Annotated in this window: 114 protein-coding genes, 2 tRNA genes and 1 riboswitch (2 of these 117 running past the window's edge); of the genes, 62 read left to right on the top strand and 54 right to left on the bottom strand. The window is 69.8% G+C overall.

Features of this window, described 5'->3' with window-relative positions:
* From ACIBEJ_RS40050 to trxA, 7 genes are all read left to right on the top strand, one after another.
* Positions 1-29, top strand: partial view of a DUF6049 family protein gene (locus ACIBEJ_RS40050; RefSeq protein WP_397188173.1) — the 3' end only. 2,065 nt of this gene lie to the left of the window's left edge; 29 of the gene's 2,094 nt are visible here — the last part of the coding sequence; the start codon falls outside the window, past its left edge; it ends in the stop codon at positions 27-29.
* The gene (gene murJ, locus ACIBEJ_RS40045) at positions 26-1,621 is read left to right on the top strand and encodes a murein biosynthesis integral membrane protein MurJ (protein ID WP_397188172.1); all 1,596 of its coding nucleotides are present in this window, start codon (positions 26-28) and stop codon (positions 1,619-1,621) included. Before ACIBEJ_RS40050 ends, murJ begins: the two co-directional genes overlap by 4 nt.
* Before the next feature lie 166 nt (positions 1,622-1,787).
* Positions 1,788-3,299, top strand: a complete 1,512-nt coding sequence (locus tag ACIBEJ_RS40040; RefSeq protein WP_397188171.1) for a serine/threonine protein kinase — start codon at positions 1,788-1,790, stop codon at positions 3,297-3,299.
* Positions 3,300-3,313: 14 nt separating this feature from the next.
* On the top strand, positions 3,314-3,940 hold the full coding sequence (gene sigM, locus ACIBEJ_RS40035; protein ID WP_397188170.1) for an RNA polymerase sigma factor SigM: 627 nt from the start codon (positions 3,314-3,316) through the stop codon (positions 3,938-3,940).
* Positions 3,930-4,796, top strand: a complete 867-nt coding sequence (locus ACIBEJ_RS40030; protein WP_397188169.1) for an anti-sigma factor family protein — start codon at positions 3,930-3,932, stop codon at positions 4,794-4,796. Before sigM ends, ACIBEJ_RS40030 begins: the two co-directional genes overlap by 11 nt.
* Before the next feature lie 124 nt (positions 4,797-4,920).
* The gene (gene trxB / locus ACIBEJ_RS40025; protein ID WP_397188168.1) at positions 4,921-5,853 is read left to right on the top strand and encodes a thioredoxin-disulfide reductase; all 933 of its coding nucleotides are present in this window, start codon (positions 4,921-4,923) and stop codon (positions 5,851-5,853) included.
* A gap of 11 nt (positions 5,854-5,864) precedes the next feature.
* Positions 5,865-6,179 carry a thioredoxin gene (gene trxA / locus ACIBEJ_RS40020; RefSeq protein ID WP_397188167.1) on the top strand — a complete coding sequence of 105 codons (315 nt, stop codon included), beginning with the start codon at positions 5,865-5,867 and terminating at the stop codon, positions 6,177-6,179.
* A 492-nt stretch (positions 6,180-6,671) separates the two neighbouring features.
* On the opposite strand, the gene ACIBEJ_RS40015 is transcribed toward trxA, so the two are convergent.
* A complete protein-coding gene (locus tag ACIBEJ_RS40015) occupies positions 6,672-7,289 on the bottom strand; it encodes a GNAT family N-acetyltransferase (protein ID WP_397188166.1) in 618 nt (205 codons plus the stop codon).
* Between the two features lie 248 nt (positions 7,290-7,537).
* On the opposite strand from ACIBEJ_RS40015, the gene ACIBEJ_RS40010 reads away from it, so the two are divergent.
* From ACIBEJ_RS40010 to ACIBEJ_RS40000, 3 genes are all read left to right on the top strand, one after another.
* The gene (locus ACIBEJ_RS40010) at positions 7,538-8,770 is read left to right on the top strand and encodes a PLP-dependent aminotransferase family protein (protein ID WP_397188310.1); all 1,233 of its coding nucleotides are present in this window, start codon (positions 7,538-7,540) and stop codon (positions 8,768-8,770) included.
* A gap of 473 nt (positions 8,771-9,243) precedes the next feature.
* Entirely contained in the window at positions 9,244-10,200 is a 957-nt protein-coding gene (locus tag ACIBEJ_RS40005) for a D-alanine--D-alanine ligase (protein WP_397188165.1), read from the top strand.
* A 345-nt stretch (positions 10,201-10,545) separates the two neighbouring features.
* Positions 10,546-11,592, top strand: a complete 1,047-nt coding sequence (locus tag ACIBEJ_RS40000; RefSeq protein WP_397188164.1) for a threonine aldolase family protein — start codon at positions 10,546-10,548, stop codon at positions 11,590-11,592.
* 281 nt (positions 11,593-11,873) lie between these two features.
* On the opposite strand, the gene ACIBEJ_RS39995 is transcribed toward ACIBEJ_RS40000, so the two are convergent.
* From ACIBEJ_RS39995 to rpmH, 8 genes are all read right to left on the bottom strand, one after another.
* On the bottom strand, positions 11,874-12,833 hold the full coding sequence (locus ACIBEJ_RS39995; RefSeq protein WP_397188163.1) for a ParB/RepB/Spo0J family partition protein: 960 nt from the start codon (positions 12,831-12,833) through the stop codon (positions 11,874-11,876).
* Between the two features lie 427 nt (positions 12,834-13,260).
* The gene (locus tag ACIBEJ_RS39990; protein WP_397188309.1) at positions 13,261-14,196 is read right to left on the bottom strand and encodes a ParA family protein; all 936 of its coding nucleotides are present in this window, start codon (positions 14,194-14,196) and stop codon (positions 13,261-13,263) included.
* 137 nt (positions 14,197-14,333) lie between these two features.
* Entirely contained in the window at positions 14,334-15,005 is a 672-nt protein-coding gene (rsmG, locus tag ACIBEJ_RS39985; protein WP_397188162.1) for a 16S rRNA (guanine(527)-N(7))-methyltransferase RsmG, read from the bottom strand.
* A 647-nt stretch (positions 15,006-15,652) separates the two neighbouring features.
* On the bottom strand, positions 15,653-16,144 hold the full coding sequence (locus tag ACIBEJ_RS39980; protein WP_397188161.1) for a protein jag: 492 nt from the start codon (positions 16,142-16,144) through the stop codon (positions 15,653-15,655).
* A gap of 20 nt (positions 16,145-16,164) precedes the next feature.
* On the bottom strand, positions 16,165-17,094 hold the full coding sequence (gene yidC / locus ACIBEJ_RS39975) for a membrane protein insertase YidC (RefSeq protein ID WP_397188160.1): 930 nt from the start codon (positions 17,092-17,094) through the stop codon (positions 16,165-16,167).
* 4 nt (positions 17,095-17,098) lie between these two features.
* Complete coding sequence (gene yidD, locus ACIBEJ_RS39970) at positions 17,099-17,377, bottom strand: membrane protein insertion efficiency factor YidD (RefSeq protein ID WP_397106271.1); 279 nt, start codon at positions 17,375-17,377, stop codon at positions 17,099-17,101.
* The gene (gene rnpA, locus ACIBEJ_RS39965) at positions 17,374-17,736 is read right to left on the bottom strand and encodes a ribonuclease P protein component (protein WP_397188159.1); all 363 of its coding nucleotides are present in this window, start codon (positions 17,734-17,736) and stop codon (positions 17,374-17,376) included. The genes yidD and rnpA overlap by 4 nt, the downstream gene beginning before the upstream one ends.
* Before the next feature lie 65 nt (positions 17,737-17,801).
* Positions 17,802-17,939, bottom strand: coding sequence for a 50S ribosomal protein L34 (rpmH, locus tag ACIBEJ_RS39960; RefSeq protein WP_043614899.1), 138 nt, complete (start codon positions 17,937-17,939; stop codon positions 17,802-17,804).
* Positions 17,940-18,390: 451 nt separating this feature from the next.
* Here rpmH and dnaA point away from each other — a divergent pair, with 451 nt between their 5' ends.
* From dnaA to ACIBEJ_RS39915, 9 genes are all read left to right on the top strand, one after another.
* Complete coding sequence (gene dnaA, locus ACIBEJ_RS39955; protein WP_397188158.1) at positions 18,391-19,929, top strand: chromosomal replication initiator protein DnaA; 1,539 nt, start codon at positions 18,391-18,393, stop codon at positions 19,927-19,929.
* Between the two features lie 523 nt (positions 19,930-20,452).
* On the top strand, positions 20,453-21,592 hold the full coding sequence (gene dnaN / locus ACIBEJ_RS39950) for a DNA polymerase III subunit beta (RefSeq protein WP_397188157.1): 1,140 nt from the start codon (positions 20,453-20,455) through the stop codon (positions 21,590-21,592).
* Positions 21,593-21,625: 33 nt separating this feature from the next.
* Positions 21,626-22,567, top strand: a complete 942-nt coding sequence (gene gnd / locus ACIBEJ_RS39945) for a phosphogluconate dehydrogenase (NAD(+)-dependent, decarboxylating) (protein ID WP_397188156.1) — start codon at positions 21,626-21,628, stop codon at positions 22,565-22,567.
* 62 nt (positions 22,568-22,629) lie between these two features.
* Positions 22,630-23,862 (top strand): DNA replication/repair protein RecF, encoded by a 1,233-nt coding sequence (recF, locus tag ACIBEJ_RS39940; protein WP_397188155.1) that lies wholly within the window; start codon positions 22,630-22,632, stop codon positions 23,860-23,862.
* Positions 23,852-24,352 (top strand): DUF721 domain-containing protein, encoded by a 501-nt coding sequence (locus tag ACIBEJ_RS39935; protein WP_397188154.1) that lies wholly within the window; start codon positions 23,852-23,854, stop codon positions 24,350-24,352. Before recF ends, ACIBEJ_RS39935 begins: the two co-directional genes overlap by 11 nt.
* Before the next feature lie 303 nt (positions 24,353-24,655).
* The gene (gene gyrB, locus ACIBEJ_RS39930) at positions 24,656-26,599 is read left to right on the top strand and encodes a DNA topoisomerase (ATP-hydrolyzing) subunit B (protein ID WP_397188153.1); all 1,944 of its coding nucleotides are present in this window, start codon (positions 24,656-24,658) and stop codon (positions 26,597-26,599) included.
* Positions 26,600-26,620: 21 nt separating this feature from the next.
* The gene (gene gyrA, locus ACIBEJ_RS39925; protein WP_397188152.1) at positions 26,621-29,122 is read left to right on the top strand and encodes a DNA gyrase subunit A; all 2,502 of its coding nucleotides are present in this window, start codon (positions 26,621-26,623) and stop codon (positions 29,120-29,122) included.
* Positions 29,123-29,125: 3 nt separating this feature from the next.
* Entirely contained in the window at positions 29,126-29,779 is a 654-nt protein-coding gene (locus ACIBEJ_RS39920; protein ID WP_397188151.1) for a DUF3566 domain-containing protein, read from the top strand.
* 136 nt (positions 29,780-29,915) lie between these two features.
* Positions 29,916-29,989, top strand: a tRNA-Ile gene (locus ACIBEJ_RS39915).
* A 1,492-nt stretch (positions 29,990-31,481) separates the two neighbouring features.
* Here ACIBEJ_RS39915 and ACIBEJ_RS39910 read toward each other — a convergent pair.
* The gene (locus ACIBEJ_RS39910) at positions 31,482-31,901 is read right to left on the bottom strand and encodes a hypothetical protein (RefSeq protein ID WP_397188150.1); all 420 of its coding nucleotides are present in this window, start codon (positions 31,899-31,901) and stop codon (positions 31,482-31,484) included.
* Between the two features lie 387 nt (positions 31,902-32,288).
* Here ACIBEJ_RS39910 and ACIBEJ_RS39905 point away from each other — a divergent pair, with 387 nt between their 5' ends.
* Positions 32,289-32,840 carry a hypothetical protein gene (locus tag ACIBEJ_RS39905; protein ID WP_397188149.1) on the top strand — a complete coding sequence of 184 codons (552 nt, stop codon included), beginning with the start codon at positions 32,289-32,291 and terminating at the stop codon, positions 32,838-32,840.
* Between the two features lie 6 nt (positions 32,841-32,846).
* On the opposite strand, the gene ACIBEJ_RS39900 is transcribed toward ACIBEJ_RS39905, so the two are convergent.
* The 7 genes from ACIBEJ_RS39900 to ACIBEJ_RS39870 all read right to left on the bottom strand — a co-directional run bounded on the left by ACIBEJ_RS39900 (position 32,847) and on the right by ACIBEJ_RS39870 (position 36,524).
* Positions 32,847-33,320, bottom strand: a complete 474-nt coding sequence (locus tag ACIBEJ_RS39900; protein ID WP_397188148.1) for a hypothetical protein — start codon at positions 33,318-33,320, stop codon at positions 32,847-32,849.
* Between the two features lie 117 nt (positions 33,321-33,437).
* Positions 33,438-33,722, bottom strand: coding sequence for a hypothetical protein (locus ACIBEJ_RS39895; protein ID WP_397188147.1), 285 nt, complete (start codon positions 33,720-33,722; stop codon positions 33,438-33,440).
* A gap of 71 nt (positions 33,723-33,793) precedes the next feature.
* On the bottom strand, positions 33,794-35,065 hold the full coding sequence (locus ACIBEJ_RS39890) for a cytochrome P450 (RefSeq protein WP_397188146.1): 1,272 nt from the start codon (positions 35,063-35,065) through the stop codon (positions 33,794-33,796).
* Between the two features lies 1 nt (position 35,066).
* Positions 35,067-35,264, bottom strand: coding sequence for a ferredoxin (locus ACIBEJ_RS39885; protein WP_397188145.1), 198 nt, complete (start codon positions 35,262-35,264; stop codon positions 35,067-35,069).
* A complete protein-coding gene (locus ACIBEJ_RS39880) occupies positions 35,261-35,851 on the bottom strand; it encodes a TetR family transcriptional regulator (protein ID WP_397188144.1) in 591 nt (196 codons plus the stop codon). The genes ACIBEJ_RS39885 and ACIBEJ_RS39880 overlap by 4 nt, the downstream gene beginning before the upstream one ends.
* Before the next feature lie 83 nt (positions 35,852-35,934).
* The gene (locus tag ACIBEJ_RS39875; protein WP_397188143.1) at positions 35,935-36,243 is read right to left on the bottom strand and encodes a hypothetical protein; all 309 of its coding nucleotides are present in this window, start codon (positions 36,241-36,243) and stop codon (positions 35,935-35,937) included.
* Complete coding sequence (locus ACIBEJ_RS39870; protein WP_397188142.1) at positions 36,240-36,524, bottom strand: hypothetical protein; 285 nt, start codon at positions 36,522-36,524, stop codon at positions 36,240-36,242. The genes ACIBEJ_RS39875 and ACIBEJ_RS39870 overlap by 4 nt, the downstream gene beginning before the upstream one ends.
* Positions 36,525-36,657: 133 nt before the next feature.
* Here ACIBEJ_RS39870 and ACIBEJ_RS39865 point away from each other — a divergent pair, with 133 nt between their 5' ends.
* The 3 genes from ACIBEJ_RS39865 to ACIBEJ_RS39855 are packed head-to-tail and all read left to right on the top strand — an operon-like array spanning position 36,658 to position 39,574.
* Complete coding sequence (locus ACIBEJ_RS39865) at positions 36,658-37,668, top strand: hypothetical protein (RefSeq protein WP_397188141.1); 1,011 nt, start codon at positions 36,658-36,660, stop codon at positions 37,666-37,668.
* A gap of 26 nt (positions 37,669-37,694) precedes the next feature.
* A complete protein-coding gene (locus ACIBEJ_RS39860; RefSeq protein ID WP_397188140.1) occupies positions 37,695-39,155 on the top strand; it encodes an MFS transporter in 1,461 nt (486 codons plus the stop codon).
* Entirely contained in the window at positions 39,152-39,574 is a 423-nt protein-coding gene (locus ACIBEJ_RS39855; RefSeq protein WP_397188139.1) for a MarR family winged helix-turn-helix transcriptional regulator, read from the top strand. The genes ACIBEJ_RS39860 and ACIBEJ_RS39855 overlap by 4 nt, the downstream gene beginning before the upstream one ends.
* Before the next feature lie 5 nt (positions 39,575-39,579).
* Here ACIBEJ_RS39855 and ACIBEJ_RS39850 read toward each other — a convergent pair whose 3' ends face one another.
* The 3 genes from ACIBEJ_RS39850 to ACIBEJ_RS39840 form a co-directional block, all read right to left on the bottom strand.
* Entirely contained in the window at positions 39,580-41,217 is a 1,638-nt protein-coding gene (locus tag ACIBEJ_RS39850; RefSeq protein ID WP_397188138.1) for a hypothetical protein, read from the bottom strand.
* A 133-nt stretch (positions 41,218-41,350) separates the two neighbouring features.
* Positions 41,351-42,133, bottom strand: a complete 783-nt coding sequence (locus ACIBEJ_RS39845; RefSeq protein ID WP_397188137.1) for a class II aldolase/adducin family protein — start codon at positions 42,131-42,133, stop codon at positions 41,351-41,353.
* Positions 42,130-43,281 (bottom strand): alpha-hydroxy-acid oxidizing protein, encoded by a 1,152-nt coding sequence (locus ACIBEJ_RS39840; protein WP_397188136.1) that lies wholly within the window; start codon positions 43,279-43,281, stop codon positions 42,130-42,132. The genes ACIBEJ_RS39845 and ACIBEJ_RS39840 overlap by 4 nt, the downstream gene beginning before the upstream one ends.
* A 90-nt stretch (positions 43,282-43,371) precedes the next feature.
* Here ACIBEJ_RS39840 and ACIBEJ_RS39835 point away from each other — a divergent pair, with 90 nt between their 5' ends.
* Positions 43,372-44,451: a PucR family transcriptional regulator gene (locus ACIBEJ_RS39835; protein ID WP_397188135.1), complete on the top strand. Its 1,080-nt coding sequence runs from the start codon at positions 43,372-43,374 to the stop codon at positions 44,449-44,451.
* 6 nt (positions 44,452-44,457) lie between these two features.
* Here ACIBEJ_RS39835 and ACIBEJ_RS39830 read toward each other — a convergent pair whose 3' ends face one another.
* Positions 44,458-45,201 carry a peptidylprolyl isomerase gene (locus ACIBEJ_RS39830; protein WP_397188134.1) on the bottom strand — a complete coding sequence of 248 codons (744 nt, stop codon included), beginning with the start codon at positions 45,199-45,201 and terminating at the stop codon, positions 44,458-44,460.
* Positions 45,202-45,340: 139 nt separating this feature from the next.
* On the opposite strand from ACIBEJ_RS39830, the gene ACIBEJ_RS39825 reads away from it, so the two are divergent.
* Positions 45,341-46,801: an MFS transporter gene (locus ACIBEJ_RS39825; protein ID WP_397188133.1), complete on the top strand. Its 1,461-nt coding sequence runs from the start codon at positions 45,341-45,343 to the stop codon at positions 46,799-46,801.
* Positions 46,802-46,860: 59 nt separating this feature from the next.
* On the top strand, positions 46,861-47,499 hold the full coding sequence (locus ACIBEJ_RS39820; protein ID WP_397188132.1) for a YoaK family protein: 639 nt from the start codon (positions 46,861-46,863) through the stop codon (positions 47,497-47,499).
* On the opposite strand, the gene ACIBEJ_RS39815 is transcribed toward ACIBEJ_RS39820, so the two are convergent.
* A complete protein-coding gene (locus ACIBEJ_RS39815) occupies positions 47,488-48,306 on the bottom strand; it encodes an SAM-dependent methyltransferase (RefSeq protein ID WP_397188131.1) in 819 nt (272 codons plus the stop codon). The two genes, ACIBEJ_RS39820 and ACIBEJ_RS39815, sit on opposite strands and share 12 nt — an antisense overlap.
* 57 nt (positions 48,307-48,363) lie before the next feature.
* Here ACIBEJ_RS39815 and ACIBEJ_RS39810 point away from each other — a divergent pair, with 57 nt between their 5' ends.
* A complete protein-coding gene (locus tag ACIBEJ_RS39810) occupies positions 48,364-49,668 on the top strand; it encodes an FAD-binding oxidoreductase (protein ID WP_397188130.1) in 1,305 nt (434 codons plus the stop codon).
* Here ACIBEJ_RS39810 and ACIBEJ_RS39805 read toward each other — a convergent pair.
* Positions 49,665-50,822, bottom strand: a complete 1,158-nt coding sequence (locus tag ACIBEJ_RS39805) for an MFS transporter (RefSeq protein WP_397188129.1) — start codon at positions 50,820-50,822, stop codon at positions 49,665-49,667. The genes ACIBEJ_RS39810 and ACIBEJ_RS39805 overlap by 4 nt on opposite strands.
* 60 nt (positions 50,823-50,882) lie before the next feature.
* Here ACIBEJ_RS39805 and ACIBEJ_RS39800 point away from each other — a divergent pair, with 60 nt between their 5' ends.
* A complete protein-coding gene (locus ACIBEJ_RS39800) occupies positions 50,883-51,902 on the top strand; it encodes an ROK family transcriptional regulator (RefSeq protein WP_397188128.1) in 1,020 nt (339 codons plus the stop codon).
* On the opposite strand, the gene ACIBEJ_RS39795 is transcribed toward ACIBEJ_RS39800, so the two are convergent.
* The gene (locus ACIBEJ_RS39795; RefSeq protein WP_397188127.1) at positions 51,899-52,594 is read right to left on the bottom strand and encodes a TetR/AcrR family transcriptional regulator; all 696 of its coding nucleotides are present in this window, start codon (positions 52,592-52,594) and stop codon (positions 51,899-51,901) included. The two genes, ACIBEJ_RS39800 and ACIBEJ_RS39795, sit on opposite strands and share 4 nt — an antisense overlap.
* 69 nt (positions 52,595-52,663) lie before the next feature.
* Between ACIBEJ_RS39795 and ACIBEJ_RS39790 the strand changes: the two genes are divergently transcribed.
* Positions 52,664-53,386 carry a siderophore-interacting protein gene (locus tag ACIBEJ_RS39790; protein WP_397188126.1) on the top strand — a complete coding sequence of 241 codons (723 nt, stop codon included), beginning with the start codon at positions 52,664-52,666 and terminating at the stop codon, positions 53,384-53,386.
* Between the two features lies 1 nt (position 53,387).
* On the opposite strand, the gene ACIBEJ_RS39785 is transcribed toward ACIBEJ_RS39790, so the two are convergent.
* Positions 53,388-54,053: a hypothetical protein gene (locus tag ACIBEJ_RS39785; RefSeq protein ID WP_397188125.1), complete on the bottom strand. Its 666-nt coding sequence runs from the start codon at positions 54,051-54,053 to the stop codon at positions 53,388-53,390.
* 128 nt (positions 54,054-54,181) lie between these two features.
* Between ACIBEJ_RS39785 and ACIBEJ_RS39780 the strand changes: the two genes are divergently transcribed.
* A complete protein-coding gene (locus tag ACIBEJ_RS39780; protein ID WP_397188124.1) occupies positions 54,182-55,549 on the top strand; it encodes an MFS transporter in 1,368 nt (455 codons plus the stop codon).
* Here ACIBEJ_RS39780 and ACIBEJ_RS39775 read toward each other — a convergent pair.
* Positions 55,531-56,238 carry a hypothetical protein gene (locus ACIBEJ_RS39775; RefSeq protein WP_397188123.1) on the bottom strand — a complete coding sequence of 236 codons (708 nt, stop codon included), beginning with the start codon at positions 56,236-56,238 and terminating at the stop codon, positions 55,531-55,533. The genes ACIBEJ_RS39780 and ACIBEJ_RS39775 overlap by 19 nt on opposite strands.
* Positions 56,239-56,369: 131 nt before the next feature.
* Between ACIBEJ_RS39775 and ACIBEJ_RS39770 the strand changes: the two genes are divergently transcribed.
* On the top strand, positions 56,370-57,269 hold the full coding sequence (locus ACIBEJ_RS39770) for a carbohydrate kinase (RefSeq protein WP_397188122.1): 900 nt from the start codon (positions 56,370-56,372) through the stop codon (positions 57,267-57,269).
* A 37-nt stretch (positions 57,270-57,306) separates the two neighbouring features.
* Here ACIBEJ_RS39770 and ACIBEJ_RS39765 read toward each other — a convergent pair whose 3' ends face one another.
* The 7 genes from ACIBEJ_RS39765 to ACIBEJ_RS39735 all read right to left on the bottom strand — a co-directional run bounded on the left by ACIBEJ_RS39765 (position 57,307) and on the right by ACIBEJ_RS39735 (position 66,623).
* A complete protein-coding gene (locus ACIBEJ_RS39765; RefSeq protein ID WP_397188121.1) occupies positions 57,307-59,910 on the bottom strand; it encodes a DUF5682 family protein in 2,604 nt (867 codons plus the stop codon).
* On the bottom strand, positions 59,907-61,013 hold the full coding sequence (locus ACIBEJ_RS39760; RefSeq protein WP_397188120.1) for an AAA family ATPase: 1,107 nt from the start codon (positions 61,011-61,013) through the stop codon (positions 59,907-59,909). The genes ACIBEJ_RS39765 and ACIBEJ_RS39760 overlap by 4 nt, the downstream gene beginning before the upstream one ends.
* 9 nt (positions 61,014-61,022) lie before the next feature.
* The gene (locus ACIBEJ_RS39755; protein ID WP_397188119.1) at positions 61,023-62,249 is read right to left on the bottom strand and encodes a VWA domain-containing protein; all 1,227 of its coding nucleotides are present in this window, start codon (positions 62,247-62,249) and stop codon (positions 61,023-61,025) included.
* Positions 62,246-63,610, bottom strand: a complete 1,365-nt coding sequence (locus ACIBEJ_RS39750) for a hypothetical protein (RefSeq protein WP_397188118.1) — start codon at positions 63,608-63,610, stop codon at positions 62,246-62,248. Before ACIBEJ_RS39750 ends, ACIBEJ_RS39755 begins: the two co-directional genes overlap by 4 nt.
* Positions 63,610-64,101 carry a hypothetical protein gene (locus tag ACIBEJ_RS39745; RefSeq protein ID WP_397188117.1) on the bottom strand — a complete coding sequence of 164 codons (492 nt, stop codon included), beginning with the start codon at positions 64,099-64,101 and terminating at the stop codon, positions 63,610-63,612. Before ACIBEJ_RS39745 ends, ACIBEJ_RS39750 begins: the two co-directional genes overlap by 1 nt.
* A 72-nt stretch (positions 64,102-64,173) precedes the next feature.
* Positions 64,174-66,069 carry a prolyl oligopeptidase family serine peptidase gene (locus ACIBEJ_RS39740; RefSeq protein WP_397188116.1) on the bottom strand — a complete coding sequence of 632 codons (1,896 nt, stop codon included), beginning with the start codon at positions 66,067-66,069 and terminating at the stop codon, positions 64,174-64,176.
* 50 nt (positions 66,070-66,119) lie between these two features.
* Positions 66,120-66,623: a MarR family winged helix-turn-helix transcriptional regulator gene (locus tag ACIBEJ_RS39735; protein ID WP_397188115.1), complete on the bottom strand. Its 504-nt coding sequence runs from the start codon at positions 66,621-66,623 to the stop codon at positions 66,120-66,122.
* 115 nt (positions 66,624-66,738) lie between these two features.
* Between ACIBEJ_RS39735 and ACIBEJ_RS39730 the strand changes: the two genes are divergently transcribed.
* Together ACIBEJ_RS39730 and ACIBEJ_RS39725 are read left to right on the top strand one after the other, a co-directional pair.
* Positions 66,739-67,893 (top strand): MFS transporter, encoded by a 1,155-nt coding sequence (locus tag ACIBEJ_RS39730; protein ID WP_397188114.1) that lies wholly within the window; start codon positions 66,739-66,741, stop codon positions 67,891-67,893.
* Positions 67,862-67,956: riboswitch (TPP riboswitch) on the top strand. Its footprint overlaps the gene before it by 32 nt.
* Positions 67,944-68,615 carry a TenA family protein gene (locus ACIBEJ_RS39725; RefSeq protein ID WP_397188113.1) on the top strand — a complete coding sequence of 224 codons (672 nt, stop codon included), beginning with the start codon at positions 67,944-67,946 and terminating at the stop codon, positions 68,613-68,615. (Overlaps the previous riboswitch by 13 nt.)
* Here ACIBEJ_RS39725 and ACIBEJ_RS39720 read toward each other — a convergent pair.
* Positions 68,596-69,102 carry a hypothetical protein gene (locus tag ACIBEJ_RS39720; RefSeq protein ID WP_397188112.1) on the bottom strand — a complete coding sequence of 169 codons (507 nt, stop codon included), beginning with the start codon at positions 69,100-69,102 and terminating at the stop codon, positions 68,596-68,598. The genes ACIBEJ_RS39725 and ACIBEJ_RS39720 overlap by 20 nt on opposite strands.
* 65 nt (positions 69,103-69,167) lie before the next feature.
* Between ACIBEJ_RS39720 and ACIBEJ_RS39715 the strand changes: the two genes are divergently transcribed.
* The 4 genes from ACIBEJ_RS39715 (at position 69,168) to ACIBEJ_RS39700 (ending at position 72,813) form a co-directional block, all read left to right on the top strand.
* Entirely contained in the window at positions 69,168-69,815 is a 648-nt protein-coding gene (locus ACIBEJ_RS39715) for a TetR/AcrR family transcriptional regulator C-terminal domain-containing protein (RefSeq protein WP_397188111.1), read from the top strand.
* An 18-nt stretch (positions 69,816-69,833) separates the two neighbouring features.
* Complete coding sequence (locus ACIBEJ_RS39710) at positions 69,834-70,799, top strand: zinc-binding dehydrogenase (RefSeq protein ID WP_397188110.1); 966 nt, start codon at positions 69,834-69,836, stop codon at positions 70,797-70,799.
* Positions 70,800-70,876: 77 nt separating this feature from the next.
* A complete protein-coding gene (locus tag ACIBEJ_RS39705; protein ID WP_397188109.1) occupies positions 70,877-71,602 on the top strand; it encodes a hypothetical protein in 726 nt (241 codons plus the stop codon).
* The gene (locus ACIBEJ_RS39700) at positions 71,599-72,813 is read left to right on the top strand and encodes a cytochrome P450 (protein ID WP_397188108.1); all 1,215 of its coding nucleotides are present in this window, start codon (positions 71,599-71,601) and stop codon (positions 72,811-72,813) included. Before ACIBEJ_RS39705 ends, ACIBEJ_RS39700 begins: the two co-directional genes overlap by 4 nt.
* Here ACIBEJ_RS39700 and ACIBEJ_RS39695 read toward each other — a convergent pair.
* On the bottom strand, positions 72,777-73,988 hold the full coding sequence (locus ACIBEJ_RS39695) for a cytochrome P450 (protein ID WP_397188107.1): 1,212 nt from the start codon (positions 73,986-73,988) through the stop codon (positions 72,777-72,779). The two genes, ACIBEJ_RS39700 and ACIBEJ_RS39695, sit on opposite strands and share 37 nt — an antisense overlap.
* Before the next feature lie 200 nt (positions 73,989-74,188).
* On the opposite strand from ACIBEJ_RS39695, the gene ACIBEJ_RS39690 reads away from it, so the two are divergent.
* From ACIBEJ_RS39690 to ACIBEJ_RS39680, 3 genes are read left to right on the top strand one after another with little or no spacing between them, the layout of a single operon-like run.
* Positions 74,189-75,088: a M23 family metallopeptidase gene (locus ACIBEJ_RS39690; RefSeq protein ID WP_397188106.1), complete on the top strand. Its 900-nt coding sequence runs from the start codon at positions 74,189-74,191 to the stop codon at positions 75,086-75,088.
* Positions 75,089-75,119: 31 nt separating this feature from the next.
* Positions 75,120-75,527: a hypothetical protein gene (locus ACIBEJ_RS39685; protein ID WP_397188105.1), complete on the top strand. Its 408-nt coding sequence runs from the start codon at positions 75,120-75,122 to the stop codon at positions 75,525-75,527.
* A 30-nt stretch (positions 75,528-75,557) separates the two neighbouring features.
* Entirely contained in the window at positions 75,558-76,073 is a 516-nt protein-coding gene (locus ACIBEJ_RS39680; protein WP_397188308.1) for a DUF6000 family protein, read from the top strand.
* On the opposite strand, the gene ACIBEJ_RS39675 is transcribed toward ACIBEJ_RS39680, so the two are convergent.
* Positions 76,002-76,406 (bottom strand): hypothetical protein, encoded by a 405-nt coding sequence (locus ACIBEJ_RS39675; protein WP_397188104.1) that lies wholly within the window; start codon positions 76,404-76,406, stop codon positions 76,002-76,004. The genes ACIBEJ_RS39680 and ACIBEJ_RS39675 overlap by 72 nt on opposite strands.
* Positions 76,407-76,472: 66 nt before the next feature.
* On the opposite strand from ACIBEJ_RS39675, the gene ACIBEJ_RS39670 reads away from it, so the two are divergent.
* From ACIBEJ_RS39670 to ACIBEJ_RS39645, 6 genes are all read left to right on the top strand, one after another.
* Positions 76,473-76,742: a hypothetical protein gene (locus ACIBEJ_RS39670; protein ID WP_397188103.1), complete on the top strand. Its 270-nt coding sequence runs from the start codon at positions 76,473-76,475 to the stop codon at positions 76,740-76,742.
* 147 nt (positions 76,743-76,889) lie between these two features.
* Positions 76,890-77,288: a YbaB/EbfC family nucleoid-associated protein gene (locus tag ACIBEJ_RS39665; protein ID WP_397188102.1), complete on the top strand. Its 399-nt coding sequence runs from the start codon at positions 76,890-76,892 to the stop codon at positions 77,286-77,288.
* Positions 77,288-77,674 (top strand): YbaB/EbfC family nucleoid-associated protein, encoded by a 387-nt coding sequence (locus ACIBEJ_RS39660; protein ID WP_397188307.1) that lies wholly within the window; start codon positions 77,288-77,290, stop codon positions 77,672-77,674. The genes ACIBEJ_RS39665 and ACIBEJ_RS39660 overlap by 1 nt, the downstream gene beginning before the upstream one ends.
* A 70-nt stretch (positions 77,675-77,744) precedes the next feature.
* On the top strand, positions 77,745-78,044 hold the full coding sequence (locus ACIBEJ_RS39655; protein WP_397188101.1) for a hypothetical protein: 300 nt from the start codon (positions 77,745-77,747) through the stop codon (positions 78,042-78,044).
* Positions 78,044-79,054: a hypothetical protein gene (locus tag ACIBEJ_RS39650; protein ID WP_397188100.1), complete on the top strand. Its 1,011-nt coding sequence runs from the start codon at positions 78,044-78,046 to the stop codon at positions 79,052-79,054. The genes ACIBEJ_RS39655 and ACIBEJ_RS39650 overlap by 1 nt, the downstream gene beginning before the upstream one ends.
* Before the next feature lie 137 nt (positions 79,055-79,191).
* Positions 79,192-79,443, top strand: a complete 252-nt coding sequence (locus ACIBEJ_RS39645) for a hypothetical protein (protein ID WP_397188099.1) — start codon at positions 79,192-79,194, stop codon at positions 79,441-79,443.
* Positions 79,444-79,556: 113 nt separating this feature from the next.
* On the opposite strand, the gene ACIBEJ_RS39640 is transcribed toward ACIBEJ_RS39645, so the two are convergent.
* From ACIBEJ_RS39640 to ACIBEJ_RS39600, 9 genes are all read right to left on the bottom strand, one after another.
* A complete protein-coding gene (locus tag ACIBEJ_RS39640; protein WP_397188098.1) occupies positions 79,557-79,847 on the bottom strand; it encodes a hypothetical protein in 291 nt (96 codons plus the stop codon).
* 78 nt (positions 79,848-79,925) lie between these two features.
* A complete protein-coding gene (locus tag ACIBEJ_RS39635; protein WP_397188306.1) occupies positions 79,926-80,240 on the bottom strand; it encodes a helix-turn-helix domain-containing protein in 315 nt (104 codons plus the stop codon).
* A complete protein-coding gene (locus ACIBEJ_RS39630; RefSeq protein ID WP_397188097.1) occupies positions 80,240-80,563 on the bottom strand; it encodes a type II toxin-antitoxin system RelE/ParE family toxin in 324 nt (107 codons plus the stop codon). The genes ACIBEJ_RS39635 and ACIBEJ_RS39630 overlap by 1 nt, the downstream gene beginning before the upstream one ends.
* 625 nt (positions 80,564-81,188) lie before the next feature.
* A complete protein-coding gene (locus tag ACIBEJ_RS39625; protein ID WP_397188096.1) occupies positions 81,189-81,992 on the bottom strand; it encodes a DUF4231 domain-containing protein in 804 nt (267 codons plus the stop codon).
* A 217-nt stretch (positions 81,993-82,209) separates the two neighbouring features.
* Complete coding sequence (locus tag ACIBEJ_RS39620) at positions 82,210-83,016, bottom strand: inositol monophosphatase family protein (protein ID WP_397188095.1); 807 nt, start codon at positions 83,014-83,016, stop codon at positions 82,210-82,212.
* Positions 83,013-83,867 (bottom strand): DUF5919 domain-containing protein, encoded by an 855-nt coding sequence (locus ACIBEJ_RS39615; RefSeq protein WP_397188094.1) that lies wholly within the window; start codon positions 83,865-83,867, stop codon positions 83,013-83,015. Before ACIBEJ_RS39615 ends, ACIBEJ_RS39620 begins: the two co-directional genes overlap by 4 nt.
* Before the next feature lie 1,136 nt (positions 83,868-85,003).
* A tRNA-Ala gene (locus tag ACIBEJ_RS39610) sits at positions 85,004-85,076 on the bottom strand.
* 14 nt (positions 85,077-85,090) lie between these two features.
* Positions 85,091-85,822 carry an HAD family hydrolase gene (locus tag ACIBEJ_RS39605; RefSeq protein ID WP_397188093.1) on the bottom strand — a complete coding sequence of 244 codons (732 nt, stop codon included), beginning with the start codon at positions 85,820-85,822 and terminating at the stop codon, positions 85,091-85,093.
* 16 nt (positions 85,823-85,838) lie between these two features.
* A complete protein-coding gene (locus ACIBEJ_RS39600) occupies positions 85,839-85,958 on the bottom strand; it encodes a DLW-39 family protein (RefSeq protein WP_214319204.1) in 120 nt (39 codons plus the stop codon).
* A 205-nt stretch (positions 85,959-86,163) separates the two neighbouring features.
* Here ACIBEJ_RS39600 and ACIBEJ_RS39595 point away from each other — a divergent pair, with 205 nt between their 5' ends.
* The 4 genes from ACIBEJ_RS39595 (at position 86,164) to ACIBEJ_RS39580 (ending at position 90,995) form a co-directional block, all read left to right on the top strand.
* The gene (locus ACIBEJ_RS39595) at positions 86,164-87,519 is read left to right on the top strand and encodes an MFS transporter (protein WP_397188092.1); all 1,356 of its coding nucleotides are present in this window, start codon (positions 86,164-86,166) and stop codon (positions 87,517-87,519) included.
* Between the two features lie 70 nt (positions 87,520-87,589).
* The gene (locus ACIBEJ_RS39590) at positions 87,590-87,799 is read left to right on the top strand and encodes a heavy-metal-associated domain-containing protein (protein WP_397188091.1); all 210 of its coding nucleotides are present in this window, start codon (positions 87,590-87,592) and stop codon (positions 87,797-87,799) included.
* A 194-nt stretch (positions 87,800-87,993) separates the two neighbouring features.
* The gene (locus ACIBEJ_RS39585) at positions 87,994-88,749 is read left to right on the top strand and encodes a hypothetical protein (RefSeq protein WP_397188090.1); all 756 of its coding nucleotides are present in this window, start codon (positions 87,994-87,996) and stop codon (positions 88,747-88,749) included.
* A gap of 29 nt (positions 88,750-88,778) precedes the next feature.
* Positions 88,779-90,995: a heavy metal translocating P-type ATPase gene (locus tag ACIBEJ_RS39580; RefSeq protein ID WP_397188089.1), complete on the top strand. Its 2,217-nt coding sequence runs from the start codon at positions 88,779-88,781 to the stop codon at positions 90,993-90,995.
* Between the two features lie 28 nt (positions 90,996-91,023).
* Here ACIBEJ_RS39580 and ACIBEJ_RS39575 read toward each other — a convergent pair whose 3' ends face one another.
* Together ACIBEJ_RS39575 and ACIBEJ_RS39570 are read right to left on the bottom strand one after the other, a co-directional pair.
* Positions 91,024-91,851 (bottom strand): alpha/beta fold hydrolase, encoded by an 828-nt coding sequence (locus ACIBEJ_RS39575; RefSeq protein ID WP_397188088.1) that lies wholly within the window; start codon positions 91,849-91,851, stop codon positions 91,024-91,026.
* Between the two features lie 409 nt (positions 91,852-92,260).
* The gene (locus ACIBEJ_RS39570) at positions 92,261-93,829 is read right to left on the bottom strand and encodes an FAD-binding oxidoreductase (protein ID WP_397188087.1); all 1,569 of its coding nucleotides are present in this window, start codon (positions 93,827-93,829) and stop codon (positions 92,261-92,263) included.
* Between the two features lie 97 nt (positions 93,830-93,926).
* On the opposite strand from ACIBEJ_RS39570, the gene ACIBEJ_RS39565 reads away from it, so the two are divergent.
* Both ACIBEJ_RS39565 and ACIBEJ_RS39560 read left to right on the top strand, forming a co-directional pair.
* Entirely contained in the window at positions 93,927-95,318 is a 1,392-nt protein-coding gene (locus tag ACIBEJ_RS39565) for a PLP-dependent aminotransferase family protein (protein WP_397188086.1), read from the top strand.
* 47 nt (positions 95,319-95,365) lie between these two features.
* Positions 95,366-95,746: a hypothetical protein gene (locus ACIBEJ_RS39560; RefSeq protein ID WP_397188085.1), complete on the top strand. Its 381-nt coding sequence runs from the start codon at positions 95,366-95,368 to the stop codon at positions 95,744-95,746.
* Here ACIBEJ_RS39560 and ACIBEJ_RS39555 read toward each other — a convergent pair.
* Positions 95,743-96,255, bottom strand: coding sequence for a universal stress protein (locus ACIBEJ_RS39555; RefSeq protein WP_397188084.1), 513 nt, complete (start codon positions 96,253-96,255; stop codon positions 95,743-95,745). The two genes, ACIBEJ_RS39560 and ACIBEJ_RS39555, sit on opposite strands and share 4 nt — an antisense overlap.
* A gap of 114 nt (positions 96,256-96,369) precedes the next feature.
* On the opposite strand from ACIBEJ_RS39555, the gene ACIBEJ_RS39550 reads away from it, so the two are divergent.
* From ACIBEJ_RS39550 to ACIBEJ_RS39540, 3 genes are read left to right on the top strand one after another with little or no spacing between them, the layout of a single operon-like run.
* Entirely contained in the window at positions 96,370-99,558 is a 3,189-nt protein-coding gene (locus ACIBEJ_RS39550) for a BTAD domain-containing putative transcriptional regulator (RefSeq protein ID WP_397188083.1), read from the top strand.
* Positions 99,559-99,593: 35 nt separating this feature from the next.
* Positions 99,594-99,746 carry a hypothetical protein gene (locus ACIBEJ_RS39545; protein ID WP_397188082.1) on the top strand — a complete coding sequence of 51 codons (153 nt, stop codon included), beginning with the start codon at positions 99,594-99,596 and terminating at the stop codon, positions 99,744-99,746.
* A 51-nt stretch (positions 99,747-99,797) separates the two neighbouring features.
* Positions 99,798-102,353 (top strand): LuxR C-terminal-related transcriptional regulator, encoded by a 2,556-nt coding sequence (locus ACIBEJ_RS39540; protein ID WP_397188081.1) that lies wholly within the window; start codon positions 99,798-99,800, stop codon positions 102,351-102,353.
* On the opposite strand, the gene ACIBEJ_RS39535 is transcribed toward ACIBEJ_RS39540, so the two are convergent.
* Both ACIBEJ_RS39535 and ACIBEJ_RS39530 read right to left on the bottom strand, forming a co-directional pair.
* Entirely contained in the window at positions 102,279-102,620 is a 342-nt protein-coding gene (locus ACIBEJ_RS39535) for a hypothetical protein (RefSeq protein ID WP_397188080.1), read from the bottom strand. The genes ACIBEJ_RS39540 and ACIBEJ_RS39535 overlap by 75 nt on opposite strands.
* A 54-nt stretch (positions 102,621-102,674) precedes the next feature.
* Entirely contained in the window at positions 102,675-103,298 is a 624-nt protein-coding gene (locus tag ACIBEJ_RS39530) for a TetR/AcrR family transcriptional regulator (protein WP_397188079.1), read from the bottom strand.
* Positions 103,299-103,376: 78 nt separating this feature from the next.
* Between ACIBEJ_RS39530 and ACIBEJ_RS39525 the strand changes: the two genes are divergently transcribed.
* Positions 103,377-104,528, top strand: coding sequence for a sensor histidine kinase (locus ACIBEJ_RS39525; protein ID WP_397188078.1), 1,152 nt, complete (start codon positions 103,377-103,379; stop codon positions 104,526-104,528).
* A complete protein-coding gene (locus ACIBEJ_RS39520) occupies positions 104,519-105,148 on the top strand; it encodes a response regulator (RefSeq protein WP_397188077.1) in 630 nt (209 codons plus the stop codon). Before ACIBEJ_RS39525 ends, ACIBEJ_RS39520 begins: the two co-directional genes overlap by 10 nt.
* Positions 105,149-105,469: 321 nt before the next feature.
* Here the strand turns inward: ACIBEJ_RS39520 and ACIBEJ_RS39515 are convergent, their stop codons facing one another.
* Together ACIBEJ_RS39515 and ACIBEJ_RS39510 are read right to left on the bottom strand one after the other, a co-directional pair.
* The gene (locus ACIBEJ_RS39515; RefSeq protein ID WP_397188076.1) at positions 105,470-106,081 is read right to left on the bottom strand and encodes a VOC family protein; all 612 of its coding nucleotides are present in this window, start codon (positions 106,079-106,081) and stop codon (positions 105,470-105,472) included.
* 27 nt (positions 106,082-106,108) lie between these two features.
* Positions 106,109-106,291, bottom strand: coding sequence for a hypothetical protein (locus ACIBEJ_RS39510; RefSeq protein WP_397188075.1), 183 nt, complete (start codon positions 106,289-106,291; stop codon positions 106,109-106,111).
* Positions 106,292-106,354: 63 nt separating this feature from the next.
* Between ACIBEJ_RS39510 and ACIBEJ_RS39505 the strand changes: the two genes are divergently transcribed.
* The 4 genes from ACIBEJ_RS39505 to ACIBEJ_RS39490 are packed head-to-tail and all read left to right on the top strand — an operon-like array spanning position 106,355 to position 109,169.
* Positions 106,355-107,164 (top strand): MBL fold metallo-hydrolase, encoded by an 810-nt coding sequence (locus ACIBEJ_RS39505; RefSeq protein WP_397188074.1) that lies wholly within the window; start codon positions 106,355-106,357, stop codon positions 107,162-107,164.
* 28 nt (positions 107,165-107,192) lie between these two features.
* Positions 107,193-107,789 carry a PadR family transcriptional regulator gene (locus ACIBEJ_RS39500; protein ID WP_397188073.1) on the top strand — a complete coding sequence of 199 codons (597 nt, stop codon included), beginning with the start codon at positions 107,193-107,195 and terminating at the stop codon, positions 107,787-107,789.
* A 10-nt stretch (positions 107,790-107,799) separates the two neighbouring features.
* Positions 107,800-108,192, top strand: a complete 393-nt coding sequence (locus tag ACIBEJ_RS39495) for a hypothetical protein (RefSeq protein ID WP_397188072.1) — start codon at positions 107,800-107,802, stop codon at positions 108,190-108,192.
* 11 nt (positions 108,193-108,203) lie between these two features.
* The gene (locus ACIBEJ_RS39490; RefSeq protein WP_397188071.1) at positions 108,204-109,169 is read left to right on the top strand and encodes a GNAT family N-acetyltransferase; all 966 of its coding nucleotides are present in this window, start codon (positions 108,204-108,206) and stop codon (positions 109,167-109,169) included.
* On the opposite strand, the gene ACIBEJ_RS39485 is transcribed toward ACIBEJ_RS39490, so the two are convergent.
* Together ACIBEJ_RS39485 and ACIBEJ_RS39480 are read right to left on the bottom strand one after the other, a co-directional pair.
* Entirely contained in the window at positions 109,142-110,485 is a 1,344-nt protein-coding gene (locus tag ACIBEJ_RS39485) for a sensor histidine kinase (protein WP_397188070.1), read from the bottom strand. The two genes, ACIBEJ_RS39490 and ACIBEJ_RS39485, sit on opposite strands and share 28 nt — an antisense overlap.
* Positions 110,482-111,153 (bottom strand): response regulator transcription factor, encoded by a 672-nt coding sequence (locus ACIBEJ_RS39480; protein ID WP_184959038.1) that lies wholly within the window; start codon positions 111,151-111,153, stop codon positions 110,482-110,484. The genes ACIBEJ_RS39485 and ACIBEJ_RS39480 overlap by 4 nt, the downstream gene beginning before the upstream one ends.
* Before the next feature lie 122 nt (positions 111,154-111,275).
* On the opposite strand from ACIBEJ_RS39480, the gene ACIBEJ_RS39475 reads away from it, so the two are divergent.
* Positions 111,276-111,639: the 5' portion of a hypothetical protein gene (locus tag ACIBEJ_RS39475; RefSeq protein WP_397188069.1), read on the top strand. 77 nt of this gene lie beyond the right edge of the window; only the first 364 of its 441 coding nucleotides appear in the window; the start codon lies at positions 111,276-111,278; its stop codon lies off the right edge, out of view.

Below are 111,639 nucleotides of genomic sequence, written 5' to 3'. Positions count from 1 at the left end.
CGCAGGCCCGGGAGAGTGAGAAGGTATGAGCCGCCTGATGAGGGCGAGCGCGATCATGGCCGCCGGCACGATGGTCTCGCGCATCACCGGCTTCGTACGCACGATGGTGCTGGCCTCCGCGGTCGGCACCGCGCTGCTCGGCGACGCCTACAACGTCGCCTACGCCATCCCCTACTCCATCCTCGACCTGCTCCTGCTCGGCGTGCTGAGCAGCGTCATCGTGCCGATGATCGTGCAGGCGCAGCAGCGCGACCCCGACGGCGGCCGGGCCTTCGAGCAGCGGCTGCTGACGCTGGCCACGCTCGCGCTCATCGTCGTGGCCGCGCTCGCGGTGTGGGCCGCCCCCCTGCTCATCGACCTCTACACCAACTGGCGGCCCGGCTCCCGGCAGTACGAGGTCGCCGTCCTGCTGGCCCGGCTGATCCTGCCCCAGCTCGCCTTCTTCGGCCTGGGCGCGGTGGCCGGCGCCATCCTCAACACCCGCGACCGCTTCGCCGCCCCGATGTGGGCGCCGGTGCTCAACAACGTCGTGGTCATCGGCGTGTTCCTCGCCTACTCCGGCGGCAAGGACCTCGCGTCGGTCACCGACGGCCAGCTCGCGCTGCTCGGCCTCGGCACCACCGCCGGCATCGTCGCGCAGGCCGCCGTGCTGGTGATCGCGCTCAAGCGGGCGCGCTTCCAGTTCCGGCCCCGCCTCGACGTGCGCAACGCGCGGCTCGGCGAGATGGCCAAGGCCGGCGGCTGGACGATCGGCTACGTCGTCATCACCCAGCTCGGCTTCATGCTGATCACCAACCTGGCCAGCGCCGCCGGCGACGCGGTGCCCAACCACGGCGTCAGCCCGTACACCTTCGCCTTCCAGCTCTTCCAACTTCCCTACGGCATCATCGGCGTCTCGGTGATCACCGCCATGCTGCCCAAGATGAGCCGCGCGGTCGCCGACGGGCGCATGGACGACCTGCGCTCGGAGTTCGGGTCCGGGGTGCGGCTGATCGCGTGCGTGATGGTTCCGGCCTCGTTGCTGCTCATGGTGCTCGGCCCCGCGATCACCGTGCCGATCTACGCGCACGGGGAGACCTCGGTCGCCGACGCCGTCTACATCGGCAACGTCCTCCAGGTGTACGGCCTGGCCCTCATGCCCTTCGCCGTCTTCCAGCTCCTGCTCCGGGTTTTCTACAGCTTCGGCGACACCCGCACTCCCGTCTTCGTCGGAGCCGGGACCACCGCGGCCAGCGCGGTGCTGATGCTGGTGGCCAACGCGCTGCTGCCGCCTGCCTACCTCGTGATGGGGCTGGCGTTCGCCTACGCGTGCGCGTACGCGCTGGGCGCGGTCGTCGCCTGGACGATGGCCTCGCGGCGCGCGGCCGGGCTGGGCGGCTGGACCATCGGCACCGCGCTGACCCGCATGTACCTCGCCGCGATGCCCACCGCGGTGCTCGCGCTCGCCTCGGTCTGGGCCAGCCAGCAGTTCTTCGGCGAGCTCGCCTTCCTCAATTCTTTGATCATCCTGGCGGTCGGAGGTGGCCTGGGAGGGCTGCTCTATTTGGCCGTAGCCCATAAGATGCGCATCCCCGAGGTCAACTCAATCGTTGGAATGGTCGCGGGACGGGTAGGCCGGTAAAGGAACGCGGGCGTACACGGCACGGCACTACGATGGTGCGGACACCCGCGAATGGAAGCAGGAGGGGCGTGGGCGGATCCACCCGACATAACGCGCCTACGTGGGATTCCTCCACGCAGGTGGGTCGAGGCACGGAATCGCCCGGTCGGCTGAGCGGAGAAGGTCAGTGAGCACGTCGGCGGTCGAACCGGGCAAGCGCCTCGCTGAGCGCTTCCGGCTGGAGGACCGCGTGAGCGAGTCCGACGGCGCCACGCTGTGGAAGGCCATCGACGAGATCCTGGCCCGGCCCGTCGCCGTCCTCACCTTCGCCCCCGACTTCCCGCGGGTTCACGAGGTCGTCACCGCCGCCCGTGCCGCCAGCCGGCTCACCGATCCCCGGCTGACCCAGGTCTTCGACGCCGCCCAGGACGACGACCACGCGTACGTGGTGAGCGAGTGGGTGACCGGCGAGTCGCTGTCGGACCTGCTGGCCGCCGGGCCGCTCGACCCCGAGCGCGCCGCCGGCCTGGTCGCCGAGGCGGCCGAGGCCCTGGCCCACGCGCACGAGGCCGACCTCTACCACCTCTGCCTGCGCCCCGCCCACCTGGTGTGGACCACCGGCAACACGGTCAAGGTGCTGGGCGTCGCGGTCGACGCCGCGCTGGCCGGGCTCACCGCCGACCACCCCGCCCACGAGGACGCCGAGGGCCTGGGCCGGCTGCTGTACGCCGGGCTGACCGGGCACTGGCCGGGCGACGAGGACGAGGGCGGCCTGCCCGCCGCGCCGATGATCGACGGCCACTTCGCCACGCCCCGGCAGGTGACCGCCGGCCTGCCCGGCTACCTCGACACGATCACCGTGCGCGCGGCGCTGCCCGAGTCGCGCAAGGGCCACCAGGCGCTGACCACCCCGGCCGAGGTCGCCGAGGAGCTGTCCGGCGTGCCTCGGCCCATGCCCATCTCCATCTCCTACTCCTCGCCCGCGCCGTCGGTCACCACCGGCTCCCGCTCCGAGGGCCTGGACACCCGGCACGACAACGCCCCGCCGCCGTCCCACACGGTGATCGCCAACCGCCCGCAGAACGGCGGCGGCAGCCTGCTCAACCGGCTGCTGATGACCGTGGTCGTGCTCCTGGTCATCGCCGCGGTCGGCGTGGGCGCGTGGACGATCGGCCGCAGCCTGGGCAGCCCGTCGGAGCCCGAGGCGAGCGGCGGCCAGCCGAGCACGTCGAAGCCGGCCGAGGCCGAGATCCAGGTGGTCAAGCCGGCCAAGGCCGACGGCTTCGACCCGCTCGGCGACGGCGCGGAGAAGCCGGACCGGGCCGCCGCGGCGATCGACGGCAAGCCCAGCACGTTCTGGAAGACCGAGAACTACAACGACGCCGACCTCGGCGGGCTCAAGGACGGCGTCGGCCTGCTGCTCGACATGGGCAAGCCGGTCCAGGTGAGCGACGTGGTCGCCACGCTGTCGAACGCGTCGGGCGCCGACGTCGAGTTGAAGGTGGGCGACTCACGCGAGCTGGGTTCGCTGAAGACGGTGGCACGTCACAAGGACGGGTCCGGGAAGGTCACGCTGACGCCTGAGCAGCCCGCAAGCGGCCAGTACGTTTTGATCTGGTTTACGCGTCTTCCTGCGGACGATGGCGGGTTTCATGGCACCATCTATGACGTAGTAGTGCATTCTCCCGGATCAGCATAATCAGGAACCCCCTTGTGAACTCCCCACCCGAGACACCCTCAGGCGCTGAGCACTCCGATGCGGAGCTGCTCGCCGCGCACATCGACGGGGATCCACATGCGTTCAGCGAGATAGTCAAGAGGCACCGGGACCGCATGTGGGCGGTCGCCCTCCGCACCCTGGGCGACCCGGACGAAGCGGCCGACGCGGTCCAGGACGCGTTCGTCTCCGCCTACCGCAAGGCCGCCACCTTCCGCGGCGAGGCCGCGGTCACCACCTGGCTCCATCGCATCGTGGTCAACGCGTGCCTCGACCGGATGCGCCGCAAATCGGTCCGGCCGGTCGCCGACGACGAGCTCATCGAAGCCGCGGAACGCGACACACCGATGCCCGACCAGACCCTCGAACGTGAAGTCTCCATGGAGGTTTCGGCTGCTCTCAAACTCCTGCCCGCCGACCAGCGAGCCGCTCTCGTGCTGGTCGACATGATGGGCTATTCGGTCGAAGACGCAGCTCAGGTGCTCGAAGTGCCCAGCGGGACGGTGAAAAGCCGCTGTGCGCGGGGACGCGCGAAACTTGCCCCAATTCTTTCGCATCTGCGGAACCGTTCGGACCTCAGTCGCGTCTCATCCGCGAAGGGAGCAGAACTTCGTGACGGGTGATACGCACTACGACCTCGAGATCCTGGCCGAGCTGGCCGAGGGTCTTCTAGACGTCGGCACGGCGCGCCAAGTACGCGAACACCTCGCGGTGTGCACCCCCTGCGGGGCGCTACTCGCGGACTTGGCGGCGGTTCGCGAGGTGCTCGCGGCGACACCGACACCGGCCATGCCGATGGGAGTCGCGCTACGCATCGACAAGGCGCTGGCGGCCGAGGCCACCAGAGGCGGAGTCGGCCTGGCGGAAGCGCCCGACTGGGACGAGCTCATGCGGGACGCGCCATGGGAAACCGTGGCCGAGGCGCCGGAAGAGCCGGTGCGCCTCGGAGTGGTCTCCGATGACGGCACGATCGTCCCGGCTCGGCGAAGAGCCTCCTCCCGGCGGCGCCGGTGGGCGATGCCCGCGGTCGCCTCGGCTGCCGCGGCCGTGGTGGTCGGCACCGCCGTAATGGCGAGTGGGGTGCTCACGGCCTCGGGCGGGAACGGCGGAGGCGGCGGCATGCAGGTCGCACAGCCCCCCACGCCGACGCGCGAGGAGACCAAAAGCCGCGGCTACGCGCTGACCGACAGCAACCACAACTACAGCGACCAGAACCTGCGCCAGCCGATGGTGGGCTTCATGGGCAACGCCGAGGCGCTGGGCGGCGGTGAGACGCCGACCGGTGTCTCCAAGTGCGTGCCGCAGGTGTCCTCGCGCAGCAAGCTCAAGGTGTTCGCGGTCGACCAGGGCCAGTACAACGGTCAGGAGGCGCTCATCGTCGCGTCCTGGCGGAACCAGGCCAAGAACAAGCTCAGGCTCGACGTCGTGGACCCGTTCAACTGCAAGAACCTTCGCAAGCCACTCGTCGGCCGCTGGTAAGCGGAACCCCACGTCAGAGCCCACTTCGGTGGGCTCTTTCGTTTTGTGGGCAGGGAAGGGAATCACGGCGGCCTAGGATCTGTTGACGCCACAGGCAACAGCAGAAGAGGAAGGCGTGGGAGCGTTGAGCGACGTTCGTAACGTGATCATCATCGGGTCCGGCCCCGCTGGCTACACCGCGGCCGTCTACTCCGCACGCGCCGAACTCAAGCCGCTGGTCTTCGAGGGCTCCGTCACCGCGGGCGGCGCGCTGATGAACACCACCGACGTGGAGAACTTCCCGGGTTTCCCCGACGGCATCATGGGTCCCGACCTCATGGACAACCTGCGCAAGCAGGCCGAGCGCTTCGGCGCCGAACTGGTCGCCGACGACGTGATCGAGGTCGACCTGGAGGCCAACCCCAAGGTCATCAAGACCTACACCGACACCTACTACGCCAAGTCGGTCATCCTGGCGATGGGCTCCGGCTACCGCGAGCTCGGCCTGGAGAACGAGAAGCGGCTGTCCGGACGCGGCGTGTCGTGGTGCGCCACCTGTGACGGGTTCTTCTTCCGGCAGAAGGACATCGTGGTCGTCGGTGGCGGTGACACCGCCATGGAGGAGGCCACGTTCCTGACCCGGTTCGGGCGGATGGTCACGGTCGTCCACCGCCGCGACGAGCTGCGCGCCAGCAAGATCATGCAGGAGCGCGCGTTCGCCAACGACAAGATCCGGTTCGTCTGGGACACCGAAGTCGTGGACGTGCTCGGCGACGACAAGGTCGAGGCCGTCAAGCTGCGCAACGTCAAGACCGGCGAGGAGAGCGAGCTGGCGACCGACGCGCTGTTCCTGGCGATCGGGCACGACCCGCGTACCGACCTGGTCAAGGGGCAGATCGACCTCGACGAGGACGGGTACGTACAGGTCGCCGCGCCCACCACCGCGACCAACATCGAAGGCGTCTTCGCCGCGGGCGACGTCGTCGACCACATCTACCGCCAGGCCATCACCGCGGCCGGCACCGGCTGCTCGGCGTCCCTGGACTCCGAGCGGTGGCTGGCCACCCACGAGAACTAAGGAGCGCAATCGTGAAGGCTGTAACCGACGCCACCTTCGAGGCCGAGGTCCTCAAGAGCGACAAGCCGGTGCTGGTCGACTTCTGGGCCGAGTGGTGCGGGCCCTGCCGTCAGGTCGCGCCCATCCTCGAGGAGATCGCCAAGGACTACGGGGACAAGCTGGAGATCGTCAAGCTGAACATCGACGAGAACCCTCAGGTGCCGCGGGACTACGGGGTGCTGCAGATCCCCACCCTGAACGTCTACAAGGGTGGTGAGGTGGTCAAGCAGATCATCGGCGCCAAGCCCAAGGCTATGTTGATGAGGGAGCTTGAGGGCATCATCTAACCCCTCCTCCTGTACGGCCGCAGCCCGGAAGACCCACGGTCTCCCGGGCTTCGTCGTTGTCCGGAGCCGTCGTTGTCCGGAGCCGTCGTTGTCCGGAGCGGTCGTTGTCCGGAGCTTCGGGGCTTTGTCGCGACCCCGCGACCCCGCGACCCCGCGACCCCGCGACCCCGCGACCCCGCGACCCCGCGACCCCGCGACCCCGCGACGGGGAGTGTGCTGGAGTTGGGGGCGAGAAGTTCGGTCTTGTGACGGTCTGGGAACGGCTTTGGCTGTCCAGGGGCGACCTGCCTCCGAGGGCGACCGGACCAAGGGTGTGCGTGGACGCCGGCGGGCTGGGCATGGAGAACGGCGCCGGGCACGCGAAGCGCAGCGCGCCGGGGCCCGGCGGCGGGGCCGTATCGGAGGTCGGGGCTGCGGAAGGCGGCATCGGACGGGGACGTGGATGCCGGGTGGGCGGGGCCGTACAGGAGGGTGGAAGGCCGTAGAACGCTCTCAGACGGGACGGAGGGCCCTTTCCGGGCTCATTGACCCGAGCAGGCGCTCCAGCGCCACCTCGACGTCCTCACGCCACGAGACGGCCGTCTTGAGCTCCAGCCGCAACCGCGGAAATCGGAGATGCGGCCGAACCGTTTTGAAGCCGACCGAAAGCAGGTAGTCGGCGGGCACCACGCAGCTCGGGTTCTCCCACTTCAGGTCCCCGAACGCCTCGATGGCCTTGACCCCGCGGCGGGTGAGGTCCTTGGCGACGCCCTGGATCAGCATGCGTCCCAGCCCGCCCCCCGAGAACTCCGGGATGATGTGGGCTGTCATGAGCAGCACCGCGTCCGCGCTGACCGGCGAGGTGGGGAAGGCCACCGAGCGCGGGGTGTAGAGCGGCGGGCTGTAGAGCACGAACCCCGCCGGAACCCCGTCAACGTAAACAATCTTCCCGCAGCTTCCCCATTCCAGGAGAGTTCCGGAAATCCACGCCTCTTTTTCCAAGGCAGGGTCCCCGGCCTCGGCCGCGCGCTCGCCGCTGAGCGGGTCAAGCTCCCAGAAAACACACCGCCGGCAACGGCGCGGCAGATCATCGAGATTGTCCAGGGTGATGTTGACCAGCCGACGCGACAACTACGGCCCCAATCGTTGACCCGGAAAAGCGCGCGAAATCCGCGTCCCCAGCTGGCATCGTAGCCCAGTGACGAAGCTGGGAGCGGGTGCACGGCGATCGTGGCCAGTCACGTACTCTGGTCTCTCGGCTCCATATGACACCTAGGAGGTGGACCGTGACAGAAGAGACGGATCACGGTCAGACGCCCGCGACCCAAGGGTCGCGCATCGACGCCTACGTCGATCGGTACGCCGCGCGAGCTACCGGGATGGTCGCCTCCGAGATCCGAGCTCTTTTCGCCGTCGCGTCGAGGCCCGAGGTGGTCTCGCTGGCCGGCGGCATGCCGTACGTCACGGCCCTTCCCCTCGACATGGTCGGCGAGCTGGTCTCCGACCTGGTCACCAGGCGTGGCCCGGTCGCGCTCCAGTACGGCTCCGGCCAGGGCGACCCCCATCTGCGCGAGCAGATCTGCGAGGTCATGCGCCTGGAGGGGATCGAGGCGGGGGCGGACGACGTGGTCGTCACGGTCGGTTCGCAGCAGGCCCTGGACCTGATCACCCGCATCTTCATCGACCCGGGCGACGTGGTCCTGGCCGAGGGCCCCTCATATGTGGGCGCTTTGGGCACATTCAGCGCATACCAGGCCAAAGTCGTCCATATCACCATGGACGATCAGGGTCTCGTGCCGGAATCCCTGGCCCAGACCATCTACGCGCTCCAGGCCGCCGGCAACACGATCAAGTTCCTCTACACGATCCCGACCTTCCACAACCCCGGCGGCGTCACCCTGAACGCCGCCCGCCGCCAGCAGGTTCTCGACATCTGCCAGCGCGCCGGGGTCCTGATCGTCGAGGACAATCCGTACGGACTACTCGGTTTCGACGGCGAGCCCATGCGCGCCCTCCGCGCCGACAACCCCGACGGGGTCGTGTACCTGGGTTCGTTCTCCAAGACGCTGGCCCCGGGCTTCCGCGTGGGCTGGGCCCTGGCCCCCCACGCCATCCGCGACAAGCTGGTCCTCGCCATGGAATCAGCCGTTCTATCCCATTCATCCTTCACCCAGTTGGCTGTCGGCCAGTACCTGACCACCCAGCCGTGGCGCGAGCAGATCAAGACATTCAGGGAGCTGTACCGCGAACGCCGCGACGCCCTCCTGAACGCCCTGACCGACCTCATGCCCGCCGGCGTCACGTGGACCCGGCCCGCCGGCGGCTTCTTCGTCTGGGCCAGCCTCCCCGAGGGGCTCGACTCTAAGGCGATCCTGCCGAGGGCGGTGGCTGAGCGGGTGGCGTTCGTGCCCGGGACCGGCTTCTTCTCCGACGGCAGCGGCAGCCGTCAGATGCGCCTGTCGTACTGCTACCCGGAGCCGGACCGGATTCGGGAGGGCGTGCGAAGGTTGGCCAGGGTCATCGAGGGCGAACTCCAGCTCCGCGACACCTTCGGCACCACCCCACCCCCAGGCCACCCCGGCGTCGACACCCCGGGCCCCGACCTCGCCTAACCCACCGGGGCCGACCCCGGCCCCGGCCCAATCCTCCTTTCTCTTTTCCTCGCTGCGCTCTCCTTTCGGTGTGCGTGCTGTTCGTAGCTCTGTTGCAGGCTCTCCACAACCCGCCCTCCCCTGTACGGCAAGCCACCCCCACCACCGCCCACCGATGTGAGCGGGCGCCTGTCGTTCCCACGCCCGTCGGGCGCGTCCCACCCCGCCGTGACGTCGTATCGCCGGCCAGCGGGTCGGCACCACTCCACAAGAGACGCACAAGAGAACCCACCCACTTAGGAACGCGCACGAGAACCCGCGCATAGGGGAACGCGCACGAGAACCCACGCGCAGGAGAACCCGCAAGGGACGCGCACGAGAACGCGCAAGGGACGCGCGGGAGAAGGTGGAGAGGCCGGAGCGGACGGGCGCGGGGGAAACGGGCGCCTGAGCCGGTACGGTTGGACGGCGTGCTTTCGGAAGAGGGGAAAGTGATGGGCGATTTGGGTCACGTGCTCGTGCTGGCCGGCGGGCTCTCCTATGAGCGGGAGGTGTCCCTGCGCTCCGGACGCCGGGTGAGCGAGGTGCTGCGGGCGGCCGGTGTCGACGTCGAGACGCGTGACACCGACGCCTCGCTGGTGCCGTCGGTGCTGGCGGACCGGCCGGATGCCGTTTTCGTGACGCTTCATGGCGGCGCCGGTGAGGACGGCGCGATCCGTTCTGTCCTGGAACTGCTGAACGTCCCCTACGTCGGCGCCGATCCTGACGCGTGCCGGGTCGCGTTCGACAAGCCGACAGCCAAAGCCGTCGTACGCTCCGTCGGCCTCCGCACCCCCGACTCCATCACGCTGCCCAAGGAGACGTTCCACGACCTCGGCGCCTCCGTCGTCCTGGGACGCATCGTGGATCGCCTCGGTCTGCCCCTGTTCGTGAAGCCCGCGAGGGGTGGTTCCGCGCTGGGCGCCTCGATCGTGCGTACCGCCGAGGAGTTGCCCGCGGCGATGGTCGGCTGCTTCGCGTACGGTGACACCGCGCTGATCGAGCGATGCATCGAAGGCGTAGAGGTAGCGGTCTCCGTGGTCGACCTGGGCGACGGCCCGGTAGCTCTCCCCGCGGTGGAAATCGTCCCGGACGAAGGCGTCTACGACTACGCCGCGCGCTACACCGCCGGCCACACCGAGTTCTTCGCCCCGGCCCGCCTCTCGGACTCGGCCGCGGCCGCCTGCGCCGAAACCGCCGTAACCGCCCACACCGCCCTGGGCCTGCGCGACATCTCCCGCACCGACCTGATCGTCGACGCCACCGGCACCCCCCACTTCCTCGAAGTGAACGTCGCCCCCGGCATGACCGAGACGTCCCTCCTCCCAATGGCCGTGGAATCCGCCGGCCGCGACCTCGGCACCCTCTGCCGCGGCCTCCTGGAAATAGCCGCCACCCGCCACACCACCTAGCCCCGGCGCCACTCCCCCTAACCCCCAGTGCCACGCCGCCCGACCCCCCGCCCTCGCGCCACACCCCAACCCCCGGGCGCCCCGCCCCCTGACCCCGCCCCCGGCGCGGCGCCACTGCCCTCGGCGCCATGCCCACTACACCCTCCACGTCGCAGGGCGCCTGCCGCTCCCGATCCCTGCCGAGCACCGCGCTCACCTCGGCGACGGTGCGGTGGGGCTCGCCCTGCGGTCGCGCCGCCGCCTCCTCGGTCAGCGGACCCAAGCCCCCCACGCACCTCCCAAGCGGAACCCCCACGCCCAGGTACGCACCAAGCCGCCCCGGAGCCGTCTGAGTAGCCTTGCCATGTGCTGATAGACACGACTTACCCCAAGAGTTTCGCCAGCGACAATCACGCGGGCGTCCACCCGGCCGTCCTGGAGGCGATGGCATCCGCGAACTCCGGCGACGCTCCCGCCTACGGCGACGACGACTGGACCGCCGCCTTCGAGCGCCAGATCAAAACCATCTTCGGCGAGCAGGCGAACGGCTTCGCCGTCCTCAACGGAGCGGGCGCCAACCTGATCGGCCTGGCGCTGTCCCTGGGCCGGTATGACAGCATCATCTGTCCGGAGAGCGCCCACATCGCCAACCACGAGACCGGTGCCGCCGAACGACTTCTCGGCGTCAAGCTGACCCCCGTGCCCACGCCCGACGGCAAGCTCTGCCCGAACGACATCACCGACCGCCTCCACGTACTCGGCGCCCACCACGAGGTTCAGCCGACAGTCGTCTCCATCTCCCAGGTGACCGAACTGGGCACGTGCTACACCCCCGACGAGATCGCCGCCCTCGCCGAAACCGCGCACCAGGCGAACCTTCGCCTCCACGTGGACGGCGCCCGCCTGTCAAACGCCGCCGCCCATCTAGGTTGCGACCTCCGCACGATCACCACGGACGCCGGTGTGGACATCTTCAGCTTCGGCGGCACCAAGAACGGCGCGATGGCCGCCGAGGCAGTCATCCTCCTGGACCCCACACTGAGCAGAGCGGTCCCGTTCCTCCGCAGGCAGTCGCTGCAACTGGCCTCGAAGATGCGCTTCATCTCCGCCCAACTGACTGCCCTCTTGACGGATGACCTCTGGCACCAGAACGCGGCCCACGCCAACACGATGGCCCACCGCCTGGCCGACGGCGTGAAGGACCTCCCGGAGGTCGGCCTCGCGTTCCCTGTGGAGTCGAACGCCGTCTTCGCCACCCTCCCCCGCGACGCCGTACGCACGCTGAAGGAGCGTTTCCGCTTCGAGTACTGGGACGAGAACCGCAACCTCGTCCGCTGGATGACCGCCTTCGACACGACCCCGGAACACGTGGACGACTTCCTAGCCGCCATCCGCAAGGCCGTCGCCCACTAGCTTGGCGATCCCTCGACGACCGTGCCGGCCCCTCACTGCTCCCTGTTTCACGTGAAACCAGCCCGCCCTCCGCCGCTGTTTCACGTGAAACAGCACCCGCCAAGGAAATCACCTCGGCTTGTCTTGAGGGATCACTTCGGCCGTGTTTCACGTGAAACAACACCCCACCCCCTCAGGCGTGGAAGCCGCCGCTTCAGGTACGGCAGGGCAAGGTTTCACGTGAAACGTCGAGACTGAGCGCGCTCGTCGGCTGCCATGCGGCGACGGCAGGAGGAAAAGCCCTAAGCCTCGTGATCGCGGATGGCGCGAGCGGCCTCCGGAGCCATCGTGCCGATGATGCGCTCCAGGTCGTCGATCGTGGCGAACTCCACCACGATCCTCCCCTTCCGCCGCCCCAGATCGACCTTGACCTTGGTCTCAAAGTGGTCGGAGAGCCGGTCGGCCAGATGCGTCAGCCCAGGGGCGGTGGGCTTGTTGGGCTGGCGTTCACGGGGAGCCTTCGCCGAAGCCTTGGAACTGCCCAGGGCGACGATCTCCTCCACCGCCCGCACGGACAGGAGTTCCGCCACGATCCGCTTGGCCAGTTGGATCTGCTCGTCGGCACTGTCCAGCCCGAGCAGCGCCCGCGCATGCCCCGCACTGACGGTCCCAGCAGCGACCTTGAGCTGAACATCCGGCGGCAGGTTCAGGAGGCGCAAGGTGTTGGTGATGTGGGAACGCGAGCGCCCAACCTTCTGGGCCAATTGCTCGTGCGTCGCCTGAAAGTCATCCAGGAGCTGCTGATAGGCGGCGGCCTCTTCAAGCGCGTTCAGTTGCTCACGCTGAAGGTTCTCGATGAGGGCGTCACGGAGCAGCTCGTTGTCCTGGGTGTTCCGGACAATGGCGGGGACGACCTCCAAGCCCGCCAGCTTCGACGCGCGCCAGCGCCGCTCCCCCATGATCAGCTCATAGCTGCCACCACCGACCGAACGCACCACGATCGGCTGCAGGAGCCCGACCTCCTTGATGGAGGCGGCCAACTCAGCCAGGCGGTCGTCGTCGAAGACCTCACGCGGCTGACGCGGGTTGCGGACGATGGCGGTGAGAGCGATCTCCTTGAAGTACGCGCCCGCGATCGGCCTCGGGCCGGACTCCGGAGCCGTCCCATTGTCAGGCGCCAGAGCTCCGGTGCCGTCAACGATGGGACCGGTCGGGATGAGCGCCCCGAGCCCCTTGCCCAATCCCCGCCGCTGCTGACTCACTGCGTCTCCTCACCGTCCCGGCCCGATTCCGGTCACACCAGGAGAGGTTACCGGTGCGAACGCCACCCGGTGTCCCGTCGCCACACGCGCTTCACCGCATTTACGCCAAGCGCCCAGATTTCCCTCCCGTTTATCCCCCAATCCCGATGACCAAGCCCGCTGGCCATGCCGCGCTCCCACGGTTGGAGGGTGCGGTTCAGACAGCAATGTGGCGAAACGGGAAGCATGCCGGGGATAGAAACGTGACGGGGGCGAGACACGACGGGTGACGGGGCGGCGATGCGCCGGGCCGAGGCAGGCGAGCCATGGATAGGCAAGCTCGTGAAGCAGACCGACGCCCCGGTGGAGAGGTAGTCCCGGTGGGGCAGACGTGGTAATGGGCGAGGGCGGAGGGAGTGAAGTAGGTGGGGCCGAGGGCTGGGCGGGGTTAGACCTTGGTGGCTCGGTAGGCGATTTCTCGGCTGGCGTCCATGTAGGCCATCGCGCCGCTGGATCCCGGGTCGTACGTCATGACGGACTGTCCATAACTGGGCGCCTCGGACAGGCGGACGCTGCGGGGAATCACCGTGTTGAGGACGGTGTCGCCGAAGTGGGCGCGAACCTCGTCCGCCACCTGTGAGGCCAGGCGGGTGCGGCCGTCGTACATCGTCAGCAGGATCGTCGAGAGGTTCAGGGTCGGGTTCAAGTGGGCCTTGATGAGGTCGACGTTGCGGAGCAACTGGCCGAGGCCCTCCAGGGCGTAGTACTCGCACTGGATCGGGATCATCACCTCGTCGGCCGCCACGAGCGCGTTGACGGTCAGCAGGCCCAGCGACGGCGGGCAGTCGATGATGATGTAGTCGAACTCGATCGCGTCGTACGCGGCCAACGCACGGCGGAGGCGGGCCTCGCGGGCGACGAGGGAGACGAGTTCGATCTCGGCTCCGGCGAGGTCGATGGTGGCCGGGGCGCAGTACAGGCCGGGCATTTCCGGCACTTCCTTGATGATGTCCGCCATCGGCAGGTCGTCCACGAGGACCTGGTAGACGTCCGGGATGTCGCCGCGGTGCTCGGTGGCGAGGGCAGTGGAGGCGTTGCCCTGGGGGTCCAGGTCGACGACCAGGACGCGCTGGCCGTTCATGGAGAGGGCGGCGGCGATGTTGACTGATGTGGTGGTTTTGCCGACTCCGCCCTTCTGGTTGGCCACGGCGATCACGCGGGTTTTGGGGGGTCTTGGCCAGGCGCCTCGGGCATCGCCGGGGGCCTCACCCGCGGCGGGGGCCGATTGGACAGCAGATGTTTCACGTGAAACCACTGAGCTGAGCGCCTCTCGTACCAACGGCGAATCACCGGGGTTAAGGGGGGTCTGGGTCACGATTGCCATCCTTTCAACCAGAGGCACGGTCGTGTCGGGAATTCGCTGTCGCGACACGCCCATTTCGGGCCAACCAACCCCCGTTGGGCTGTCCGAAGAGGGGACAGCGGGCCAGCCAAGGCCGCATGCAGCCACTGGCACAACGGTCACCTCCTTCGCCGACGCCTACCACGTTCCGGCGTACGACCTGCTACCACCCGAACCAATGTTGCAGGCGGCTCGACCTTACCGTGCCCAACGGTCACAAGCTCAGCCGTCCTGGCCCCACTGGCACGCAACTGCGCGTCGGCCTCGGCCAGTTCCTCGGCCGCCCGCTCCCCTTTCATGGCAATGAGCTCGCCGCCTTCGCGAAGAAGCGGCATCGCCCACTTCAAAAGCCGATCAAGCGGCGCCACCGCCCGCGCGCTCGCCACGTCGAACTCACGTTTGCCGGCCAGCTCCTCCGCCCGCCCGCGCAACACCTCGACGTTGTCCAGCTTGAGCGTCTCGACGCTCTCCTCCAGGAAGACGGTACGGCGCAGCAGCGGCTCCAGCAGCGTCACCCGGATGTCCGGCCGCACGATCGCCAGCACCAAACCGGGCAATCCCGCCCCCGACCCGATGTCCACCAACCTGACATCCTCCGGTACGGCTTCCGCCACCACAGCGCAGTTCAGCAGATGCCGATCCCAGATCCGCGGCACCTCCCGCGGGCCGAGCAGCCCCCGCACCACCCCGGGCCCGGCCAGGATCTCGGCGAACGCACTCGCCCGATCCCATGCCTCTCCGGTGAAGACTTCGCGTGCGATGTCGGGCGGAGCCGGTAGCTCTTCGCTCACTGGTTTGGTGGCCCTTCCAATAACGCCGATGTCGATGGATACAAGGCTAGGGGTCACAGAGGGGTGCGACGTCGCGGACCGCCCACCCCACCGGCCTTCTCACCCTCCCGCACCCGCAACAGGCCACAACCCCGCCCCGGGATCCGGCCAAACAGGATGACCGCGGGTGGAGTGGGCTGGTCACCTCTCTGGGCGAGTCAATGTGGTGGTGGCTGCTCGGACTGCGGAAAGTGCGAGTACTAGGGTGCGGCGGTCGCGGGTGCCAGGGGAATCCACGGTGAGGGAACGGTCGCGGGTGCCAGGGAAGTCCGCGGGCGGGGGGACGTGATGGTCGCGGGTGCCGAGGAAATCCGCGGGTGGGGACGTGACGGTCGCGGGTGGTTGACCGCGGCAGCGATGGGACGGCCGCGCGTAGGTGGGCAATTCGGCGACCGGGCCGTACTGGGAAGGCCCGGGCCGTACCCGGAAGGCCGGGCTGTGCCCGGAAGCCCCGGGCTCTGCCGGGAAGCGCCAGGCTGGGAAGGAAAGAAAGGCGGGGGCTGGGCTGGGAAGGCGGTGCCGTACCAAAAGAGCTGTGTTGTGCGTGAGAAAGGGAAAGGCCGTCGTGCCCCAGAATGGGACAGACGGCCTTAAAGGTGGAAAACCTCTCAAACAGGCAGAACCACTACAAACCGCAGCGGCTCCTCCCCCTCAGACTCACTACGCAGCCCAGCCGCCGCCACAGCGTCATGCACGATCTTCCGCTCGAACGGCGTCATAGGCTGCAGCGACCGCGGCTCCCCATTCCGCTTGACCTGGGCCGCGATCTCGCTGCCGAGCTTGCTCAGCTCCGCCCGCCGCTTCTCCCGGTACCCGGCGACGTCCAGCATCAGCCGCGACCGCTCCCCCGTCTGCCGGTGCACCGCCAGCCGGGTCAGCTCCTGCAGGGCTTCGAGGACCTCTCCCCCAGGCCCGACCAGGTCGTCGCCCTTGACCCCGACCACGGAGACGAGCGCGCGGTCGCCCTCGACGTCCATGTCGATGTCGCCGTCGATGTCGGCGATGTCCAGCAGCCCCTCGACATAGTCGGCGGCGATCTCGCCCTCCTGCTCCAAGGCGTTGATGTCGGGTGCCGCCTTCTCCTGCTCAGCCTCGGTCATGGCGAGCGTCTCCTTTATGATCAAGACTTCTTGCTGCCGGTGCGCTTGCTGCGAGACTGCCGGCTGGGCTGGTTCCGCACGATCTTAGGCTGCTCGGGCTCCGGTGCGGGAGCCTCCTCCACCGGCGGGGTCTTCCGGAACCTGGCGAACATCCCGGGCTTCGGCTTCTCGGGGATCACGTTGCCCTTGGCGTCGAACTGCGGCATGGGGTGCCGGCTGTAGAACCAGTGCTGCTGACCGAGCGTCCACAGGTTGGTGGTGACCCAGTAGAGGATCAGACCAAGCGGGAAGTTCAGGCTGAAGAAGGCGAACAGCGGCGAGATGTACATCAGGATCTTCTGCTGCTGCGCCATGGGGTTGTCCGGCATCTGCTGCATGGAGCGGGTGACGCTCTGCCGGACGGTGAGGAAGGTGGTCAGCGAGCTGACCGCGACGAAGACGCCGATGATGATCTTGCTGGTGACGGCCTGCGCGGAGAAGAAGGTCTCCGAGATGCCGGCGCTGAAGATGTGCGCCTGCTTGGCGCTGTCGACGACGGCCTGCGTCATGCCGTACTTGGTGGCCGTGCCGTTGGCGATGGCCTGGAGCACGGTGAACATCGAGATGAAGATCGGGAACTGGGCCAGGATGGGCAGGCAGCCGCCGAGCGGGTTCGCGCCCGCCCCTTGGTACAGCGCCATCACTTCCTGGTTCATGCGCTGCTTGTCGTTCTTGTAGCGCTTGCGCAGTTCCTGCACCTTCGGTGCGAGTTCCTGCATCTTCTTCGACGAGCGCATCTGCTTGAGGAAGAGCGGGAAGATGAGGATCCGCATGATGACGGTGAGCGTGATGATGGTCAGCGCCCAGTTCAAGCCGCTTGCGGGGTTGATGAAGGTGCTGTAAGCCTGGTGAATCCAGGTGATGACTTGCGCGATGGCTGTGTACAGCCAGTTCAGCCAGGCGAAATCCACCGAGCTAGCTCCCTTGCGTTTCGTGTGACCGGACCGGGCGTGGAGGGACCGGGTCCAGTCCTCCGGGGTTGAACGGATGACAACGCCCGATGCGCCGGACGGTCAGCCAGGCGCCCCGAAGAGCACCGTGTACGGCTATCGCCTCGAGTCCATAGGCACTGCATGAGGGGTAGAAACGGCAGCGCGGACCCAGCATCGGGCTGATGAAGGCCCGATAGAACCGGATCGGGGCGATGAGTACCCGAGCCGGGAGGCTCGGCTCGCCCTGCGGCTGCTCCGTCATCTCTGTCCATCCGTCGCGGACTCGCGCCGCCTTAGCAAACGATTCAGCGCGGTGTCGAGTTCTCCGGCGAGTATCTCGGCTGGCGCTGACGCGGCCGGTGGGTTGGCGCGTATCACCAGCAGGCTACCTCTCGGAAGCCGGTCGAGACGCTCGCGCATCAGGTGTCGAAGACGCCGTTTGACCCGGTTGCGCACGACAGCCCCGCCGACCGCACGGCTGACCACGAAACCCACCAGAGGTTCTTCTTCACCAGAAACCCTCAGATGTGCCACCAAAGTGGGGCGACCGGCACGCTGGCCACGCTTGACCGCTGCGGCGAAGTCCTCGCCTCGCCGCATCCGGGAGCTTGGGGATAGCACTGAAGACGCCTATCGCCCGCCGGCGAAGGTCACCGGCGGGCGGACAGATCGGGCGTTGCGCGCCGTCAGGCCGACAGCTTCTCGCGGCCCTTGCGACGCCGGGCGGCGAGGATCGCACGGCCGGCGCGCGTGCGCATGCGAAGCCGGAAGCCGTGGGTCTTCGCGCGGCGACGGTTGTTCGGCTGGAAAGTACGCTTGCTCACGGGTGGGCTCCAGGCTTGATGATGCGCCCGAACTGGGCGCTTAACACTCATGGACGGGCCCGCCACGGGCATGCAGAAGCGCCGTCGTGTGGCAAGCCGACCGTCGTACGTTACGGGCCATATATGGCCCAGGTCAAACCAGCATGGGTTATCCACGTATCCACATGTGGGTTTTCCACCGCCGCGGCCACGTCCACAGTATGTGCACCGAGCTACCACTAGGCTGTGGACAACGTCTTGAACACAGCTGTGCACATCGATACTGTCGGCCCTTCTAGGCCCGCCGTGAGCCTGTGCACAGCTTGTGGATCACTTGTGGAGACTGTGCGGACAACACACGGCCACCCTCTTGTGGACGGTGGGGCTGATCACCGGCTGAGTACCGAGCGAGCGGCCATCGTGTGTGGATAAACGATCGCGGGGGGCCGCGACAGGGAGGAGCAGCCGGACTATGGACCTCGGCGGCGTATGGGCGAGGGCACTGGGCAACTTCCTGAACGAGAGCGTGCCCGTCCAGCAGCGAACCTGGCTCTCCATGGTCCGGCCGATCGCGCTGGCCGACGACACGATCGTGCTGGGTGTGCCCAATGACTTCCTGAAGGACCTCATCGAGGGCAAGCTGCGCCCGCTCGTCGCCCACGCGCTGTCACAGGAGCTCGGCCGGGCGATGCGGCTGGCGGTGATGATCGACACGACGGCGCCCGCGCAGCCGGTCCCCGAGTCCCATCCCCAGCCTGTGACTCAGAGTTATCCCCAGAATGTGGATCACTTTCCACAGCCTCCACAGGCCCCGACTTACCAGGTCTCAGAGCCGCCCCAGTTCTATTCCCCACAGCCTGAGGCACAGCCGGTATCCACCGATTATCCACAGCGCCAGTTCGGTTATGAACAGGAGAAGGCGCCGGAGCCCGCCCAGCCCAGGTGGGAAGCGAAAAGCAGCAAACCCAGCGAACCGGCCAGGCTCAATCAGAAGTACACCTTTGAGACATTTGTTATCGGCGCCAGCAACCGGTTCGCCCACGCGGCCGCCGTGGCGGTGGCCGAGTCTCCCGCGAAGGCGTACAACCCGCTCTTCATCTACGGCGACTCCGGTCTGGGGAAAACTCACCTTCTCCACGCCATCGGGCATTACGCGCAGTCCCTGTACGACGGCGCCCGGGTCAGGTACGTGAGCTCGGAGGAGTTCACCAACGACTTCATCAACAGCATCCGCGACCACAAGGCCGACGGGTTCCGCAGCCGCTACCGCGCGATCGACATCCTGCTGGTGGACGACATCCAGTTCTTGGAGGGCAAGGAGCAGACGCAGGAGGAGTTCTTCCACACCTTCAACACGCTCCACAACGCCAACAAGCAGATCGTCATCTCCAGCGACCGGGCGCCCAAGCAGCTCATCACCCTGGAGGACCGGCTGCGCAACCGGTTCGAGTGGGGTCTGATCACCGACGTCCAGCCGCCCGAGCTGGAGACCCGCATCGCGATCCTCAGGAAGAAGGCCATCCAGGAGGGCCTGGCCGCGCCGCCCGAGGTGCTCGAGTACATCGCCAGCCGGATCTCCACCAACATCCGCGAGCTGGAGGGGGCGCTGATCCGGGTCACCGCGTTCGCCAGCCTCAACCGGCAGGGTGTGGATCTCCAACTGGCCGAGGTCGTGCTCAAGGACCTCATCACCTCGGAGTCCGGCCCCGAGATCACGATCGCCAACATCATGGCGAAAACCGCCGAGTACTTCGGGATCAGCATCGACGACCTGTGTGGAAGCTCGCGCAGCCGCGCGCTCGTCAACGCCCGGCAGATCGCCATGTACCTCGCCCGCGAGCTGACGGACCTGAGCCTGCCGAAGATCGGGCAGCAGTTCGGCGGCCGCGACCACACCACGGTCATGCACGCCGAGCGCAAGATCCGCTCGCTCATCGCGGAGCGCAGGTCGATGTACAACCAGGTCAACGAGCTGACAATGCGTATAAAGCAGACGTCGCACGGGTCCTAGTCGTCATGCACACCCTGTGGATAACACTGTGGATCAGCGGAAACTCCCGGAGAACCGCGGTTCACCGCCGGAATGAGCCCGAAAAGTCCTACAGGATGCCTGGGGATAAATCTGGGGACATCCTGCGGACAACTTGGGGACTACCGGTGGACGACTTGGGGACGGCCTGTGCACAGTGGTTTCAGGAGTCACCTGGAGCCCCGTTTACCCCGTGGATAACCGGTGGAAACCCAGTGGATAACCCGTGGATGAACACCCTGTGATCTGGGGACGGCCTGTGGGGATCGCGCGTTCATCCCCAGGCGCGAGAGTTACCCCCAGGCGTCACCCACACGGGGGGTGGATGAAAACCGGGCCGCTGAGCTGCGGGAACTCGGGTTGTCCACAGTATCCACCGCCCCTAGTGTGATGACCTCTTATCTCTCTTACAAAGAAACTCAAGACCCATAGAGGGGTTCCGCCCGTCCAGAGGTGCGGGAGAGTGAACACTTGAATCAGCGACGAAACCAGGAGGTTGATCACCGTGATGTTCCGAATCGAGCGAGACGTCCTCGCTGAGGCGGTGGCATGGACGGCACGCAGCCTCCCGGCGCGGCCGTCGGTGCCCGTCCTGGCCGGCATGCGCCTGGAGGTCACCGGGGAGCAGCAGCTCAAGCTGTCCGGATTCGACTACGAGGTCTCGGCGGAGGTGACGCTCGAACTGCAGACCGGTGAAGCGGGCGTCGTCCTGGTGAGCGGCAAGCTGCTCGCCGAGATCACCCGCGCCCTTCCCGCACAGCCTGTGGACTTCGTGGTGGAAGGCCCGAAGGCCGTGGTCACGTGTGGCAGCGCGCGCTTCACCCTGTTGACGATGCCGGTGGAGGACTACCCGTCCCTGCCCGCGATGCCGCCGGCCGCGGGCCGGGTGGGCAGCGACGTGTTCGCCTCGGCCGTCGGCCAGGTCGCCGTGGCCGCCGGGCGCGACGACACGCTGCCCATGCTCACGGGCGTGCGCATGGAGATCGAGGGCGACACCGTGACCCTCGCGGCCACCGACCGCTACCGCCTCGCCGTACGCGAGCTGAAGTGGCAGCCGGGGCAGCCGGACTTCTCCGCGATCGCGATGATCCCCGGCAAGACGCTCGCCGACACCGCCAAGGCCCTCGGTTCCACGGGCGCCGAGGTGGAGATCGCGCTAAGCTCGGCGGGCGGCACCGGCGAGGGGATGATCGGGTTCTCCAGCGCCGGGCGCAGGACCACGACCCGGCTGCTCGACCCCGAGTTCCCCAAGTACCGCTCGCTGCTGCCGACGGAGTTCGCGGCCAAGGCCGAGTTGTCCACAGGGCCGTTCGTCGAGGCGGTCAAGCGCGTGGCCCTGGTGGCCGAGCGCAACACGCCGGTGCGCATGGCGTTCAGGGACGGAGAGGTCGTGCTGGAGGCGGGCAGCGGCGACGAGGCTCAGGCCGTCGAGGTCCTGCCTGTGGACTACGAGGGCGAGGAGATGAACATCGCCTTCAACCACCAGTTCCTTCTGGAGGGCCTCGGCGCCATCGACTCCGACGTGGCCAGGCTCCAGATGACCACCTCCACCAAGCCCGCTATCCTCACCGGCGGCAAGCCTGTGGATGGAGACGCGGCGCCCGACTACCGATACCTGATCATGCCCATCCGCTTGTCGAGCTGAAATGATGGAAGCCTGACAAGGGGGTTGTAACCAATGCAGATCGGCATGGTCGGACTCGGCAAGATGGGCGGCAACATGGCCGAGCGGCTCCGCCGCGGCGGTCACGAGGTGGTCGGCTACGACCGCGATCCGTCCGTCAGCGACGCGGGGAGCCTCAAGGAGCTGGTCGGACGGCTGCAGGCGCCGCGCGTGGTGTGGGTGATGGTCCCCGCGGGCGCGCCCACCCAGCAGACCGTGGACGAGCTGGGCGAACTGCTGGCCGAGGGCGACATCGTCGTCGACGGCGGCAATTCACACTATGGGGACGACCAGAAGCACGCCGAGGAGCTGGCCAAGCGCGGCATCGGCTTCGTCGACTGCGGCGTGAGCGGCGGCGTCTGGGGTCTGCGCAACGGCTACGCCCTCATGTGCGGCGGCGAGAAGTCCCATGTGGACAAGGTCATGCCGATCTTCGAGACGCTCAAGCCCGAGGGCGAGGACGGCTTCGTCCACGCCGGTGACGTGGGCGCCGGCCACTTCGCCAAGATGGTCCACAACGGCATCGAGTACGGCATGATGCAGGCCTTCGCCGAGGGCTGGGAGCTGCTGGAGGCCTCCGACGTCGTCAAGGACGTGCGCGGCAGCTTCAGTAGCTGGCGCACCGGCACCGTCATCCGCTCCTGGCTGCTCGACCTGATGGTCCGCGCGCTCGACGACGACGAGCACCTCGACGAGCTCAAGGGTTATGCACAGGACTCGGGCGAGGGCCGGTGGACGGTGCAGGCGGCTGTGGACCACGCCGTCCCGCTGCCGGTCATCACCGCCGCGCTGTACGCCCGCTTCGCCTCCCGCCAGGACGACTCCCCCGCGATGAAGGTCGTGGCCGCGCTGCGCAACCAGTTCGGCGGCCACGCGGTCACCTCGACGGCCGGCGCCGACGAAAAGGGCGCCGACTCCCCCGGCGCCGATGTCAAGCCGCCCAAGGAAGCCGGTTAGGTTTTCCACAGGCGGCACGGCGGTGACCCCAGGGGCCTGTGTGGCCCACTAACCTTCGTTGGGTGCATGTCGCCCATCTCTCGCTGACCGACTTCCGGTCCTACGCGTCGGTGGAGCTCGGCCTGGAGCCGGGCATCACCGCCCTCGTGGGGCCGAACGGCCAGGGCAAGACCAACCTGGTCGAGGCCCTGGGCTACGTGGCGACGCACTCCAGCCACCGCGTCGCCAACGACGCTCCCCTGGTACGGCAGGGCGCCTCGCGGGCCATCGTGCGCTGTGCCGTACACCGGGATGACCGGCGGGCACTGGTCGAGCTGGAGATCAACCCCGGCAAGGCCAACCGGGCCAGGCTCAACCGCTCCCCCGTCTCCCGGCCCAGGGACGTGATCGGGCTGCTGCGCACGGTGCTGTTCGCGCCGGAGGACCTGGCGCTGGTCAAGGGCGACCCGTCGGAACGGCGGCGCTTCCTCGACGACCTGCTGGTATCCAGGGCGCCCAGGTTCGCGGCGGTGCGGGCCGACTACGACCGGGTGCTCAAGCAGCGCGGCGCGCTCCTGCGCACGGCCGCGCAGGCCCGCAGAGGCTCCAGGAGCGCCCGGCGGGCCGAGAGCGACACCGCGTTCGCCGCCGCGGGCGCCGGGGACGTCCTGAGCACGCTGGAGGTCTGGGACGCGCATCTGGCGCGGCACGGCGCGGAGTTGCTCCAGGCGCGCCTGGATCTGGTGGAGGCGCTGCGGCCGCTGGTCGCCGGAGCCTATGCGGCGCTGGCTCCCGCGAGCGGCGCGGCGACGCTGTCGTACCGCAGCACGTTGTCCACAGGTGGGGACGATCCTGAGGGCGAAGAGCCCGGCGGACGTGGATCTTCTGATACACAGACGTTATCCACAGACTTGGGGAAAACCCTTGAAGAGCGGCTGCGCGAGCGGCTACAGGAGGTCCGTTCCGCGGAGCTGGAACGGGGGGTCACGCTCGTCGGGCCGCACCGCGACGACCTCGTCCTCGGCCTCGGCGAGCTGCCCGCGCGCGGCTACGCCAGCCACGGCGAGTCGTGGTCGTTCGCGCTGGCGCTGCGCCTGGCCGCCTACGACCTGCTGAGGGCCGACGGCGGCGACCCGGTGCTCATCCTGGACGACGTCTTCGCCGAGCTCGACACCCAGCGCCGGCGCCGGCTGGCCGAGATCGTGGCGCCGGCCGAGCAGGTCCTGATCACGGCGGCTGTGGACGACGACGTGCCCGGCGAGCTGGTCGGGGCCCGATACGACGTCGCCGAGGGGGGCGTGAGCCGTGTCCGATGAGGAGAACCCGGCGGTCCGCGGGGCCGCGATGGCCAGGGAGAAGCTGGCCCAGGCCAAGGCGGACGCGGCCAAGCGCGGGCAGTTGCCCCGTCGCGAGCCGCGACGCAGGGCCGCGGGGCCGTCGCGGTCGGCCGGCGATCCCCAGCTCTTCGGCCGCGCCATCATGGACCTGCTCTCGGACCGCGGCTGGGAGCGGTCGGCGGCGGTCGGCGGGGTTTTCGGTCGCTGGGCCGACATCGTCGGATCCGACCTCGCCGCGCACACCAAACCGGAGTCGTTCGAGGACGGCGAGGTGCTCGTCGTGGCCGACTCCACGGCATGGGCGACGCAGGTCAGGCTGCTCGCGCGCACCCTCGTGCGCAGGCTGAACGAGGAGCTCGGTGACAACACGGTCACGAAAGTGAAGGTCAGGGGCCCGCAGAACGCGCCGCGCCCGAGCGGCGGCCTGCGCGTGACCGGCAGCCGGGGCCCCGGAGACACCTACGGTTAGGCCGCTGCGGGCGATCAGAGAGCCACAGACGCGATGAGCCCCCCATGCAAAGGGGGGATGCTTGAGCGGGGGGAAAACGAGCTAGAGAGGACCACAGGCGCGTTCAATGCCACCTTCGGCGCTCCGAGCCGGTAGAATGAAAGCGGATTCCGGACACGTCCGCTTGCGTGTCACCCCGGCAGCAAGCCGACTCCCCCGGGTGACCGCGCATCGGGGCACTCACGACGGTGACGGGCACGGCAGGGCACCTGGCGGTTGATCGCCTATCCCCAGCCGCGTGTCCGCGGCAGGAGGATTTCGCACTTGTCCTACGACGCTAGCTCAATCACCGTACTCGAAGGGCTTGAGGCGGTCCGCAAGCGCCCGGGTATGTATATCGGCTCCACCGGCGAGCGCGGCCTGCACCACCTTGTCCAGGAGATCGTGGACAACGCTGTGGACGAGGCCCTCGCGGGTTACGCCAAGCACATCGACGTCACCCTGCTGCCTGACAACGGCGTACGCGTCGTGGACGACGGCCGCGGCATCCCGACGGGCATACACCCCGTCGAGAAGCGCTCCGCGGTCGAGGTCGTCCTGACCACGCTGCACGCCGGCGGCAAGTTCGACGGCAGCTCCTACGCCGTCTCCGGTGGCCTGCACGGCGTGGGTTCCGCCGTGGTCAACGCGTTGTCCACAGCCATGGACGTGGTGGTCAAGCAGAACGGCTACCACCACCACCTGCGCCTGGAGAACTCCAAGCCGCTGGCGCCGCTGCAGCAGGGCGAGCCGACGGAGGAGACCGGCACCGAGATCACCTTCTGGGCCGACGGGACGATCTTCGAGACCACCACGTGGAACTTCGAGCTGCTCTCGCGCCGCTTCCAGGAGATGGCCTTCCTCAACAAGGGCCTGACGATCACGCTGACCGACGAGCGGCCCGACCACGTCAACGGCGAGGTCCACCGGGTCGAGTACCTCTACGAGGGCGGCCTGTCCGACTTCGTCAAGCACCTCAACGGCAAGAAGGAGCCCGCGCACGCCTCGATCATCGCCTTCGAGGAAGAGGGCGACGGCATCTCGGTCGAGATCGCGATGCAGTGGAACAACTCCTACTCGGAGTCGGTCTACTCCTTCGCCAACGTCATCAACACCGCCGAGGGCGGCACCCACGAGGAGGGCTTCCGCGCGGCGCTGACCTCGATCGTCAACCGCTACGCGCGCGAGCAGAAGTTCCTCAAGGAGGGCAAGGACGAGAACCTCTCCGGCGAGGACGTCCGCGAGGGCCTGACCGCGATCATCTCGGTGAAGCTGGCCGACCCGCAGTTCGAGGGCCAGACCAAGACCAAGCTGGGCAACACCGAGGCCAAGTCGTTCGTGCAGAAGGCGTGCAACGACCACCTGCGCGACTGGTTCGAGCGCAACCCCGGCGAGGCCAAGGACGTCATCAACAAGTCGCTGCAGGCCGCGCGGGCGCGGGTCGCCGCCCGCCAGGCGCGCGATCTGACCCGGCGCAAGTCGCTGCTGGAGTCCGGCAGCGGCCTGCCGGGCAAGCTGGCCGACTGCCAGTGGAACGACCCGGAGAAGTGCGAGCTCTACATCGTCGAGGGCGACTCGGCCGGCGGCTCGGCCAAGGGCGGGCGCGACTCGCGCTACCAGGCGATCCTCCCGATCCGCGGCAAGATCCTCAACGTGGAGAAGGCGCGCATCGACAAGGTCCTCAAGAACAACGAGGTCCAGGCGCTCATCACCGCGCTCGGCACCGGCGTGCACGACGAGTTCGACATCTCGAAGCTGCGTTACCACAAGGTGATCCTGATGGCCGACGCCGACGTCGACGGCCAGCACATCAACACGCTGCTGCTGACGTTGCTGTTCCGCTTCATGCGTCCGCTGATCGAGGCCGGGCACGTCTACCTGTCCTGCCCGCCGCTGTACAAGATCAAGTGGAACCGCAGCGGCGACGACGCCTCGTACGCCTACTCCGACTCCGAGCGCGACGCGGTCATCCAGGCCGGGATCGACGCGGGCAAGCCCGACCCCCGGCCGCGTGACAACGTCCAGCGGTTCAAGGGTCTCGGCGAGATGAACGCCGGCCAGCTCTGGGAGACCACGATGAACCCGGAGACCCGGCTGCTGCGCCTGGTCACGCTCGACGACGCCGCGCAGGCGGACGACCTGTTCAGCGTGCTCATGGGCGAGGACGTCGAGGCCCGGCGCGACTTCATCATCAGGAACGCACGCGACGTCCGTTTCCTCGACGTTTAGCCAGACAAAGGAACATCACCTGTGACGGAAGTGAACACCACTCCCCCGGCTGAGCGCATCGAGCCTGTGGACATCCAGTCCGAGATGCAGCGCAGCTACATGGACTACGCGATGTCCGTCATCGTGTCCCGTGCGCTGCCTGACGTCCGCGACGGCCTCAAGCCCGTGCACCGCCGGGTCCTCTACGCGATGTACGACGGCGGCTACCGTCCCGATCGCGGCTACTTCAAGTGCGCGCGCGTCGTCGGTGACGTGATGGGCACCTACCATCCCCACGGCGACACGTCGATCTACGACGCTCTGGTACGGCTGGCGCAGCCCTGGTCGCTGCGCTACCCGCTGGTCGACGGCCAGGGCAACTTCGGCTCGCCGGGCAACGACCCGGCGGCGGCGATGCGCTACACCGAGTGCAAGCTCGCGCCCATCGCCATGGAGATGCTGCGCGACATCGACAAGGACACCGTCGACTTCCGCCCCAACTACGACGGCAAGTCGCAGGAGCCGGACGTCCTTCCGGCGCGGTTCCCGCAGCTCCTGGTCAACGGCTCGGGCGGCATCGCCGTCGGCATGGCCACCAACATCCCGCCGCACAACCTGCGCGAGGTCGCGGCCGCGGTCAAGTGGTGCCTGGAGAACCCGGAGGCCGGCGACGAGGAGCTGCTGGAGGCGGCGATCGGGCTGGTCAAGGGGCCCGACTTCCCGACCAGGGCGCTGATCGTCGGCCGCCGGGGCATCGAGGACGCCTACCGGACCGGCCGCGGTTCGATCACCATGCGCGCGGTGGTCGAGGTCGAGGAGGACGGCAAGGGCCGCCAGGCGCTGGTCGTCACCGAGCTGCCCTATCAGGTCAACCCGGACAACCTGGCGCTGAAGATCGCCGAGCTGGTCCGGGAAGGGAAGCTGACGGGGATCGCCGACGTACGCGATGAGAGCTCTTCGCGGGTCGGGCAGCGCCTGGTGATCGTCCTCAAGCGCGACGCGGTCGCCAAGGTCGTGCTGAACAACCTCTACAAGCACACCCAGCTCCAGGACACCTTCGGCGCCAACATGCTGGCGCTGGTCGACGGGGTGCCGCGTACGCTGCGGCTGGACCAGTTCGTCCGGCACTACGTGGCCCACCAGATCGAGGTCATCGTCCGCAGGACGCGCTACCTGCTGCGCAAGGCCGAGGAGCGCGCGCACATCCTGCGTGCGCTGCTGAAGGCGCTCGACCGGCTGGACGAGGTCATCGCCCTCATCCGCGCCTCCGAGTCGGCCTCGCACGCCCAGCAGGGCCTGATGTCGCTGCTCGACATCGACGAGGTGCAGGCGCAGGCCATCCTCGACATGCAGCTGCGCAAGCTGGCCGCCCTGGAACGCCAGTCGATCCAGGACGAGTACGACCAGTTGATGACCATGATCGCCGAGTACAACGCGATCCTGGCCAGCGAGGCACGGCAGCGCGAGATCGTCAACGAAGAGCTGACGGAGATCGTCAACAAGTTCGGCGACGAGCGGCGTACCGAGATCATCGCCTACGACGGCGACATGTCGATCGAGGACCTCATCGCCGAGGAGGGCGTGGTCGTCTCGATCACGCGCGACGGCTACGCCAAGCGCACCAAGACCGACCTGTACCGTGCGCAGAAGCGCGGCGGCAAGGGTGTGCGCGGGGCGCAGCTACGCCAGGACGACATCGTCGACCACTTCTTCGTCACCACGACGCACCACTGGCTGCTGTTCTTCACGAACAAGGGCCGGGTCTACCGGGTCAAGGCGTACGAACTGCCCGACGTGGCCCGCGACGCGCGTGGCATGCATCTCGCGAACCTTCTTGCCATGCAGCCCGACGAAACAGTCATGGAAGTTCTCGACTTGCGTGACTACGACGTCGCGCCGTACCTGGTGCTGGCCACCCGCAGCGGCCTGGTGAAGAAGACGCGCCTGGTGGAGTACGACTCCCCCAGGACCGGCGGGCTGATCGCGATCAACCTGCGTGACGACGACGAGGTCATCGCCGCCCGGCTGGTGTCGGAGGAGGATGATCTGCTGCTCGTGTCGAAGGGGGCGCAGTCGATCCGGTTCACCGCCTCCGACGACGCGCTGCGCCCGATGGGCCGCGCGACCAGCGGCGTCATCGGGATGAGGTTCCTCGAAGGTGACGAACTTCTCGCCATGAATCGCATCGCCGACGGTCAAGATGTGCTTATCGCCACCAAGGCGGGGTACGCGAAGCGGACGCCCGTGGACCAGTATCCGGTCCAGGGCCGTGGCGGTAAGGGCGTGCTGACGGCGAAAATTGTCAGCGCACGTGGCAAGCTGGTTGGAGCCGTCATGGTCAACCCGGAGGACGAGGTCTTCGCGATCACGTCAGCGGGCGGGGTGATCCGGACGAGTGCCGGGCAGATCAAGCAGTCCGGCCGCCAGACCATGGGAGTGCGCTTGATGAATCTCGCCGAAGGCGACAGCGTGGTGGCCCTCGCCCGGAACGCCGAGGCGTTGGAGACTTCGGTCGAGGCAGAGGAAGACGGGGGAGGAGAGTAACGGATGAGCGCCGCCCAGGGTGGTCCCGCCAAGACCAAGCCGGTCGTTCGCGAGAACGGCCAGTCACAGCAGCAGCCTCAGAAGAACAAGCCGGCGGAGACCGTCGACTCGGTCAGGGAAGAGCAGAGGGCGCCTGAGGCCCCGGCCACGGCTCCGGAAGAGGGGAACGACACGGTCCGCATCCGGCCGTCCCTCGCCACCGAGGCGCCGCCGCCCCCGCCCAAGATCGAGCTACCCACCAAGAAGAAGTCCGCGGGAGGCGCCGCGGGGGCCAGGCTGCCGCGCAAGGCCCACCTGGTCCTGCGCAGGATCGAGCCGTGGTCGGCCATGAAGTTCAGCTTCGTGGTGTCCCTGGTCTGCTTCGTCGTCCTGTTCGTGGCGGTCGCCGTACTGTACGGCGTGCTGTCGGCCCTGGGCGTGTTCGACTCGCTCGTGGACCTGGTCAACCAGCTCGGCAAGGGCGAGCAGGGCCAGAACGCCATCCCGATCAACATCGCCTCCTGGTTTGAGCCGGTGCGCATCCTGGGCTACACGGCGCTGATCGGCGCGGTGAACGTCGTGCTGATCACGGCGCTGGCCACGTTGGGCGCGGTCATCTACAACATCGCCTCCGACCTGGTGGGCGGCGTCGAGGTGACCTTCAGCGAGGCCGAGTAACCACCGCTTGCCTTCGCCGCCCCCGTGATCGTTGGATGGGGGCGGCGCGAGCAGTGGGCCGGGCACGGTAAGCTTTTCCTCGTCCGAACAACTGGTTCGCACCCGCTCGGCGGATGCGATAACGTTCGGTGTGCGCGGGGCTATAGCTCAGACGGTTAGAGCGCTTCCCTGATAAGGAAGAGGTCCCAGGTTCAAGTCCTGGTAGCCCCACTCGTTTGACCTGAGACAAGGGCCACTATCCGATCTTCGGATAGTGGCCTTCGTGCTGTCTGCGTGACTACGGCTTCAAGGACGAGTGCGATATTGGTTGGCCTCGTTTACGAGATCGCTTTCTGATGCGGCACTGGCGCAGTGCTCTCTAGCGATCGCGGACATATAGGTTCTGTTTGGTGGGCCGCCTTATCAGGTCTTGCGAGGTGTTGCTAGCAACGAGGCGGTCCTGTGAGCAAGAGAGGCCCAGCCAGAGCAGAGGATTGGCAGGGCCGCTCTTTAGCGTGACCTCGCTCCTTCACCTTTCGAAGACGCGGTCTCCGACTACCGCTCCTGCCGTAGTACCAGGCGGATCTGCTTGCGATGGATAGCTCTGTAGCGGCCGTACTGCTGTGTCCCACCGGGCGGGAGATTCCCTCAAGCGGAGGCGCGTTATCGGAGAGCAGGGACACGAAGCCGTGCCGCAGCCCTCGGGCGTCCACTCCCTGGGCTTCAAGCTGGTTCATTAGATGACCCAGCGGAACGTGCGTCGCACGCGGCCGCGTCCAACTCGGTGCCGGCGGCGGACCACGTTGAGATCGCCGATGAGGTCCACGTGATCCCAGCGGAGAGCGCGGAGTTCTCCGTCCGCGCACCAGTGAGGATGATACGACGCTGTAGGCGTGCAGGCTTCGTCCCTCAGCCGCCTTTAGGAAGCTGGCGTCGGGTGCGGAGGCTTGCCTGAGTTCAGCGGCCGTACAACAACGCCCGGCAGAACTTTCGCTGGAAGACGTGGAACCGCTTGTAGTAAGGCCCGCGCGTGGCAGTCTGGCGGGACGTAGGCTTCGTGTCGCTCACCGGGGAACGCCGATGAGAGCGCTGTGCGTCAGGGGTCCGCTTGCTGTGCGCTGGGACCGTTCGCTTCCGTTGACTAGCGGTAGGCGTCGGTGAGACCACCCGTGTGACAGTGACGGTCGGTTGTGGTGTCGGACGCTGACTCGGGGCGACCGGTACGGCTGAGCGGACGGCAACCTGTGTCTTAGGGCGCTGGGCAGCACTGTGGCTCAACATGAGCACCGCGGCCGCAACCATGCAGATCACCGCAACGCCTCCGGCAACCTGGAGTACGACCAAATGAAACGGCTTCTTCGGTGACGATCGGATCGTGGCGGACGGCGGCGCATCATCGAGACCGGTCACAAGCTCCCCATCACTCGTCGTGGTCAACTGTGAGCGTTGACAAACGATCACCTGATTGGCTTGACGACGACGCGAGCGTGAAGGTTTCCAGCAGTCCTTGTCCAGGACAGATCCCGTCCAGGTGTTTCAGCTAGCTTGACTCGATGAGGCGGCACAGCCGATCGACTCCGCGTCCGAAGCGTGGACGTGACCGAGTACAGCGACGCTTCGATCTCCGTATGCAGACTGATCCAACCGTGGTTTGAGGACATGCATGCGACACCGAAGTAGGAGTTTCACCGACTCCGGCATGCCTCGGGCGTCAAAAGCTAGATCACTTTGGCATCCAGGGTAGGGGCACGAAAGCAGCCACTGCTCCCAGGATCGCGACGACGGCTCCGATGGTTGCCAAGCACTCACGCGGTTGTGTCCAGAGGCCACGGTTCAGCTTGGCCCACTTGCTACGGGCGAATCGCATTTTCACCTTCTGCCACTTGTGCTGGCGCCGGTGGCAGCCGAGGAGGAGGCCGTATGCGTTTTCGCGGCAGGAGGTGCCGTCACGGTTTTCGGCTCCGCACCAGACCGGCATGCGGAAGACGAAGAAGTAGCTGGATAGAGCGGCAAGGCCGAGCACCATGAGTGGGGCGACGCCAGGAATCCAGCCAACCAGGACGGCGATAAGCACAGCAAAGGGGGCAAATCCCCAATACTTTGCGAAATTGGTCTTCTGCTTGGTCCTGCCTCTCGTCGTCATGTGCGGAAGTTAGCCCCCGATTGCGGCTGTTGACCAGCGATGTTCCGCTGCCGAACAGGCCACTCGAACAGTGCTTGACGAGACAGTGGCACGGTCCAGGGCGGACGGTCTGACCGGGTGCTTGCGTGACGAGCTGCGTGACAATCGCCGTACAAAATCGCGAACGTCGGCGGATCTTCGCAGAGGCATAGGCCCTGGTGGGAGGTGCCGAGGAAGCCTGGTTAAGGGTAGTTCGAGTTGCCAGATAAGGAAGAGGTTCAAGTCCTGGTAGCCCCACCAACGTGAAACAAGCTTCGGGGCTGTTGGGGTTGATTGTGATGGGGTCTCTGCACGGTACGTGCACGTCGGCTCGACGGAATCGCCATCGGTGGGGGTTAGGATCCCGCGATGGACATCACCCAACCGAGGGCTCCCATGGACGTCAGCAGCAGGGCGTGGGGGGCTGGCGCCGTTGTGCTGGGGCTTGGGGTGGTTTATGCAACGAGTGTTCCTGGGTGGCATTTCGGGTGGCTCATGCTTGTCGGGTTCGGCTGGATGTGGTTCGCCCTCGGCTGGCTGATCGTGCTTGGCCTCCTTCTTGTCAGGCCCGGGAGGCTGGTGGCCTTACGTCGTCACTGGGCGTTCTGGGCTGTGCCGCCGCTGGTTGTGGGGTTGGTGGGGGCGCCGGTCAGGGTGCGGTTCGAGTTGTCGCGTGGGAGCCTTGACCACTTCGCCGCATCGATGTCGGAGGGGACGCCTCTGGGCAAGCGGCGGTGGGTCGGTCTTTATCCCGTTGCGTACGTTGACGGATCCAGGCGGAGCTTCGGCTTCATGATCGAGGACACCGGGATGTTCGGAGATTACGGGTTCGCCTGGAGTCCGAAGGGTGAGCCGGACATCGACGGGCCGGGTCACTACAGGCACTACGACGGCCCGTGGTACTTGTGGATCGACGATTGACCGCTGTCAGCAGGGTTGGATGAAGTAGATCGGGTACCACTCGACGCCGTACGTGACGTGGTCGGAGGGGATCTCGCGGACGGGGATGCCGTTGCGGTCCTTCAGCAGGGCCTTCACCACGCCGTGCTGGTTGTTGTTGACGGCGCCCGCGTCGATGAAGTTGGTGAGGGAGCGTTCGCTGCAGTACCAGAGCTCGTAGACGGTGTGCTGGCCGTCACCCTCGCCGGCGGCCACGCACAGGTATCCGGGCCAGCAGTTGTTCAGGACGGCGCTTCGTTGCGCGCCGGTCAGGTTTCGGCGGACCTTTTCCCGGCGGGCGTCGAACGGGCGTAGCGTCGGGGTCCAGTCCATGGCTCCGGCGGCGGGCTTGGCCGTGTGTTGCCGGCCTGCGGTGGCTTGCGCCGGAGCCGGGGTTGTGGACAACAGGATCAGGGACGCCGCGACCAGGGCCGTTCCTGCCGGCGATCTGCGGGATCTCATGGTGGTGGCCCTTCCGGTTGGGGAAATGCACCCCCATCGTGCTTGCCCCGGTCGGCGTTTTCCAGGTCAGTAACCGGACATTGACCGGAACCAGTCAGGACTGCCTCGAAGAGAGGTTCAGCAGGGGTAGACGCAGATTCCGGGCGGGTCCTGCTCGCAGGCGAACGTCCCGTCCGGCAGGGCGATGATGACGACCTCGATGGTCTGGCCGTCGTCGGCCTGGGTGCCCTGCTTGGTCTCGTACTTGACCAGCGAGTCCGCGGGGAACTCGCGGTCCAGGGTGCGGCCCATGATGAGGCTCACCTCGTAGAGGCGGCTCTTGACCTCTTCGGTGAGCCGCCGGACCCGCGCGCGGTCGTCCGTGCTCAGGGGGACGCGGGTCTGTTCGGTGGTGCTGGTCATGATGTGTCCCTTTCGTGGTTGCCAGGGACTCATCGTGTGGTCACGGCACCCTCGCGGGCATGAGCAGGCCCCTACTCAACCCGGATGGGTAGGGTCCTGGGGCCGCGGACCTGGCCGGTGGCCCAGGTGACCGCCTCCGGGTCGGACAGGGTGAAGGACGGGATGCGTTCCAGCCACACCTCCAGCGCGACCCGCAGCTCCATGCGCGCCAGATGCGAGCCGACGCAGCGGTGGATGCCGAGGCCGAAGGCGACGTGGCGGTTGACCTCGCGGTCGATGACGACCTCGTCGGCGCGCTCGAAGTGGGCGGGGTCGCGGTTGGCGGCGGGGAACGACAGCAGGATCCAGTCCTCCGCCTTCATCTCGACGCCGTTCCAGCTCAGGTCGTTCTTGACCAGGCGGGCCATGGTCACCGGCGCGTACGCGCGCAGCAGTTCCTCCATGGCGGTCGGCAGCAAGTCCGGCTCGGCCACCAGGCGTTCGCGGTCGGCGGGGGTCTTGGCCAGGTGCCACAGGGAGGCGCCGATCGCGCTCCACGTGGTGTCGATTCCGGCGATGAGCAGCAGGGCCATGGTGCCGGCGACGTGGCTGGGGGTGAGTTTCTGTCCGTACAGCTCGGCGTCGATGAGGAAGGTGGTCAGGTCCTCGCGCGGGCGGTCGACGTGGTCGCGGATCTGGACGAGCAGGTAGTCGAACAGGCGGTCCATGTTGGCCACGCGCTCGTCGGGCGGCAGGTTGATGCCTTCCAGCGCGCCCTCGATGAACTCGCGGAACCTCGGGCCGTCCTCGGGCGGGAATCCGAGCATGTCGGCGATGACGCGTACCGGGATGTGCTGGGCGTAGTCGCGTGCGGCGTCCACGACCTCGCGCCCTGCCATGGCGTCGATCAGCGAGTGGCAGAACGCTCTGGTCGCCGCCTCCCTCTTGCCCACCTCGGTCTTGGTGAAGGCGGGCAGCAGCAGTTTGCGCGCGTCGTGGTGGAAGGGCGGGTCGGAGGAGATCGGCGGCACGCCGCCCACGGGCGCGATCTCCTTGGGCGGGCGGAAGTTGCTCATGATGATCGAGCGCGAGGAGAAGCTGTCGGTGTCGTAGGCGATCGCGGCGACGTCCTCGTAGCGGGTGGGCAGCCAGCCGCCGCCGAACCGCTCGGTGCGCGCGATGGGGCAGCGCTGCCGCAGGTCGTCCTGGATGGGATAGGGATCAGCCGCCCATTCCCCCTCGGTGTGGGAGAAATCGGTCGCCCAGTCGGTGACCGGGCCGGTGACGATCTCGTTGCGGATGCCCTCCTGCTGGGCTTCCTGCCGGTCGTCCGCGGCTGGGGTGAAGCGGTCGTCGACGGTCATCTCACGCCTCCTGTACGGCTATCGCGCGCTCCGGGCAGTTGGCCGCCGCGAGGTGGGCGGCAGGCTCGGCGCCACCGGGCACCAGGCCGTCGCCGGAGATCTGGCCGTAGCCCTCTTCGTCCTCGGTGAACAGCTCCGGCGACAGGTCGTAGCAGCGCCCGTGGCCCTGGCATCGTTCGGCGTTGATGTGGACTTTCACTGCTGTGCTCCTAGCGCGGTCACGACGCGGGCGAGGAGCTTGGTCCACTCCCCGGCGTCGACGGCGTGCAGGTCGGGGGTGATCAGGGCGCTGCCCATGGCGAGCAGGAGGCAGAAGTGGGCGAGCGCGTCGGGGGACAGGTCGGAGTCGATCTCCCCTGCGCCCTGGGCCACCGCCACCAGCCCGGCCAGCCAGTCGGCGCGCTCGCCGACGTACCCGCGCATGGGTTTGGCCAGTTCCTCGTCCCTGCGGGCGGCGACCAGGGCCTCGACGATCAGGTACCCCGCGGCCTCCCGGCGATGGGGCAGCCGGTCGCCGACGATGAGGAGCAGATCGGTGATCGAACGTTCCGGCTCGGCGGTGAGCAGCTCGGCCAGCAGCCGCGGGCCGTGGGCGCGCAGGGCTGCGACGAGCAGGTCGGCCTTGGAGCCGAAGTGGGCGTAGAGGGCTCCGTTGCTGACCCCGGCGGCGGCGGCGATGTCGGCCACCCTGGTCCCGTCGTAGCCGCGCTCGGCGAACGCGTCGGCGGCGGCGTGGAGCAGCCGTTGACGTGTCTCGGCGGCGGTGACGCCGGCGATGCGGCCCATGCCCGAATTAAAAGATTGTTCATTTGATACGTCAAGCCCTCCGGGATCCGGACGGGCCCGTGGTGGGCCCGTCCGGGGTGGGGTTAGGGGTGGTCGGGGCCCTGGGTGTTCCAGAAGCGGCGGACGATGTGGCTGCTCGGGCACAGGGCCTGGGACACGCCGGTGCCGCCGGTCATGGGGCCGCTTTCGGTGTATTCGGCGATGTACGAGCAGCGTACGTGGACCTGGTGCCAGTGGGTCCAGGTCTGGGGCGGGCAGACCGAGCGGGCTCCTCGTTGGTCGCCCACCACGATCTCGATCGCGTAGCACGGGCCGGACGAGGTGGTCGCGGCCTGGGCGTCCGCGGGGGTGAGGAGGAGCAGGGGCGCCAGGAGGGCGAGTTTGAGTCTCATGGGCGCTGGCCGGGGTTGACGCAGCTTGCCCAGCCGTTGCCGACCTTCTCGCCGGTGTCGCGCCAGGTGCTCCGGTAGAAGTTGTGGATGTTGTTGTCGACGTGGTCGTAGGTGAAGTCGATCCGGCCCTGGCGCCATCCCCAGCTCATGTACTTGCTGTAGTTCTTCTGGTCGCAGTCGTTGGGGAAGGGCCAGTTCGGGTCGGCCTGTGCCGGGCTGGTGAGGATGGCCAGGGTTCCGGCGGCCATGAGGGCGGCAACGAGGGTGCTTCGTACGCGCATGGTGGATGTCTCCTGTTCGGTTCGCCTGTGTGGCTGATGTCAGACAAGCCGTCCCGACCAGGTGTCCAACAGGGCTTCGGACGGACTCGGCCGATCCCGGACACGCTCGGCGATCGCTCGTACACTTTCTGTCGTGGTCGATAGGGGCGGGCTGGAGTCGGTGACCAGCCACGAGGACCTGGCGAGGCTGCTGGCCGAGGAGTTCGCGCGGGCCGATGTGTCGCTCAGGGAGCTTGAGACGCGGGCCGAGCGGGCGGGTGGGGCGCGGTTGCCTCGCACGACCTGTGCGGACATGCTGGCGGGTCGGCGCTTTCCCAAGAAGGCGGTGATGATGGCCTTTCTGCGCGGGTGCCGGGTTCCTGATGATCAGCTTCCGGAGTGGGAGCGGGCCTGGGATCGGGTGCGGATCGGGCGGCTGCCCGCGGAGGTCAAGGAGGAAGAGGCGCCTCCGGCCGTCGAAGCCAGGGCGGAAGTGACGCCTCCGGCCGTCGAAGCCAGGGCGGAAGTGACGCCTCCGGCCGTCGAAGCCAGGGCGGGAGAGGCGCCGCCTGCTGCCGGAAAGCCCTGGCGGTGGGTGGTGCCGGCGCTGGCCTTGGTGACGGCGGGGGCCGTTCTGGTGGTGGTGGCCCGGTGGGAGGGGGAGCCTGAGCGTGGGGTGGTGCCCGCCCAGGTCGTCAGCGACGACGGCCGCGCGTTCCCGCTCGGCGGGTCGAGCCGGTTCACCGTGACCGTCGACCCCGCCAACACCGGTGTACGCCTGATCCGCCGCCTGGACGTGGGCGTGGGCCTGCAACATGCCACGATCACCGTCAACGGGACCCCGGCGGGCCATTGGCGGCCGTTGCTCGAGGACGGCGTCTACAAGTGGCGCAACCAGGTCGTCGCCATCCCGCCGCACCTGACGGCGGGACGGCGTTCGCTCACCGTGGTCAACACGTCGGTGTCCGCCTCGGGCTACAACGAGTTCCTCTACACGGTGGAGCACCGGGTCGGCGGCGTCTGGTCGGTCGCTGACACGGTCGACGTCGGCCGTGACCATGCCGCCAGCGAGGCCGCGCACGACTACCGCGTCGTGGGGGAGGACTGGGCCGAGGTCCAGACCTTCGCCTACCCGCCGCGGAAGGAGGACTGGAACGTCCGATAGGTTAGTTATGCGAATATAATCGTTCTATGGCTATAACCAGTCGGCGTCCCGGGCTGAGTTCGCGGCGGCGGATGCTCGTCCTGGCCATCTGCTGTACGAGCCTGTTCATCGTCGGCCTCGACAACACGATCGTGAACATCGCGCTGCCCTCCATCCGGCGCGACCTGCACGCCTCCCTGTCCGGCCTGCAATGGATCATCGACGCCTACACGGTGGTGCTGGCGAGCCTGCTCATGCTGGCCGGTTCGACGGGTGACCGGATCGGGCGGCGCCGTACGTTCCAGATGGGGCTGGTGCTGTTCACGCTCGGCTCGCTCATGTGCTCGCTCGCGCCCAGCCTCGGCTGGCTGATCGCGGCGCGGGCGCTGCAGGCGGTCGGGGGTTCCATGCTCAACCCGGTCGCCATGTCGATCATCACGAACACCTTCACCGAGCCGCGCGAGCGGGCGCGGGCCATCGGGGTGTGGGGTGGCGTGGTCGGGGTCAGCATGGCGCTGGGACCGCTGGTCGGGGGCTCGCTGGTGGGGACGGTCGGGTGGCGGGCGATCTTCTGGATCAACATCCCGGTGGGGCTGGCCGCGCTGGTGCTGTGCGCGCTGTTCGTGCCGGAGTCGCGCGCGCCGCGGCCGCGCCGGGTGGACCCGGTCGGGCAGGTGCTGGTCATCGTGTCGCTGGCCGTCCTGACGTTCACGCTGATCGAGGCTCCGTCGCTGGGGTGGGGGTCGCCGTGGACGGTCGCCGGGTTCGCGGTCGCGGGGCTGGCGCTCGTCCTTCTGGTGACGTACGAGCTGCGCCGTACCGAACCCCTGATCGAGCTGCGCTTCTTCCGCAGCGCGCCGTTCACCGGGGCGACGGTCACCGCGGTGTGCGGGTTCGCCGCCTTCGGCGGGTTCCTGTTCGTCAACACGCTCTACCTCCAGGACGTGCTGGGGCTGTCGGCCCTGCACGCCGGGCTCTACACGCTGCCGATGGCCGGGCTGACGCTGGTCTGCTCGCCGCTGTCGGGGCGGATCGTCGCGAACGCCGGTCCCCGGGTGCCGTTGCTGCTGGCCGGAGCGACCATGGCGGCCAGCGGGCTGATCATGACGGGGCTGACGGCGGACACGCCGACCTGGCGGCTCATGGCCGCGTACGTGCTGTTCGGGCTGGGGTTCGGCATGCTGAACGCGCCGATCACCAACACCGCCGTGTCCGGAATGCCGCGCCAGCAGGCAGGGGTGGCCGCGGCCGTGGCCTCTACCAGCCGCCAGATCGGGCAGTCGCTCGGCGTCGCGGTCATCGGCTCGCTGGTGACCTCGGCGGTGGCGGGGCCGTTCGCCGCCGGGTTCCCCTCGGCCAGCCGCGTCGGCTGGTGGATCGTCGCAGGCTGCGGGCTCGCGATCGCGCTGCTCGGTATCCTGACCACGACCGGCTGGGCCCGCCGGAGCGCCGCCCGTACCGCGGAACGGCTCGCCCAAGCTCCCGAAAGAACGGCGGACGCCGCATGAGCGACACCCTCGACCAGGAGGCGGTGGCCCGGGTGTGGACCACCATGTACGACATCGTCCTGCGGCAGGAGGACCGCCGCAAAGAGGTGGCCGAGACGCTGGGCGTGAGCTTCTTCCGGGTCAAGGCGCTGCGCCGCCTGCTGTCCGGGCCGATGACCATGCGGGAGCTGACCGCCGAGCTGTCGACGGACAAGCCGTACACGACGCTGATGGTGGACGACCTGGAGGCACGCGGCTACGTGACCCGCAGCGTCTCCCCCGACGACCGCCGCATCAAGATCGTCACCCTGACCCCGGAGGGAACGGCCGCCGCCGAGGCCGCCGAGCGCATCCTGGCCCGCCCGCCCCGTTCGCTGCTCGCCCTGGACCCCGACGACCTGGCCAGCCTCGACCGCATCCTGACCAGCCTGCGCACCTGAACCGGTCAGCGCCAGGTGATCTTCTCGGTGGAGCGGCCGGGGTAGACGACGATGAGGTGTTCCTCGGCGGGGGCGTCGGGGTCGGTGTCGTCCCAGGGCAACTCGCGGGCGTACACGCGCATCCGGTACTTCCCCGGCCCGGTCACGGCCAGGTTCGGCAGCGGGCCGATCGCGCCGCTGTCGCCCCAATCCGGGTAGGGCGGCACCACCAGCCGTCCGGTACGGCTGGCGATCCCCACCTCGACCACCTTGTCCCAGCCCTTGAGTCGCAGCGGCGGCGCCTTCTTGAACGCCTTGAGCGTGAGGCACATCGGCTCGTTCTCGCCGAACGTCATGATGTAGGCGCTGGTGCCCACGGCGTCGATGAAGCCGTCGTCGATGGCTTTGAAGATATCGGCGGCCTCACCGGCCCCCTCGTCCCGGTCGTCGAAGACCGCATAGCCACCGCCCTCGAACAGCAGATAAGCGGCACTGCCCTGCCGTGTGGCCTGTTGCCTGCGCCACGGGTCGGAGCAGCGCGCGTTCTTCTTGGCCAGGTAGGCCTTCCACTCGGCCTGTTCACGCTCGCGCACACGGTCGTGCTCAGCCTGTACGCGCGCTTCGTCGGCCTTCTGCCGGGCGAGGATGCCCGGACACAGGAACTCCAGGGCGGTGGCGAGCGCCTGCGGCTCGGCCGAGCCGCCCACGGCATCGAGGCGGGCCTGGCGTTCGTCGGCGGTCGGTAAGGCGCACAGGTCGGCGCCGTGCGCCAGGACGCGCTGGTCAGGCTGGTCCGTGGGGAACATCGGCGCCCTGACGGCGTTCTCCTCGCTCCTGGCCAGGCACAGGAACGCGTCGCGCGGGTCGGCGTAGGCGGGGCAGGTCTCCGGCGCGGGGGTGAAGCTGAACCGGGCGCTCTCCTCGGAGCCGACCACGAGGACCGGCAGGGCGAGCACGAACGCGACGTACACCCTCGGCGCGCGGACCACGACGGGCCGCACGGCGGCGTCGGGACGGGCGAGCTCGTGCGCGGTCCGTGCCATCCACACCGTGAAGAAGACGCCGAGCGCGTTGAACAGGGTCGCCAGGCCGCTGAAGTACAGCTCGCCGAGGCCGTGGTTGAGGATGATCAGGGGGAAGATCAGCCGGGGGATGAGGCTGATCTGCCCGATGCCGATCGTGACGGCGCTCCAGCGACCGTCCCGGAACTGCCCGATGAGGATCATCACCGTCAAGGCGGAGCCCGCCACCGTGTGCAGGACGATGCCCACCGGGGGCAGACGGCCGAACAGGTCCGACACGAGGCCGGCCAGGCTGAGGGCGACGGCCACCACCCGGAACCACGCCGGGATGCCCGAGATCACGCGGAACAGCAGGACCACCGTGGCGATCCACAGAGCCGATTCCCCGAGGTCCGCCACGGTGTCGGACAGGATGTCGACGAGGGACCAGAGCAGCAGGTCTCCGGCGATCCCCGCATAGAGCAGGCGCCGCAGCCAGGCCACGCCCGGCGGCAGGCGCTCCGCCCGGGGCAGCGCCGGTCCGCGCAGCACCTGCCACAACATCCAGGCATGGAGCCCGCTGTGCACGAGAACCACCGGCGTGTGGCGGTCTCTGATGCCGAAGCCCCAGAACCAGCCCAGATCCCAGTCGTCGCCGGACACGACGGAGCCCGCCAGGACGACGGCCCCGGCGACCAGGTAGAACGTGGCGATGGCGGCGGCCGTCCTGCCGAAGCGGTAGCGGCGGACGGTGGCCCAGAGGCGAGTGGTTATGCGGTGATCTTAAGGGGAAATTTCAGTCGAAAAGGTCGGGCTCGGTGTGGACGATCTGCTCGTAGAGCGGCTGGAAGTTGAGCCAGCCGACGAAGTCGTTGCCGATCTGGCCGTGGGTGAGCTTGGCCTGGTCGTGGTCGATCCGCACGGTCGGGCCCGCCGCCTTCGCCAGCAACTGCGCCTGGCACGAGCGCTCCATCGTGATGAACCACCAGGCGGCGGCGTCCACCGAGTCGCCCACGGTCAGCAGGCCGTGGTTGCGCAGGACGACCGCCTTGTACGAGCCGAGCGCCGTCGCGATCCTGCGGCCCTCCTCGGTCTCCACGACGACGCCGGTGTAGTCGTCGAACAGGCCGTGGTCCTCGTAGAAGGCGCAGGCGTCCTGGGTGAGCGGTTCGAGGAGGGTGCCGAGTGACGACAGGGCCTTGCCGTACACGGAGTGGGAGTGCGCGGCGGCGACGGCGTCGGGGCGGGCCTGGTGGACCATCGCGTGGATGGCGAACGCGGCCTGGTTGACGTGGTGGCGGCCGTGGACGACCTGACCCTCGTGGTTGACCAGGATGAGGTCGCTGACCTTGATGTGCCTGAAGCACATCGCGAACGGGTTGACCCAGAAATGGTCGGTGTGCTCGGGGTCGCGGGCGGTGATGTGCCCGGCGACGCCCTCCTCGAAGCCGAAGCGGCCGAACAGCCGCAGCGACGCGACCAGGCGTTCCTGGCGGTGGCGCCGCTCGTCGGCCACGTTCTCGAACTTCGCCGGCAGCGGGAAGGACAACTGCTCGGTGGGGATGGGCTCCAGGTTCATCGTTCCTCCAGGATCGACGGGTCGAGGTCGGCGGGTGTGCGGAAGCCCGCCAGGCCGAGGGTGAGGTCGAGGTCGGCCAGCAGCGCGCGCACGACGTGCCGCACGCCGTCCTCACCGCCGCACGCCAGCCCCCAGACATAAGGACGGCCAAGCAGTACGGCCCGCGCCCCGAGCGCCAGCGCCTTGACCACGTCCGCCCCCGAACGGATGCCGGAGTCGAACAACACCGTCATCCGGTCGCCGACCGCCGCGACCACGCCGGGCAGCGCGTCGAGCGAGCCGAGCGCGCCGTCCACCTGGCGGCCCCCGTGGTTGGAGACGATCACGCCGTCCATGCCCGCGTCGGCCGCCCGCCGGGCGTCGTCGGGATGCTGGATGCCCTTGAGGACGATCGGCCCGTCCCAGTTCTCGCGCAGCAGCGGCAGTTGGTCCCAGGTGTGGGCGCGGCCGTTGAACAGGGGCGCCCAGGTCATGATCGCCGCGTCGAGGTCCTCCTCGACCGGCCGCTCCAGCCGTGACCGGAAGACCGGGTCCGACAGCGGGATGGCGAGCCCGGTCCCGCGCAGGAACGGCAGGTACGCGCGGTCGAGGTCGTTGGGCCGCCAGGCCAGCGTCCAGGTGTCGAGCGTGACCACGAGGGTGTCGTAGCCGTTCTTGCGCGCCCGTTCCAGCAGGCTGAGCGTGATCTCGTCGTCGTGCGGCCAGTAGAGCTGGTACCAGCGCGGCCCGCCCGCCTCGGCCACCTCCTCCAGCGTGTGCGAGGAGGCGGTGCTCAGGATCATCGGCAGCCCGAGCGCGGCGGCGGCCCGTGCGGTCGCCAGCTCACCGTGCGGGTGCACAATCGACTGCACGCCGATCGGCGCCAGCGCGAGCGGCGCCGGATAGGTGCGGCCGAACAGTTCGGTGCGCAGGTCGCGTTCGGTGGCCTCGCGCAGCATCCTGGGCACGATCGCGCGCCGCGCGAACGCCGCCCGGTTGGCCGCGTCGGTCTCACCGGTGCCGGCCGAACCGGCCACGTACCAGTAGGGGCCCTCCTCCAGCAGACCGTGCGCGGTCTCCTGGAGCTTGGCCGGATCCACCGAGTACGGCGGGAGCGCGTCGGCCAGGCCGTTGAGGTAGATCTCGAGCTGGAAGTCGGAGTAGGCCACCCGTCCAGCCTGTCCGCAGTGCCGGCGGCGGGCAACGTTCAGCGGTCGCGAATCCGGTTCTGCTCATTGTGTGGTGGCACAATGGGCAGGGTGGATCCCAGGTTCGCGGCGCTGAGCGCGCGGCTGCTGGAGCGGGTGGACGAGCTCGGCGGCGAGCTGGCCAGGCGGGTGCGCGCGGCGGAGGCCGAACTGGCCGTGGTGCCGCCGGACGACCTGGCCGCGGTCTGCGCCGAGCAACTGCGCCTCTCGCTCACGCACCTGTCCGGCCGCGCGGAGATCTCGACCGCCTCCACCGAGGCCAACGCCCGCCGCCGCGCCGAGCGGGGCGTGCCCCTGGCCGCGCTGCTGCACAGCTACCGGGTCGGCACCCAGTTCCTGTGGGAGAGCTTCGTGGCCGAGGCGGGCGACGACGAGCACGCGATCCTCATCGCCAGCGCGAGCGAGATGTGGCTCGGGCTGGACCTCATGTCGGAGGCCATCCGCACCGCCTACCGCGAGGTGGAGGCCGAGCGCGACCAGCGGGCCAGACGGGACCGGGACGTGCTCTTCGACGCGCTGCTGGGCACCGATCCGGTGCGGATCAGGCAGAGCGCCGACGCGCTCGGGCTGCCGCACCGGGGGCGCTTCCACGTGATCGCCGCGGAGGTCAGCGCGGGGATGCCGCCGGCCGCGGTGTGGCGGCACCTGCCGACGGAACGGCTGGCCGTACTGTCGCTGCCGGAGAACGCGGCGTTCCCCGCGCTGCGGGGCGGGCGCTACGGGGTGAGTCCCGCCTACGAGCAGATCTCGCAGACCGCGGCGGCGCTGCGGCTGGCCCGGCTGGCCCTCGCCGCGGCGCCGCCGGGCGAGGGCGTCTGCCACTACGGCGACCGCCCGGTGGCCACGCTGGTCGCCAGCAGCCTGGAGACGGCCGACGACCTGGCCCGCAGGGTCCTCGGCAGGCTGCTCGACCTGCCCGCCGACGACCGGGACGCGCTGCTGGCCACCGCGTACACGTGGTTCGCGGAGGGCGGCTCGACGGCGCGCACCGCGCAGGCGCTGTTCTGCCACCGCAACACCGTCCGCTACCGGCTGGGCCGGGTGAAGGAGCTCACCGGCCGCACGGTGGACCATCCCCGGCAGGCGGCCGAGCTCTTCCTCGCGTTGGAGACCGTCTACGTCCGCAGGTAGCCGGACTCAGCGGCGGCTGATGCGCGCGTCCCTGATGTCCGCGGGGAGCACGGGTCTGCCGTCCACGGGCGGCGTCGGGCCGCCGGGGGTGGGCTGGATGCCGCCGGCCGCGATCCGGTCGAGGGCGGCCAGGCCGGGGCCGTCGACGGTGCCGAAGACCGTGTAGTTGGGTGCCAGGCCGGAGTCGCCGATGACCAGGAAGAACTGGCTGCCGTTGGTGTCGGGCCCGGCGTTGGCCATGGCCAGCAGGCCGCGCGCGTACGTCTTGCGCACCCCGGTCGGGTCGCCCGGCCACGGCGGCAGGTCGGTGGGCAGTTCGTCCTTGTACTTGTAGCCGGGTCCGCCCTCGCCGGTGAAGCTCGGGTCGCCGCACTGCAGCACCTTCAGCCGGTCGTAGGCGGTCAGGCGGTGACAGGAGGTGCGGTCGTAGAAACGGTGCCTGACCAGGTGGACGAAGCTCTGCACGGTGCACGGCGCATTGACCGGGTCGAGCGTGAGGCGGATGTCGCCGTGGTTGGTCTCCAGGACCGCGGAGACCGGGCGGGTGGGGGTGCGGCGCGGGTCCGGCGGCAGGTGCACGCGGCGGGCCGGCGGTTCGTCGGGCGTCTGGGTGTAGGCGCACGGGCCCTTGGTGGTCTTCGGCGGGCGGTCCGCGGCCGAGGCCGCCGAAGTCGCCGAGGCGGGGGTGGCTGCGAGCGCGACCAGCGAGCCCGTCGCCGCTGCGGTTAAGGCGAGTCGTGCGAGCGACATCTGTCCTCCACAGGGGTTGTCAACGGATCAACCCTAGGGCGTCAAGTCGGAGCCGTCGACAGTGCTCCGGGTTGCGCACACTGTTCCCCGTGAGTACAGTGTGCGCATCTAGGGAACGACGTACTGGAGGAAACCCCCAATGGACGCCCGCAACCCCCGCAGGTGGCTCATCCTCATCGTGTTGTGCCTGAGCACACTCGTGCTGGTCATCGACAACATGGTCCTCACGGTGGCCATCCCCTCACTGGCTGTCGACCTCGGCGCCACCGCCCAGGACGCCCAGTGGATCCTGGACTCCTACATCCTGGTCTTCGCCGGCCTCCTGCTCACCGCGGGCAGCCTGTCCGACCGCTACGGCCGCCGCCGGGTGATGATCATCGGGCTGGCGCTGTTCGGGCTGGCCTCCCTGGCCGCGACCTTCGCGACCGACCCGGGAACGCTGATCGCCGCCCGCGCCGTCATGGGCGTCGGCGGCGCGCTGATCATGCCGAGCACGCTGTCGATCCTCATCGTCGTCTTCGACGAGGAGGAGCGGCGCAAGGCCATGAGCGCCTGGTCGGCGGTGGCCATGCTCGGCCTGGTCGGCGGCCCGGTCCTGGGCGGCGCGCTGATCGCCTGGTTCTGGTGGGGCGCGGTGTTCCTCATCAACGTCCCCATCGCCGTAATCGCCATCGCCGCCGCGCTCGTCCTCATGCCCGAGTCCCGCGGCCCCGCCACCAAGGCCGACCCGCTCGGCGCGATCCTGTCCGCGGTCGGCATGGTCGCCCTGGTGTGGACCATCATCGAACTGCCCCACGGCCTCAACGTGGTCAGCCTCGTCACCACCGTTCTCTGCCTCGCCGCCTTCGTGGTGTGGGAGCTGCGCACGCCGTACCCGATGGTGCCGCTCGCGCTCTTCCGCAACCGCACCTTCTCCGGCGCGAGCCTGTCGCTCACCCTCGTCCAGGTCGGCAACGGCGGCCTGCTGCTGGTGCTGACCCAGTTCCTGCAGTACGTGCTCGGCTACACGCCCACCGCGGCCGGGCTGGCCTTCATCCCGATGGCGATCTCCTCCCTGCTGTTCAACGTGCTCGGCGCCGCGCTGGGCGCCAAGGTCGGCAACCGGCCGCTGATCGCGGTGGGCATGCTGGTCATGGCCGGTGGCTTCGGCCTGCTGGCCACGCTGGGCACCGGCTCGGGGTTCGTGCTGACGGCCCTCGCCCTGTTCGTCCTGGGCGCCGGCGGCGGGCTGGCCATGCCGGCCGCGATCGCCGCGCTGATGGGCACCGTGCCGCCGGAGCAGGCCGGCGTCGGCTCCGCGCTCAACGACACCATCCAGCAGGCGGGCGCGGCGCTCGGCATCGCCGTCCTGGGCAGCGTCCTGAGCTCCGGCTACACCGCGGCGCTGCCCGCCGGAGCCCCCGGCGCGGCCAAGCACTCCATCGGCGACGCCCTCGCCGTCGGCGACCCCGCTCTGGCGCTCGCCGCCCGTGACGCCTTCAGCACGGCGATGTCCAGCGCCTTCACGCTGAGCGCGATCGGCGTCGCGGCCGCCGCCCTGCTCGCCTTCCTCGTCATCCGCGACCGCAGGCCGGGGCCCGAGGCGGTTCTCCTGCACTGAGCCCGACCGCGCGTGTCGGGCCCGGGTACGGCGGGGCCCCGGGGTTAGCCTGCGGTGCGATGAAGAGTGCCGCCGCCTGGCTGCTCCCCGGCGAGGACCGCGGGGTCCTGCCCGCCATGCTCGTCGTCCTCACCGTGGTGACCGGGATCGTGGACTCGGTCAGCTTCCTCGGCCTGGGCAACGTGTTCGTGGCCAACATGACGGGCAACGTGGTCTTCGTCGGGTTCGCGCTCGCGGGGGTCGAGGAGCTGAGCCTGTGGGCCTCGCCGCTGGCCATCGCCTCGTTCGCGCTCGGGGCGTGGACGGCGGGGCGGGTGGCGGGCCGGGTGTCGTTCGCGGCGTTCACAATGGTCCACACGGGTCTGGTCGTCGCGGCCATGCTGGTCCTGGCCGGGCCCGGTACGGACGCGGTGGTGATCGTCCTGCTGGCGCTGGGCATGGGCGTCCAGAACGCCTCGGTACGCCACACCGGCATCCCCGACCTGACCACCACGGTGCTGACCACCACGCTCACCGGCCTGGTCGCCGACTCCCCGGGCACCGCCAACCGGCGCCGGGCGGCCTCGATCGCCGCGATGTTCTCCGGCGCGCTGACCGGCGGATTCCTGCACCTGCACGCGGGCGACGCCGCCGCGCTGGCCGTGGCCGCCGTCCTGCTGGCCGCCGTGAGCGCGGTGCTGGTGCGGCTATCCGGCTGAGGGGAAGCGGGCCACGGCGCCGAGCAGGCCCGGCCTGCCGAAGTCGGGCTCGTGCTCTTCCTCCCACTCGGGACGCCAGCAGTCGACCGGGACCACGCCGGGGTCGAGCAGGTCGAGGCCGTCGAAGAAGGAGCGGACGGCGTCCACGCCGCGCGGCACGATGGAACCGGTCGAGGACGAGCGGTAGACGGCCTGCCCGGCGCGGATCGTCTCGGTGCTCAGGTCGCCGGCGTAGCTGTGGGACATGGCGAGGTAGCTGCCGCCGGCCACCGCCGAGCGCAGCCTGGCGACGATCGCCGCCGCCTCCAGGTCGGAGGGGACGAAGTGCAGGATCGCGAACAGCAGCACCGCGACCGGCCGGTCGAAGTCGAGGTGGGCCCGGATCTCCGGATGGCCGGTGATCGTCTCCGGATCCCGGAGGTCGGCGTCGACGACGATGGTGCGCGTGTTGTCGGCCAGCAGGGCGCGCGCGTGGGTGAGGACGATGGGGTCGTTGTCCACGTAGGCGATCCGGCAGTCGGCGGCGGCGCCGAGCGCGACCTCGTGCACGTTCTGCTGGGTGGGCAGTCCGGTGCCGATGTCGACGAACTGGCGTATCCCGGCCGCCACCAGCACGCGGACCACGCGGATGAGGAAGTCGCGGTTGGCGCGGGCGATGTGGGTGATCTCGGGCACCAGCCGGACGATCTTCTCGGCCGCCTGCCGGTCGGCGGGGAAGTGGTCCTTGCCCCCGAGGTAGAAGTCGTACATTCGGGCGACGCTCGGCGTGTGTGGATCGATGCCCGGGACGTGCTCGCCAGCCGACATGAGTAAATCTTAGGTCCGGATGGTTACGATCACCCCTCTGGTTACGTCATAGAGACTATGACGAGCAATCTGCGTGATGTGATCAAGGGCCGGGTCCTGCTGCCCGGCGACGACGACTTCGACGCCGCCCGCAAACCCTGGAACCTCGCGGTGGACCAGCCGGTCGCTGCCGTGGCGCACGCCGCCGACGCCGCGGACGTCGCCTCCCTGGTACGGCACGCCGCCACGACCGGCCTGACCATCGCCACCCAGCCCAGCGGCCACGGCGCCTCCGGCGACACCGACGGCGTGATCCTCCTGCGCACCGCCGCCCTCGACAGTGTGGAGATCGACCCGGAGCGCCGCCTGGCCAGGGTGGGCGCCGGCGCGCGATGGGGCCAGGTGCAGGCCGCGGCGGGCGAGTACGGGCTGACCGGCCTGGCCGGCAGCATGCCGCTGGTCAGCGTCACCGGCTACACCCTTGGCGGCGGACTGAGCTGGTTCAGCAGGAAGTACGGGCTGGCCGCCGACGCCGTGCTGGCCTTCGACGTGGTGCGGGCCGACGGCACGCCCGCCCGGGTCACCGCCGACTCCGACCAGGACCTGTTCTGGGCGCTGCGCGGCGGCGGCGGGGACTTCGCGCTGGTCACCGCGGTCGAGTTCGCGCTCCACCCGGAGCCGCAGCTCTACGGCGGCAGCGTGATGTGGCCGGACGAGCGCGCCCCCGAGGTGTTCGCGGCCTTCCGCGAGGTCGTCGAGTACGCGCCGGACGAGCTGTCGATCTGGCTGAACCGGGTCCAGTTCCCGTCGGCGCCGCCCATGGTCGGCATCAGCACCGCCTTCCTGGGCTCGGCGGAGGAGGGGCGGCGGCTCCTGGGCAGGTTCGACGAGATCGGCGGGGCGCTGTCGGACAGCCGGGGGCCGCTGCCGGCCGCGGAGCTGGGCGTGATCACCAACGAGCCGACGAACCCGTCCCCCGGGGTCTCCCGAGGCGAACTGCTGACCGGGCTCGACGACGAGGCCGTGGCCGCTCTGCTCGCCGAGCCGGTCGATCCGCTCATCAACGTCCAGGTCAGGCAGCTCGGCGGGGCGCTGGCCAAGGGCGGGGAGGGCGCGAGCGGGGCGGTGGCGGAGCCGTACCTGCTGTATCTGCTGGGGCTGGCGATCAGTCCCGAGCTCACCGCGGCGTCGCGGGACAAGCAGGAGCGGATCGTGGCGGCGCTGGGCGGGCGGGTGACGGGGCGCAAGCCGTACACCTTCCTGGCGGCGGGGGAGAGCGCGGCGGCGGCGTTCTCCGAGGAGACGCTCCAGCGGCTGCGCGCGATCAAGCGGGCGCGCGACCCCGAGGGCGTCTTCCGCGCGAACTACCCCGTGCTCGGCTAGGACCGGCACGGCTCCGGCACGACGGGGGCGGGGCGCGGGCGCAGGGCTCCGGCCAGGACGCCCATGAGGATCACGGCCACGATGATCAGGGCGAAGGCCGCGGGGTAGGACAGGACGTCCGCGGCCCCGCCGATCACGGCGGGCGCGATCAGGCTCGACAGGTAGGTGATCGTGGTCACGCCCGCGACCCCCTCCCCGGGCGAGCTTCCGGTACGGCCCGCCGCCGCGTAGGCCAGTGGCGCGGAGACCGCGACCCCGATCCCGATCAGCGCGAACCCCGCCGCGCACACCCAGGTCGTCCGCCCGGCGACGACCAGGACCCCGCCGAGCGCGGCGACGACCCCGCCGGCGCGCACGACGGCGACCGCGCCGAACCGGCCGACGATCCGGTCGCCGAGCAGCCGGGTCCCGGCCATGAAGAGCATGAAGACGGTGTAGGTGGCGGCGGCAGCGGCGGGCGCGGCGGCGGTGACCTGGGTGACGTAGACGGCGGCCCAGTTGGCGGAGGCGCCTTCGGCGAAGGTGCCGCAGAAGCCGACCAGCCCGATCGCGGCGATGGCCCGCGTGGGCAGCGCGAACCTGCGCGGCGCGGGCTCGTCCGCGGCGGCCGGCTGGTCGGGCAGGAGCCCGCGCCCGGCCAGCCCGCTCACCGCGAGCAGCAGCACGGCGACCGCCGCCAGGTGCAGCCGGGCGTCGACGCCCAGGTGGGCGGCGAGCACGCCGAGCCCGCCCGCGGCGAGGCTGCCCACGCTCCACATGCCGTGCAGCCCGGCGATGATCGAGCGGCCGAGCCCGCGCTCCAGGACGACGGCGTGCGCGTTCATGACCACGTCACTGGTGCCCGCGGCGGCGCCGAGCAGCAGGAACGCCCCGAACAACCAGCCGGGCCCCGGCGCGAGCACCGGCGCCACGACCAGCACGCACCACAGCGCGATGAGGATGCGCGTGGCCCGCCGCCCGCCGATCCGGTACGCGAGCCGACCGGCCATCGGCATCCCGATGAAGGCGCCGATGGGCTGGCAGAGCAGCACCAGGCCGAGCATGCCGGGGGTGAGCGCGAAGTGGTCCTGCAGCCAGGGGATGCGCGTGGACAGGCTGCCCGCGACGGCGCCGTGGGTGGCGAACACGAGGGCGATGGCGCGATGGTTGGTCACAGACGAGAAATTAACAGTTAGCCTTCCTGATGAAAAGAGTGGCCTGGCTATCATGGGCTCGTGAAGACCGCGACCCCGGCCATGGCCCGCGCCATCAACGATCGGCTCGCCCTCGACCTTCTGCTCGAACGCGGCCCGCTGACCGCGCCGCAGTTGCGCGAGATCACCGGCCTGTCCCGGCCCACGGTCTCCGACCTGGTCGAACGGCTCCGCTCCGCCGGGCTCATCGAGGTCACCGGGGAGTCGGGCGAGAACCGGCGCGGGCCCAACGCCAGGGTCTACGGCCTGGTCGCCGACTGCGCGCACGTGGCCGGGGTGGACGTTCGTTCCAGCGGCCTGCGGGTGACCGTGGCCGACCTCGCCGGCCGGGAGGTCGGCACCGCCGTACGGGAGGGGTCGGCGGACCTGCACGAGATGATCACCTCGGCGGTCGCGCAGGCCGCGGGCGGGCGGCGGCTGCAGGCGGTCGTGCTCGGCCTGCCCGGACTCGTCCACCCCGAGACCAGCGCGCTGACCAGTGCGCTGGCCAGCGACAGCCGGGTGCGCGGCTGGCATCCGGGGCTGCTCGGCGAGCTGCGGCGGAGCCTGGGCGTCCAGGTCGTGCTGGAGAACGAGACCAACCTCGCGGCCATCGCCGAGCACGGGAAGGGCTCGGCCCGCGGCGTCGCGGACTTCGTGCTCCTGTGGCTGGACGACGGCGTCGGCGGCGCGGTGGTCCTGGGCGGCAAGCTGCGCCGGGGCATGTCCGGCGGCGCCGGCGAGATCGGCGCGCTCGACCTGGGGCTGGACGAGGCGACCTTCTGCCGCGCGGTCGAGACGTCGGACGGTTCCTCGCTGGCCGACCGCATCGCGAAGGGCGTGTTCACGATCGTCGCCGTGCTCGACCCCGGGCTGGTCGTGCTCGGCGGGCGCATCGGCAGGCAGGGCGGCGAGGAACTGGCCGCGCTGGTCGAGGAGCGCGTCGCAGCGCTCTCCCCGGCGCCCACGCGGGTACGGCCGAGCACCGTCGAGGGCAACGCCGTCCTGGAAGGCGCCGTGCTGACCGCCCTGGACCTGGCCCGCGACGAGGTGTTCGGCTAGCGGAAGCCCAGTTTCTCGCCCAGCTCGCGCAGGCACTCCTCGTAGACCGGGGTCAGGTCGGTGAAGGCGAAGTCGAGCTGGTGCAGGACTTCCATGCACAGCAGGCCGTACAGGCGGATCCAGCAGGACAGGAAGACGTGCGCGGCGGCGGGCGGGAGCGCGCCGCCGACGGCGGCGGAGTAGTCGCGCAGTTGCCGCTGCAGCGAGGGCGGCAGGTCGGCGAGGTCGGGCACGGGGAAGGGCCTGGTGCGCCAGAGCTCCGCGACCAGCTCGCTGAAGATCAGTTCGAAGCGGTGGGCGGCCTGGTAACGGGGTGACTCCGGGAGCAGGTTGGGCGGGCTCGGCGGGCTGGCGAAGATCCAGCCGAACTCCGCCGGATGGGCGACCGCCCACGCGCGCATGGCCCGGCACGTCTCCAGGATGCGCGTCTCCAGCGACCCGTCGGCGTGCTTGTCCCTGGCGGACTCCATCGCCTCGGCCAGTTCGCGGAAGAAGCCCGCGGTCACGGCGCCGATCAGCTCGTCGTGGCCGGAGTAGTAGTGGTAGAGCGCGGGGCCGCTCATGCCCACCTCCCTGGCGACGGCGTTGATCGTGACCGCGCCCGATCCCTGCTCCACCAGGAGCCGCCGGGCCGCCGCGTGGATCTCGGCCAGGGTGGCCTGCCGGAGTCTGTCCCGCCTCGTGCTTCCCACGTTGACATCCTAGAGCATCTATGTTTGCTTAATGACTCTAAGGTAGCTTATCGGCATTAAGGAGACGTGATGCGGAAGTACTTCGCCCGCTACACGGTCGAGGCGACGGTCACCGACAACGAGCTGGTCACGCCATCGATGCGGCGGATCAGGCTCGTGGCGGGGGAGCCGATCGCGCTGCCGTACCAGCCGGGTCAGCACGTCAGGGTTCAGATCAACGACCCGCTGTCGGTTCCCGGCATCCTGCGGCCGGGAGAGACGCTCAGGACCTACACCATCTGGGAGCTCGACGAGCGCGCCATCGAGCTGCGCGTGCACGACTACCCCGGCGACGGCATCGGCCTGACCTGGGCGCGCGAGACCAGGCCGGGCGCGGCGGTCACGCTGTGGTGGCCGCAGGGCGACTTCTTCACCCGCGAGGCGCCGTTCCACGTGTTCGTGGGCGAGGAGAGCGCGAGCGCCGCGTTCGGGCCGATGATCCGCGGGCTCGGGCCGTCGGCCCAGGTGTACGGCGTGCTGGAGAGCGAGAACGCCGAGCACGATCTGCCGATGCCGGGGGAGCATCCGCTGCGGCGCGTCCACCGGCGCGGGGCGCCCGCTGTGTCCTCCACCACCCTGCTCGCCGGCCTGGCCGAGCTGGACCTACCCGGCAACACCGGCGCCGCCTACGTGGCCGGCGAGGCCAGGACGTGCCAGATGGTCCGCGACTACCTGGTGCGCGAGCGGAACTGGGCGCGTACCTCGATCAAGGTCAAGCCCTTCTGGACCCCGGGCAAGAGGGGGCTGCACTGAGTCAGATCAGCGCCTTGAGGCCGGTGAGGAGGTCGGCGCGCTCCCGCTCCGTCAGCATCCTGTACGGCTCGGCCGCCGCCACGTTGGTGGCGTGCTCGATCTCGGCGTGCAGGGGGCCGGATCGCAGGTTCACCACCTCCCCGGCCGTCAGGCCCGCGGCCTGCCAGGCGGCGGCGTGGGCGTCGGCCCGGCTGTAGCGCAGGGCGGCCAGCCGGTTGAACAGCAGCAGGCCCGGCGGGGCGCCCGGCGGCTCGTAGGGCGGGGCCATCAGCTCCAGCGCGCCGCCCGGCAGTCTCGGGGCGGCGTCCAGGATCCTGCCGACCTGGATGGCCAGATGCGCCACGCCCGGCCAGATCCTGGCGGCGGTTTCGGCGTGGTGCGCGTAGAGCGTCTCGACGTGGGCGGCGGCCTTGGGGGTCAGGTGGAGGGCGCCGGAACCGTCCTCCTTCAGCGAGCCGTCGGCCAGGTGGGCGGCCACCTCGCCGCCCAGGTCGGTGGCGTAGCGGTAGATCGTCGCCAGGTTCGCCCTGGTCAGGGGGCGGAGGGGAAGCGTGTGGCGCAGGTCGTTCAGGAGGCCGGGGGCGAGGCGGGCGGCGGCGTGGAAGTTGACGTGGGCGGCGTCGACGACCGGCGCGATTTCAGCAGCGAACTCACGAAGTTTCGGCATTACGGGGTGATTATGCCGCGACCCGTAGCCGATCGGCAGGGGATCCGAACCGGGCGGTAGCAGGGTGAAACCGGTTCGACCGGGCCGGTGTTCAACCACCGCTCATCCCTCTCGCCCCAGGAGACGTCGTGGTCCTCGCCGGCCCAGCCGTACGCAGCCCCAGCCGCTGGCTGCCTCTACCTGTCGTGCTGGTCGCGGTGTTCGTGACCACGCTCGACTTCTTCATCGCCAACGTCGCCCTCCCCTCCATCCGCGCCGACCTCGCCGCCGGCCCCGCCGCCACCCAACTCGTCTTCGGCGGCTACGGCCTCGCCTACGCCGCCGGACTGATCATCTCCGGCCGCCTCGGCGACCTCTACGGGGCGCGCAGGGTCTTCATGATCGGCCTCGTCCTGTTCACGCTGGCCTCCGTCGCCGCCGGGCTCGCCTGGGACATCCTCGCGCTGATCGTGGCCCGCGTCGTGCAGGGCAGCGCCGCCGCGCTCCTCGCGCCGCAGGTCCTCACGCTGATCGGCGCGCTCTACCCGGGTTCCGACCGCGCCAGGGCCTTCGGCTGGTACGGCACCGCCACCGGCGTGGCCGGAGTCAGCGGACAGGTCGTCGGCGGCCTCCTGATGGCCGCGGACCTGGGCGGCCTCGGATGGCGCGCCACCTTCCTCATCAACCTGCCCATCGGCGTGGCCGCCCTGCTCATGGCCAGAGCCGTGCTCCCCGAGATCCCGCGTGCGTCCAGGGCCAGGACACTCGACGTGCCAGGGGCCCTCCTGGTGGCGGCCGGGCTGGCGGCGATCGTCCTGCCGCTGGTGCAGGGGCCGGAACTCGGCTGGCCGCTCTGGACCTGGCTGCTGCTCGGCTCCTCGGCGCCGCTGCTCACGGCGTTCGTGGCCCGCCAGCGCACCCGCCCCGAACCCCTGCTCGACCTGCGCGTGTTCACCGAGCCCGGCTTCGCGTCCGGCCTGGTGGCCGTGGCGTTGCTGTTCGGCGGCTCCGCGGGCCTGTCCTTCATCCTCGCCGTCTACCTGCAGGACGGCCTCGGCCTGGGCCCGCTCGCCGCCGGAACCGTCTTCACCGCCCTCAACGCCGGCTTCTTCCTGGCCTCACTCCGCCGGGGCCGTCCCGTGCCCGGGGCCCTGGCCATCGTGGCCGGGCTGGGACTGGTCCACCAGGCGGTGGGGGCGGGCGAGCCGTACCTGATAGCCGCGGCTCTGGCCGTGGTAGGAGCCGGAATGGGCCTGCTGATGTCCCCCTTGATCTCCACCGTCCTGTCAGGAGTGGGCAGCCGAAGGGCCGGGGCGGCAGCCGGAGTGCTGGGCACCGCCCAGGAGACCGGCGGCGTCCTCGGCGGAACCCTGACCGGCACCGTCTTCCTCTCCACCGCCGACCACGGCTGGACCACCGCCACCCAAACCGCCCTGCTCCTCCTCGTCGGGCTGGCCGCGACGGCCGCCGCGACCGTGTTCTCCAACCGCCGCAGATCTCACCCCGCCCCGGTGTGACCGGCCACCACGCGCCGTTCGCCTTGAAGGGAGGCGAACCTCACCAGCCCGGCCAGGAACACCGGGATGCCGACCACCCAGCAGCGCAGTTGCGCCCAAACGCCTTCGTTGGCGTGCTCGCCGTTGCCGGTGACCTCGGGCACGAGCATCGTGGCGATCACTGGGAGCAGGACCAGAGCGAGACCCGCGGCCATGAGCGCCGCACCCGCCGCGACCGACTGCGCCTTCCGGTACGGCCGGCCCGCCACCAGCGTCAGGACCACGGCGCACACGGCGGCGGGCGCGGCCACCTTGCCGATCCAGTGCAGCAGCATCGTCGCCCCGTACCACCGCTCGCCGGAAAGTGGCTCCAGGAAAGAGACAGCCGGCGCCGGCGGACCCAGAAGATCCCGGATCGTCCCCCACAGCGCACCCCCGATGAACGCGACCACCAGCACGGACCACCGCCATCCGGCGGGAAAGCCCTTGATCGAGACCACGAGCACGGCGGCGGCGGCGAGCAGGCCCAGCAGCGCGCCCTTACTGGCCCCGTTGGCGAACGGTATCCAGACGTTCCACGGATAGTTCATGGTCGTGAGAGCCGTCCACGCGCCGACGGCGCCCCAGCAGACGACCCCTACGGTGACCCCGACGGACACCACGTCCAGGACACGCCTGTCCTGACGGCTCACAACGTACGGCGGGCGCATCGGATCATCATGCTGGGACGCGACCCGGGCCCGCAATCGTGGGGCAGGACGCCCGGAGGCGTGGTCGCGACGGTTTTCGTGCGCAGGGGAAATACTGGGCCCACCGCACAGCGGCAACCTCGGGAGGTTCGGTGATCGCGGTTCTGGGGGAGTGCGTCGCGGACGCGTTCGCGGAGGGGGCGGGGCGCGGGGAGCTGGCGCTTCGGGTGTTGCCCGGTGGCGGGCCGGCCAACACGGCGGTCGCGCTCGGCCGGCTGGGGAGCGATACCCGGTTTCTGGGGCGGATCTCGGGTGACGTGTTCGGGCGGCTGTTCCTGGAGCGGCTGGCCGGGGCCGGGGTGGATGTCTCGGCTGTCGTCGCGGCGGCCGAACCCAGCACGCTGGCCGTCGCCTCGCTCGACGACGCGGGGCGGGCTGTCTACTCCTTCCACGCCGAGGGGGCGGCGGACTTCCAGTGGAGCCCGGGTGAGCTCAGGCTTGAGCTGCTGGGTGGGGTCTCCTGTCTGCACACGGGGTCGTTGGCGCTGGTCAAGGAGCCTGGGGCGGGGGAGGTGGCGGGGTTCGTGGCGGATGCGGCGCCGTACGTGACGATCTCGGTTGATCCCAACGTGCGGCCTTCCCTCGCCGGTCGGGCGGCTTATCTGGCGCGGTTGCCCGGCCATGCCGACATCCTGCGGCTCAGTGAGGAGGATCTGGACTTTCTCCTGCCCGGCACCTCCTTGGAGGCGGCCTGTGACGGGTGGCACGAGCAGGGGGTGCGGCTGGTCGTGGTCACTCGCGGTCCCGAGGGGGCGCTGGTGTCGCTGGGCGGGGAGCGGGCCGCGGTGCCGGGGGTGCCGGTCGAGGTGGTGGACACGGTGGGCGCGGGGGACGCGTTCACGGCCGGGCTTCTGCACCGGCTGCGCGACCACCTCGGCGGGCGGCTGGACGGGCTGGATCTGGGGACGGCGCGGGCGGCCGCCGCGTTCGGCGCCCAGGTGGCCGCGCTGACCTGCACGGTCGCCGGCGCCGACCTGCCCCGGCACCGCTGAGGGAAGCGGCCGGGGCGACCGCTTCCCCGTGGAAAGCTCAGGTCAGGATGGCCGCGACCGCCGCCCCGGTCTCCGGGTAGGCCGTCAGCAGCGCGCCGACCTCGGTGTTGGTGTCGGTGACCGGTTCGCACCCCAGCAGCTCGCCCACCGCCAGCCCGGTGCCGGGATAGGCGGCCAGCAGCTCGCTGACCGGGCCGGAGGACACCACCGGCCGCCGGGTCGACGGCTTGGCCAGCCACGGCGGCGTGAAGGAGTCCACGTCGGGCAGCCGGGCGGGGAAGGTCCGCTCGGCCTCGCGGACCAGCACCGGCACCAGCTCGGGCGCCTGCTCGCGCAGCGTGGTGATCAGCTTGGGCAGCCACGGCAGCAGCACGTCGTCGGGCAGTTCCCCGAACGCCCTGGACAGCACCTCCACCACGAACGGGGCCAATGCCGGCGCCGACTCCAACGCCTGCACGAACCCGCTCACGTACCGCGGCACGGACGGCACCACCAGTGGGCTGGAGAGCAGCTCGCCGACCAGCCCCCGCAGCTCGGCCATGGTGAGCAGCCCGAGCTGGTAGCGCGCCGTCCACAGCAGCGCGACCTTGGCGGGCGCCTCGGGATGAGACTGCTGTACGGCCAGCTCAAGCTGAGCCCGGTCGCACCCGAGCGACAACGCCAGGCTCTCCATCGTGAACAGGAACCCGAGCATCGCGCCCACCTGGCGCACCCCGGTCTCCTCCTCGACGAAGGCCGTGGGCAGCAACGTGCAGTAGTGCGCGTACCCGGTGGTCACGAACGTCTTGGCCCACTCGGGCAGCTCCGGCTCCGTGGCCCGGTAGTGGGCCAGCAGGCGGCGGATGCGGCGGAGCACGTCGGGGGCGTCGTCCACGGTGCGCTCGCCGGACAGCAACTGGATGGCGCGGCCCCCGAGCTCGTCGGTGAACCGCCTGCTGCCCAGGTAGAGGATGGAGTCCTCGACCGCGTCGAGCGCCACCGAGGCGGTCGCCTTGGGGTCCCAGACGGCCTGCCGTAGCCGCTGCTCCAGGACCTGTTCGATGGTGACGCCCTCGTAGCCGAGCTCGATGATCGAGCGCTGGTTGCGTCCGATCGCCAGGTCCCAGCTCTCCTGGTGGGAGCGCTCGCCGAGCCGGCGCGAGCCCATGATGGGGCGGACGGCGTCGTCGGGCAGGAGCCTGCGCAGGATCCACAGCAGGTGGGAGCAGGGTTCGAGCTCGGGCTGGGCGTCGAGGTCGATCAGGGCCCGCTGGATGGTCCGCTTCTCCAGGTCGAGCCCGAGCGGCTTGAGCCGGTCGAGGACGTCCCTGGCCAGCGGCGGCAGCGAGTCGTAGCCGACCTGCCCGACCTTGTCGCCGCCGAGCATGATCTCGACCAGCCGCCGCACGTCCCTGCGGCCGGGTACGACGTCCTTCTCGATGCAGGTGACCGCGGCGTCCTGGAAGTCGTACGGCGTGGGCCGCTTCCTGTTGCGCATCCCCGCGAGCAGGATCGACGTCTCGAACACCGCGATGGCGTCGGCGGTGCTGGACAGGTAGCCGTTGCGCCGGGCCAGGCGGACGATCTCGACGCACCATTCGAGCAGCTCCGCCTCGTCGAAGCCGTCGAGGGTGGGCGGCTGGGTGAGGAAGGCGTGCAGCCCCTGCGACTCGACCGGGGCGGGCGCCTTGCCCTTGCGCTTGGAGCCGAGCTGGTAGGAGACCAGGCCGTGCCGTTTGAGCGACTTGTCCCAGGTGGCGGCGGCGATCGAGACCGAGCCGGGCGCGAGGCCGAACTGCTTCTCGATCGCCGAGTGGCTGGAGGGGATGAGCCCGTAGAGCCAGCTCGTCCTCGTGCGCGGGCTGATGTCGAGGTGCTCGTCCATGACCGGGCTGGCGGCGTGGAAGGCCCCGCACACGTACAGGCAGTCGGCCGGGTCGGCGCCGGTGGCGGCCAGGTGCTCGCGCATCCTGGTCCACATGTAGCGCTCGCGGTCCTCGTCCACCTCGTTGCCGCCGGGCTTGAGTCGGCGGAACAGGCTGCCGATGAGCACCATGACCTGGCGGTAGGTCTCGTAGTCCGCGCCGGACAGCGGCTGCTCGACGTACTGGTCCCACCACTCCGACCAGTGGCGCACCTTGCCGTGGTGCAGCAGGTGCTCCTCCAGGGCGGCGAAGCCGGGCCGCAGGTCGCCGATCTCGATGCCGACGTCGGCCGGCTCGGCGCGCGGCTCCCACTGGAACACGTGGTCCACCGACCGGTCCACCAGGACGATCTCCACGCCCGGGGTCTCCATGGCGTAGGCGATGGCCTGGTACTCGGCGGAGGACTCGGTGATGGGCGCGATCACGCTCAGCGGCGCCCACTCCTTGGGGAAGCCGTCGATGTCGGTGGCGAACGCCTGCAGGGCGACCGGGAGCCTGCAGTTGTGCAACTCGTCCAGGACGGGCCGCAGGTCCTCGCAGAGCTCCAGGTAGATGACCTTGGGCTGCTTCTCCCTGAGCCTGCGCACCATCGCCAGCCCGGAGGCCGGCGAGTGGTGGCAGACGGGGAAGATCTCGACGTCGGTCCGCAGGGCCTGCTCGACGTCGTCGATCAGCTCCCCGCCGAACGCCTCTGCCGCGCTCGCGAGCTGCTCGCGCAGGGGGTCGAACGGGCTCATGACAGGGTGGAGATCGCCTGGCGGCCCCCTTCGAGGAACTCGGGCCACTCACCGCCGTCCTTCTTGCTGCGCGGCTCGACCACGCCGTGCAGGTACTTGTTGAGGATCGCCAGGTCCTCCGGGCTGCGCCGGGCCAGCGAGCCGACCAGCGAACCGGCCAGCGTCCCCGCCTTCAGCGTCCTGTCGCCGAAGAACTGGCTGTGCAGGATCGCGTCCTCCAGCACGCCGATCTGCTCGGCCGTGGACAGCGCCGACTCCAGCTTCTCGTCGTCGCTGGTGGCCGAGGCCGCGGCGGCGCGCAGGTCGGCGAAGCTCTGCAGCAGGATGTCCAGCAGGGTCGGCGGCAGCTCCAGCTCGATCTGGTGCCTGCGCAGCAGTTCCTCGGTACGGAAGCGGACGATCTCCGCCTCGCTCTTCTTGTTCGTCACCACGGGGATGCGGACGAAGTTGAAGCGGCGCTTCAGGGCCGAGGACAGGTCGTTGACGCCCCGGTCACGGCTGTTGGCGGTGGCGATGATGGAGAAGCCGGGCTGGGCGAAGACGATGTTGTCCTCGTCGGGCAGCTCGGGGATGGAGACGTACTTCTCCGACAGGATCGAGATCAGCGCGTCCTGCACGTCGCTGGTCGAGCGGGTCAGCTCCTCGAAGCGGCCGATCACACCGCGTTCCATCGCGGTCATGATGGGCGAGGGGATCATCGACTCCCTGGACTGGCCCTTGGCGATGACCATGGAGACGTTCCATGAGTACTTGATGTGGTCTTCGGTGGTGCCGGCCGTACCCTGGACGACCAGCGTGGAGTTGCGCGAGATCGCCGCGGCCAGGAGCTCGGCCAGCCAGCTCTTGCCCGTGCCTGGGTCGCCGATGAGCAGCAGGCCGCGGTCGGAGGCCAGCGTGACGATGCTGCGCTCGACGAAGCTGCGGTCGCCGAACCACTTCTGCGGGATCTCGCGCTCAAGCCCGTCGGCGCGGTCGGAGCCGAGCACGAAGATGCGCACCATGCGCGGGCTGAGCCGCCAGGAGAACGGCTTGGGTGAGGTGTCGATCGACTCGAGGTAGTCGAGCTCTTCGGCGTACTTGATCTCTGCGGGGGCACGCAGCAACGGAGGCTCCTAGGTGTTCAGGAAAGTCTTGAGCTCGTTGACGAGCTTGCGGATGTGTCCGGAGATGACCGGTGTGCCGAGGGCTTTGAGCTTCTGGCGGTACCACGGGTCCACGCTGGCGTGGCCCGAGCTGTTCACCGAGCCCACCGGGATGAACTTGACGCCCGACTTGTGCAGCGCCTCGAAGTCCGTGATCAGCGACCGGTTGTCGTAGAAGTCGGAGATCCACACCATGACGGTGTTGCGCGGATCGGTGATCTTCGGGCGGGCCAGCGCCATCGCGACCGTGCCGTTGGTGCCGCCGCCGAGCGTGGTGCGCAGCAGCACCTCGAACGGGTCGTTCACCCACGGGGTCAGGTCCAGGGCTCGGGTGTCGTACGCCACCAGGTGCACGTCCACCTTCGGCAGCCCGGAGAAGATCGAGGCCAGGATCGTGCAGTTGACCATCGCGTCCACCATCGAGCCCGACTGGTCGACGACCACGATCATCTTGGCCGGGGTGGTGCGCTTGGCGGTCTGCTTGTAGAAGAGCTTGTCGACGTAGAGCCGCTCGTCCTCGGGGCTCCAGTTGGTGAGGTTCTTCCAGATCGTGCGCTCAAGGTCGAGGTTGCGGTAGACGCGCTTCGGCGGCACCGAGCGGTCGATGGTGCCCGCGCTGGACTTCTCCACCTGCGTACGCAGCACCTGGGCGACCTCGTCCACGAACCGGCGGATCAGCGCCTTGGCGTTGGCCAGCGCGACGCCCGACAGGTTCGCCTTGTCGCGCAGCAACTGCTCGATCAGCGACATGCTGGGCGTGAGCTGCTTGGCGAGCTGCGGGTCGGCCAGCACCTCGCGCAGGTGCATGCGCTTGACCAGGTCGGCCTCGACCTTGCCGAGCTCGCCCGCGGCCTCGCCGCCGAACGCCTGCTGCAGCCATCCGGCGTCCTGCTTCCACCCGGCCAGTTGCGTGGCGGTGACGGTGCCGCCGCCGGTGGCGAAGGTGTTGAGCAGCAGCTTCGACACCAGCGCCGCGTTGGTCACCTCGTCGCCGTCCAGATCGCGCAGCTTGTCGGCCAGCTCGGGGTGGCGTTGCACCAGGTTGTCGATGGACACGCCGGGGTCGAGCAACGCGGGCGGCAGCCCGAGGTCGTCGACGATGGCGACGCTGGCCTTCTCCAGGGAAGGCTGCTCCTCGCCCTCGAACACGCGCGCCAGCAGGCGCCAGTAAAGGATCTGACGTCGGGTTTCGCTCATTTGCGCAGCAGCCGTCCCGCTCGCTCCTTGAGCACCGAGACGGGGTCCCCGGCCTTGGCGCCGCTCTTGAGCACCTTCTGGTCGGTGGTCCCCTGCGCCCAGTCGCCGTTGTGCGCGGCCACGGCCTCCTTCTTCACACTCGCCTGTACGGCCAGCGGTTGCAGCCGCCACTGCCCGCCGTCCCAGCGCATCAGCCCGATGCACGCCGTCGAGGCCTTGAGCAGTTGCGGGGTCAGCGGCCCCGACTGCGGCAGCCGGTCGAGGTCGAAGGGCAGCTCGGCGCCGTCGAGCCGGATCACGGCCCCGTCGCTCTTGTAGCCCTCGACGAACACCGGCTCGGCGAGGCGGACCGGGTGGCGGTCCAGCGGCGGCACCGCCGGCGCGCTCGCCCCGGCGAGCTGGACCCGGGCGGTGGCGAACGGGTCGCTGTAGGGCCCCGCGGCCGCCTTGGCCTCCTGCCAGACCAGGTCGCCGCTGGCCAGCAGCGTCATGCCGGTTATCTCCAGGCTGAGGTGCTTGGCCAGCGCGCCGGTCAGCACGGGGTGGTCCTGGAACAACTGCCACACGAACGGCCCGGCGATCGTGTCGACCTTGGCCGCGGACACGCTGGTACGCACCAGGCGGCCGTGCGGCTCCAGGATCGCGTGGAGCTGGATCTGCACCGCCGTACCGTGCTCGTGGATGTCGACGCCGAGCGGCAGCAGGCGGCCGGAGACCTCCTCGGCGCCCTCCAGCGCGCCCGTGTGCATGAGCAGCAGGGCGCGCGACCACAGGTCCGCCCAGCGGCGCACGGGCAGGCGCTCCATGGCGCCGACCGGCGAGGAGGCGCGCAGCTCCGCGGCGAGGCCGTCGAGCAGGACGGCGGCCCTGCGCAGCCGCGGCTCGGCCAGCATGCCCTGGATGGCCTGGTCGGCGGAGGAGGCGAGTTCGTGGTCGACGCCGCGCCAGCCGGTGATGGCCAGCTCGGCCAGCCAGGAACGGCAGGCGGCGCTGAGCGGGTCGGTGGCCGGGGGCTGGGCGCCGTTCCAGGGGGCGCGGGTGCGGCCGAGCGCGGTGTCGAGCCCGGCGAGCAGGGCGTCGTGGACCGCCCCGAGCAGCGTGGTGCGGGCGGCGGCCAGCGCGGTCAGGTGCTCCTCCGCGATCGAGCCTGCGGTGACCTTCCCCGCGGCGTCGGCGGCCAGCGGGCCGAGCGGCGTGGCGCCGACGGCTCCGGCGAGCGCGGTCACCGCCTCGGCGCGCTCCTCGCCCAGCCGGGCCAGGCCGTTGGCCAGCGCGTCGTCGAAGCCGGCCACCAGGCCGAGCGCCTCGTCGAGCCCGGCGTGGGCGCCCTCGCGCAGCGCCGCGAGCTGGGTGGCGAGCATCAGCGCACCGCCCCGAGCGAGGGGAACCAGTGCATCTCGGCGACCGGCTCGCCGGTCGACGGCAGTTCGAGGTAGGCCAGGTGCCGCAGGAAGCGGCTGAAGACCACGGCGGCGGGGATGGACTCGTGCCCGCCGTCCAGGTTGCGCAGCAGCTCGCCCGCGTCCTCCGCGTCGACGCGAAGGTAGCGGGCGACCTGCTCAAGGCCGTACTGCAGGACGGCCTCGTCGACCAGCGAGCGCAGGTGCTTGCACGGCGCCCCGCGCAGCCCGCCGCACGGCCGGTTGTTGTTGGTGCTGCAGTTGTAGCCGTGGGTCCCGGCGGTGATCGAGGAGACGTACACCCGCTCGATGTCGGAACCGCTGGAGACCACACCCTGCAGCCGGCCCTCCGCCATCTCGACGAAGGGCACTTTAGCCAGCTTGCGCGGCTGGATGGGTGACACCACCCGCAACGCGCTGAGCTGCTCCCACGCGGGTCTGTCCGCGTTCAAAGGACGACCTCCAAGATTGGTATCGGTCGATCAGTGAACGGGAATTTACCCGACCAGTCCGACAATTTCCGATCAACGACGAGCTTCCGCGCGCAGCGACCGGCGCAGGAAGTCGAGCTGGTGCGTGAGCAGGAACTCGGCCGTCGGGCGGTGCCCCGCGCGGGTCAGCGGCAGCACCTCGTGCGGGCGTCCGGCCTCCAGCAGCGCGGCGGAGAAGCGCAGCGTGTGCGCGGCCACCACGTTGTCGTCGGCCAGCCCGTGGATCAGCAGCAGCGGCCGGCTCAGCCGCTCGGCCTCCAGCAGCGGGGAGGAGCGGTCGTAGGCCGCCGGGTGCTCGTCCGGCTGGCCGAGGTGGCGCTCGCGCCAGTGGGTGTCGTACATGCGCTGGTCGGTGACGGGGGCGCCGGCGATCGCCGCGTGGAAGACGTCCGGCCTGCGCAGCACCGCCACCAGCGACAGGAAACCGCCGAACGACCAGCCCCTGATCGCCACCCGGCCCAGGTCGAGCGCGGGCTCCAGCTCCGCCGCCGCGTGCAGGCCCTCGACCTGGTCGTTGAGCACGGGCTGGGCGAGGTCGAGGTATACCGCGCGCTCCCACGCCGGTCCACGGCCCGGCGTGCCCCTGCCGTCCACCGCGAGCACCGCGTAGCCCTGCTCGGCGAACCACTGCGAGACGTAGCTGGCCCAGAACGGCTCCGCGGTCGCCTTGCGGATGGCCGGCCCGCCGTACGGGTCCATGAGGACCGGCAGCGGCCCGTCCTCGGGCTGGTACCAGGACGGCAGGAACAGCGCCGCCCGCAGCTCGCGCGGGCCCAGCCTGAGCATGCGCATCCTGAGGTCGAGCACCGGCCGCTCGGCGTGCGAGACGATCTCCTCGCCGCTCGGGCGGAGCCGGGCGCCGATCACCGTGGTGCCGCCGCGCGCGGTGTCGTCGAGCCCGGCCTGGCCGAGCTTCTCCAGGCCGGTGTCGGGGTCGTAGGACCACAACTGGGTCTCGGTGGGCTCGTCGGTGGCGGTGAACAGGACGCTCTCGCCGTCCACCGACCGCACCGCCAGCAGTTGCAGGCCGGGCGGGGTGACGGGCCGCCCGCCGTACAGGAGGGTGCGGGTGTCGTCGCGGTCGGCGCTGGTGAGCAACACCCCCTTCCCGGTACGGCGCGGCAGCCCCGGCACCAGCGTCACCCACGCGTCGTCACGCTGCTCGGCCAGGAGCTCCGTCCGCCCGGTCTCGGGATCGACGGCGAGGACGCGGACCCGGCGCTGGTCGCGGCTCTGCACGGCCGCGAAGGGCCCGTGCGCGTCCCAGCCCGCGGCGGTCAGGTACTCGTCGTCGGCCGCCACCCGGATCCGCGACCCGTCCAGCCCGACGATCCACAACGTCACGTCCGCGTTGGCGGTCCCGACGGCCGGATAGGGGAAGGAGCGCGACGGCCGGGACGGATCGGACGGATCGGCGAGGTGCCAGCGCTGGACGGGCGTGGTGTCCACCCGCGCCACCAGCAGCCGCCGCCCGTCGGGCGCCCACCAGAAGCCCTCGGTGCGCCCCATCGACTCGGGCGCGACGTACTCGGGCAGCCCCCACGTCACCTCGGGACCGTCGGGCTCGGCCACGGCCCGGTCGTCCGCGCCGTCCACGCCGATCACCCGGAGCGCGCCCGCGCTGACGTAGGCGACGCGGCGGCCGGTGGGGTCGGGCCTGGGCGCGCGCACCGGCTCGGCCGCGGGCAGCGCGCCGCCGGCCGTGTGGAGCTGCCCGTCCCGCTCGAAGGCGAGGACCGCGCAGTCGTCGTCGGTCGCGTAGGCGGTGATGCCGGGCCCCGCGACCAGGTGTTCCTCACCTCGGGAAAGGGACCACAGGCTGCTGTCACGCAGGAAGAAGACGGTGGCGCCGTCGGGGGAGACGGTGAAGGAGGACGGCCGGCCGAGGGTGAACCGCTCGGTGCGCGCAAGCTGGCTGAGAAAGGTCATGAACGCAGCTTGGCCGCCCCCGAGATCACGGGAAGCGGCCTTCTTCGTTGTCATTCTACCAGGCTGGTGTCTCCCAGCGACTCCAGCAAGGTGCGCAGCAGCCCGGCCAGTTGTTCGCGCTCGGCCGGTCCGAGCGCGGCCAGCAGACGCTCCTCGTTGTCCACGTGCTTGCCGACGAGCCCGTCAACCGTCTCCAGCCCGCGCGGCGTGAGCCTGATGCGGACCGACCGGCGGTCGCCGCTGTCCCTGACGCGTTCGACGAGATCCTTGGCCTCCATGCGGTCGATCCTGTTGGTGATCGCGCCCGAGGTGACCATGGCCGCCTTGAGCAGTTCCCCCGCGCTCAGCTCGTACGGCGCACCGGACCTGCGCAGCGTGGCCAGCACGTCGAACTCCCACCGCTCCAGCCCGTGCTCCTGGAAGAACGCCTTGAGCTCGCCGCCGAACAGCAGGCTGAGCCGGGAGATCCGGCCGATGATCCCCATCGGGGAGGGGTCGATGTCGGGGCGCTCCCTCTTCCACTGGGCCAGCAGCATGTCCACCGCGTCGCTCATGGGCGAAACCTCTTAACGTTCACAGACTTGACGTTCACACAATAAGGTGATGATATCTCAACGTTGAGATTATCAATGAGAGGTGATCGGCGTGTCCATTGCCACGCGAGAAGATGTGTCACTGAAGGAATGGCTGGCCGTGGCCGCCGTGGCCGTGGGCACCTTCGCCATGGTCACGGTGGAGCAGTTGCCCGTGGGCCTGCTCACCGCCATCGGCGGGTCGCTGAACGTCTCCGAGGGCGCCGCCGGGCTCATGGTGACCGTGCCCGGCCTGGTCGCCTCCGCCACCGCGCCCCTGCTGCCGGTGGCGATCGGGCGGCTCGACCGGCGTACCGTGCTGATCGGGTTGCTCGGCCTGATGGTCGTGGCCAACGCGGTCTCCGTGGTGGCGCCGAACTTCGCCGTCATGCTGGCCTCGCGGTTCCTGGTGGGGATCGGGATCGGCGGGTTCTGGGCGCTGGCGGCGGGCATCGCCGTACGGCTGGTGCCGGAACGCCACGTCCCGCGGGCCACCTCGCTGGCCTTCGGCGGCGCGACCGCGGCCAACGTGCTCGGCGTCCCCGCCGGGACGCTCATCGGCGGCCTCACCGACTGGCGGGTCGCCTTCGCCGCCGTCGGCGTGCTGGCCCTGCTGGTGGTGGGCGCGCTGCTGTGGCTGCTGCCGCGCATCCCCGCCACCGCCCCCGTCCGCCTGCGCGAACTGCCCCGCCAGTTCGCCAACCCCGTGGTCCGCGCCGCCGTCATCTCCACGTTCCTCGTGGTCGCCGGCCAGTACGCGGCCTTCACCTTCATCAGCCCGATCCTGCAGGACGTCTCCGGCGTGCCCGCCGACCTGATCGGGCCGATCCTGCTCGGCTTCGGCGTCGCCGGGGTCGTCGGCACCTTCGTCGGCTCCTCGTGGAACGTCAGGCGCAGGGTCGTCACGCTCAGCGCCACCCTGGCCGTGATCATGGTGATCTTCCCCTTCGCCGGCACCACGCCCGTGACCGGCTCGATCCTCCTGCTCATCTGGGGCCTGGCCTACGGCGGCGCCCCCGTGGCCGTGCAGACCTGGATCCTCCAGGGCGCCGGCGCCTCGGCCGAGGCGGCGACCGCCCTCAACACCACCGTCTTCAACCTGGCCATCGCCTTCGGCGCCGCGTTCGGCGGCATCGTGGCCGACAACCTGGCCGTCACCGGGGCCCTGTGGTTCGGCGCCCTCCTGATGGGCCTCACCGCACTGGCGGCTGTTACTGTGAGCGCGCGACGCGGGGTGCCCGCCAAGGGCTGAGATCGAAACCCGTCGAACCTGATCTAGTTCGGACTAGCGAAGGGACTGTCGTGTTCACCGACGACGTCTGGACCCAAACCGCCGGCCTGCTGCGGGCCATCCACGAGCACCCGTTCAACACCGCCCTGGGCGACGGCACGCTCTCCCGCGAGCGCTTCGCCTTCTACATCGTCCAGGACGCCCGCTACCTGGAGGCGTTCGCCAAGGCCCTGGCCACCGCCGCCGTCAGGGCCGCCGACCCGGACGAGATGGCGTTCTGGTCGCAGGCCGCCCACGACGCCATCGCCGCCGAGCGCACCCTCCACGAGGGCTACATCGAGCAGTACGGCCTGACGGCCGCCGACCTGACCGGCGTGCCCACCTCGCCCACGGCCCTCGGCTACTCCTCCTGGCTCCAGGCCACCGCGCTGTCGGCCCCCTACCCGGTGCTGGCGGCGGCGGTGCTGCCCTGCTTCTGGATCTACGAGGACGTCGGCACCGCGCTGGTGGGCCGCAGTTCCGAGACCCACCCCTACCGCGCCTGGATCGCCACCTACGCCGACCCCGCCTACGCGGCGTCGGTGACGCGGGCCAAGCAGATCACCGACCGCCTGGCCGGGGAGGCCGGCCCCGCGCTGCTGGAGCAGATGCGGGCGGCCTTCGTGAAGGCGGCGGAGTTCGAGTGGATGTTCTGGGACAGCGCCTGGCAACTGGAGACCTGGCCTACCGCGAAGTGGCTCTAGCCGACCGGATCAGAAGCACCACCACGACGATCGACCCCACGGTCGTGAGCAGCAACTTGGCCCAGCTCACGGCCGTCGACCAGGCAGGCATGGCGCCCAGGGCGGCCGCCACCAGAGCGTGCGCGTCCACGCCGGGGAGCACGGGCTCCAGGAACCTGGCCGTGAAGACCTGACTGGGGATGATCACGAGACCGAGGACGAGCAGGATCGGCTGGAAGATCCAGGACAGGATCCGGCCGATCCGCCTGCCGGCCAGGTTGAGCAGCGCCAGGGCCGCCAGGATCACGACGATCACGACCGCCAGGCCCTCGCTGCCGGCGAAGCTGATGCCGTTGCCGCTCAGCAGTTCCACGGACTTGCCCTGGCGGCCCATCTCGGCCTCTGCGGCCCGCTGGGCGGCGGCGCCGTACCTGGTCACGGTGTAGATCCCCAGCAGGAACGGGACCGCGGTGAGCAACTGGATCACTGCGGCGATACGGGTTCTCATGTGTGCCTCCTCGATTTGAACTTAGTAAAACCGATGAGTTGAACAAAGTGCAATAGGGTGGCGTCATGTCGCTCACCAAGGAGCAGATCGTCCTGGCCGCCGTCGAGGTCCTGGACGCCGAGGGCGTGGCCGGTCTGAACATGCGGCGGCTCGGTGTCCAGCTCGACTCGGCCGCGACCGCCATGTACTACCACGTCGAGAACAAGGATCGGCTGGTCGAGCTGGCCGCCGACCACGTTTTCGGCGAGATCGGGCTGCCCGACCCGGCGGTCACGGGCTGGCGCGAGGCCGCCGCCGAACTCGCCCGCGGCGCCCACCGGATGGTCGTGCGCCACTTCTGGCTGATCCCCGCCATGAGCACCCACGTCGTCTACGGCCCCAACAAGGCCCGCTACGACGACCACTGCCTGGCCGTCTACGAGTCGGCCGGATTCGAGGGTGCGCAGGCGGACCAGGCCGCCGCCTCGGTCCTGATGTTCGTGCTCGGCGCGGCCCAGGGAGAGGCGGCCGAGTCCGCCCTGCGCGCGAAGGTACGCCGCGCGGGCGCCGACGAGGAGAAGCGGATGAGCCGGGCGGAGGCGGACATGGTCGAGATCGCCCGGAGCTTCCCTCGCCTGCGGGCCCGCCTCCAGCCCGATCACCCCACCGGTGGCGATCTCTTCGAGTTCGGTCTGGCGGCGCTGCTCGACGGGCTTGACCTCAAGCTCGCTTGAGGTTGAAGGGTAGGGGGCATGAGAGCGATTCATGTGCGAGAGTTCGGCGGCCCCGATGTCCTGACGCCCGTCGAGGTGCCCGACCCCGTCCCCGGCGCGGGCGAGATGGTCGTGGACCTGGCCGTCGCCGACGTCATCTACCTGGACACCCTGCTGCGCGCCGGTTGGGGCGGCGACTGGTTCCCGCGCGAGGTGCCCTACGTGCCGGGCGGTGGCGGCGCGGGCGTGGTCTCGGCCGTCGGCGACGGCGTCGATCCGGCCTGGGTCGGACGGCGGGTGGTGGCCAGGTCGTCCACGGGCTACGCCGAGCGGATCGTCGCCTCGGCCGGCGAGGTGGTCGCGATGCCGGACAAGCTGGGGTTCCGGGAGGCGGCGGCCGTCCTGCATGACGGGGTGACGGCGCTGATGCTGGCCGGGCACGGCGCGATCAGGAAGGGCGAGTGGGTCCTGGTCACCGCGGCGTCCGGCGGGGCGGGATCGCTCCTGGTACAACTGGCCCGCGACGCCGGAGCCAGGGTGGCCGCCGCGGCGCGGGGCGAGCGCAAGCTGGACCTGGCCCGCGAGCAGGGCGCCGAGGTCGTCGTCGACTACTCCGAAGAGGGCTGGCAGCAGCGTGTGCGCGCGGCCACCGGCGGCGCCGACCTCGTCTTCGACGGCGTCGGCGGGGAGCTCGGCCTCGCTGCCTTCGAGGCGGCCGCGGACGGCGGGCGGTTCATCTCCTACGGCAGCTCCGGCGGGGACTTCGCCCGGATCGACCCGGAAGTCGCCGAGCGGCGCCGCGTGCGCGTGCACAACGCGCTGGAGTCGGGCCCGCCGCCGCAGGACAAGGTCCGCGAGATGCTGGCCGAGGCGCTCGATCGGGCCGCGAAGGGCGTCATGACGCCGCGCATCGGCGCCACGTTCCCGCTGGAGCGCGCCGCTGACGCCCACACCTCCCTCGCCGAACGCGCCACGGTCGGCAAGTCACTGCTGCTGGTCCGCTGAGGTCGGCCCCGGGGGCACAACGGCATGGAACGGCCAGGCGGTGACGAGTACGCTGAACGGGTCGCGAGGGAGGACCCATGGTCTTACGGATCGCCGTCACCCTGCTCACCGCACTGGCGCTCCCCGCTCAGCCGGGCGCCCCGGGGTTGACCGTCAAGGAGAACGCGCACCAGGTCAGGGCCGTGGGCCCCGGCTTCGTCCTGAAACTCACCCCCAGGAGACTGTCGGTACGCGTCGACGAAGACCGCTTCGGCGACCCGAGCACCGGCAACCCGATCGTCCGCGAGTCCATCGACCTGACCGGCCGCACCCTGCGCCCGTTCGTGTGCGACCACGGCACCTACACGATCCGCACCGGCACCTTCAACCGCATGTGGCGCGTCTCGCAGCTCGCCAAGCGGCCCCAGCCGTACCCGGACGGCTTCGCGGCCGCCGCACCCGGACTGTTCACCCCCTTCCTGGGCGAACTGCAGGGCACGGTGACCGACGCGGAAGGCCGTACGCTGCGCTTCCTGATCTCCGACCTGGTCCAGGAAGTCCTGGACCGGAATGGTTTCTCCGCCACCGCCCCCATCCACGGCTTCTTCGTGGACAGCCGGGGCAGGGTGCGCGACCGCATCTCCCTGACCGGCCGCTTCAACATCGGCAAGGACGGCCGCCCCGTCTTCGGGATCGAGGACCGGGGAACCTGCCGCCAGATCGCCGACCTGCCCTTCGGACCGGGCAGCGAGCAGGCCGTGGTGACCGGGCCCCTGTTCGTCCTGCCCTTCAAGGCCCCGCTGACGACCAAGGTCCTGCCGTGAGCGTGTTCCACGACGATCCGCACTCCTTCTACGCCGCCTGGCGCGGCCGGTCACCGGTGCTGTGGCTGGACGACGCGCCGGGCGGCGGCCCCGGCTGGCTGATCACCGGCTACGCCGAGGCGCGGGCGGCGCTGGCCGACCCGGCGCTGTCCAAGGCCACCGCGACCGTCGAGGCCGCGCTGGCCAGGCACGGGTCCCGGCCGATGATCAGCGGCCAGTGGCTCACCCAGAGCATGATCAACTCCGATCCGCCCGACCACACGCGGCTGCGCCGGCTGGCGGCCAAGGCGTTCAGCCCGAAGGCCGTCGACGCGCTCCGGCCGAGGATCGCCGAGATCGCCGGATCGCTGCTGGACGATCTGGCCCGCGACGGCGGCGCCGTAGACCTGATGGCCCGGTTCGCCGGACCCCTGCCGATCACGGTGATCTGCGAGCTGCTCGGCATCGTCGAGGACGAGCGCGGCGACTTCCAGGACTGGACCGACACGCTCATCGGCCACGCGCCCGCCGAGGACAAGGCGGCGGCGACCGGCGCGATGGTCGGGTACCTGACGGCGCTGGTCGCCGCCAAGCGCGCCGACCCGGGCGAGGACATGCTGTCGGCGCTGGTCCAGGCGCGCGACGAGGGCGACGCCCTCACCGAGCGCGAGCTGATCGCCACCGCGTTCCTGCTGCTCGTCGCCGGGTACGAGACCACCGTCAACCTGATCTGCAACGCCCTGAACGCCCTGTTCGACCACCCCGGCCAGCTCGCCGCGCTGCGCGCCGACCCGTCCCTGGTCCCGGCCGCGGTCGAGGAGTTCCTGCGCTTCGACGGGCCGGTCGGCCAGGCGAGCTTCCGCGTCACGACCGAGCCCGTGTCCTACGGCGGCGCCGAGATCCCGGCCGGCGAGGTCGTCCAGGTGTCGTTGCTCGCGGCCAACCGCGACCCGGCCCGCTTCCCCGACCCCGACGCCCTCGACATCAGGCGGCCCGCGGCCGGCCATCTCGGCTTCGGCCACGGAATCCACCACTGCCTCGGCGCGCCTCTGGCCAGGATGGAGGCCGAGATCGCCTTCACCATGCTGCTGGCCCGCTTCCCCTCCTTCACCCGAGCCCCCGGCCACCCGCCCGTCTGGACGCGCAGCGACCGCCTGCGCGGCCTGCGCTCCCTGTGGGTGGACCTGGGACCCGCCTACGAGGCGGCGACCGGCAGCCGGAGCGGCCGGTAGATCAGCCCGTCCGAGCTCCACCGCACCGCCGCGAGATCCTCCAGCGCCCGCAGCCCCGGCAGCCGCCCGGTCATCGCGCGGAACGCCTCCTGCAGTTCCATCCGCGCCAGGTTCGCACCCAGGCAGTAGTGCGTGCCGTGCCCGAAGGACAGGTGCGGATGGGGTGGCGCGGTGGCGAAGCGCCGGATGTCGAACCGGCCCGGGTCGGCGTACACGGCCGGATCGTGGTTGGCGGCCGACGGGTTCGGCAGCACGACGGTCCCGCCGGGCACCACCCCGCCGGACAGCTCGACGTCCCTGGTCACCAGCCGCAGGAGCCCGTTGCCGCCCGACCCCTCGTACCGCAGGATCTCCTCCACCGCGGGCTCAAGCAGTTCCGGGTACGCCGCCAGTTGCCCGTACTGCCCGGGATGGCTCAGCAGGCGGAACACGCCCCTGATGATGATCGAGGCGGTGGTCTCGTGCCCCGCCAGGATCAGCGTGAACACCATGTTGGTCAGCTCGTCCTCGCTGAGCCTGTCGCCGTCGTCGCGGGCCGCGATGAGCAGGTCGAGCAGGTCGTCGCCGGGAGCGGCCCGGTGGGTGGCGATGAGCTCGCGGGCGTAGTCCAGGAACGCCGCGAAGTGCGCGCCCCTGGCCTCGGCGCTCGCGTCGGAGGTGGACAGGAACGTCTCCGTCCAGCCGCGGAACTGGTCGAAGCGGTCCATGGGGACGCCGAGCATCTCGCAGATCACCCGGGCCGGCAGCGGCAGCGCGAAGTCGGTCACCACGTCGAACTCCGTGCCCGCCCGGTCCAGCAGCTCGCCCGCGATGGCCGCGGCGCGCGGCCGCCAGCGTTCGATGTGCCGGGGGGTGAACGTGCCCTGCATGATCCGGCGGTACCGCGTGTGCTCCGGCGGGTCCTGGTTGATCAGGGCGGCGGGGTCGTCGTCCACGCTGGTCCCGGTGACCATCCTGGGCAGACCGGGGGTCCGCAGGTTCCGGCTGCACGCCGGTGAGGTCATGAGGGTGCGGACGTCGTCGTACCGGACGGCCATCACGATCTTGTCGCCGCTCGGCATCGTCGTCGGTTCCAGGGGCGCCTCGGCATGGCGCCGGGGCAGGTCGGGCGAGGGTGAGCCGAGGGGGCCCGGCGGCAGGTCCGGCCAGGGCCAGGTGGTGCTGGACTGTTCCATTCAGGTCGCCTCCTTGCACCTGAATGGAACGTACGAGACAGTCCGTAGCCAGTCAATCTCTCCAGGTATTTGGGACCGCGAGATTAAGAGCCACAAAATTTCATTCGACAAAGATTGAATGAAGACAACCTTCGCCACTATGTTCATGATCGCCCTGGCCGTATCCCCCGAAACGGGCCTTCAGAGAGGTGAGCATGCGCATGACCTGGCCGAAGCTCATCAAGTCCGCGACCGTCACCGCCATTTGCGCGCTCGCCGCCGCCACGATTCCCCAGGCCGCCTCCGCACAGGTCGCGGCCGTGTCCCACAAGAGCCCGTTCAACTGCGGGAAGACCTTCAACGCCAACAACTGGAAGCCGACCCACAACCCGGCCGGCTCCATCGACTGGCAGGACTACAACGGCGACGGCGTCAACGGCGAGCAGGTACGCGCCACCGCCGCCGGCACCGCCTACTTCCACGACGCCGGCGGCACCAGCTACGGCAAGTGGGTGGAGATCCGGCACAGCGACGGCAGCAGGACGCGGTACGCGCACCTGTCCAGCATGGTCAGGGGCGCCGGCGGCTCGATGAGCGTCGCCCAGGGCACCGCCATCGGCGCAGTCGGCGCGACCGGCGGAGCCAAGGGCCCGCACCTGCACTACGAGCAGCGGACCGCCGGCGGCTCGATGGACACCAGCCCGACCGTGGACGGCGTGACCGTGTCCCTGGGCCAGAAGAAGCCCGTCAAGAGCACCAACGGGTGTGGCGGCGGAAGCGGCAACCCCACCAACCCCGGCAACCCCTACACGCCCGAGCGGGCGTGCGGCAGCGGCTACGCGGTGATCGACTCGGCGGCGCTGGCCGGTGGCCGCACCTACCTGCTGTACAACGCGGGCAACGGGAACAACTGCGTCGTCACGATGAAGTCGTCCAACATCGGCAAGTCCACGGCCGTCTCCGCCTTCCTGGAGCCCCAGGGCGAGCGCCGGGCGACCGACTCCGGCAACTACGGCTACTACGCCGGGCCGGTACGGTCCAACGCGGCCAAGCAGTGCGTCCGGTGGGGTGGTTCGGTGGGCAGCAGCGCGTACACCAGCCCGTTCGAACACTGCGGCTGACCGCGCGACGGTCTCCGGAGACCGTCTCATCATGCGAGCAAGAACGCGAAGACTGCACGCGGCCGGGCGGGACTACATCTGGACCGCCCGGCTCTCCCACGTGTCCGGTGACTCCGACTGCCACAGATGTGTACGCGTGCGGGTCTGGGGCGCGGGCAAGAACAGCCAGGCGCTCCACGCGGACCTGCTGTCCAAGGCCGTCCTGCCATGGGGCTGCGCCACCGACGACAGCCACCCGACCCCCGCGGACGTCCTCCAGCTCATCACCCACGCCCTCGCCCAAGGCTGGAACCCCGACCACGTCGGCGGCTCCTTCTTCCTGAGTGAAGCCGAATCCGACTTCGACCTGCCCGGCTTCCTCCTCACCGACCGCCTCCGCGACACCTCGTCACCAGACCCGACGGCCCGCGTACTCCACGCCTTCAAAGCCCGGCGATGAACCCCCTGCGGACAGCGGCATGACACCCTCATTCCTCCAGACCAAGCAAACGGCCACCATCAAGCGCTACGTCATGCCGGGCCGAGCCCTGGCCAAGGACGCATCCTGGAAAGCAAACTCGTCCACGCCGGAGCCGGATACTGCTTCGCACTGGCCCGCTTCGCCGAACCCCGGGACGTGGAGATCCTGACCGCGTACCTGGACCATTACCTGCCACGCCTGGACTGCCATTACGCCCTCCTCCACAGGCGACCGCGACGCGGAGCGCTATCTGGTCCCGAACGGCCTGTGGTCGCAGTGACGATGCGTGACCTGGATCCGGCCGAATGCAAAAGCAGCAGTCGGAGAGGCTCGGGCACAATGAGCCGAAACCGGAAAACAAGCCTTGTCAGACGCCGGTTGGCTAGTGATCGCTGCCGCAGGCGCCAGAACCATTCCGCAATAACCTTTGGCAGGCGCACAATCAACCCCCCTTTATGCCTGCAGGCGCGCCGCATTCTCTGGCGTACTCTCCCTGAAGGCCAGCGCACAAACCAGCGCCGTTAGCGTGAAGCCGGCCACGACGGGGACACCCAAGAGGAACACGAATGCGAGGCGTTCATCGGGTATCCACGCATCGTAGGCCGGCTGGAAGTGGAGGATGACCAGCATGGCGAAGGGCGCCAGCAATCCCGCAACAGGCCAGTGCGGCAGGCGGGCCAGTAGCGCGCCCAGCAGGCTCAAGGGGAACGGCGCGATCATCAACGCGGCTGCCAGCCGGAGTTCATCTTGCGAATCATCGACCGGCCACTGGGAGAGGAGCAGGAATGCGACTGCCACCCCGAACCCCGCCAAAACCGATTTGAATAAGAGGCGCACCAGATGATTGTCGCGGATCAAGGGCGGCCAGGTCGACTGGGAGCCCGTCGGAGGCGCTAGGTTGGAGCCGTGCTTCACGGTGAAGGGGTGAACGGCGTGGAGGTTCGGCCGAAGGGCTGGCACAGGGAGTCACTCATCCACCTGCTCAAGTTGACCGCCTGCGTGGTGGCCCTCTTCGTGGTGACGCTGGTCGTCGACTACTTCACCAAAGGACCGGCAGAGATCACCGCGACGTACCTCACAGTGCGCCCTCTCACGCTCGCCTTCTTCTGGCTGATCGGCGCGATCTTCATCTGGCGATGGGGCTACATTCGCTCGCTCAAGCGGCAGAACGATTCAAACGGAGTCGAGCAGTAGGGGAGATCCCCCGTGTCGTGGAGACTCCCACGGTGATGCCGTTCAGGCGGCCGAGGCCCTGGTAGTTCTGCCCTCGGGGCGTATCCCAGTTGTCTCTATGTCACCATGAGTACCGTTAACGGCGATCAGCGATCGGGGGATCTGGACATGCCCTTGCCGCCCGAGCCCGGCGAAGATGCCTACTACATGGAGCAGGTCATCGAGCAGACCGAGACGGCGCTGAGCCGGCTGCGCGAGGCGAAACTGCTGCTCGGAGAGGTCTCGGGAACGGGTGAAGCCGCCCAGGGGCTGGTCCGTGCGACGGCCGACAGCAGCGGCTCCCTGACCGGGGTCGACATCAACCCGCGGGCGCTCCGACTCAGTTCGGCGGATCTCGGCGACGAGGTCACCGAGGCGATCCGGCTGGCGCAGCAGGACGCCGCCCGCCGTACCGGCGAGATTCTTGAGGGCGCGGCCGCTGTGGCGGGCGCTCCTCAGGTGCTGGACGAGACGTTTGTCCGCGAACGGGTGGAGGCCGCCGCCCGCGACATTTACCGGCAGTCGTGATGTTCGGGTACAACGTCGATCCGAGCGACCTCCGCCAACAGGACATCGACAAGGCCGAGGAGCAGCTCAACAGGTTCCAGGACCTACTGGCGGCCAGGGAAGAGCAACTCGCGGAGATCGTCGGCACGGGCGAGGACGATCGCGGGTACGTGCGCGCGACCGTGGCGTCCGATGGCCTGGTGACAAAGGTCACGCTTGATCCACGCGCGGTCAAAAGTGGCAGTGGGGCGCTGTCGGAGCAGATTCTGCTGGCGGTGAGCCGGGCGCAGCAGAATGCTCAACTGCAGGCCGAGACCCTTCTCCAGGAGGCGCTCCAGGAAGCGCTTCCAGGTACGTCTTTCGACCTCGCGGCCCTCCAGCAGCAAGCCAGAAGCCTTCTCGACTGAGACCGGGACCCACGGCCGGAATGCGCGGTTTTCATGCGTCTTGTGAGGCTTGTGGGACTATTGTCAAGCCATGAGTTCGGAGTTGCAGGCGAGCAGATGGACACTGGAGCAGCAGGCGTCACACGTGCACGGACATGCCGCCGAGCACGACGCGGCAGTTCAGCGGCTACGAGAGTGCAGCGTTGAGTCGTGGGGGCCGGACCCGATCTTCGCGATGCTGCGCAAGGTGTGGGCCGACTGCTGCAATTCCATGATCGAGGCCAGAAGCGCCGAGTCAAGCGTGATGTACGGCACCGGCGACGGCATCGTCCGGACGTCGCGTAACCTCGAGGCCGCCGAGCACGCCAGCCAGATGCCGCAGGCCGACTGATGGCCCTGATGCTGCCACCGGCGCTGCAACTGGTCAGCGACCTGTCGGGCGTGTGGTTTCCGAACGTCAACGAGGACATCATCCGCGCCCACGGCGATGCGGTCCGTGTCGCGAACGCCGGTTCCGAGAAGGTTGTCGGCGGGGCCGACACGACCGTGCGGGGCACGTCGGAGGCGTACAAGGGCGCAGGATCCACCCAACTCCAGAACTACTGGAAACAGACCGGCAGCGAGTCCGGCCACATGGCGCAGATCTCCACGGCGGCGAAGGTCGCACCGGTCGCGCTGGACGGCATCGGCGGCGTGGCGACGGGTACGAAGATCGCGGTCGCCACGGTCCTGTCCGTCGCCACGGTGCGACTCGCGTACAACTCGCTGCTCGGGCCCGCGGGTGGAGCCTCGACGATCCAGACCCTGATCGCGACGCGGAACGCGGGCATGAGGATCGTCCGGGAGGTTGCCGAGGGCGTCGAAAAACGCCTCGGTCCGGTGATGATGACGCGGCTGAAGGGGCCTTTGGACCGCGCCGCCGAGAGGATGCGCCTTCCTGGAGGACCAGGCAGTCCCGCGCTGGCGGGCGCCGGCACTGCCCGGATGCCGATTCCCCGGGGCAAGAACGCTTTTGACGACAACCCCGGCATCCTGCAGCGCGGTGGCAGGGGCGGACGTGGCGGTGGACGCGGGCGTACCGAGACCAATCAGGGACTCAGCAAGAAAGAACAAGAGGCGGTGGCGGCCAAGGAGGCCGGGAAGCCCTATGACCGCTCGGCCTTCAACAGCGCGCAGCAGAAGCAAAAGCGGGAAGAGAAATTCCAGGGCGGGCGGAACGCGCAGAAGCGTGACAGGGATACCACCCCCCAGGAGACTCCTGCGAAGGAGACCAGAAGGGAGAAGCGGGCTCGCGAACGGCAAGAGCGCCAGCAGCAACAGGCGCAGCAGGACGGCAGCAATATCGCGGACCAGGGGTACAACGGTCCTACGCACAATCCTGATGGGTCGCGGCGGTGGTAGACGGTGGGTCCCGCCTGGCTCGGTAGGTTGGCCAGGGCGGCGCTGGATCGTTGCCGGCCGTCGTGAGGACATTGCAGGAACAGAAGGATTCCAGGGCGACCGGAATGCGCGCATGCGCGGCCGGAAAGGGAAAGTAGATGGCTGACCAGGTCGGGTACCACACGCGGCACTTCTCGCTGAACAACCCTCGGGGCGAAGGGCAGGAAGACGTGCCCATGTTGCTGCGCAGGCTCGCGGCCACGCTTGAGGAGATGGGCGACATCGAGATCCGCGATCTGGTCTTTCACACCGACACCGATGAGGACGGCGATTCCTGGCCGTTCATGACCGTGTACTTCGACGAGGACTCGGAAGAGCCGCCTACGGGCAACGGGTACGGCCCGGCGTGACGTCCCGCTGCCCGGTCCCTTCATTGATGTGACCGGGCAGCGCATTTGAAGACTCCGCCTCAGGGATATCTGCCCGGAGATGATCGCGGACCTGGAACGCAGCCGAGATCGGGCTAACGTGGAGCCGATTGATCTCGCTGGTCACGCAGTCTCGCAAGTGCGGCGGCAATCTGATTGACCTGCTCGGGTTCGCGGGTGCACCAGTTCGGGGACATGTTGAACCATCGGTTCCAGACGGAGCCGACAGCCGCGGCGGTGATCTCGTCCTTACCGCACACCAGAGCAGCGAGATCACTCACTTCGGGGTCGTATTCATCGTCAGGAGCCCCAGCGGCCAGCAAACCTTCGGGGTCGTGCTGATTGATCAACGCGCGGACCGTCACAACTATCTGATCATCAGCCATGACTTCAGCATCCCCGAACACATCCTTTTGGGCCACCGAATTTACGGCCCCACTTGCCTCATCGAAGTATCGCCCGTCTCAGGCGATAGCAGCGATATCGCCGTCGTCAAAGTAGATTGACTGGTGAAGCCGACCGCCCAGAGCAGTGGCGTATCGGGCGAGGACGTCCTGTCCGGAGATCTTGCCTTGCTCGATCTGTGAAATTCGGCCCTTGGTGACCCCCATGCGCTCCGCGATGTCTTGCTGCGTCAACCCTCGGCTACGACGGATTTCAGCAAGCCGGTGTCCTTGCACCTTGGCGAGCAGTTCCTGCTTGCCAGCCTCAACAGCGTCCTCGCCGCCGGCACGCTCGACATGCTCGGCACGAATATCCTTCCAGCGCGAATATCCCATCACGCACCGCCCTCCTCTGCCTGCCGTTCCTTCACGTAGATCTCGTAGCGCCGCTCGGCGAGTGGTATGGCCTGCTGGTACCAGGCATTCCACTGTCCGGCTTTGTCACCTGCGACTAGGAAGATGCTGGACCGCCACGGGTCGAACGCGAACAAGATTCGCACGGTGCCCGGTCGAAGTTCTTTCAAGTTCTGCAGATGTGACGCAGTGATCGTATCGACCAGCGGCCGTCCCAGACCGGGTCCTCCTTCGGCGAGGGCGTCGATTGCTTGTACAACTCGCCTATGCGTATCGGCGTCGAGCCGCTCGATCCACTCGCGCACCTTGTCGACGATGTACTTGTCGACGATGTAGACGTCTCACTCGTCTGCCACGTCAGACGGTATAGCGAAAGGTGTACCTCATGCGGGGTTTCCATCGATGTCCGAAGGCATAGGTCGGCGTGGGGTCGCTGGATCAAGAAGTAGGCTGCCAAGCACCTCACGGGGGCATGTGGCGCGCCGTCCCGCTCCGTGCGGTCGTGGCAGGTGACGTAGAAGTGATCGAGCTAGCAGATCGGTGGTCTTGTCGTAGTCGCGCACCGTTCAGCTCATAGAGCAGATCGTCCGGGCAGAGCTTATACAGGTCGCCCCACCAGCGACGCGCCTCGTTGTCCCAGATTCGATAACCGCCTGGCACGCCTTGGACAACGTAGCTTATGGTTCTTCATTCGTAGATCTTGGCGACATGAAGTTGGAGGGCTAGGGTCTGCTACGTCAGTGGATCGACGTCACCGGCGAATGGCGCTCCGTCGCGGATACTTCCGTCCTGGAGCCAGGCGGCCCAAGCTTCGAGAAACTCGCCAACGCTGGGCGGGATGATCAAGCCCCACCTCAGCCGTTCACGGACTCCGGGTTCTGTACCCTCGAATCATCCCGGAGCCGGAGCGCCCCCGCCGGAGTCGCCTTGTTAGATCTCCCGCTGATCGCGCCGTTCGGGTGAATCTTCGAGTTGCAGTTCCCGCTTACGTTGCTCGTCCTTGAGCGATTCGACGTTGTTCGCAAACCGTGAGAGGACTACTTCTTCGTCCGCCTCGTCGTACTCGCCGATACGGAGCTCGGCAGCTTTATAATGCCGCTTGATGGCGTCTGCTGTTTGTTGCTGACCGAAGCTTCGCTCGCGAAATTTGAAGAATCCGGATGCTCCTGCTGAGATGCTGACCAGCGCGCTAATTATCGCTGCTGCCCAACGGAAGCCTGCTTGAATATCAGTATTGGTTGCTGCAATGCCAGTAAGGCTGGTGGCACCGATCGAGCCAATGATGATTATCCATTGAAAGATGTTCGCAATGCTTCGATTGCGCTTGGCGCGCTGCTCAAGATCTTGTACGTCGTCCAGGGCCGATACACGGTAGATCCGTAGTGCAGCGACTGGGTTTGCCGCCTGCTCTGCGGCAAGGCGGATTCGTTGAGCCCTGAGTTCGCTCAATTTGAACGAGATCTCGTCGATCTCAGGTCGACTCTTGATGAGGTGCCACGCAGCTAATGCAGTGGAAACTGAAGCCGCGAGCGTTCCTAGAATAGTGAAAGGTGCTCTGTAGTTGTTCCAAACGCCTACAAACATCGCCCAACCAAGAAAGCCGACCGCTCCGAGACTAGCTATCAGCCAAATCGCGCGGAGACGACGGTAGGTCCGGAATCCTCGAAGAACTGTTTGCCCTTGGTCGATAGTGGCCGCGTTCTCGCGAAGCTCTACACCAAAGTCTCTACTCACAGCCATCCTCGATAGTCCACCGGGGCGTTGACTACGATGAGAGTAGATCGTGCAGGCATGTCGCGCTACCGCTCAGTAGATTACGGATATGGACCACACGCGCTGTGGCCCGAGCACGGCCGTGCGCGAGAACGGCCTCCAGGCCGCACGCGCAGGGCCGCGTGGCGGCGCTTGCGCCGCCCTTGATTCCTACAAGAACAATTCGGCAGTGCTGGCGCTATGCCTTGGCCGCCTTCTGGGCTTCGGCGATCAGTTCGACGAGGTCGGCGATGAGTTTGGGACTAGCGGCGATGGTGGCTCGGGCGTTCATGGTGTGTGGGCTGCCATCGGTGTCGACGACGATGGCGCCTGCTTCTCTGGCGATGAGGACGCCGGCGGCTGTGTCCCAGGGGTTGTTGCTGAGCATGATGTTGGCGTCGATCTTGCCTTCGGCGACCCAGGCCAGATCGATGGCGGCTGAGCCGAACATGCGGACCCGCTGAACGCGCGCGGCGAGTTCGTGCGTGAGCGCGAGTCGGGGCTTGTTCCGCTTCTCGGCATCGGTGCCCACTGCGTAGTCGCCGAGTGCCACGATGGCGGCGTCGAGGTCGCTGGTGTCGCTGACACGGATGTGCTCGCCGTTGAGGTTGGCTCCGCCATCGATTGCGGCGCTGTAGCGGGCATCAAGCAATGGCAGCTCGATCACGCCAAGCGTGGGTGCGTCCTTGTCGACCAGGCCCAGAGAGACCCCGCACAAGGGGAGCCGGTGAAGGAAGTTGGCGGTTCCGTCGACTGGATCGAGCGCCCACATCAGGCCGGTGCCCGCGTGAGTGATGCCTTCCTCCTCGCCCAAGAACCCGATCTCGGGCGTCTCGGTGGCGAGGAACTCGCGTACAGCTTCCTCGACGGCGTAGTCCACCTCGGTGGCCATGTCGCGGTCGCCTTTAGGGGTGATGATGCCGGGCAGCTTGGTCCGGATGATCTCGCTGGCCATGGTGACGGCTTGTTCGGCGATCGGGAGAAGCGTTCGGGTGTCTATGGTCATGCAGGTCTGCTCCGCTCCCACATCTCGTTGAACACCTGATCGAAGACGGGGAACAGCCCCTCCGCGGCGGTGTTGTCTGTGATCACAAACGTAGGGGAGTCGACGCCACGCGCCTGCGGGAGGTAGGGCTGGACGACGCAGGTTGCCCGGTTGATGAGGAGAATGTTGAACCGGATCGTCTCGTCGTAGACGTGGAGCTCAAGGCGCTGAGCCGCTTCGGGCGTGAGCCGGTCCCGGAGTCGCGTCAGCATCGTGATGTTGAGCGCGGTCAACGTCGTGAGCGTGCCGTCCGTGTAGCGCTCTTCGTCCTCGCGGGCGCGGATGGCGGAGCCTTTGGGGTCAAGGAAGAGGCAGCGAATCCGGGTGCCCGACTCCAGTAGGCGCTTGAGCTGATGATCTGGGTAGCTCTGGCACAGCACGTTGAGCGAGAGCCCGGCCGCGCATATCTCCTTGGCCTGGCCGAACAACTCTGACGCCGGATAGGCGGATGAGAACGCCGAACGACTGCTGAACACAGCGGTTATGTCGGCGAGCTGTGGTGTGGGCGTGGACTCGGCCGGCGGCTGGGGTTCGCCGCGCGGAGCAGGGACGGCGTCGCCGTTGACGGCGAACAACTCATGGGCGCTCTGGCCGGGGAACATGGCCTCCAGGACGCGGCAGTGGTCGGAGTACGGCAGGCCCTTGAGTTCGCCGGTCAACCACCGGTGGAGCTGCGCGCGGCTGGGGTAGCCACCCTGCAAGGACGGGTCGACCTTCTTCGCGGCCCTGTCGTACTCCTTGCAGAACGTGCTGTACGTCTGCCAATGACGCTGCTTCAGGAGTGTCTTCAACAGGATCTGCTGGTCTGTCATGAATCCACGCCTCGGGCTGGGGTCCCTTGTCTGATCAGGCTAACGACTGAGAGGGGCGAAGAGGAGACAAAGACGAGACGAACAGGGACGCGGTGATCACAAGCGGGACGTGCGCGCGGTCGAGACGCGACAGGTGATCGGGAAATCCTCGTTCTATGACTGCGCAGTGTGGATCGTGTTCGGGGAGAGGCTGGAAGTATCTGAGCCTGCGTCGCGCCCTGGTGGTGGAGAGTACGGCCCACGCCGGTCGCAGCGTACGACAGCGAGCGACCTGTCTGCCGTGCTCGGGCACCGGGTCGGTGTGTGCATCGTGATCACGCTGTCGGAGTGCTTCAGCCCGCACGCTGCTCCTGCACAGCAGCGCAACGTCCAGATCGTTTGGCGCAGGGCGGTCACCAGGGAAGATCGCGTTCGAGTGGTCGCTTGGACCTGTGACTGCCGTCCCACGGTGTACGAACTGTGCCACGCCGGAGGCCAGGCGCACATTCGCCGAACCAGTCGCAGGAGGGCCAAGCCCGTGATCCACGAGACCTTCCGCTGGACGTTCAACGAGGCCGAAACGCTCTGGGCCGCGCTGCTATGCGGCGAGGCTCGATAGACGGACGCGGCGGCACTGACATCGGGTGTCCGGTGTCGCCGCGTCTCTCAACGCGGAGGCTTGCTGTAGCGCAGACAGCAAGCCCCCGCCCCTTTGCGCCCGCGAGCTGCCCCTAGAACTCGACGCCGAGGTGCGCTGTGCCGACGCGCTGAAAGAGATGAACCTGACGGAGCTGCACTTCCACAGACCATCGGCAATGGAATCTGCCGGATGTTCCGGTATCCGCGCGTATCGCTCCTGACCGACGGCGCATCCAGCCGGTCGACCCCTTTGCCATCGTCACCAGGTGCCGGTCAGGAAGGCATCCAGGATGGGCACGATGGGGCGCAAGCTCGCTTGAGGGAAGCGCGCGGAGCGAAGCGGAGCACCGATGGGTCGGGGTGGGATCCAACTGGCTGACCACTTAGCTGGGCAACGGGCGGGACCTAAGAAGGCAGTCCGACCGTAGGAAGGTCCTTCAGGGGTCGAGCTTCAGCTCGACTGGAGAAACAGCCTTGCCCCCCACGCCCGAAGGGCGCAGAGGGCAAGACCGTGCTTGTGGAGCCTAGGAGATTCGAACTCCTGACATCCTGCTTGCAAAGCAGGCGCTCTGCCAGCTGAGCTAAGGCCCCTACGACGCACTAGCTTACCGGCCCGCAGCGGCTACCTGGTGCGTCCCCAAGTCTTCGCTCAAGATCAAATCAGGCAGGTCGGCGATCGAGTCAAGGATGTGCGTGGCCCCGCCCTTGAGGAGGCGCTCCCGGCTGTGTGCCCCGGTCATCACTCCGGCCACCACCGAAGCCCCAGCCCTCCGCCCGCACAACATGTCACTCTCGGAGTCCCCGACCACGGCAACCTGCCGTACGTCTTCAACCCCAAGCCCCAGTACGGCATGCAGCACCATGTCCGGCCAAGGCCGCCCCCGCCCCCCGGCGTCCTCGGGACAGATCGCCAGATCCACCCGATCATGCCAGCCAAGCACCCCGAGCACCCGGCCTAAGGTGGCCCGGCTGAACCCGGTGATCAGGGCAAGCCGCACCCCGGACCCACGCAACTTGTCCAGCGCCTCGACCGCCCCGGGCACGGGAACGAGCCCGGCCCGATCCAGCGCACCCGCGTAGGCACGCTCGAAGGTCAGGTTGGCCGCCTGTGCCTGCGCCTCGTTCCCGGGGAAGATCCCGCGGAAGACCTCGATCTTGGGGCAGCCCCGGGACCGGTGCACGTGAACCATGGCACGCGCATAGGCCCCGGTCCCGGGGACGATGCCCTGAGTGGCGATCGCTTCGGCGAACGCGCGCTCGACCATGGCGATGTCACCGATCGTTGTGCCGGCGAGGTCGATGCACGCCAGCTTGATGGGGACGACGACGTCGCTCATCGCCTCGCCAGGTCGGTTAGTTCTCGCTGCCGGTCGCCTCGGTCCAGAGGTCGAGCTCGGCGCGGTCGGCCTGCACCTTACGCCAGATCAGCAACCCCCCAAGGGCGATCAGCGCCAGAACGATCAGCTTCTTCACGGTGTGACCCCACTTCTTCGACGGTCTCACCTGCCGGGGTGAGACCCAACGGTTGGATGCAGCCTAGCAAGTGATGGCCGCACTCCCGCTGCCGAGCACTCACGAACCTCATGAATCAGGCAAGTAGACAAACCCTAGGGGGGTATGTTACGTTCCTCGCCGTCGAGATACCCCATGGGGGTATGAACGCAAAGGAGAAGACGCGGTGGCTACGGAAAATCCCAGGCGGTGGTGGGCGCTCCTCGTGCTCGCGACCGCGCAGTTCATGGTGATCATGGACACCTCCATCATCGGCGTGGCGCTCCCGGAGATGCAGCGGCAGCTCGGGTTCACTCCCGGCGGACTCCAGTGGGTCTTCAACGCCTACGTGATCGCCTTCGGCGGTCTGCTCCTGCTCGGCGGCCGGTTGTCGGACCTGCTGGGCGCGCGCAAGGTCTTCACCACCGGCTGGATCATCCTGATCGCCGGCTCGGTCCTGGCCGCCGCCGCGAGCACGGCGTGGGTGGAGGTGCTCGGCCGCGCCGTACAGGGAGTGGGCGGGGCGCTGATCGCGCCCGCGGCGATGACGCTGCTCATGATGCTCTTCGGACACAACCAGAAGGAGCTCGGCAAGGCCATGGCCCTGTACGGCGCCGCCGCCCCGGCAGGCGGCACCGCGGGAGTCTTCCTCGGCGGCGTCATCACCGAGTACCTGAGCTGGCCGTGGGTCTTCATCGTCTACATCCCGATCGGCCTGGCCACGCTGGCGGCGACCGGGCTGCTGCCCGCGGTCAAGGGCCGGCGCGGCTCCGTGGACGTCGTGGGCGCGATCTCGGTCACGGCCGGCCTGGCGCTGGTCGTCTACGCGATCGTCGCAGAGAACCTGATCGCCGGGGCCGCGGGCGCGGCGCTGCTGGTGCTGTTCCTGATCGTGCAGCGCATGGTCAGGGAGCCGCTGATGCCGCTGTCGATCTGGCGCACGCCCGGCCTGGCCACGGCCAACCTGGCCATGGCGCTGCTCGGCGCCGCCTGGATCCCGATGTGGTACTTCCTCAACCTGTACCTGCAGCAGATCCTCGGCTACGGCGCGTTCGCCAGCGGCGCGGCGCTGCTGCCGATGACGGTCGCGGTCATGATCTTCATGATCGGCATCACGGCCAGGCTGCTCGGCCGGTTCGGGGCCAAGCCGCTCATCGTGCTCGGGCTGGCGGTGCTGGCCGCGGGTGTGGCGGGGCTGTCGTTCGCGCGGCCGGACGGGACGTTCGTGGCGGACGTGCTGCCGGCGAGCCTGATCGCGGCCGTGGGCATGTCGCTGGCCTACATCCCGGCCATGATGTCGGCGATGTCCGGCGCCAAGCCGGAGGAGGCCGGTCTGGCCTCGGGCATCGTGAACACCACCTACCAGGTGGGCTCCGCCGTGGGCCTGGCGGTCATGACGGCCGTGGCCACCTCGCGGGCCGAGCTCATCGACGGCTTCCAGGGCGCCTTCATCGGGGCCGCGGTCGTGGCGGGGCTGGGCGCCCTGCTGAGCGTGGTGTTCATGCGGGGACGGCAGAGGCGGCAGGAGAAAGTTCTCGTGTAACTCCGAAATACCCTAGGGGGGTACGGTGTTACACTCGAAGGCAGGCAAGAACAGCTAAGGAGATTCCGACATGACCAGCGCCACCTACACCGTCAAGGGCATGACCTGCGGCCACTGCGTCAGCTCCGTCAAGGAAGAGGTCAGCGAGGTCGCGGGAGTCTCCTCCGTGGAGGTCGACCTGGCCAGCGGCTTGCTGACCGTGGAGAGCGAGGGCCCGATCGACGCCGCGGACATCCGCGGGGCCGTCGAGGAGGCCGGATACGAGCTGGTGACGAAGTGAACACCGCCGCGAAGCTCGGGACGTACGTGCTCGGTCTGGCGGTCGTGTTCGGCGGGACCTTGGGGGTCGGCAACCTTGTCGGCCCTCAGGGGGCCACCCCGCCACCGAAACCGGCACACGAAGCAGCTCACACGCCGACGAAACAGCAAGAAGCAGCAGCGCCAAGCGCCAGTGATACCCCCGGGGGGCTCCAAGTGTCGCAGAACGGCTACACCCTCAACCCGCTCACCGCCGCCAAGGCCGGTGCGCCCACCGACTTCCGGTTCACCGTGACCGGCCCCAGCGGCAAGCCGGTGACCGACTACCAGGTCGAGCACGACAAGAAGCTCCACTTCATCGTCGTCTCCCGGGACCTGGCCGGCTTCCAGCACGTGCATCCGGAGATGAGCGCCGACGGCACCTGGTCGGTCAAGATCGCCTTCCCCGAGGCGGGCACCTACCGCGCGTTCGCCGACTTCACGCCCACCGGCGGGCAGGCCCTCACGCTCGGCGCCGACATCCAGGTCGCCGGCGACTTCCAGCCCAAGCCGCTGAAGGCGGTCAGCCGCACGTCCGAAGTCGACGGCTACACTGTGACGCTGGACGGAGACCTGGTCCCCGGCCAGTCGAGCAAGCTCACGCTGACGGTCAGCAAGGACGGCAAGCCGGTCACCGACCTGCAGCCGTACCTCGGGGCCTACGGGCACCTCGTGGCCCTGCGCGCCGGCGACCTCGCCTACCTCCACGTCCACCCCGACGGCGCCCCCGGGGACGGCAAGACGCAGCCGGGTCCCGGCATCACGTTCTACGCCGAGGCCCCGAGCGGCGGCGACTACCGCCTGTTCCTGGACTTCCAGCACGGCGGAGCCGTACACACCGCGGACTTCACCGCCAAGGCGGGGGAGGGGACCGCGAAGGCACCCGCCAAGAACGACAAGAACGACCACGACTCCACCCCGCACGGCCACTAGCAGGACGCGACGTACAGAAAGGAGAGGTGATGTCCTCCCTCACCGACGACAAGCCCCAGGGCGCCGTCGAACTATCGATCGGCGGCATGACCTGCGCGTCCTGCGCCAACCGCATCGAGCGCAAGCTGAACAAGATGGACGGCGTGACCGCGACGGTCAACTACGCGACGGAGAAGGCGAAGGTCACCTTTCCTGACGGACTGGACCCGCAGCAACTGATCGCGACGGTCGAGTCCGCCGGATACACCGCGGCGCTGCCCAAGGTCGAGAAGGCCGACAAGGCCGCCGACGAAGAGGACGACGAGCTCAGGCCGCTGCGCAACCGGCTCGTCACCTCGCTGGTCCTGGGCATCCCGGTGATCGCGATGGCGATGGTCCCGGCGCTGCAGATCGAGTACTGGCAGTGGCTGTCGCTGACGCTGGCCGCGCCGGTCGTGGTCTACGCGGGCTGGCCGTTCCACAAGGCGGCCTGGACGAACCTGCGGCACGGCGCGGCCACGATGGACACGCTGGTCTCGATCGGGACGATCGCCGCGTTCCTCTGGTCGATCTGGGCGCTGTTCTTCGGCACCGCGGGCGTGCCGGGGATGACGCACCCGTTCGAGTTCTCGATCGAGCGCACCGACGGCTCCGGCAACATCTACCTGGAGGCCGCCGCGGGCGTCACCGCGTTCATCCTGGCCGGCCGCTACTTCGAGTCGCGCTCCAAGCGCCGCGCGGGTGCCGCCCTGCGCGCGCTGCTGGAGCTCGGCGCCAAGGACGTGGAGCTGGCCGACGGGCGCCGCATCCCCACCGACCAGCTCGCCGTCGGCGACACCTTCGTGGTACGGCCCGGCGAGAAGATCGCCACCGACGGCGTGATCCAGGAGGGCACCTCCGCGGTCGACGCCTCCATGCTGACCGGCGAGTCCGTCCCGGTGGAGGTACGGCCGGGCGACCCCGTCACCGGCGCCACCGTCAACGCCGGCGGCCGGCTCATCGTGCGGGCCACCCGGGTCGGCGCCGACACGCAGCTCTCCCAGATGGCCAAGCTCGTCGAGGAGGCGCAGACCGGCAAGGCCGCGGTGCAGCGGCTGGCCGACCGCATCTCCGGCGTCTTCGTCCCGATCGTGATCGCGCTGGCCGTGGGCACGCTCGGCTACTGGCTTGGCACCGGCAACGGCGCCGGCGCCGCCTTCACCGCGGCGGTCGCGGTCCTGATCATCGCCTGCCCGTGCGCCCTGGGCCTGGCCACGCCGACGGCCCTGCTGGTCGGTACCGGCCGGGGCGCCCAGCTCGGCATCCTGATCAAGGGCCCGGAGGTGCTGGAGTCCACGAGGAAGATCGACACGATCGTCCTGGACAAGACCGGCACCGTCACCGAGGGCAGGATGACGCTGACCGACGTGCACCTGGCCGAGGGCGAGGACCGCGACGAGGTGCTCAGGCTGGCCGGTGCGCTGGAGCACGCCTCCGAGCACCCGATCGCGCAGGCGATCGCCAAGGCCGCCCAGTCGGAGGCCACCGTCGAGGACTTCGCCAACGTCGAGGGCCTCGGCGTCCAGGGCATCGTCGACGGGCACGCGGTGCTCGTCGGGCGGCCCAGGCTGCTGGAGGAGTGGTCGCAGCACCTGCCGGAGAACCTGGTGGAGGCGCTGCGGGCCGAGCAGAACGCCGGCCGTACCGCCGTCGCGGTCGGCTGGGACGGCAAGGCCCGCGCGGTCCTCGTCGTGGCCGACGTCGTGAAGCCGACCAGCAAGGAGGCGATCGAGCGGCTGCGCGCGCTCGGCCTGACCCCCGTGCTGCTCACCGGCGACAACGAGGCCGTCGCGGCGACCGTGGCCGCCGAGGTCGGCATCGACCAGGTCATCGCCGAGGTGCTGCCGGCCGACAAGGTCGACGTCGTCAAGAGGCTGCAGCAGGAGGGCAAGGTCGTGGCGATGGTCGGCGACGGCGTCAACGACGCCGCCGCGCTCGCCCAGGCCGACCTCGGCCTGTCGATGGGCACCGGCACCGACGCCGCCATCGAGGCCAGCGACCTGACCCTGGTCCGCGGCGACCTGCGGGTGGCGGCCGACGCGATCCGCCTGTCCCGCAAGACGCTGAAGACCATCAAGGGCAACCTGTTCTGGGCGTTCGCCTACAACGTGGCCGCGCTGCCGCTGGCCGCGCTGGGGCTGCTCAACCCGATGATCGCGGGGGCGGCGATGGCCTTCTCCAGCGTTTTCGTGGTCTCCAACAGCCTGCGGCTGAAGACCTTCAAGTAGATTCGAGTTCCAGGCGCCGGTCCCGACCTCACAGGGGACCGGCGCCTTTCACGTGCTCCAGGATCGCCTTGGTGACCACGTCGGGGCGGGCGCGGTGGACGTAATGGCCGGCGTTCTCGGCGACGATGTGCCTGCTGCTGGTCGACAGGGCCGTCAGCTCCCGCTGCATCGGGAACCAGACGCGGTAGTGGCGGCTGAAGCTGGCCGCCTGCTCGGGCGTCTTGTTGTCCTCGTTGTGCTCGCTGCACGTCACCACCGTCAGCGGGATGTCGCCCAGGGTGGGGGCGCGGCGGCCGGTCTCGGTGCCGAGCTGGGCGCGCAGCGTCTGCTCCCACCAGGTGGTCCTGCGCTGATGATCGCCGAGTTCGAGATGGCCGGGGCTGTCCAGGAGGCCGAGTTCGACGCCCAGGCGGCGCAGGCCGTACGGGGTGAGGCGTTCGACGACGGCGCGCCTGACCGTGGTGAGGTGGTAGCGCGGGTAGCGGCGGGCCTGGTCGTGGTGACTGGAGTCGACGAGCACCACCCCTGCCACCTCGTCGGGGTGGGCGGCGGCGAACAGCCGGACGACGTAGCCGCCCATCGAGTGCCCGACCAGCACGTACGGCGGGCCGTACCCTGCCAGGCCGAGGGTTTTGTGCAGGTCGGCGGCGGCGTCCAGCATGGCCAGCGGCGACCTGACGGGGTCGCTCCATCCCATGCCGGCACGGTCGAAGACGACGGCCGAGGTTTCCTGGGCGAGGACGGGCAGGAGCGGGGCGTACTCGAGCGAGGTCGTCCCGAGCGCCGGGACGATCACGACCGTGGGGGCGCCGTCCCCGGCCTCCAGCAGGTGGATCATGCGTCCGCCGACGTCCACGAGGCGTCCGGGCGGCGGGTGCCGGAGCCGATCCTGACGGGAGCGCCACGTCTGGTAGAGGGCGCTGGCGAAGCCGGTAAGGGCGAAAGCGGCAAGCGATCTTCTCAGAAGGGCCACTCTCACCATCAAAGCAACGAGTGGCCGTTTGTCCAGTTCAGGACAGTGTCCACTCAACGCCCCAAAGCCTACCTTTCAGGGGGAGGTAAATACATTGGCGCATCTGGAAAGCGTCCCGATATCTTGGTGATCGTTCGCGACACAAAGAAACCTTTATTGCGAAAAGTCGCCCTGAAAGAACAGGGACGCGGTCTCCGGCCTGCCCGACGGGAATGGCGCCCCCCGGGTGGACGCGGAGTCCATTGCCCCGGGAACGCGCCTACGCCAGCCGCTCCCGGGGCACGCGCCCGTGTCAGGCCCGCACGGACAGTCCGTGGTGGAAGACGCCGCGCGGGTCCCAGCGGGCCTTGACCCGCTGCAGGCGGCCGTAGTTCTCGCCGTAGTAGAGGGTGGACCAGGGGACGCCCGAGGTGTTCCAGCGCGGGTCCGCGTGGTCGGTGTCCGGGTAGTTGATGTAGGCGCCGCCGCAGTTGCCGCCGGGCACGGGTACGCCTCCGGTCTCGGCGAACGTCTTGCTGTGCAGGCTGCGTACCCACTCCAGGTGGGCCTTGCCGTCCTGCTCCGGTGACCAGCCGGCCAGGTGGATGACCTTCATGATCGAGGAGCGTTCGTGGGTGGCCGTGGCGGTGGGGGCGACGGTGTTGATCCGCCCGCCGTACGACAGGAGCCAGAGCATGCCGCCGTCGGCCACCGGTCCGGGGGCGGAGAGGTGGTCGTAGGCGACGTCGGCCTGCTCGTCGGTGAAGCGCTTGCGCAGGTGGGCGGACTTGCCCTTGTAGCGGCCCGACTCCTGCTCGGCGCCGAGCGCGAGGTCGCGGACCGCCTGGAACCAGGGCTGGCGGATGACCGGCGGGACGTACGCCTCCGGGGTGACGCCCTCGCCGACCGCGGCGAAGAAGTCGCGCAGCAGGCGCTCGGCGTCGGGCACGTCGCCGGCGATCTGGGTGGGCAGGATCATGCCGCCGGGGTCGTCGCCGGCCTTGCGGCCGGGGATGATGAGCGAGCCCCACATGCCGGCGTAGGGGGAGCCGGGGGCGCTGTTGCGCTCGTGCCAGGTGCCGTGGTTGCGCAGCAGCCGGCGGAACGACTCCTTGGTCATGCCCGCCCACGACCAGATGGCGATGCCGGAGACCACGTTCGCGGGCGGCTTGGGCAGGTCGCGCAGCCAGTAGCGGGTGACGATGCCGAAGTTGCCGCCGCCTCCGCCGGTGTGCGCCCACCACAGGTCGTGGTTGGGGTCGGCGGGGTTCCTGGTGGCCACGACGGCGCGGGCGCGGCCCGAGGCGTCGACGACGACCACCTCGACGGCGTACAGGTAGTCGACGGTGAGACCGTGGCGGCGGGACAGCGGGCCGTATCCGCCGCCGGCGATGTGACCCCCGGCGGCCACGCCCCCGCATTGGCCGCCGGGGAGTGTGACGCCCCACCCGTAGTACAGCGTCCGGTACGCCTGCATGAGCGTCGCGCCCGCCTCGATCACGAACGCGCGCCGCTTCTCGTCGTAGCCGACCTCGTTCATCTCGCACAGGTCGATCACCACCTGCGCGCCGTCGCCGACGAAGTTCTCGTAGCAGTGGCCGCCGCTGCGCACCGTGACGCGGCGGCCGGCCCGCACCGCCTGGTTGACCGCGGCCACGACCTGCTCGGTGGTTCCGGCCAGGTGGAAGTACTCGGGTTCGGGCCGGAAGCGCTGGTTCGTGCGGCGCTCGGCCAGGTCCTCGTAGCGGGGGTCGCTACGCTTGACGATCACCGGCCCGATGGCCGTGTGCTCGCCCGCGGCGGCCAGTGCGCGGTCGGCCATTAACGCCGTGCCGCCCACGGCGGCGCTGCCCCCGATGAAACCTCGACGCGTGACATTCATATCAATGACGCTAGAAGTACGGCACGGCCCCAGGAATGCACCCAGATGCACGCCGGGGTGGAGCTAGGTCCACCCGGTCGAAAAAGTAGGGTGAAGAGTGGACTTCCACGTAAGCCTTGAAGGCCGCGGCGATCTGGCCGCGCGAATATACCGGCAATTGCGCGACGCGATCCTCGACGGCCGCCTCCGGCCGGGCGAACGGCTGCCGCCCAGCCGCGAACTGGCCAGGCGCCTGGACGTCTCCCGCAACACCGTGTCCCTGGCCTACGACCGGCTGGTCGCCGACGGGTTCCTGGCCGGCCGGGCCGGTGCGGGCACGTTCGTGACCGGGGAGCCGGTCAGGGGAAGGGCGGCGCCGAGCGGGGTGGTACGGCCGAGGCCGGTCTGGCGCACGGCCGAGCCGCTGATGCCCTCGCGCGGCACGGTGGCCCACGACTTCACGGTCGGGCTGCCGGACCCCGCGCTGTTCCCGATCGCGAGCTGGCGGCGGCTGCTGGCGCGGGAACTGCGGGTGAGCTCGGCCGGCTACATCGACCCCGCGGGCGACCCGGCGCTCAGGGAGGCGATCGCCCGGCACGCGGGCCTCAGCCGGTCGGTACGCGCCGGCGCCGCCGACGTGATCGTCACCCAGGGCGCCCAGCAGGCGCTCGACCTCGTCGGCAGGGTGCTGATCGAGCCCGGCGCGTGCGTGGCCGTCGAGGAGCCCGGCTACCCGCCGGCCCGCCGCTTGTTCCGCTCGCTCGGCGCGCGGGTGGCCGGGGTGCCGGTGGACGGGGAGGGCCTGGACGTCGCCGCCCTGCCCAAGGCCGCGCGGCTGGTCTACGTGACGCCGTCGCACCAGTTCCTGCTGGGGGTGCCGATGTCGCTGGCCCGCCGTACCGCTTTGCTGGAGTGGGCGCGGCACCGCGACGCGGTGATCATCGAGGACGACTACGACAGCGAGTTCCGCTTCGGCGAGCGCCCGCTGGAGCCGTTGCAGAGCCTCGACGGCGCCGGCCGGGTCGTCTACGTGGGCTCCTTCTCCAAGACGCTGCTGCCGGCGCTGCGGCTGGGCTTCCTGGTCGCGCCCGCCTCGCTGCGCGCCGCGCTGCGCACCGCCAAGCAGCTCACCGATTGGCACGGCGACCCGTTCGCGCAGGCGGCGCTGGCCCGCTTCATCGACGAGGGCCTGCTGGCCAGGCACATCAGGAAGGCCACCAAGGAGTACGCGGCCCGGCACGCCCGGCTCACCGGCCTGCTGGCCGCCGACCGCCGCTTCGAGCTGATCCCGTCCGCCGCGGGCCTGCACGTCTGCGCCCGCCTCGACCCCGCCCTCCAGGTACGGCCCGCCCCGTCCCTGGCCGTCGAGTCCCTGGCCGGCTACCACGCCGAACCCGCACCCGGCCACGGCGTGGTCCTGGGCTACGGCGGCATCTCGCGGGCCGCCATCCCCGAGGGCGTCCGCCTGCTGATAACGGCTCTAAAGCGAATCGATAAGAGCCTCCCCTAGCGTCTCCAACGTTCGCGAAACGCGAGCGGATACGAGGGGAACAGATCATGCGAGTGCGTACAGCGGTCATGGCAGTGGTGGCGGCGCTCGGGGTGTCGGTCGGCATCGGCGCGGCGGCCCAGGCCCAGAACCCGCCCTGCTACGCCCAGGGGGACGGCAGCCTGAAGTGCGGCAACTACGCGCCCAGGCCGATCTACAACAAGACGAGCTGGGGCGACCCGGACAACCAGCAGACCTGGCCCAGAAGGGTGGACACGCTCCGCTCCAACCCGAGCTGGTTCAAGTGCTACACCAGGGGCGCCGGCCACAGCGGCGGCAACAACGTCTGGTACTACACCCAGGGCGACGACAACGGTCGCTACGGCTGGGTCCCGGCCAGCACCCTCTACACCTGGAAGGACCCCTTCCCGGGCGTCAAGAAGTGCTAGCGGCTCCAGAACCGCCGGTGCCCGCGTTCGCCCGAGACCTCCGGCTCGTCGGGCGGCGCGGGCTCGCGCACGATCACGACCGTGGCCCGCGCGTGGCGGGCGCAGTACATGCTCGTCGAGGGCAGCAGCATCCGGCTCATCAGGCCGCGCCTGCTGCGGCCGAGCACCAGCAGGTCACACTCGCCGGCCAGGTCGACCAGGTGGTAGCCGGGGTCGCCCATCCGGCCGACGACCGCCGTCACGATGTCGGTGGGAACACCGCCGCACACCTCGTCGAAGGCGTCGGCGACCACCTCCGTACTTCGGGCCTCCTCTCCGGACCGCGCCGCGTGCTGCAGCGGCAGAGCCTCGGGGAAAGGATGGATCGGCGCCCGGCTCACGTGCACGGCGACCAGCGGCATGCGGCGCAGTCGTGCGGCGCCGACGGCCCAGGCCAGCGCCAAGCGCGCGGCCGGCGACTCGTCCACGCCGACGATCACGCGCGCTCCGCCGGGCAGGTCTTGATCCACGGCGCCCTCCTCGGAAAGAGGTACCTGACCATAGTGCTCCTCCCGAAGCGTTACCGGGAGGTGGCACTTTCCGAACTCTGGAGTCGCCCGGGAAACGCGGCGTAACATGCGGGGGTGGAACGCGGGTGGGTGCGGCCCCGTCCAGCCCTCGACCGGCGGCTCGACGGTGCGCTGACGCACAGGCTCACCACGCTCGTCGCGGCCACCGGCTACGGCAAGTCGATCGCGCTGGCCGGTTGGACCCAAGCCGTGGGCGGTGTGCTGCACCGCTTCGACCTGGGCGATCGCGAGCTGGCGCCGTTCTCCGCCGGGGTGCTCGCCGAGCTTGCCGCCCGCGTGCCCGACCTGCCCGCCGAGCTGCCCGCCGCCGCGGACGCGCCGCTCGGCCCCGACGCCGACGAACCCGCGCGGGCGGCGGCGCTGGCCAGCGCGCTGGCCGAGGCCCTGCGCCTGCGGCTGCGCCGGGGACTGGTGGTCGTCTTCGACGGCCTCGACGTGATCGCCGGCGCGCCGGGACCGGTGCGGTTCGTGGAGACGCTGGTCCGCGCCGCGCCACGGCACCTGCACATCGTGACCGCCTCCAGGGCGCCGCTGCCGTTCCCGACCGCGCGGCTGCGCCAGGACCTCGAGGTGCTCGCCTTCGACGCGACCGACCTCGCGCTGAGCGTCGGGGAGTGCGCCGACTGGGCCCGCGACCGGCTCGGCCCGTCCGGCGCCGCGATCGCGCCGGCCCTGCACGCGGCCAGCGGCGGCTGGCCCGCCGCGGTGCGGGCCGCGCTCGACGCCATGGCCCGCGTCGAGCCCGCGCGGTGGCCCGCGATGGCCTCCGGCCTGGCCGCGAGCTCCGACATGCTCGAACGCCTCACCCTCGACGCCCTGCGCGACCTGCCCGCCCAGATGCGCGAGCTGCTGCGGGCGGCGACGGTGCTGCCGGTGCTCACCGCCGACCTGTCCGCCACGCTCGGCGTGCCGCCGGACACGCTGTCCTCGCTGACCAGCCGGGGGCTCTTCCTTGAGGCGGCCCAGGGCGGGCACCGGCTGACCGCGACCAGCAGGCACGTGCTGGCCAGGCACGCGCCGCTCGACCGGCACGAGGCCCACGACACGGCCGAGGTGGCCGCCCGCTGGTACGTCGAGCACGACCAGCCCGAGCAGGCGCTGCGCGCCGCCGTCGCCACCGGCCACCCCGAGCTGGCCGCGTCGCTGCTGTCGGCGCACGGGCTCCGGCTGGCCGAGCGCGGCGACGACGTCCTGGCCGGGCTGGCGCTGCTGCCGCAGGAGCGCCGGGAGAGTCCCGCGATGCTCCGCCTCGCCGGGATCGCGGAGCAGAACCGCGGCGACTGGCGCCGTGCCCGCGAGCTCCTGGCCAGGGCGGCCGCCAGCCCCGCCTTCGACGCCTTCCTGGCCAGGCGCCTGGGCTTCATCGACCACCTGCGCGGCGACCTCGACGCCGCCATGGCCATGTACCTGCGCGGCGCCGAGCACGGCACGCCGCCCGCCGACGCGGCGGTCTGCGTCGCCTCGGCCGCGTCCGTGCTGTGGTTGCGGGGCGATCGGGCGGCCTGCGCGGAGATGGCGGAGCGCGCGCTCGACGCCGCCGCGACGCTGGGCGACCCGGGCGCGCTGGCCGCCGCCACCACGGTGATCGCCATGGTCGCCGCCTTCGACGGCGACCGCCGCGCCAACGACGCCTACTACCTGCGGGCCCTGGAGTACGCCGAGCGCGCCGGCGACATCCTCCAGCTCATCCGCATCCGGGCCAACCGGGCATCACGCCACCTCGACGAGGCCGACTACCACGCCGCGCTGGCCGACGTGGACATCGCGGGCCGGCTGTCCGACCTGGTGGCGTTCGCGCCGTGGGCCGCGCTGACCGTCTCCAACCGGGCCCAGGCGCTCATCGGGCTCGGCCGCCTGGAGGAGGCCGCCGTGGACGCCGCCGACGCCGTGGCCCGCTGGGAGGCGATGGGCTCGCGCATCGGCTACGGTCTGCTGCAACTGGCCAGGATCCAGGCGCTGCGCGGCGAGCGGAGCGCGGCCGCCGCCACCTACCGCAGGGTCCAGGAGGAGGCCGGGCGCTCCGGCGACGCCCAGGCCCTCGGCAACACGCTCACCGAACTGGCCGAGCTCCTGGCCGAGGAGAACCCCGACGAGGCCGCCCGCCTGGCCGCCCAGGCGCTCAAGCACACCGAGGGCATGGCCGCCGTGAGCGCCAGGGTCGCCGCCGCCCGCGTGGCCGTCGCCGCCGGCCGCGCCGAGGCCGCCAGGAGACTGCTCGACGAGGCCGAGCCCATCGCCGCCGATCGTCGTCACCACACCGGCCTGGCCGGCATCGCCGAACTCCGGGCCGAACTGGACAAGGACCACGACCGCGCCGACGAGGCCGTACGCATCTGGACCACGCTCGGCGACCCCATCGGCCGGGCCAGGGCCGAACTGGTCAGGGCCGCCCTGTCCGACCCGGCCGTCGGCGCCGAGGTGGCCGGGCAGGTGGCCGAACGCATGCACGCCATCGGGTGCCGCATGCTCGACGACCGCGTCGACGCGCTGCTGGCCCGCGTCACCCCCGCCTCGGGCGCGCGGGTGACGGTCGAGACGATGGGCGCCTTCCGCGTGCTGCGCGGCTCCTTCCCCGTCCCGCGTACGGCCTGGCAGTCCCGCAAGGCCCGCGACCTGCTGAAGATCCTGGTCAGCAGGCGAGGCAGGGCGATCAGCAGGGAACGCCTGGTCGAGATCCTCTGGCCGGAGCAGGAGGACGAGGCGGTCGGCCTCAAGCGGCTCAACGTGATGGTCTCCACGCTGCGCGCGGTGCTCGACCCGGCGCACGAGGTGGAGATCGTGGTCTCCGAGGAGGGCGCGCTCCGGCTCGACCTCGACCACGCGGACGTGGACATCGAGCGGTTCCTGGGGCTGGCGGGCGCCGCCGTACGGCTGGAGCAGGCCGGGCGGGACGGTGAGGCGCTGGCGCGGTGGAAGGCGGCGGAGGCCGCCTACGGAGGGGAGTTCTGCGAGGAGGACCCCTACGCCGACTGGGCCGTGGGGCTGCGCGAGCAGGCCAGGCTCGCCTACGTGCAGGCGGCCGCGCGGCTGGCGCTAGCGCGGGCGGAGGAGGGGCGGCACCACGAGGCGGCCCGCTACTGGCTGCGGCTGCTGGAGCGCGACGGCTACGACGAGCGCGCCCACCTGGGGCTGGTCCGCGCGCTCGACCAGGCGGGACGGCGGGGCGACGCGCGCCGCCGCTACCACGTCTACACCGAGCGCATGCGCGAGCTGGAGGTCGAGCCCGCGCCGTTCCCCACCTGAACCAGACCTGAACCGCGGCGGTGGATCGTGCGGGCATGAGGACGGTCATCGTGCGCCTGGTGGAGCCCGAGCAGTCAGGCGGCCAGCTCCGCGGGCTGCTCGAGGAGGTGGGCGGCGAGCCGGTGCCGTTCAGCGGGACCGAGGCGGTGGTGGATCTCCTGCTGGGAGCGGCGGGACTGAAGACCTGAACCTCCCGCTAACCGGCGTCGCGACGATGAGATCCGGGAGGAGGGGCTGTGATGAGCAATCGATGGCCGTTCATCGGACGGCAGGGCCCGCTGGCCGCCGTTCACCGGGCGCTGCGATCCTGCACGGGAGCGATGATCGCGGGCGAGGCCGGGGTGGGGAAGAGCAGGCTGGCGGCCGAGGCGGCCGAGAGCCTGACGGGATACTGCGTGGTGCGGGCCCTGGGCACCGAGACCGCGGCGATGATCCCGTTCGGGGCGTTCGCGCACGTGCTGGGCGGGCCGCCGGACGGCGGGGAGAACCTGCTCGGCTGGGCCGCGCGGCACCTGAGGACACGGGCCGGGCAGGCGCCGCTGCTGGTCGTCGTGGACGACGCGCACCGGCTGGACGCCGCCTCCGCGGCACTCCTGCACTACCTGGCCACGCGCGGCGAGGCGGCGCTGCTGGTCACCGTGCGGACCGGCGAGGCCCTGCCGGAGCCGGTCGCCGCCCTCTGGAAGGAGGAGCTGGTCACCAGGATCGAGCTGGCGCCGCTGACCCGTGACGAGGTCGGCCAGGTGCTCGCCGCGGCGCTGCGCGGCGACGTGGCGGCCGAGACCGTGCGCCACCTGGCGCGGGTGAGCGAGGGCAACACGCTCTACCTGCGCGAGCTCGTCCACGCCGGGCGCGGCCTCGGCTGCCTGTCCGAGCAGGGCGGCCAGTGGCGCTGGCGGGGCGAGCTGTCCATGACCACCCGCCTGCGCGAACTGGTCAGCGGGCGGATCGGGCACCTCGACCCGGACGAGCGCGAGGTGCTGGAGCTCGTGGCGTTCGGCGAACCGCTCGGCACCGACCTGCTGATCACGATGGCCTCGGCGGGCGCGGTCGAACGCGTGGAGGACCGTGGCCTCATCGTCGCCGACGGTCCCGGCATGCGGCTCGGCCATCCGCTCTATGGCGAGGTGGTGCGGGGGCGCTGCCGTACGCTCAGGGCCAGGCGGCGGCTGCGCACGCTGGCGGAGTCGCTGGAGGCCAGCGGGATGCGCGGGCGCGACGACCTGCTGCGCGCGGCCGTGTGGCGGCTCGACAGCGGCTCGCCCGCCGACCCGCGCATGCTCCTGGTCGCCGCGCACCTCGCGTGGGGCCGTCAGGACCCGCACCTCGCGGCCCGGCTCGGCCGCGCCGCGGTCGAGGCGGGCGCGGGCGTCGAGGCGGTCGCGCTGCTCGGGCAGGTGCTCACGATCCTCGGTGACACCGGCGGCGCGCAGGAGGTGCTGCGCCGCCAGGGCGGGCCCGGCGCCACCGACCCCGAGCGCGCCCAGCACGCGCTGGCGCTCGGCGTCAACCTGCTGTGGTCGGGCGACACCCACGAGGCGGGCCGCGTCTTCGAGGGCGCCGCCGACACGCTGACCGACCCGGCCTGGCGCCAGGAACTGCTCGTGTACCGAGGCGTCGCCGACTTCCTGACCGGCCGCCTCGACCACGCCGGGCACACGCTGAACCACGCCCGCGACCTGGCCCCCGGCACCGGCCACCTGGCCGCGCTGGAGTCCTGGGTGAGCGCGCACTCCGGCCGCGGCGCCCGCTGCGTCTCCGTGGTGGAACGTGCCATGTCCGACGCGGACGCCTGGCGCGACCGCGCCCCGCACGCCCTGCCGGTCATGCTCGACGCGCGGTGCGCGGCCCACCTGTTCGCGGGGGAACTCGCCGACGCCGCCCGCGTCGCCGTCCAGGGCACGGAACTGGCCGCGCCCGACCTGTCCGTAGGCGGGTTCGGCGCCTACCGCGCGCAGGTCTGCCGTCTGCGCGGCGACGTGGCCGCCGCGGTGCGCTGGTGCCGCGAGGATGTCGTACGGCTGCGCGCCCGCTCGCCGTACCTGGGCCGGTGCCTGGCCGAACTGGCACACTCGGCGGCCCTCCTGGGCGACCTGGACACCGCCAGGACCGCCCTGGCGGAAGCCGGCGAACTGGCCGGATGCTGGGACTACACGCGCCAGAACGTGCTGCTGGCCAAGGCCTGGCTGACCGCCGCCGACGGCGACCTCGACGCCGCCGTGACCACGGCGCTGTCCATGGCCGCCGACTGCCCGTACCAGGGCTACCGCATGCTGGCCCTGCACGACGTCGTCAGAATGGGCGCCGCCCACCTGGCCGTCGCCCCGCTGACCGAGCTGGCAGGGGTGGTGGAGGGCCGCTTCGCCCAGACCTGCGCCCGCCACGCCCGCGCCGCCGCCGACACCGACCCGCCTGGCCTGCGCGCGGTGGCGGCCGAGTTCGAGTCCCTGGACATGATCCTTTACGCGGCCGAGGCCACCGCCCAGGAGGCCGCCGCCTACCGCAGGATGGGCAGGGGCAGCGCCGCCAAGGGCGCCCAGACCAGGGCCTGGGCATTGGCCCGCCGCTGCCCGGGCGTGACCACCCCGGCCTTGGTGGAACTGGCCACCCCCGACCTGACCCCGCGCCAGCGGGAGATAGTCCAGTTGGCCGCGGCCGGCCTGACCAACCGCCAGATCGCCGACCGCCTCACCCTGTCCATGCGCACCGCCGCCAACCACTTACAGGCGGTCTACGACAAGCTGGGCGTCAACGACCGTACGGAGGTCGCCCGCCTCCTGGGAACAAGCTTCTAACCACAACACCACCGCCCCAGCCAGACACAGGTACGTGCCGGTGGGCAACGCATACGCGAGCTGACGGGGAGGGTCGACGGACATGTCGATGACGCTCAGCGCCAAGTAGGCCGAGACCAGCATGTTGCCCCAGGCGCTGACCGGCCCGAAACGGTCCCCGCCCACGAAGGGCGTCCAGGACGGGAAGCGCCCGTAGACCAGGACGTGAACGGTCACGACCACGTTCAATGCCGCCAGTCCGAGCAGCACCCACGCTAAAGCGATCACCTGCCCAGTATGACCCGTTCCAAGGTCGCGAGGCGGCCGGCGGGCTGAGGGGAGCTAGGGCGTGCGGATGGCGTAGGTGCCGAGGGAGGGTTCGAGGAGGTCGAAGGCGGTGTGGGCGGCTTCGGTCAGGGCTGTGGCGATGCGGTCGTGGTCCTGGCCGTCCAGGACGCGGGCCAGGGTTTCGTCGAAGAGCAGGCGGTGGGCGGCTCCCAGCTCGGCCGCCGCCAGTCGGGGGAGGAAGCCGGGCTCCGTCTCTGCCGCGAGCTGGGTGGCCAGCGCCGCTTCTCGTTCGTCGTGGAACTCGCGGAGCCTGGCCACCAGCGCCGGGCTGCCGGTGATCATCTGGGCGAACTCCAGGGGGGCGAAGCCGATCACCGGGTCCTTGCGGGCCACGGCCGCCAGGAAGGAGTCGCGGAGGGCGGTCAGCGCGGACTGGCCGGCGGGGCGGTCGGCGACCGCGTTCGCCAGCCCGGAGACGAACGCGTCGCCCAGGTCCAGGGCCAGATCCTCCTTGCGGGGGAAGTAGTTGGTGACCGTCATCTTGGCCACCTGCGCGGCGGCGGCGACGTCGGCGATCGTCACCTTGTCGTAGCCGCGTTCCAGGAAGAGCCTGGTCGCGTGCTGGGAGATGTTCTCCCTGGTCTGCTGCTTCTTCATCGCGCGGAGCCCGGTGGTCATGCGACCATCTTGTCATGACGGACTCAAGTTTGTCATTGACCTAAATTTAGGTTTGCGCCCTGTGGTTACCGTGACCGGGTGAGCACCTCCGCCCTCGAAGCGCTCGGCGCGCGTCCGCTCGGGTTTCTCCGGTCCTCCTGGCCTTGGCGGGCGCTGGCGTACCTGCTGGCCGGGGCCGTCTTCTGCGTGGTGCCGCTGGTGGTGGCGGCGGGGTCCGAGGTGCTGCCCGGCTGGGCCGCGGTGGGCGCGGGGGTCGTGGCGCTGGTGGCGTTCGGGCCGTTCGTGGCGCGGTTCGAACGGTGGCGGATGCGGCTCGTTGATCTGTCGCCGGTTACGGGGTCGCCGGGCCGGGGGCGGGTGGTCGGGCTGGCCCTGCTCACTCTGGTCGCGTTCTGGTGGATCGACCTGGCGATCGTCGGCGTCGCGGTGGCCGGGCCGTTGCTGCTGGTGCTCTCGCCCGTGGTGCAGCCGGAGGCGGCGGGCGCGGTCGCGGTGGCCGCCTCGTTCGCGGGGGTGGCGCTCGTGCCCGTGGGCGCGTACGTGCTGACTGCTTGGGCGGGGGCGCGCGCGGCGATGGTCAGGGCGGTGCTCGCGCCGGAACGGGCGCGGCTGGAGGAGGTCAGGCGCTCGCGGGCGCGGCTGGTCGACGCCTTCGAGGTCGAGCGGCGCCGGATCGAGCGCGATCTGCACGACGGGGCGCAGCAGCGGCTGGTCGCGCTGACCATGACGCTCGGGCTGGCCAGGTTGGACGTGCCGGACGAGACCGAGCTGGCCCGTATCCTCGACCGGGCGCACGCCGAGGCCAAGCAGGTGCTGGCCGAGCTGCGCGAGCTGATCCGCGGCGTCCACTCCCAGGTGCTCACCGACCGCGGCCTCACCGCCGCCGTCGGCGAGTTGGCCGCGCGCTCCGCCGTCGCCGTGACGGTCGTCTCCGACCTGGAGGTACGGCTCCCGCCGCCGGTAGAGATCGCCGCCTTCTACGTGGTCAGCGAAGCCCTCACCAACGCCGCAAAACACAGCCACGCCACCAACATCACGATAAAAGTGGAAAAGTCGCGGGGAAGTGTGATGATCTCCGTCACTGACGACGGCCACGGCGGCGCCGACCCGGCGGCGGGCACCGGCCTCACCGGGCTGGCCGACCGGCTCGACGTCGTGGACGGCAGACTGTCCCTGTCCAGCCCGCCGGGCGGCCCGACCACCATCAGAGCGGAGATCCCGTGCGCGTAGTCATCGCCGAGGACGCCGTCCTCCTGCGCGAGGGCCTGGTGAGCCTGCTCGAACGCTTCGGTCACCAGGTGCCCGCCGCCGTCGGCGACGCGGACTCCCTGCTCGCCGCGGTCCGCGAGCACGCGCCGGACATCGTGGTCACCGACGTGCGCATGCCGCCCGGCTTCGCCGACGAGGGCCTGCGGGCGGCGCTGGAACTGCGGCGCGACGGCCTGCCCGTGCTCGTCCTCAGCCAGTATGTCGAGCAGACCTACGCCGCCGAGCTCCTGGAGACCGGCACCGGCGTCGGCTACCTGCTCAAGGACCGGGTCGGCGACGTGAAGGAGTTCGCCGACGCCCTGGGCCGCGTCGCGGCGGGGGCCACGGTCGTGGACCCCGAGGTCGTGCGGCAACTGCTCAGCCGCCGCCGCGACCCCGTCTCCCGCCTCACGCCGCGCGAGCGCGAGGTACTGTCCCTGATCGCCGAGGGCCGCGCCAACGCCGCGATCGCCAGGCAACTGGTGGTCACCGAGGCGGCCGTCGCCAAGCACATCGCCAGCATCTTCACCAAACTCGACCTCCCACCCACACAGGACGGCCACCGCCGCGTCCTGGCCGTCCTGGCCTACCTGACCAGATGACGACCAGCACAGGGTGACGGCGGGATATCAGATGGCGACAGATGTCAGATGACAACCAGCATCAGGTGACCACGATCATGAAGTGACGACGAGCGTCGAGGTAGCGATCGATGTCAGGTGATGACCAGCATCAGGCGACGCACGAGCAGCGGGTGACGACGGATGTCAGTTAACGGCCAGCGCCGGGGTGGCGACGGATAACAGATGACCACAGATGTCAGGCGACGCACGAGCAGCGGGTGACGACGGATGTCGGTTAACGGCCAGCTCCGGGGTGGCGACGGATGACAGATGACGACAGATGTCAGGTGACGACGGGGGTCAGGTGACGCAGAACTCGTTGCCTTCGGGATCGAACATCGTGACCCACGAGAATGGCCCCTGCCGTCCCCGGTGCGAGAAGGTCGCGCCCCTGGCGGTCAGCCGCTCCACCTCGGCCTCGACGTTGTCCTCGCCCACCTCGACGTCGAGGTGGACCCGGTTCTTCACCGTCTTGGACTCGGGCACGAGCTGGAAGATCACCCGTGGACGGCCCTCGCTCCTGATCGCCACGCCCTCGCGCCAGCGGAGCTGCCCGTCGTGGACGATGGTGTCGGCCTCGGTGGCGAACCCCTTGGAGATCATGTCGCGGATGAGATCCGGGTCCTGGGGTTCGACCTCCCAGCCGAGCGCATCCGCCCACCAGTCGGCCTGAGCGTGGGGGTCGGCGGCGTCGAAGCACACTTGGAAGCCATGGCTCATGTTCGACAACATAGGCCAGACCATGTCTGAAACCACCCGCCACGCCGGGATCTCCACCGCGCGCCCGCCCGCCTCCCGCGCGCTCCCGCCCGCCTTCTCCGGGCGCACGCACGGCACCCGCGCGTGCACGCCTACCTCCTCCGCGTGCGCGAACGGCTCCCGCGCGTGCACGCACGGCTCCTCCGGGCGCATGCACGCCTCCTCCGCGTGTACGCACGTCTACACCCGGCGCGCGCACGGCACCCGCGCGTGCACGCACGCCTCCATCGCGCGTATGCACGCCTCCTCCGGGCGTATGCACGCCTCCTCCGGGCGTACGCACGCTTCCGCCGGGCGCACGCACGTCTCCCGGCCGTGCACGCCTGCCTCCACCAGGCGCACGCCTGCCTCCACCAGGTGCACGCACGCCTCCCGTGCGTGCACGCGTGCCGTCAGGCGACGCCGGCCCGACGGGGGATCGGCCGCGTGAACGAGTCGTGGCAGGAGGTAGGCGATCGTGTCTTCGTTCGCAGGCACGAGTCGGTCGACCTCAACGTGGGCCTGGTCGTCGGCGACGGTCACTGTCTCGTCTTCGACACCCGCATGTCCCACCGGGAGGCGAATGACCTGATCGCCGCCGTCCGCCGGATCACGCCCGACCCGTGGACGGTGGTCAACAGCCACGCCCACTGGGACCACTTCTTCGGCAACGCGATGTTCCTGCCCGCCGAGATCTGGGGCCACGCCAGGTGCGCCGAGGAGATCAGGGCCGGTGGCGAGGCGCAGCGCGCCAGCGTGCTGGGCTTCGTGGCCGAGGAGCGCCGGGAGGAGGTGGAGGAGGTCGATCTGGTCGCGCCCGACCACACCTTCACCGATCGGGCCACGCTCGATGTCGGCGGCCGTGCCGTACATCTGCGGTATTTCGGGCGGGGGCACACCGACAATGACATCGTGCTGCACGTGCCGGACGCCGGGGTGGTCTTCGCGGGTGACCTGGTCGAGGAGGGCGCGCCGCCGGCGTTCGGCGACTCCTGCCCGCTCGACTGGCCCGTGACGACGGCGGCGATGCTGGCGGAACTGCCCGAGCGGGTCATCGTGCCCGGCCACGGCGCGGTCGTGGACCGTGCCTTCGCGCTGGCCCAGCAGGAGGAGCTCGCCGAGGTCGCCGCCCTGGCCCGCCGCGCGCACACCGAGGGCCTGCGCGACCTGATCGGCCGCTTCCCCTACCCCGAGGACGTGGTACGGCAGGCGATCGAGCGCGCCTTCGGCCAACTCGACCAGCGCGCGCCTCAATAGTGCATAATGCAATATAGAAGGAGGCAGCATGGCGCGTCGCCCTGACCTGGTGGGTCTGACCGTGCTGGCCATGCTCTCGGTACGCGCCAGCCACCCGTACGAACTGCACCGATTCATCATCGACACCCACAAGGACTACGTGACCGGGCTCCCCAGGAGCCTCTACCACGCGGTCGAGAAGCTGGCGGGAGACGAGCTGATCGTCCCCGTCGAGACCAGCAGAGAGGGCCGCCGCCCCGAGCGGACGGTCTACGAGATCACCGACGAAGGGCGCAAGGAGCTGTCCACCCGGCTCAGGGCGTTGCTGGAGACCCCGGGCGGCGAGCGCCGCGCGTTCACCGCGGCGGTCTCCCTGATCGGCTGCCTTCCCGTGCCCGAGGCGCTGGGCGCGCTGCGGAGCCGGGCGGCGTCGGTACGCGGCCTGATCACCGCCATGGACGGACACCTCGCCGCCATGCGCGACAACGGCCTGCCCGAGCTGCTCATGATCGAGGTCGACTACGAGCGGGCGATGAGCCGGGCCGAGCTGTCCTGGGTGGACGACCTGATCGCACGGGTGGACAAGGGCGAGCTGTCCTGGCAGGGGACGGTCACCCGCGACCTGATGGAGAAGGCCCTCGAATAGGAGGAACGCCGTGAAGAAGCTGATCACCGAGGTGTCGGGCATCGTCGAGGCGCCGGGCGCCCAAGTCTGGGAGGACCTGGCGCGGACCATGCTGCCCGGCGGCCACCGCGAGGGCCGGTTCACCGTGGCGGACGCCCCCGGCCACACCTCGACCGTCGAGGTCGCCGGGCGGACGATCGCCTTCCAGGGCGGCTGGTGGTACCGCGGCGAATGGAGCGTCGAGCCGCACCCGCAGGGCTCGCTCCTGGTCCACCGCGTCTTCAACGTGGCGTCCTGGATGCGCTGGGGCGTACCCCTCGCCAACCGCTTCTTCGTCGGCTACGCCGAGACCACCCGGAACGGCTTCGCCGAGCGGCTTGCCCAGCTTGGAAATCGGTTGGGCTGTTCGACCAGGCTGGCCTAGGCTGCGGCCCCATGAGCATCTCATGGGGGCCGCTGCGCGAGGACGACGCCGGGCGGTGGGCCGCGCTCACCGCCGCGATCCAGGCCACCGACCAGGACGGCGAGAACTACGGCGCGGAGGACCTCGCGGAGGACCTGGCCAGCCCGCTGGTCGACCTCGCCGAGGGCACGCTCGTGGCCAGGGACGGCGACCGGCTCGTGGCCTTCGCCTACCTCCCGGTCAAGCCGACCGCCCCGGACGTGCACCGGATGGGCCTGTGGGCGGGGGTGCATCCCGGGCACCGCCGTACCGGCCTGGGCACGCGCATCCTCGACTGGGCCGTCGAGACCGCGCCCCGCCTGCACGAGCGCGCGTACCCCGGCAGACCGCTCGAACTTCAGCTCCACACCCGCGACACCCAGGTCTGGGCGGCGAAGCTCTTCGAGAGCAGGGGGTTCACGCCGTCGCGCTGGTTCTTCCAGATGGAACGCGACCTGGCCGCCGAGATCGAGGCCCGCCCGCCCGCGGACGGCCTGCGCCTCACCACCTGGAGCCCGGAACACGACTCCGGCGCGATGACCGTGCGCAACGAGGCGTTCCGCAGCCATTGGGGCAACTCCCCCCACACCCCGGAAAGCTGGACCGAGAAGATCTCCGGCACCCGGGCCTTCCTGCCCGAGGGCTCCTTCCTCGCGCTCGACGGCGACCGGGTCGTCGGCGTCCTGATCACCCACTACTTCGCCGCCGACACCGAGGTGACCGGCGTGCGTGAGGCGTGGATCCAGATCATCGGCACGCTCGCGCCCTGGCGCGGCAGGGGCGTGGCGAGCGCGCTCATCGCCCACGCCCTCACCGAGTTCAAGAAGCAGGGGTACGGCAGAGCCGGCCTCAGCGTCGACGCCGACAACGCCACCGGAGCCCTCGGCGTCTACGAGCGCTCCGGCTTCACCGTGGTCCAGCGCACCACCACCTACACGAGCATGCTCATCCCGGCCTGATCCCGCCGCGTGCCCGCGTGCATGGGGAAGCGGGCGACGAAGCCGCCGGGGACGGCGTGCAGGGTGCCGCCGTGCAGGATCGCGATGTCCCTGGCGATCGGCAGGCCCAGGCCCGCACCGCCGGCGTCGCGCGCCCTGGCCTCGTCGAGCCTGGTGAAGCGGCCGAACACCGCCTCGCGCTGCGCCTCGGGGATGCCGGGACCGTCGTCGTCCACTTCCAGCACGGCCGTGGTGCCCTCGGCGCGGACCCGGACCACGACGGTGGAGGCGGCGTGCCGTACCGCGTTGCCGGCGAGGTTGGTGACCAGGCGGCCGACGTGCCCGCGCACGCCCTCGATCACCACGTCCGGCTGCACGTCCAGCTTCAGCTCCACGTCGGGACGCCGCTCGACCCGCACCGCCTCCTCGGCGGCGATCTGGCCGAGGTCGAGGTCGGCCTTCTGGAGGGGTTCGCCCGCGTCCAGCCTGGCCAGCAGGAGGAGGTCGCCGGCCAGCGTCTGGAGGCGTTCGACGTCGGCGAGCGCCTCGGCGGTCAGCTCGCTCGGCTCGGCCAGCTCCAGCCTGGCCCGCAGGGTCGCGATCGGGCTGCGCAGCTCGTGCGCGGCGTCGGCGACGAAGCTCTTGTGCCGGTCGACCGCGGTCTCCAGCCGGTCCAGGGTGCCGTTGACGGTCGTGGCCAGGGCGGCGATCTCGTCCCCGGAACGCGGCACCGGCACCCGCTGGTGCAGGTCGCGGGCGGTGATGTCGGCGACCTTGGCCCGGATCGCGGCCACCGGGCGCAGCGCCCTGCCCACCGACAGCCAGGTCATCAACGCCACCACCAGCAGCAGCGCGGGAACGCCGGGCAGCAGGACGCTGTTGAGCGTGGTCAGCGCGTCCTCCGTCGGAGCCAGCGAGGAGCGCGCCAGCACCATTCCCTCGCCCGCCTCGGTCGGCACCGCCATGCCGACCACGCGGAAGCCCTCGACCCCCTCCCACGCGGTGGTGAAGGTCTTGCCGTCCGCGCTGAACATGACGTCGGGGTCGACGACGGTCCTGGCGAGCTGCGTGGTCGTTCCCGCGACGCTGAGCGTGTCGGAATTCAGCGCCTCGGTGGTACGGACCGCCGACTGCAGGGCGGGCGCCGCCTCGACGGCCCGCCGGGTGGCGTCGGCGTCGGCGCTGGCCAGCAGGCTGCCCCGCATCGACTGGGCCAGCACCAGCGCCGTCGCGCCCAGGGCCAGCGCGACCACCAGGGTGGCGGCCAGGGTGGCGCGCAGCCGTACCGAGGAAGCTCCCTCGCGCACCCGCGCGGTCAGCGAGCCATTGCCGGTCATTCCGCCTCCAGCCGGTAGCCCGCGCCACGGACCGTCACCAGCGTCGTCCTGCCGAACGGCAGGTCGATCTTGCGGCGCAGCGCGCTGATGTAGACCTCGATGATGTTCGCGTCACCGTCGTAGGAGAAGTCCCAGGCGGCGGCCAGCAGGTCGCTCTTGGACACCACCTCGCCCGCCCGGCGGGCCAGCCCGTGCAGCACGGCGAACTCCTTCGGCGTCAACGACACCTCGGTCTCGCCTCTACGGCACCGCAGCCCGGCCGGATCGATCACCAGGTCCCCGACCGTGATGGACACCGGCCGCTCCCGCCCGCCCCTGCGCACCAGCGCGCGCAGCCGGGCCAGCAGCACCACGTACGAGAACGGCTTGGCCAGATAGTCGTCGGCCCCGGTGTCGAGTGCCTCGGCCTCGTCGTAGACGCCGTCCTTGGCGGTCAGCATCATGATCGGCGTCCAGTTGCCCGCCTCGCGGAGCTTGGCGCACACGGCGTAGCCGTTCATCCGCGGCAGCATCACGTCGAGCACGATCACGTCGTAGTCGTTCTCGGTGGCCATCCACAGCCCGTCGCGGCCGTCATAGGCCACGTCCACCGCGAACCCCTCGCCGGTCAGCCCGCCCTTGACCAGGTCGGCCAGCCGCTGCTCGTCCTCAACCAATAGCACTCGCACGCCTCTCAGAGTGCAGCAAGCCACCTAAAGCCAACCTGAAGATCATTTCGGCCGCCTTCAGCCTCTCTTCAGGTACGGCAGGCCACATTCGTCCTCATCCGAACCACCCGACAGGAGAATCCATGTTCAAGCGACGCGTAATGGTCCTCAGCGCGGTCGGCGTGCTCAGCCTCGCCGCGCTGGCCGGATCGGCCATGGCCGACGAGACCCCCGCACCGGAAGCCGGCGGCAGGGTCGTCTGCACCGACGAGAACGGGAAGGTCGTCGCCGAGCTCACCCGGGCGACCAAGGCCATCGCCATCGACAAGGACGGCAAGGTCACCGCCCGTGCCGACGCGGAGAGCCTGCCGCTCGAGGCCGAGGCGGGAGCGGTCGTCTCCGGCAAGGACGGCAAGATCGCCGACGACAAGGGGGGCGTCCTGGAGTTCACGGAGGCGGTGCCCGCGCTGCCGGCCGAGAAGGGCAAGGTTCAGTCCGGCAGGACCG

Source organism: Nonomuraea sp. NPDC050790, assembly GCF_044456745.1.
Lineage (GTDB): Bacteria > Actinomycetota > Actinomycetes > Streptosporangiales > Streptosporangiaceae > Nonomuraea.
Note: the sequence above shows the minus strand (reverse complement) of the source record. Positions and strands in the feature narration are given on the sequence as shown.

Coding starts and splice junctions, on each gene's coding strand:
- ACIBEJ_RS39605 (WP_397188093.1), bottom strand. CDS start 85,822: ATGAGCGACGTCGTCGTCCCCATCAAGCTGGCGTGCATCGACCTCGCC.
- ACIBEJ_RS39620 (WP_397188095.1), bottom strand. CDS start 83,016: ATGACCATAGACACCCGAACGCTTCTCCCGATCGCCGAACAAGCCGTC.
- ACIBEJ_RS39845 (WP_397188137.1), bottom strand. CDS start 42,133: ATGAACCTGGAGCCCATCCCCACCGAGCAGTTGTCCTTCCCGCTGCCG.
- ACIBEJ_RS39545 (WP_397188082.1), top strand. CDS start 99,594: ATGAGGACGGTCATCGTGCGCCTGGTGGAGCCCGAGCAGTCAGGCGGC.
- ACIBEJ_RS39980 (WP_397188161.1), bottom strand. CDS start 16,144: ATGACCGAGGCTGAGCAGGAGAAGGCGGCACCCGACATCAACGCCTTG.
- ACIBEJ_RS39855 (WP_397188139.1), top strand. CDS start 39,152: ATGAGCGACACCCTCGACCAGGAGGCGGTGGCCCGGGTGTGGACCACC.
- dnaA (WP_397188158.1), top strand. CDS start 18,391: ATGGACCTCGGCGGCGTATGGGCGAGGGCACTGGGCAACTTCCTGAAC.
- ACIBEJ_RS39650 (WP_397188100.1), top strand. CDS start 78,044: ATGGCCCTGATGCTGCCACCGGCGCTGCAACTGGTCAGCGACCTGTCG.
- ACIBEJ_RS39905 (WP_397188149.1), top strand. CDS start 32,289: ATGGACATCACCCAACCGAGGGCTCCCATGGACGTCAGCAGCAGGGCG.
- ACIBEJ_RS39880 (WP_397188144.1), bottom strand. CDS start 35,851: ATGGGCCGCATCGCCGGCGTCACCGCCGCCGAGACACGTCAACGGCTG.
- ACIBEJ_RS39875 (WP_397188143.1), bottom strand. CDS start 36,243: ATGAGACTCAAACTCGCCCTCCTGGCGCCCCTGCTCCTCCTCACCCCC.
- ACIBEJ_RS39775 (WP_397188123.1), bottom strand. CDS start 56,238: ATGCGCCCGCCGTACGTTGTGAGCCGTCAGGACAGGCGTGTCCTGGAC.
- ACIBEJ_RS39895 (WP_397188147.1), bottom strand. CDS start 33,722: ATGACCAGCACCACCGAACAGACCCGCGTCCCCCTGAGCACGGACGAC.
- ACIBEJ_RS39735 (WP_397188115.1), bottom strand. CDS start 66,623: ATGAGCGACGCGGTGGACATGCTGCTGGCCCAGTGGAAGAGGGAGCGC.
- ACIBEJ_RS39655 (WP_397188101.1), top strand. CDS start 77,745: ATGAGTTCGGAGTTGCAGGCGAGCAGATGGACACTGGAGCAGCAGGCG.
- ACIBEJ_RS39560 (WP_397188085.1), top strand. CDS start 95,366: ATGCGAGTGCGTACAGCGGTCATGGCAGTGGTGGCGGCGCTCGGGGTG.
- ACIBEJ_RS39590 (WP_397188091.1), top strand. CDS start 87,590: ATGACCAGCGCCACCTACACCGTCAAGGGCATGACCTGCGGCCACTGC.
- ACIBEJ_RS39815 (WP_397188131.1), bottom strand. CDS start 48,306: ATGTCGGCTGGCGAGCACGTCCCGGGCATCGATCCACACACGCCGAGC.
- ACIBEJ_RS39695 (WP_397188107.1), bottom strand. CDS start 73,988: ATGGAACAGTCCAGCACCACCTGGCCCTGGCCGGACCTGCCGCCGGGC.
- ACIBEJ_RS39890 (WP_397188146.1), bottom strand. CDS start 35,065: ATGACCGTCGACGACCGCTTCACCCCAGCCGCGGACGACCGGCAGGAA.
- ACIBEJ_RS39830 (WP_397188134.1), bottom strand. CDS start 45,201: ATGTCGCTCGCACGACTCGCCTTAACCGCAGCGGCGACGGGCTCGCTG.
- yidD (WP_397106271.1), bottom strand. CDS start 17,377: ATGACGGAGCAGCCGCAGGGCGAGCCGAGCCTCCCGGCTCGGGTACTC.
- ACIBEJ_RS39665 (WP_397188102.1), top strand. CDS start 76,890: ATGCCCTTGCCGCCCGAGCCCGGCGAAGATGCCTACTACATGGAGCAG.
- ACIBEJ_RS39715 (WP_397188111.1), top strand. CDS start 69,168: ATGTCGCTCACCAAGGAGCAGATCGTCCTGGCCGCCGTCGAGGTCCTG.
- ACIBEJ_RS39920 (WP_397188151.1), top strand. CDS start 29,126: ATGAGCGCCGCCCAGGGTGGTCCCGCCAAGACCAAGCCGGTCGTTCGC.
- ACIBEJ_RS39820 (WP_397188132.1), top strand. CDS start 46,861: ATGAAGAGTGCCGCCGCCTGGCTGCTCCCCGGCGAGGACCGCGGGGTC.
- ACIBEJ_RS39790 (WP_397188126.1), top strand. CDS start 52,664: ATGCGGAAGTACTTCGCCCGCTACACGGTCGAGGCGACGGTCACCGAC.
- ACIBEJ_RS39810 (WP_397188130.1), top strand. CDS start 48,364: ATGACGAGCAATCTGCGTGATGTGATCAAGGGCCGGGTCCTGCTGCCC.
- ACIBEJ_RS39690 (WP_397188106.1), top strand. CDS start 74,189: ATGACCTGGCCGAAGCTCATCAAGTCCGCGACCGTCACCGCCATTTGC.
- ACIBEJ_RS39500 (WP_397188073.1), top strand. CDS start 107,193: ATGGCGCGTCGCCCTGACCTGGTGGGTCTGACCGTGCTGGCCATGCTC.
- ACIBEJ_RS39785 (WP_397188125.1), bottom strand. CDS start 54,053: ATGCCGAAACTTCGTGAGTTCGCTGCTGAAATCGCGCCGGTCGTCGAC.
- ACIBEJ_RS39860 (WP_397188140.1), top strand. CDS start 37,695: ATGGCTATAACCAGTCGGCGTCCCGGGCTGAGTTCGCGGCGGCGGATG.
- ACIBEJ_RS39540 (WP_397188081.1), top strand. CDS start 99,798: ATGAGCAATCGATGGCCGTTCATCGGACGGCAGGGCCCGCTGGCCGCC.
- ACIBEJ_RS39755 (WP_397188119.1), bottom strand. CDS start 62,249: ATGAGCGAAACCCGACGTCAGATCCTTTACTGGCGCCTGCTGGCGCGC.
- ACIBEJ_RS39705 (WP_397188109.1), top strand. CDS start 70,877: ATGGTCTTACGGATCGCCGTCACCCTGCTCACCGCACTGGCGCTCCCC.
- ACIBEJ_RS39720 (WP_397188112.1), bottom strand. CDS start 69,102: ATGAGAACCCGTATCGCCGCAGTGATCCAGTTGCTCACCGCGGTCCCG.
- ACIBEJ_RS39660 (WP_397188307.1), top strand. CDS start 77,288: ATGTTCGGGTACAACGTCGATCCGAGCGACCTCCGCCAACAGGACATC.
- ACIBEJ_RS39580 (WP_397188089.1), top strand. CDS start 88,779: ATGTCCTCCCTCACCGACGACAAGCCCCAGGGCGCCGTCGAACTATCG.
- ACIBEJ_RS39825 (WP_397188133.1), top strand. CDS start 45,341: ATGGACGCCCGCAACCCCCGCAGGTGGCTCATCCTCATCGTGTTGTGC.
- murJ (WP_397188172.1), top strand. CDS start 26: ATGAGCCGCCTGATGAGGGCGAGCGCGATCATGGCCGCCGGCACGATG.
- ACIBEJ_RS39710 (WP_397188110.1), top strand. CDS start 69,834: ATGAGAGCGATTCATGTGCGAGAGTTCGGCGGCCCCGATGTCCTGACG.
- ACIBEJ_RS39530 (WP_397188079.1), bottom strand. CDS start 103,298: ATGACCACCGGGCTCCGCGCGATGAAGAAGCAGCAGACCAGGGAGAAC.
- ACIBEJ_RS39750 (WP_397188118.1), bottom strand. CDS start 63,610: ATGCTCGCCACCCAGCTCGCGGCGCTGCGCGAGGGCGCCCACGCCGGG.
- ACIBEJ_RS39640 (WP_397188098.1), bottom strand. CDS start 79,847: ATGGCTGATGATCAGATAGTTGTGACGGTCCGCGCGTTGATCAATCAG.
- ACIBEJ_RS39615 (WP_397188094.1), bottom strand. CDS start 83,867: ATGACAGACCAGCAGATCCTGTTGAAGACACTCCTGAAGCAGCGTCAT.
- ACIBEJ_RS39635 (WP_397188306.1), bottom strand. CDS start 80,240: ATGGGATATTCGCGCTGGAAGGATATTCGTGCCGAGCATGTCGAGCGT.
- ACIBEJ_RS40010 (WP_397188310.1), top strand. CDS start 7,538: ATGGTCGCCTCCGAGATCCGAGCTCTTTTCGCCGTCGCGTCGAGGCCC.
- ACIBEJ_RS39645 (WP_397188099.1), top strand. CDS start 79,192: ATGGCTGACCAGGTCGGGTACCACACGCGGCACTTCTCGCTGAACAAC.
- ACIBEJ_RS40005 (WP_397188165.1), top strand. CDS start 9,244: ATGGGCGATTTGGGTCACGTGCTCGTGCTGGCCGGCGGGCTCTCCTAT.
- ACIBEJ_RS39910 (WP_397188150.1), bottom strand. CDS start 31,901: ATGACGACGAGAGGCAGGACCAAGCAGAAGACCAATTTCGCAAAGTAT.
- ACIBEJ_RS39900 (WP_397188148.1), bottom strand. CDS start 33,320: ATGAGATCCCGCAGATCGCCGGCAGGAACGGCCCTGGTCGCGGCGTCC.
- gnd (WP_397188156.1), top strand. CDS start 21,626: ATGCAGATCGGCATGGTCGGACTCGGCAAGATGGGCGGCAACATGGCC.
- ACIBEJ_RS39685 (WP_397188105.1), top strand. CDS start 75,120: ATGCGAGCAAGAACGCGAAGACTGCACGCGGCCGGGCGGGACTACATC.
- ACIBEJ_RS39870 (WP_397188142.1), bottom strand. CDS start 36,524: ATGCGCGTACGAAGCACCCTCGTTGCCGCCCTCATGGCCGCCGGAACC.
- ACIBEJ_RS39990 (WP_397188309.1), bottom strand. CDS start 14,196: ATGGCAATCGTGACCCAGACCCCCCTTAACCCCGGTGATTCGCCGTTG.
- ACIBEJ_RS39740 (WP_397188116.1), bottom strand. CDS start 66,069: ATGACCTTTCTCAGCCAGCTTGCGCGCACCGAGCGGTTCACCCTCGGC.
- ACIBEJ_RS39490 (WP_397188071.1), top strand. CDS start 108,204: ATGAGCATCTCATGGGGGCCGCTGCGCGAGGACGACGCCGGGCGGTGG.
- ACIBEJ_RS39570 (WP_397188087.1), bottom strand. CDS start 93,829: ATGAATGTCACGCGTCGAGGTTTCATCGGGGGCAGCGCCGCCGTGGGC.
- ACIBEJ_RS39515 (WP_397188076.1), bottom strand. CDS start 106,081: ATGCGCCCGGAGGAGCCGTGCGTGCACGCGCGGGAGCCGTTCGCGCAC.
- ACIBEJ_RS39765 (WP_397188121.1), bottom strand. CDS start 59,910: ATGAGCCCGTTCGACCCCCTGCGCGAGCAGCTCGCGAGCGCGGCAGAG.
- ACIBEJ_RS39485 (WP_397188070.1), bottom strand. CDS start 110,485: ATGACCGGCAATGGCTCGCTGACCGCGCGGGTGCGCGAGGGAGCTTCC.